74 protein-coding genes, 4 tRNA genes and 1 rRNA gene (1 of these 79 running past the window's edge) are annotated in these 82312 nt (G+C 36.3%); 56 read left to right on the top strand and 23 right to left on the bottom strand.

The features are described from left to right. From EPL02_RS09990 to dnaA, 7 genes are all read right to left on the bottom strand, one after another. Positions 1 to 222 (bottom strand): 16S ribosomal RNA (locus EPL02_RS09990); the annotation flags it as partial. Positions 223 to 493: 271 nt separating this feature from the next. After that, positions 494 to 2998 carry a DNA gyrase subunit A gene (gene gyrA / locus EPL02_RS09985; protein ID WP_131887577.1) on the bottom strand — a complete coding sequence of 835 codons (2505 nt, stop codon included), beginning with the start codon at positions 2996 to 2998 and terminating at the stop codon, positions 494 to 496. 115 nt (positions 2999 to 3113) lie between these two features. Beyond that, complete coding sequence (gyrB, locus tag EPL02_RS09980; protein WP_131887587.1) at positions 3114 to 5030, bottom strand: DNA topoisomerase (ATP-hydrolyzing) subunit B; 1917 nt, start codon at positions 5028 to 5030, stop codon at positions 3114 to 3116. A 222-nt stretch (positions 5031 to 5252) separates the two neighbouring features. After that, positions 5253 to 6371: a DNA replication/repair protein RecF gene (gene recF / locus EPL02_RS09975; RefSeq protein ID WP_094910926.1), complete on the bottom strand. Its 1119-nt coding sequence runs from the start codon at positions 6369 to 6371 to the stop codon at positions 5253 to 5255. Positions 6372 to 6386: 15 nt separating this feature from the next. Continuing rightward, a complete protein-coding gene (gene yaaA / locus EPL02_RS09970) occupies positions 6387 to 6602 on the bottom strand; it encodes a S4 domain-containing protein YaaA (protein ID WP_094911223.1) in 216 nt (71 codons plus the stop codon). A 103-nt stretch (positions 6603 to 6705) separates the two neighbouring features. After that, the gene (gene dnaN / locus EPL02_RS09965; protein WP_094910927.1) at positions 6706 to 7842 is read right to left on the bottom strand and encodes a DNA polymerase III subunit beta; all 1137 of its coding nucleotides are present in this window, start codon (positions 7840 to 7842) and stop codon (positions 6706 to 6708) included. A gap of 195 nt (positions 7843 to 8037) precedes the next feature. Next, positions 8038 to 9381: a chromosomal replication initiator protein DnaA gene (gene dnaA / locus EPL02_RS09960; protein ID WP_131887576.1), complete on the bottom strand. Its 1344-nt coding sequence runs from the start codon at positions 9379 to 9381 to the stop codon at positions 8038 to 8040. A gap of 749 nt (positions 9382 to 10130) precedes the next feature. On the opposite strand from dnaA, the gene rpmH reads away from it, so the two are divergent. From rpmH to EPL02_RS09910, 10 genes are all read left to right on the top strand, one after another. Further along, positions 10131 to 10265, top strand: a complete 135-nt coding sequence (gene rpmH, locus EPL02_RS09955) for a 50S ribosomal protein L34 (RefSeq protein ID WP_025907870.1) — start codon at positions 10131 to 10133, stop codon at positions 10263 to 10265. A 111-nt stretch (positions 10266 to 10376) separates the two neighbouring features. Beyond that, positions 10377 to 10757 (top strand): ribonuclease P protein component, encoded by a 381-nt coding sequence (gene rnpA / locus EPL02_RS09950; RefSeq protein ID WP_094910929.1) that lies wholly within the window; start codon positions 10377 to 10379, stop codon positions 10755 to 10757. A gap of 87 nt (positions 10758 to 10844) precedes the next feature. Continuing rightward, entirely contained in the window at positions 10845 to 11615 is a 771-nt protein-coding gene (gene spoIIIJ, locus EPL02_RS09945; protein ID WP_094910930.1) for a YidC family membrane integrase SpoIIIJ, read from the top strand. Continuing rightward, entirely contained in the window at positions 11612 to 12259 is a 648-nt protein-coding gene (gene jag, locus EPL02_RS09940) for an RNA-binding cell elongation regulator Jag/EloR (protein WP_131887575.1), read from the top strand. Before spoIIIJ ends, jag begins: the two co-directional genes overlap by 4 nt. Positions 12260 to 12526: 267 nt before the next feature. Then, positions 12527 to 13915: a tRNA uridine-5-carboxymethylaminomethyl(34) synthesis GTPase MnmE gene (gene mnmE / locus EPL02_RS09935; protein WP_094910932.1), complete on the top strand. Its 1389-nt coding sequence runs from the start codon at positions 12527 to 12529 to the stop codon at positions 13913 to 13915. Between the two features lie 26 nt (positions 13916 to 13941). Next, positions 13942 to 15831: a tRNA uridine-5-carboxymethylaminomethyl(34) synthesis enzyme MnmG gene (gene mnmG / locus EPL02_RS09930; RefSeq protein WP_094910933.1), complete on the top strand. Its 1890-nt coding sequence runs from the start codon at positions 13942 to 13944 to the stop codon at positions 15829 to 15831. A 27-nt stretch (positions 15832 to 15858) separates the two neighbouring features. Further along, complete coding sequence (gene rsmG, locus EPL02_RS09925; protein ID WP_094910934.1) at positions 15859 to 16575, top strand: 16S rRNA (guanine(527)-N(7))-methyltransferase RsmG; 717 nt, start codon at positions 15859 to 15861, stop codon at positions 16573 to 16575. Between the two features lie 143 nt (positions 16576 to 16718). Continuing rightward, the gene (gene noc, locus EPL02_RS09920; RefSeq protein ID WP_094910935.1) at positions 16719 to 17594 is read left to right on the top strand and encodes a nucleoid occlusion protein; all 876 of its coding nucleotides are present in this window, start codon (positions 16719 to 16721) and stop codon (positions 17592 to 17594) included. Between the two features lie 109 nt (positions 17595 to 17703). After that, on the top strand, positions 17704 to 18477 hold the full coding sequence (locus tag EPL02_RS09915) for a ParA family protein (protein ID WP_131887586.1): 774 nt from the start codon (positions 17704 to 17706) through the stop codon (positions 18475 to 18477). Further along, positions 18458 to 19324 (top strand): ParB/RepB/Spo0J family partition protein, encoded by an 867-nt coding sequence (locus tag EPL02_RS09910; protein ID WP_131887574.1) that lies wholly within the window; start codon positions 18458 to 18460, stop codon positions 19322 to 19324. The genes EPL02_RS09915 and EPL02_RS09910 overlap by 20 nt, the downstream gene beginning before the upstream one ends. A 31-nt stretch (positions 19325 to 19355) precedes the next feature. Here EPL02_RS09910 and yyaC read toward each other — a convergent pair whose 3' ends face one another. Then, on the bottom strand, positions 19356 to 19976 hold the full coding sequence (yyaC, locus tag EPL02_RS09905; RefSeq protein WP_094910936.1) for a spore protease YyaC: 621 nt from the start codon (positions 19974 to 19976) through the stop codon (positions 19356 to 19358). Between the two features lie 84 nt (positions 19977 to 20060). Here yyaC and EPL02_RS09900 point away from each other — a divergent pair, with 84 nt between their 5' ends. The 24 genes from EPL02_RS09900 to rlmH all read left to right on the top strand — a co-directional run bounded on the left by EPL02_RS09900 (position 20061) and on the right by rlmH (position 39624). Continuing rightward, positions 20061 to 21077: a YkvI family membrane protein gene (locus EPL02_RS09900; RefSeq protein WP_094910937.1), complete on the top strand. Its 1017-nt coding sequence runs from the start codon at positions 20061 to 20063 to the stop codon at positions 21075 to 21077. A gap of 60 nt (positions 21078 to 21137) precedes the next feature. After that, positions 21138 to 22049, top strand: a complete 912-nt coding sequence (locus EPL02_RS09895) for a mechanosensitive ion channel family protein (protein WP_131887573.1) — start codon at positions 21138 to 21140, stop codon at positions 22047 to 22049. Beyond that, entirely contained in the window at positions 22046 to 22243 is a 198-nt protein-coding gene (locus tag EPL02_RS09890) for a DUF951 domain-containing protein (protein ID WP_094910939.1), read from the top strand. Before EPL02_RS09895 ends, EPL02_RS09890 begins: the two co-directional genes overlap by 4 nt. Positions 22244 to 22381: 138 nt before the next feature. Beyond that, entirely contained in the window at positions 22382 to 23482 is a 1101-nt protein-coding gene (ychF, locus tag EPL02_RS09885) for a redox-regulated ATPase YchF (protein ID WP_025907884.1), read from the top strand. Positions 23483 to 23637: 155 nt separating this feature from the next. Then, positions 23638 to 23925 carry a 30S ribosomal protein S6 gene (gene rpsF / locus EPL02_RS09880; protein WP_025907885.1) on the top strand — a complete coding sequence of 96 codons (288 nt, stop codon included), beginning with the start codon at positions 23638 to 23640 and terminating at the stop codon, positions 23923 to 23925. Between the two features lie 44 nt (positions 23926 to 23969). Further along, positions 23970 to 24470 carry a single-stranded DNA-binding protein gene (gene ssb, locus EPL02_RS09875; protein WP_025907886.1) on the top strand — a complete coding sequence of 167 codons (501 nt, stop codon included), beginning with the start codon at positions 23970 to 23972 and terminating at the stop codon, positions 24468 to 24470. Positions 24471 to 24531: 61 nt separating this feature from the next. Then, positions 24532 to 24771: a 30S ribosomal protein S18 gene (gene rpsR / locus EPL02_RS09870; RefSeq protein ID WP_013059913.1), complete on the top strand. Its 240-nt coding sequence runs from the start codon at positions 24532 to 24534 to the stop codon at positions 24769 to 24771. A gap of 135 nt (positions 24772 to 24906) precedes the next feature. Then, positions 24907 to 25854: a YybS family protein gene (locus EPL02_RS09865; RefSeq protein ID WP_094910940.1), complete on the top strand. Its 948-nt coding sequence runs from the start codon at positions 24907 to 24909 to the stop codon at positions 25852 to 25854. A gap of 38 nt (positions 25855 to 25892) precedes the next feature. After that, positions 25893 to 27866, top strand: coding sequence for a DHH family phosphoesterase (locus EPL02_RS09860; RefSeq protein ID WP_094910941.1), 1974 nt, complete (start codon positions 25893 to 25895; stop codon positions 27864 to 27866). Next, complete coding sequence (rplI, locus tag EPL02_RS09855; RefSeq protein ID WP_025907889.1) at positions 27863 to 28312, top strand: 50S ribosomal protein L9; 450 nt, start codon at positions 27863 to 27865, stop codon at positions 28310 to 28312. The genes EPL02_RS09860 and rplI overlap by 4 nt, the downstream gene beginning before the upstream one ends. Positions 28313 to 28432: 120 nt before the next feature. Continuing rightward, positions 28433 to 29797 (top strand): replicative DNA helicase, encoded by a 1365-nt coding sequence (gene dnaB / locus EPL02_RS09850; RefSeq protein WP_131887572.1) that lies wholly within the window; start codon positions 28433 to 28435, stop codon positions 29795 to 29797. A gap of 187 nt (positions 29798 to 29984) precedes the next feature. Next, positions 29985 to 31271, top strand: a complete 1287-nt coding sequence (locus EPL02_RS09845) for an adenylosuccinate synthase (protein WP_094910943.1) — start codon at positions 29985 to 29987, stop codon at positions 31269 to 31271. Positions 31272 to 31413: 142 nt separating this feature from the next. Continuing rightward, positions 31414 to 31486, top strand: a tRNA-Lys gene (locus tag EPL02_RS09840). Positions 31487 to 31499: 13 nt separating this feature from the next. After that, positions 31500 to 31571, top strand: a tRNA-Glu gene (locus EPL02_RS09835). A 25-nt stretch (positions 31572 to 31596) separates the two neighbouring features. Then, positions 31597 to 31672, top strand: a tRNA-Asp gene (locus EPL02_RS09830). A 9-nt stretch (positions 31673 to 31681) separates the two neighbouring features. Then, positions 31682 to 31754: transfer RNA gene (locus EPL02_RS09825), tRNA-Phe, on the top strand. Positions 31755 to 31947: 193 nt separating this feature from the next. Further along, complete coding sequence (yycF, locus tag EPL02_RS09820) at positions 31948 to 32655, top strand: response regulator YycF (RefSeq protein ID WP_076513581.1); 708 nt, start codon at positions 31948 to 31950, stop codon at positions 32653 to 32655. Between the two features lie 9 nt (positions 32656 to 32664). Next, positions 32665 to 34560 carry a cell wall metabolism sensor histidine kinase WalK gene (walK, locus tag EPL02_RS09815; protein ID WP_094910944.1) on the top strand — a complete coding sequence of 632 codons (1896 nt, stop codon included), beginning with the start codon at positions 32665 to 32667 and terminating at the stop codon, positions 34558 to 34560. Beyond that, on the top strand, positions 34557 to 35915 hold the full coding sequence (locus EPL02_RS09810; RefSeq protein WP_286175388.1) for a YycH family regulatory protein: 1359 nt from the start codon (positions 34557 to 34559) through the stop codon (positions 35913 to 35915). The genes walK and EPL02_RS09810 overlap by 4 nt, the downstream gene beginning before the upstream one ends. After that, entirely contained in the window at positions 35902 to 36681 is a 780-nt protein-coding gene (locus EPL02_RS09805) for a two-component system regulatory protein YycI (protein WP_131887571.1), read from the top strand. The genes EPL02_RS09810 and EPL02_RS09805 overlap by 14 nt, the downstream gene beginning before the upstream one ends. A gap of 18 nt (positions 36682 to 36699) precedes the next feature. After that, positions 36700 to 37494, top strand: a complete 795-nt coding sequence (locus EPL02_RS09800; protein WP_094910947.1) for an MBL fold metallo-hydrolase — start codon at positions 36700 to 36702, stop codon at positions 37492 to 37494. 127 nt (positions 37495 to 37621) lie between these two features. Beyond that, positions 37622 to 38836 (top strand): S1C family serine protease, encoded by a 1215-nt coding sequence (locus EPL02_RS09795; protein WP_131887570.1) that lies wholly within the window; start codon positions 37622 to 37624, stop codon positions 38834 to 38836. 76 nt (positions 38837 to 38912) lie between these two features. Continuing rightward, positions 38913 to 39071: a CxxH/CxxC protein gene (locus EPL02_RS09790; RefSeq protein WP_131887569.1), complete on the top strand. Its 159-nt coding sequence runs from the start codon at positions 38913 to 38915 to the stop codon at positions 39069 to 39071. A gap of 73 nt (positions 39072 to 39144) precedes the next feature. Beyond that, entirely contained in the window at positions 39145 to 39624 is a 480-nt protein-coding gene (gene rlmH / locus EPL02_RS09785) for a 23S rRNA (pseudouridine(1915)-N(3))-methyltransferase RlmH (protein WP_131887568.1), read from the top strand. 63 nt (positions 39625 to 39687) lie between these two features. Here the strand turns inward: rlmH and EPL02_RS09780 are convergent, their stop codons facing one another. Then, positions 39688 to 40860 carry an MFS transporter gene (locus EPL02_RS09780; RefSeq protein WP_131887567.1) on the bottom strand — a complete coding sequence of 391 codons (1173 nt, stop codon included), beginning with the start codon at positions 40858 to 40860 and terminating at the stop codon, positions 39688 to 39690. An 81-nt stretch (positions 40861 to 40941) separates the two neighbouring features. Between EPL02_RS09780 and yeiL the strand changes: the two genes are divergently transcribed. The 11 genes from yeiL (at position 40942) to EPL02_RS09725 (ending at position 52098) form a co-directional block, all read left to right on the top strand. After that, entirely contained in the window at positions 40942 to 41619 is a 678-nt protein-coding gene (gene yeiL, locus EPL02_RS09775; protein WP_094910953.1) for a transcriptional regulator YeiL, read from the top strand. Between the two features lie 139 nt (positions 41620 to 41758). Further along, positions 41759 to 42508: a methionine ABC transporter ATP-binding protein gene (locus tag EPL02_RS09770; RefSeq protein ID WP_131887566.1), complete on the top strand. Its 750-nt coding sequence runs from the start codon at positions 41759 to 41761 to the stop codon at positions 42506 to 42508. Then, positions 42501 to 43163 carry a methionine ABC transporter permease gene (locus tag EPL02_RS09765; protein ID WP_094910955.1) on the top strand — a complete coding sequence of 221 codons (663 nt, stop codon included), beginning with the start codon at positions 42501 to 42503 and terminating at the stop codon, positions 43161 to 43163. Before EPL02_RS09770 ends, EPL02_RS09765 begins: the two co-directional genes overlap by 8 nt. Positions 43164 to 43178: 15 nt before the next feature. Then, on the top strand, positions 43179 to 44009 hold the full coding sequence (locus EPL02_RS09760) for a MetQ/NlpA family ABC transporter substrate-binding protein (protein WP_131887565.1): 831 nt from the start codon (positions 43179 to 43181) through the stop codon (positions 44007 to 44009). A gap of 196 nt (positions 44010 to 44205) precedes the next feature. Continuing rightward, a complete protein-coding gene (locus EPL02_RS09755) occupies positions 44206 to 45531 on the top strand; it encodes a 2-hydroxycarboxylate transporter family protein (RefSeq protein WP_094910957.1) in 1326 nt (441 codons plus the stop codon). Positions 45532 to 46039: 508 nt separating this feature from the next. Next, the gene (locus tag EPL02_RS09750) at positions 46040 to 46441 is read left to right on the top strand and encodes a hypothetical protein (RefSeq protein ID WP_131887564.1); all 402 of its coding nucleotides are present in this window, start codon (positions 46040 to 46042) and stop codon (positions 46439 to 46441) included. A gap of 228 nt (positions 46442 to 46669) precedes the next feature. Next, a complete protein-coding gene (locus EPL02_RS09745) occupies positions 46670 to 48256 on the top strand; it encodes an ATP-binding protein (protein WP_286175387.1) in 1587 nt (528 codons plus the stop codon). Between the two features lies 1 nt (position 48257). Continuing rightward, positions 48258 to 48938: a response regulator gene (locus EPL02_RS09740; protein WP_094910959.1), complete on the top strand. Its 681-nt coding sequence runs from the start codon at positions 48258 to 48260 to the stop codon at positions 48936 to 48938. A 214-nt stretch (positions 48939 to 49152) separates the two neighbouring features. Further along, positions 49153 to 50100 (top strand): tripartite tricarboxylate transporter substrate binding protein, encoded by a 948-nt coding sequence (locus EPL02_RS09735; RefSeq protein WP_094911226.1) that lies wholly within the window; start codon positions 49153 to 49155, stop codon positions 50098 to 50100. A 13-nt stretch (positions 50101 to 50113) separates the two neighbouring features. After that, positions 50114 to 50572 carry a tripartite tricarboxylate transporter TctB family protein gene (locus tag EPL02_RS09730; protein WP_094910960.1) on the top strand — a complete coding sequence of 153 codons (459 nt, stop codon included), beginning with the start codon at positions 50114 to 50116 and terminating at the stop codon, positions 50570 to 50572. A gap of 26 nt (positions 50573 to 50598) precedes the next feature. After that, entirely contained in the window at positions 50599 to 52098 is a 1500-nt protein-coding gene (locus EPL02_RS09725; RefSeq protein WP_131887563.1) for a tripartite tricarboxylate transporter permease, read from the top strand. 65 nt (positions 52099 to 52163) lie between these two features. On the opposite strand, the gene ahpF is transcribed toward EPL02_RS09725, so the two are convergent. Beyond that, positions 52164 to 53693 (bottom strand): alkyl hydroperoxide reductase subunit F, encoded by a 1530-nt coding sequence (gene ahpF / locus EPL02_RS09720; protein ID WP_094910962.1) that lies wholly within the window; start codon positions 53691 to 53693, stop codon positions 52164 to 52166. Between the two features lie 13 nt (positions 53694 to 53706). Beyond that, the gene (gene ahpC, locus EPL02_RS09715; RefSeq protein WP_094910963.1) at positions 53707 to 54270 is read right to left on the bottom strand and encodes an alkyl hydroperoxide reductase subunit C; all 564 of its coding nucleotides are present in this window, start codon (positions 54268 to 54270) and stop codon (positions 53707 to 53709) included. A gap of 634 nt (positions 54271 to 54904) precedes the next feature. Between ahpC and EPL02_RS09710 the strand changes: the two genes are divergently transcribed. The 6 genes from EPL02_RS09710 to EPL02_RS09685 all read left to right on the top strand — a co-directional run bounded on the left by EPL02_RS09710 (position 54905) and on the right by EPL02_RS09685 (position 64175). Continuing rightward, positions 54905 to 56641, top strand: coding sequence for a cache domain-containing sensor histidine kinase (locus EPL02_RS09710; RefSeq protein ID WP_131887562.1), 1737 nt, complete (start codon positions 54905 to 54907; stop codon positions 56639 to 56641). A gap of 51 nt (positions 56642 to 56692) precedes the next feature. After that, on the top strand, positions 56693 to 57865 hold the full coding sequence (locus EPL02_RS09705; RefSeq protein WP_131887561.1) for a response regulator: 1173 nt from the start codon (positions 56693 to 56695) through the stop codon (positions 57863 to 57865). Positions 57866 to 57889: 24 nt separating this feature from the next. Continuing rightward, positions 57890 to 59164 (top strand): ABC transporter substrate-binding protein, encoded by a 1275-nt coding sequence (locus EPL02_RS09700; RefSeq protein WP_131887560.1) that lies wholly within the window; start codon positions 57890 to 57892, stop codon positions 59162 to 59164. A gap of 238 nt (positions 59165 to 59402) precedes the next feature. Continuing rightward, entirely contained in the window at positions 59403 to 60890 is a 1488-nt protein-coding gene (locus EPL02_RS09695) for a glycoside hydrolase family 68 protein (RefSeq protein ID WP_131887559.1), read from the top strand. A gap of 148 nt (positions 60891 to 61038) precedes the next feature. Then, positions 61039 to 62586, top strand: coding sequence for a glycoside hydrolase family 32 protein (locus tag EPL02_RS09690; RefSeq protein WP_131887558.1), 1548 nt, complete (start codon positions 61039 to 61041; stop codon positions 62584 to 62586). Between the two features lie 143 nt (positions 62587 to 62729). Continuing rightward, positions 62730 to 64175, top strand: a complete 1446-nt coding sequence (locus tag EPL02_RS09685; RefSeq protein ID WP_131887557.1) for a DEAD/DEAH box helicase — start codon at positions 62730 to 62732, stop codon at positions 64173 to 64175. A gap of 35 nt (positions 64176 to 64210) precedes the next feature. Here the strand turns inward: EPL02_RS09685 and EPL02_RS09680 are convergent, their stop codons facing one another. Beyond that, the gene (locus EPL02_RS09680) at positions 64211 to 65662 is read right to left on the bottom strand and encodes an alpha-amylase (protein WP_131887556.1); all 1452 of its coding nucleotides are present in this window, start codon (positions 65660 to 65662) and stop codon (positions 64211 to 64213) included. A 180-nt stretch (positions 65663 to 65842) separates the two neighbouring features. On the opposite strand from EPL02_RS09680, the gene proB reads away from it, so the two are divergent. From proB to EPL02_RS09665, 3 genes are all read left to right on the top strand, one after another. Then, on the top strand, positions 65843 to 66664 hold the full coding sequence (gene proB, locus EPL02_RS09675) for a glutamate 5-kinase (RefSeq protein ID WP_094910971.1): 822 nt from the start codon (positions 65843 to 65845) through the stop codon (positions 66662 to 66664). A gap of 117 nt (positions 66665 to 66781) precedes the next feature. Next, positions 66782 to 67543, top strand: a complete 762-nt coding sequence (locus EPL02_RS09670) for a threonine/serine exporter family protein (RefSeq protein WP_094910972.1) — start codon at positions 66782 to 66784, stop codon at positions 67541 to 67543. 15 nt (positions 67544 to 67558) lie between these two features. Beyond that, on the top strand, positions 67559 to 68014 hold the full coding sequence (locus EPL02_RS09665; RefSeq protein ID WP_025910424.1) for a threonine/serine exporter family protein: 456 nt from the start codon (positions 67559 to 67561) through the stop codon (positions 68012 to 68014). Between the two features lie 57 nt (positions 68015 to 68071). On the opposite strand, the gene EPL02_RS09660 is transcribed toward EPL02_RS09665, so the two are convergent. The 10 genes from EPL02_RS09660 to EPL02_RS09615 form a co-directional block, all read right to left on the bottom strand. Then, a complete protein-coding gene (locus tag EPL02_RS09660; RefSeq protein WP_131887555.1) occupies positions 68072 to 70144 on the bottom strand; it encodes an alkaline phosphatase family protein in 2073 nt (690 codons plus the stop codon). Positions 70145 to 70312: 168 nt separating this feature from the next. After that, positions 70313 to 71686, bottom strand: coding sequence for an O-antigen ligase family protein (locus EPL02_RS09655; protein ID WP_131887554.1), 1374 nt, complete (start codon positions 71684 to 71686; stop codon positions 70313 to 70315). 25 nt (positions 71687 to 71711) lie between these two features. After that, positions 71712 to 73217: a murein biosynthesis integral membrane protein MurJ gene (murJ, locus tag EPL02_RS09650; protein ID WP_131887553.1), complete on the bottom strand. Its 1506-nt coding sequence runs from the start codon at positions 73215 to 73217 to the stop codon at positions 71712 to 71714. A 27-nt stretch (positions 73218 to 73244) separates the two neighbouring features. Continuing rightward, entirely contained in the window at positions 73245 to 73577 is a 333-nt protein-coding gene (locus EPL02_RS09645; protein WP_094910976.1) for an EamA family transporter, read from the bottom strand. After that, positions 73570 to 73911, bottom strand: coding sequence for a DMT family transporter (locus tag EPL02_RS09640; RefSeq protein WP_247600547.1), 342 nt, complete (start codon positions 73909 to 73911; stop codon positions 73570 to 73572). Before EPL02_RS09640 ends, EPL02_RS09645 begins: the two co-directional genes overlap by 8 nt. Beyond that, entirely contained in the window at positions 73908 to 75614 is a 1707-nt protein-coding gene (locus tag EPL02_RS09635; RefSeq protein WP_286175386.1) for a DUF6020 family protein, read from the bottom strand. The genes EPL02_RS09640 and EPL02_RS09635 overlap by 4 nt, the downstream gene beginning before the upstream one ends. A 5-nt stretch (positions 75615 to 75619) precedes the next feature. Continuing rightward, entirely contained in the window at positions 75620 to 76549 is a 930-nt protein-coding gene (locus tag EPL02_RS09630) for a glycosyltransferase family 2 protein (RefSeq protein WP_094910978.1), read from the bottom strand. 2 nt (positions 76550 to 76551) lie between these two features. After that, the gene (locus tag EPL02_RS09625) at positions 76552 to 77646 is read right to left on the bottom strand and encodes a glycosyltransferase (protein WP_131887551.1); all 1095 of its coding nucleotides are present in this window, start codon (positions 77644 to 77646) and stop codon (positions 76552 to 76554) included. A 260-nt stretch (positions 77647 to 77906) separates the two neighbouring features. Continuing rightward, entirely contained in the window at positions 77907 to 78695 is a 789-nt protein-coding gene (locus tag EPL02_RS09620; protein ID WP_131887550.1) for an endonuclease/exonuclease/phosphatase family protein, read from the bottom strand. Between the two features lie 2 nt (positions 78696 to 78697). After that, the gene (locus EPL02_RS09615; RefSeq protein WP_094910981.1) at positions 78698 to 80335 is read right to left on the bottom strand and encodes a PTS transporter subunit IIBC; all 1638 of its coding nucleotides are present in this window, start codon (positions 80333 to 80335) and stop codon (positions 78698 to 78700) included. Positions 80336 to 80553: 218 nt separating this feature from the next. Between EPL02_RS09615 and pgmB the strand changes: the two genes are divergently transcribed. Together pgmB and EPL02_RS09605 are read left to right on the top strand one after the other, a co-directional pair. Further along, positions 80554 to 81219 (top strand): beta-phosphoglucomutase, encoded by a 666-nt coding sequence (gene pgmB / locus EPL02_RS09610; RefSeq protein WP_094910982.1) that lies wholly within the window; start codon positions 80554 to 80556, stop codon positions 81217 to 81219. A 115-nt stretch (positions 81220 to 81334) separates the two neighbouring features. Next, complete coding sequence (locus EPL02_RS09605; RefSeq protein WP_094910983.1) at positions 81335 to 82198, top strand: Cof-type HAD-IIB family hydrolase; 864 nt, start codon at positions 81335 to 81337, stop codon at positions 82196 to 82198. Between the two features lie 23 nt (positions 82199 to 82221). Here the strand turns inward: EPL02_RS09605 and pdxK are convergent, their stop codons facing one another. Next, positions 82222 to 82312, bottom strand: the final stretch of a protein-coding gene (pdxK, locus tag EPL02_RS09600) for a pyridoxine/pyridoxal/pyridoxamine kinase (protein WP_094910984.1). 734 nt of this gene lie beyond the right edge of the window; 91 of the gene's 825 nt are visible here — the last part of the coding sequence; its start codon lies off the right edge, out of view — the gene reads right to left on this strand; it ends in the stop codon at positions 82222 to 82224.

The raw sequence follows: 82312 nt of genomic DNA, 5'->3' as shown, positions 1-82312 counted from the left end.
CCGAAACCATCTTTCAATTTTCTCTTATGCAAGAAAAAATGTTATCCGGTATTAGCTCCGGTTTCCCGGAGTTATCCCAGTCTTACAGGCAGGTTGCCCACGTGTTACTCACCCGTCCGCCGCTAACGTCATAGAAGCAAGCTTCTAATCAGTTCGCTCGACTTGCATGTATTAGGCACGCCGCCAGCGTTCATCCTGAGCCAGGATCAAACTCTCCGAAGAAATGTTTGACTTGCTCATAAAAGTTTAAAAAATTAACGTTGACGTTTGTCGCTTTGTTCAGTTTTCAAAGAACTCTTTTTTTTAAATCGCTCAAAAGCGACCTCTATAATATAACAAGTTTTGAACTTGTTGTCAACAAGTTTTTGATGTTTTAATATAAAACCTCGTTGCTGACTTTTTCTATACTATCAGATTCCTTTTGATAATACAAGCTTTTTTCTATAGAAAAAATAAAAGGTTTTGGCATAGATGCCAAAACCTTTTACTCTGCTTATTCACTTTCAGGTAATTCATCACTTGTCATGTCTAATTCCGATTCACTGTCTTCATCAAGTTCCTCATCTTCTTCTGATGTTTGAACTTTTGCTACAGTAGAAACAAACTCACTATCTCCTAAACGGATGACTTTAACTCCTTGAGTGTTTCTGCCCATTTGAGAAATTCCAGAAACAGACAGACGAATTAACACACCGCTGACTGTAATTACCATAATCTCTTCACCGGATGTTACACACTTCAACGCGACTACATCACCATTTTTGTCTGTGATATTACATGTTCTTAAACCTTTACCGCCTCGAGTCTGTATGCGGTATTCATTAGCTGGTGTTCTCTTACCATATCCATTCTTTGTAATAATTAAGATATCTGATTCTTCTTCAAGAATCTCCATCCCAATTACTTCATCTTCTGAATCAAGAGTAATTCCTTTTACACCAGTCGCAGTTCTTCCCATTGAACGGACATCGTTCTCGTTAAAACGAATTAACATGCCGTTTTTAGTACCAATAACCATGTCTCTTTTGCCATCTGTTAGCTTTACAGAGATTAACTCATCCTCTTCTCGTAAACTTAATGCAATTAAGCCACTATTACGGATGTTTTCAAAAGAAGATAATGGGGTACGTTTTGAGATACCTTGTTTTGTAGTAAAGAATAAATACCAATCATCTACAAACTCATCTACTCGAATAATCGCATTGACCCATTCACCTTTATCTACTTCTAACAGATTAATAATAGGAATTCCTTTAGCAGTTCTTCCATACTCCGGAATTTCATATCCTTTTGTCTTGTATACTTTACCTTTATTCGTAAAGAATAAAATTGTATCGTGTGTAGAAGTTGTTAAAAGATGTTCAACAAAATCATCTTCATTCGTATTCATTCCTTGAATACCACGCCCACCACGCTTTTGACTCTTATAAGTGGATACAGGCAATCGTTTAATATATCCATTATGTGTTAGACTAATAACAATATCTTGTCTTGGAATAAGATCTTCATCTTCAATAACTTCTGAACCACCCGCTATAATTTCTGTACGACGACCATCATTAAAGCGATCTTTAACTTCCATTAATTCTTCACGAATAATTTCCAACACTTTTTCGTTATCCGCTAGAATTGCTTTTAATTCAGCAATCAGTGCTAGTAAAGACTGATACTCAGCTTCAATCTTCTCACGTTCTAATCCCGTAAGTTTTTGCAGACGCATATCTAAGATGGCTTGTGCCTGCTTTTCACTTAATGAGAATTGTGTCATTAATCCTTCTCTAGCAATATCCGTTGTTTGAGAAGCTCTAATTAACGCAATAACAGCATCCAGGTTGTCTAAAGCAATTTTTAAGCCTTCTAAAATATGTGCACGCGCTTCTGCTTTTCTTAATTCAAACTCAGTACGTCTACGAATAACGACAACTTGGTGATCTAAATAATACTGTAAACATTGTTTTAAGTTTAAAACCTTTGGCTGTCCTTCAACTAAAGCAAGCATATTAATACCAAAGCTTGTTTGTAAAGACGTTTGTTTATATAAGTTATTTAGTAAGACATTTGCATTTGCATCTCTTCGAACTTCAATAACAATACGCATACCAGATCGATCAGATTCATCACGTAAATCTGTAATACCCTCAATCTTTTTATCCCTAGCAAGTTCTGCAATTTTTTCGATAAGTTTAGCTTTATTCACTTGATAAGGAAGCTCATTAACAATAATGATCTGCTTTCCATTTGGCTGCTCTTCAATCTCTACTTTGGCACGAATAATAATAGAGCCTTTTCCTGTTTCATAAGCTTTCCGAATTCCACTTCTACCTAAAATTTGACCTGCAGTTGGAAAATCTGGCCCAGGTATAATTTCCATTAGCTCTGGAATTGTAATATCTTGATTTTTACTAATAGCTAGTACGCCATCAATTACTTCTCCTAATTGATGAGGAGGAATATTTGTTGCCATCCCTACAGCAATACCCGCTGAGCCGTTTACAAGTAAGTTAGGAAACCTAGCCGGTAATACAACTGGCTCTCTCTCAGATCCATCATAGTTATCTTGATAATCTATAGTATCTTTGTTGATATCTCTTAATAATTCCATAGAAATTTTGGACATTCTTGCTTCTGTATAACGCATCGCTGCTGCTGAATCGCCATCGATAGAACCGAAGTTACCATGACCATCTACAAGCATATTACGATAGCTAAAATCTTGTGCCATACGTACCATTGTTTCATAGACAGCTGAGTCACCATGAGGATGATACTTACCTATAACTTCTCCTACGATACGAGCTGATTTTTTAAATGGTTTATCCGAAGTCATACCTAAGTCATTCATCGCATACAAAATACGACGATGAACCGGCTTTAAGCCATCACGTACGTCTGGAAGTGCACGTGAAACAATAACGCTCATTGCATAATCTAAAAACGAAGAACGCATTTCTTGGCTAATATTTACTTCTGTAATTTGAGAGTTTGGTTTATCTGACATCGATAAGAACCTCCTTCACGAAGTTCAGTATAGTAGTTCACATATGTAAACGCAGGATAGAAACAAATCTACCCTGCCGTTTAACATTCTTTTTAATTCTTTAAAAATGCTTTATTTAAATATCTAAATTTTTAACGTATTTTGCATTTTCTTCAATGAAGTTACGACGTGGTTCAACCTTGTCCCCCATTAGAATTTCAAATGTTTCGTCTGCCTCAATTGCATCTTGTAAGCTGACTTGTAGAAGCGTACGCGTATCTGGATCCATTGTTGTTTCCCAAAGTTGCTCTGGGTTCATCTCTCCTAAACCTTTATAACGTTGTAAGTTAGGCTTAGATCCTTCTGAAAACGTTGGAAGAATTTCTTCTAACTGCTTATCGTTGTACGCATATTCTACGCGTTTCCCTTGTGAAATCTTATATAGTGGTGGCTGTGCGATATAAATGTAACCTGATTCAATAATCTGTCTCATATAACGATAAAAGAACGTTAACAATAGTGTACGGATATGAGCTCCATCAACATCAGCGTCTGTCATAATAACAAGTTTATGATAACGTGCCTTAGAGATATCAAAATCTTCTCCAATTCCTGTGCCTAATGCTGTAATGATTGTACGAATCTCATTATTAGATAAAATTTTATCTAACCTTGCCTTCTCAACGTTAATAATCTTACCACGCAGAGGTAAAATCGCTTGGAAATGACGACTACGTCCTTGCTTAGCCGAACCACCTGCAGAATCACCCTCTACAATGTACAATTCACTAATTGAAGGATCTTTTGAAGAACAATCTGCCAATTTACCAGGTAGATTTGAGATTTCTAAAGCACTTTTTCTTCTTGTTAATTCTCGTGCTTTTTTAGCTGCCATTCGAGCACGTGCAGCCATAACCCCTTTTTCAACGATTTTCTTCGCTACCACTGGATTTTCTAGTAGGTATGTTTCAAAGTGTTCTGCAAACACAGAGTCTGTAATTGTTCTTGCTTCACTATTTCCTAGCTTTGTTTTTGTTTGACCTTCAAATTGAGGGTCCGGATGTTTAATTGAAATGATTGCCGTAATTCCTTCACGAACATCTTCACCTGTAAGATTTGTATCACTATCTTTAAACACATTATTCTTACGCGCATAATCATTAATAGCACGCGTTAAAGCAGTTTTAAACCCTGCTTCATGTGTACCACCTTCATAGGTGTGGATGTTGTTTGCAAAAGAGTACAGATTACTTGTGTAGCTATCATTGTATTGAATAGCAATTTCAACTGAGATACTATCACGATTTCCCTCAATGTAGATTGGTTCTTCATGTACTACTTCTTTTGAACGATTTAAATGTTCAACATATGATTTAATACCACCTTCATAGTGGTATTCACGTACCTTATTTTCTTCACGCTTATCTTCAATTGTGATTTTAATTCCACGATTTAAGAAAGCCAATTCACGTAATCGGTTAGCTAATGTATCAAAATCATACTCTAACGTTTCGGTAAAAATTTCACCATCTGGTTGGAAGTGAATAACTGTACCGGTTTTATCAGTTTCACCGGTTACTTCTAAATCTGCTACAGGAACTCCGCGCTCAAATTTTTGATAGTGTACTTTCCCATCTCGGTGTACATTTACTTCCAAATAAGTAGAAAGTGCATTTACAACAGATGCTCCCACACCATGTAAGCCACCGGAAACCTTATATCCACCACCGCCAAATTTACCTCCAGCGTGAAGAACTGTTAAGATAACTTCAACAGCAGGTCGTCCCATTTTTTCATGCATACCAACAGGAATTCCACGCCCATTATCTTTAACTGTGATGCTATTATCTTTCTCAATTATGACGTTGATTTCATCACAATAACCAGCTAGCGCTTCATCGATACTATTATCAACAATTTCCCATACCAGGTGGTGTAAACCTTTAGCACTCGTAGAGCCGATATACATCCCCGGACGTTTTCGTACTGCTTCTAACCCTTCCAACACTTGTATCTGGTCAGCATCATATGATTGCTTTTCTTTTTGTTCCATTGCCAAATGTATCACCTACACTTTTCATTAACAGCGAACTGTTTATAGTTGTATTCTTATAACGTATCTTAAAAATAATCGAATGGAAACCACTTAGGAGCTTCAGACAAGCAAAGCTCATCTTTCATAATTTTGAGGGTAAGTTTTAAAACATTAGACTTAAAACTATAATGATACCATACTTTGTTGAAATTAACGTTGAAAAGCTGTCAGTATAAAAAACTATTTAATTTTTTGTATGACACCAGCCTCTACTGCAAATGTAGCAGCTTTGTCTAATGTTTCATGATGAATTCCTTCAATACTTGTGGTTGTAACAAAAGTTTGAACCTTTCCTTGTATCGTGTTTAACAGATGCGACTGACGAAAATCATCCAGCTCTGATAAAACGTCATCCAGCAATAAAATGGGATACTCACCAATCTCTTGGTTAATCAGCTCAATTTCAGCCAATTTTAAAGACAAAGCGGTCGTACGCTGCTGCCCTTGAGACCCAAAAGTTTGAACATCCTTTTCATTGACGTAAAACAGTAGGTCATCTCGATGAGGGCCAATTAAAGTGACACCCCTATCAATTTCTCTACTTTTTATTTTATCAAATTTTTCATGATATGCTTCTATCATTTTCGACAAATCTGCATCTTCTGATACATCAATCGAATTTTTATACTCGATACGTAAGTTTTCAAGCCCTCTACTGATTCCAAAATGGATAGGTTCGGCCCATTTTTGTAAAAGCTGTAAGAACTCAAATCGTTTTTTTAAGATCCGAGCTGCCACTTCTGTAAGCTGAGAAGTTAAGACATCGAGCAAAGATAAATCAGATTGCTTTCGGGTCTGCAGTTGTTTTAAATATTGATTCCTCTGCTGTAAAACTTTTTGATACTTGCTTAAGTCGTGCATGTATACAGGGGAAACTTGGCCAATTTCCATATCAATAAATCTTCTCCGTACTTGAGGACTCCCCTTTACTAAGTTCAAATCCTCTGGAGCAAACATAACTGTATTCATGGCCCCGATATATTGACTTAACTTTTGTTGCTCAATGTAATTATATTTTGCTTTTTTCCCTTTTGTTGAAATGATTAAATCCAACGTCACAGGTCCACGCTCTTTTTCTACAACACCAGAAATCTTTGCAAATTCACTTTCCCATTTTATTAATTCTTTATCGTTAGACGTACGATGTGATTTTGCCATTGATAAAACAAAGATTGATTCCATAATGTTTGTTTTTCCTTGCGCATTTTCTCCTAGAATGACATTTACCTTATTTTCAAAAGCAACCGTTGTTTTTTCATAATTACGATAGTTTGTTAACGCAAGTTCTTTAATGTACAAACCATTCACCAACTCTTAAGATATAATAATAAACTCACCCATGTCTGGGATTGTTATTTGATCGCCTGGATATAGCTTTCGACCGCGGCGTTCTTCTAACTCACCGTTCACATACACTTCATGTTCACTTAAAAACCATTTCACCATTCCACCAGTCTGAATAACATCAGCTAACTTTAAGAACTGACCTAGTGCAATATATTCCGTTGAAATTTCAATTTCTGTTTTCATCATAGTCCGCTCACTTCCCTAATTATTTTACTTATCATTATTCTACTAAATAATTGTCCTTGAGAAAAGAAAGCTACTAGAAACAATCTAGTAGCTTTCAACATCAATATGTTCTAACCGGTAAAATCAGCTGTAACATTGAGTCATTCTCTAATGTTCGAATAACAAATGGTCGCATAGCCCCGGTAAAGTTAATTTTAATATCTGTGCCTTCAAGGGCTTTTAATGCATCAAGCATATATTTTGCACTAAATGAAATCTTTAAATCTTCGCCAACAATTGATTCACTTTGAACTTCTTCAATAACTTTACCAATCTCCGGAGAATTCGATGAAATTTCAACAATCCCATCTGGTAAAGTTGATAACTTTACTACGTTATTACGTCCTTCTCTTGCCAACAGCGAAGCGCGATCAATAGATTGAAGAAACTCTTTAACGTTTAAAACAACGTCTGTCTTACTGTCAGCTGGAATCAGGCGAGAGGTATCTGGATAGTTTCCATCTAGTAAACGTGAAAAGAATAAAAGGTGCTTCGTTTTAAATAAAACTTGATTTTCAGTCATGACGATATCAACTAGTTCATTAGAATCATCTAAAATTTTACTGAATTCACTTAAACTCTTTCCTGGAATAACAACATTGTAAGAAACTTCATGTTCAGATTGAATATTTGCTTTACGCAATGCTAAACGATGGCTATCTGTTGCAATACACGTTAACGCTTTACCTTCCACCTTCCAGTTTACACCTGTCAAGATAGGGCGTGTTTCTGAGGTGGACACCGCAAAGACAGTTTGTCGAATCATGTTTTTAAGTAAATCCGTAGGAATCTTAAACACGTTATTCTCTTCAATTTGTGGTAAATGTGGGTACTCTTCAGCATCTAAACCATTTAAATTAAATTCTGCTTTTCCAGAACGAATAATTGTTAAGAATAAATTTTGAACATCTAATTCTACAACTTCTTTTGGTAATTTCTTTACGATTTCACTGAAGAAACGAGCTGGTAAGACAACACTTCCCGTTTTCTCTATTTCTACAATTTCTTTTCCATCTTCTTCTTTTGGGATGAATGATTCAATAGAAATATCAGAGTCACTTCCTGTAAGTGTAACTCCTTCTTCCGTTGTAACAATTTTGATTCCTGTCAAAATAGGGATCGTTGTACGAGATGAAACAGCCTTCATTACATCCTGAACACTTTGAACCAAATAGTCTTTTTGAATTTTAAATTTCATGGAATCCTTCCTCCTTTTTTACTTTAAAAGTCGGTTTAAACAGCTTATTTATTTATTATAAAAAAAGTAGTAGTAGTAATAGGGGGTGTGGAAATGTGGATAACCCCTTCAAACGCCAGTACACAGCCTATCCACCTGTGGACAGACTGTGTACAATCCTACCTCACTTATACACAAAAAACAAGAGAGAAAAAATTAGATCTTTAAAGAGTCACTGATTTCTTTAATGTGTTTTTGTAGCTGCGAATCGGTTTGAACCAACTTTGAAATCTTTTCATGAGCATGAATAACTGTAGTGTGATCTCGTCCTCCAAATTCTTCTCCAATCTTTGGTAACGAGAAGTCTGTAAGCTCACGAGATAAGTACATTGCAATCTGCCTTGGAAAAGCAACAGATTTTGTTCGTTTTTTTGCTTTAAAGTCTTCAAGCTTTACATTAAACTGCTGTCCGACTATTTGTTGGATATCTTGAATGGTAATAACTTTGGGCTTTGAACTTGGAATGATATCTTTTAAAGCTTCAGCAGCTAAGTCAGCATTAATATCTTTATTAATTAAAGAAGAGTATGCTACTACACGGATTAAAGCACCCTCTAATTCACGAATATTTGAATCGATCTGATTGGCGATATAAAGCATTACTTCGTTAGGAATTACTAAGCCGTCAGCTTTTGCTTTTTTACGTAAAATAGCAATCCTCGTTTCAAGATCTGGTGGCGTAATGTCTGTAATTAAACCCCATTCAAACCTAGAGCGAAGACGATCTTCTAAAGTTGGTATCTCTTTTGGCGGTCTATCGCTTGAGATAACAATTTGTTTACTTTCTTCATGTAACGTATTAAACGTATGGAAAAACTCTTCTTGTGTTTGTTCTTTACCAGCTAAAAATTGAATATCATCTATAAGTAAAACGTCGACATTTCTATATTTATTACGAAACTCCACTGCTTTGTTGTCACGAATTGAGTTAATAAATTCATTCGTGAATTTCTCAGAAGATAGGTATACAACTTTAGCATCAGGATTATGATCAAGCACATAGTGACCGATTGCGTGCATGAGGTGGGTTTTCCCAAGCCCTACTCCTCCATAGATAAAAAGTGGATTGTAAGCTTTAGCTGGTGCTTCTGCAACTGCTAAGGAAGCAGCATGAGCAAAGCGGTTACCAGAACCAATAACAAAAGTATCAAACGTATATTTGGAATTAAGCATACTTTGTGGGAATTCGTGTCCATCTTCCTTGCTTACATTCTTTTTAGGAGGAGTTAAATCAAACTCTTCTTCAGATTGATTTAACGGGATAATAAATTTTACATCTAGTTCTTCCCCAGTCAAATCGTACAATGTTTCAGCAATTAAGTTAGAATATCTAGACTCTAGCCAATCTCTGGCAAAGTCATTGGGTGCTGTGATAATAAGTGTATCACCTTGTAAAGCATGAGCTTTTGTTGATTTTAACCATGTTTCAAAACTAGGTTTACTCAACTTCTTTTCAATTTCAGCCAATGCTCCGTTCCATAAATCATGAATATTTTCCAAAGAAGTAAGCCTCCTTTTCCATCAGAATAACGACTTGTACAACTTTTGTACAATCTTTAAAATCGTTTATGCATATAAAATTTATATTTATTCAATTGCTATTATGTGGGTAAATATATATTATAGAAGAAAAGCAACTATTCGACATATTCCACATGTTGTGGATAACAGTTCATAACAAGGGTGGAAAACATGTCCACAACTTTTCCACAATATGTGGATAAAGATGATATGTGGAAAAGTAATTAAGAGTGAAAACAAAAATATAATATCAAAGAATAACGGTTGTTGCAACGGATTTTCGAAACTTATCCACAATCACTACACCTTGTGGAGTAAAGTTTTCCACAACACAAGATGATGTGTACCACTTGTCGATAAGCGAAGTGGATTATTAAATTTGTCGAAAAAACTTATCCACAATACAAAAAACGACTTTTTATGAATAAAACCTTAGAAAAATGTCGTAGTTTTGTTTAAGTGTTTGAAAATGAGGAAGGGATTAAGATAATCGGTACTTTAAGGAGAGGTAGAAAGCTATCCATAAAAAAGAAGAAGGAAAGTATGGATTTACTATGGACAAGTGGACAGCAACAATATTACAATGGAGAAGATTTTAAGAAGACTGTTGAGAAAAGGATTTAGGAAGAGCATTTATTATTTTATAAATAACATTGCAATTTCTACTTATTTTCATTATAATAGTTAGGACTGTCTTTTTCAGTTATTCCTCGAGGAGGTGTTTATAGATGAAAAGAACTTACCAACCAAACAGACGTAAGCGTAGCAAGGTACACGGTTTCCGCTCTCGTATGAGCTCAGCAAACGGACGTAAAGTTTTAGCTCGTCGTCGTCGTAAAGGAAGAAAAGTATTATCAGCATAATAGACCACTGAGACGTCAGTGGTCTTTTTTTCACTTAATGGACAAGTTTGCCTCTAATCCTTTATGGAATTCATGGTGGAAACGTGCCTGAAAAAGGGTAGGAGTGTTGAAATGAAAAAAAAATATCGGATCAAGAAAAATGAAGAGTTTCAAAAGGTTTTTCAAAAAGGACATTCATTTGCGAACCGTCAATTTGTTATATATGTACTAGACCAACCAGAGCTTCAGCATTTCCGTGTTGGTTTTTCCGTCGGTAAAAAAATTGGAAACGCTGTTACTCGAAATCGAGTAAAGCGATTAGCTCGTCAAGTCATGTTTGAAATTGCCCCATATCTCAAACAGGATAAAGATTATATTGTGATAGCTAGAAAACCAGCAGCCGAGATGGAATATGAGGAAGTGAAAAAAAGTTTACAGCATGTATTTAAAAGAGCGAAGCTTTATCATCATAGGCTCAACAGTTCACGAACTGAAGAAGAGAACTCTCAATAAATGTTGTTTTTCTACTATATCCTTATATAATGGTGTTTGACAAACTTTCAGTTTTGGAAGTTGGAACTTATTAAAGGAGGAGCAAAGGTGAGAAAGAAAGTTTTACTAGGAATTACACTTGTCTTTCTTTTGACGGTTTTGGCTGGATGTACGGAAATTAATCAGCCAATTACTGCTGATAGCAAAGGCTTTTGGAATGAGTATGTTGTTTATCCACTTTCTATGGTAATCGTATACTTTGCGAATTTACTTGGTAGCTACGGTTTTTCCATCGTCATTGTTACTATTCTAATTCGATTATTAATTTTACCTTTAATGGTTAAACAAATGAAAAACACAAAAGCAATGCAGGTTTTGCAACCTGAAATGCAAAAATTAAAGGAAAAGTATAGCTCAAAAGATGCAAAAACTCAGCAAAAGTTACAGCAAGAGACCATGCAACTTTTCCAAAAGTACAATGTAAATCCTCTAGCAGGTTGTTTTCCAATCTTGATTCAGATGCCAATATTGATTGGTATATTTCATGCTATTACTAGAACTGAAGAGATTGCAAACAACAGCTTTTTATGGTTTGACTTGGGTTCACGTGACCCATATTTTGCATTACCAATCATTGCAGGAATTACAACATTTATTCAACAGAAGATGATGATGGCGGGAAATGCAAATCAGAATCCTCAAATGGCTATGCTTTTATGGTTAATGCCAATTATGATTGTGGTTTTTGCAATTAATTTCCCAGCAGCTTTATCATTATATTGGGTTGTCGGAAACATCTTTATGATTGTACAGACGTACTTTATCAAAGGACCAGATTTAAAAGCAGGCTCAGCAACCCCTCAAGGAGCTAAAAAATGAAAGATATAACGGTAACAGCTCCAACTGTTGAAGAAGCCGTCAATCAAGCTCTTTCAAAGCTAAATATTTCAAGAGAAAAAGCAGAGATTACCGTTGTTGAACAAGGGAAAAAAGGTTTCTTAGGGATTTTTAAAGGTAAACCTTTTGTTGTTCATGTGAAAAAAATAATGGATCCTGTTGAAGAAGCTGTATCATTTATTAAAGATGTAACAGCGCAAATGGGAATTGAAGCAGCAATTGAAGTGAAAAAAACATCAAGACAATGTGAAATTCATATCTCAAGTTCTTCGATTGGTCTATTAATTGGTAAACGTGGACAAACGATTAACGCACTCCAACTTTTAACACAACTGGTAGCAAACCGTTATAGTAAACACTATTTTAAAATTACTCTGAATGCAGAGAATTACCGTGAGAGAAGAGAAGAAACACTGGTTCAGTTAGCGGAGAAAATGGCCCATCAAGTACTACGCACAAATCGATCCGTGCAGTTAGAAGCTATGCCTGCACATGAGCGAAAAGTTATTCATCAAGCACTTGCTAAGAATAAAAAAGTAGAGACTTTATCCGTTGGAGAAGAACCAAAGCGATGTGTACTCATGCGTCCTGTACATTCAGTCTTTAAAAGTACTAATCACAAGTGATTAGTGCTTTTTTTATGTGTAAAAAAACAAAAACAAAAGATAGCAATTGTTATTCACATGTGGATAAGTTAAAATAATACGTACTGTTTATTTTGAGGTTGTGCATAACTGCTATTCGTTTTTTTATTGATTGAATTGTGGTATCCTAGTTAGTTGATTGCCTTAATTTTAATAAGGTATGTTTTTGTTTTTATAAAAATGTGAACGATAGTAAAAAATCGTTTTAATAATAGCATAATTAGTCCAAAGGGATGAGGTGAAACTCAAATGTTAGATTTTGATACTATTGCTGCAATTTCTACTCCAATGGGAGAAGGCGCAATTGCAATTGTAAGATTAAGTGGAGAAGAAGCGGTAAGTATTGCGGATCGTGTTTTTAAGAGTGTTTCAAATAAAAGATTAAATGAAGTACCTTCTCATACCATTCATTACGGTCACATTGTTGATCCTAAAAATGGACAAACGATTGAAGAGGTTATGCTTTCTATTATGAAAGGCCCTAAAACGTTTACGAGAGAAGACATTATTGAGATTAACTGCCATGGAGGAATTGTTTCTGTGAATCGTGTGTTGCAGCTTGTTTTGGCAAATGGCGCACGTCTGGCAGAACCAGGGGAGTTCACAAAGCGTGCTTTTTTAAACGGTCGTATCGATTTATCACAAGCAGAAGCAGTCATGGATTTAATTCGTGCTAAAACAGATAAAGCGATGAATGTAGCAATTGGACAGATGGAAGGTCGACTTTCTAACTTAATCCGCCGTTTGCGTCAAGAAATTCTTGAAACGCTTGCTCATGTGGAAGTAAACATTGATTACCCTGAATATGATGATGTTGAAGAAATGACCCATCGTGTATTAATTGAAAAAGCGACTCGAGTTCGAAATGAGATTGATAACCTTCTACAAACATCTCAGCAAGGTAAAATTTTACGTGAAGGGTTAGCAACAGTGATTGTAGGTCGTCCAAACGTTGGTAAATCTTCACTTTTGAATAGCTTAGTTCAAGATACTAAGGCAATTGTAACAGACATTCCTGGAACTACTCGCGACGTAATTGAGGAATATGTTAATGTTCGTGGCGTACCACTACGCCTAGTAGATACAGCTGGAATTCGCGAAACAGAAGATATTGTTGAACGAATTGGAGTAGAGCGTTCTAGACAATACTTACAAGAAGCGGATTTAATTTTACTTGTTCTCAATTATAATGAAGAGTTAACAGACGAAGATCGTAAACTGTTTGAAGCAGTTAAAGGAATGGATTACATTGTCATTGTTAATAAGACAGACTTAGAGCAAAAACTAGATATGACTGCAGTGAAAAATCTTGCTGGAAATCGTTCAGTTGTCACAACTTCTCTGTTGCAAGAACAAGGGATTTCAGAGCTAGAGGAAGCTATTTCTTCTCTGTTCTTTACTGGAACAATTGAGTCACAAGATTTAACTTATTTATCAAATACAAGACATATTGCATTACTAGCACAAGCGCAAAACGCAATCAATGAAGCAATTGAAGGAATTGAAAGTGGAGTTCCAATTGATATTGTTCAAATTGATTTAACAAGAACGTGGGAGCTGCTTGGAGAAATTATTGGTGATGCTGTGCATGAAAGTTTAATTGATCAGCTATTTTCTCAATTTTGTCTTGGGAAATAAAGAATTGTTAAAAGGAGGTTATTCTTATGCATTATGAAGGTGGACAATATGATGTAATTGTTGTTGGAGCTGGACATGCTGGATGTGAAGCTGCACTAGCTTCTGCACGAATGGGTGCAAAGACATTAGCTTTAACAATCAATTTAGATATGGTTGCATTTATGCCATGTAATCCATCTGTAGGTGGTCCTGCAAAAGGGATTGTAGTAAGAGAGATTGATGCACTTGGTGGAGAAATGGGACGAAATATTGATAAAACTCATATTCAAATGAGAATGTTGAATACAGGTAAAGGTCCTGCTGTACGTGCTTTACGGGCGCAAGCAGATAAATTCGCTTATCAGCATGAAATGAAAAAAACCCTGGAAAATGAAAAGAATTTAACACTTGTTCAAGGTATGGTTGAAAAATTAATCGTTGAAGATGGTGTTTGTACAGGAGTTGTGACGCAAACAGGAGCGGAATATAAAGCAAAAACAGTTGTTATTACAACAGGTACGTTCCTTCGTGGAGAAATCATTCTAGGAGAACTGAAGTATTCAAGTGGTCCTAACAATCAACAGCCTGCTATTAAGCTATCGGAACACTTAGAAGAGATTGGTTTAGAGATGGTACGCTTTAAAACAGGTACGCCTCCGCGTGTTAATAGCCAGACAATTGATTACAGTAAAACGGAGATTCAGCCTGGTGATGATGTGCCACGGGCTTTTTCATATGAAACTACACAATTCATTACAGATCAACTACCTTGTTGGTTAACCTATACAAGTGAAACAACGCATCAAATTATTGACGATAACCTTCACTTATCACCGATGTATTCTGGAATGATTAAAGGGACAGGCCCACGCTATTGTCCTTCAATCGAAGATAAGGTTGTACGCTTTAATGATAAACCACGTCATCAAATCTTTTTAGAGCCTGAAGGACGTCACACTCAAGAAGTTTATGTACAGGGTTTATCAACAAGCCTACCAGAACACGTCCAGCGTAAGATGCTTGAAACAATTCCTGGGTTAGAAAAAGCTCAGTTGATGCGTGCTGGTTATGCAATTGAGTACGATGCAATTGTACCAACGCAATTATGGCCAACATTAGAAACGAAAAAGGTAAAAAATCTGTATACAGCAGGTCAAATTAATGGAACATCCGGCTATGAAGAAGCGGCAGGTCAAGGTTTACTTGCAGGTATTAATGCTGGTTGTCGTGCTTTAGATAAGGAAGAGCTAATTTTAGGTCGAGCAGATGCTTACATTGGTGTTTTAATCGATGATTTAGTAACAAAAGGTACCAATGAACCATATCGTTTATTAACATCAAGAGCAGAATATCGTTTACTTCTTCGCCATGATAATGCGGACTTACGTTTAACAGATGTCGGATATAAGATTGGTTTAATTAGCGAAGAGCGTTATGCTTCATTCCAGGCTAAAAAGGCAGAGATTGAAGCTGAAAAAAATCGTCTGCATGCAGCAATTATTAAGCCAAATGAGCAAGTACAAAGCGTAATTCGAAGCGCTGGGGGTAGTGAATTAAAAGACGGTATTCGAGCCCTTGAGCTATTGCGACGACCAGAGATGACATATGATCATATTAGTCAGCTTGTCCCTGCAGAAACTGAAATCCATCCAGAAGTAGCTGAGCAGGTTGAAATTCAAACAAAGTATGAAGGTTACATTCAAAAATCATTGCAGCAAGTTGAACGTTTGAAGAAGTTAGAAAACAAAAAAATCCCTGATTTAATTGATTATGATGCTATTCATGGTTTAGCTAACGAAGCGCGCCAGAAATTAAAAGAAGTACGTCCTTTAACAGTAGCTCAAGCATCACGTATTTCAGGAGTTAACCCAGCGGATATTTCCATTCTTCTCGTTTATATTGAACAAGGTAAAATTGCAAAAGTATCAAACGACTAACTTATTGGTAAAGGAAAGGGTAACGCAATGAATATTTCACAGTTTCAACAGTTGCTAGAGGAAAAAGGAATTACTCTTTCTTCCTCTCAGCTTGATCAATTTGAACGTTACTATAAAATTCTCGTTGAGTGGAATGAAAAAATGAATTTAACGGCTATTACAGAGCATGGTGAAGTGTATGAAAAACATTTCTATGATTCTGTATCAGCAGCTTTCTTTCAAGACTTTCACTCTATTGAGAGCGTTTGTGATGTAGGAGCAGGTGCTGGTTTCCCAAGTATTCCATTGAAAATCTGCTTCCCTCACCTTCACGTTACAATTGTGGATTCGTTAAAAAAACGAATTACATTTTTAACACATTTAACCGAGGAGTTAGGTTTGGAAAATGTGTCACTTTATCACGATCGAGCAGAAGAGTTTGGGAAAAAAGAAGGAATTCGTGAATCCTTTGACTTAGTAACAGCTAGAGCTGTAGCTCGTATCTCAGTTTTAAACGAATTTTGCCTACCTCTTGTAAAAGAAAATGGTCGATTTATTGCCATGAAGGGATCTTCTGCACCTGATGAATTAAAAAATGGCGAAAAGTCCTTTAAAGTATTAGGTGGAAAAGTACAAAAAATTGAACATTTCCAGTTGCCATTTGAACAAAGCGAACGTTATATTGTTTTAGTAGATAAAGTAGCAAAAACGCCGAAGAAATATCCAAGAAAACCAGGAATGCCTATTAAATCACCACTTGAATAAATGGGATAAAAGGCACGTTAATGTAAAGAATGTTTCTTGTGAAACATTCTTTACATTAACATTTTCCTAGAGCAAAGAAGGATATTAACGACAAATATCGAATTAGTTTTAAGGCGGGATTTTCCTGAAGGTGGTGTAGGATTATGAAATCTGCTTTTTCACGTTTTTTTAATTTAAAAGAAAAAGATGAAGCTATCTCGGTAGCCTCAGAAGAACCTCAAATTGAAAATGTCGAAAAAGTTTCAAAAGATGAAGTAAAGCAAATTTTGGTTTCAAGTATTACTCCCAATCGCTATCAGCCACGTACGGTTTTTAATCAATCTAAAATAGAAGAGCTAGCACTTACTATTCATACGCATGGTATTATACAACCAATTGTTGTTCGACCGGTCAATGATAATGAGTATGAGTTAATTGCTGGTGAACGTCGCTGGCGAGCAGTTCAGTCACTTGGTTGGGAAAGAGTTCCTGCTATTATAAAAGATTTTAATGACACTGAGACAGCGTCAGTAGCATTAATTGAAAATTTACAAAGAGAAGAGTTAACGGCGATTGAAGAGGCATTAGCCTATGCGAAATTACTAGAGTTACATAATCTTACGCAAGAAGCTCTTGCTCAGCGACTAGGCAAAGGCCAATCAACAATTGCAAATAAACTTCGATTATTAAAACTTCCTTCTCCTGTACAAGATGCTATTAAACAAAAGTTAATTACAGAAAGACATGCACGAGCACTTATTCCTCTGAAGAATGAAGAAAAGCAACTTCAACTTTTAAATGACATTATCGAGGGTAAGCTTAATGTGAAACAAACGGAAGAACGTGTAGCTAAACTATTAGAAACACAGGTGAAAAAACCAAGAGCAAAACGAAAAGCATTCAGTAAAGATACTCGTATTGCTATGAACACAATTCGTCAGTCTTTAACAATGGTTAATGATAGTGGAATTAAGCTGAATACAGAAGAAGAGGAATTTGAGGAGTACTATCAGTTTACGATTAAAATTCCAAAGAAATAAAGATTAAAATAATCCTCATCTGCTTACGATGAGGCTTTTTTATAATTAGTTTAAGCACGAACTGAAAGTAAGAACAATAAATGGATGGGAAATGAAAGCAGGTGACAACTTGGGGAAAATAGTGGCGGTTGCTAATCAAAAAGGTGGAGTTGGAAAAACGACTACTGCTGTCAATCTAGGTGCATGCTTAGCGCAGCATGGTCAAAAAGTACTGTTAGTAGATGGTGATCCGCAAGGAAATGCAACAAGCGGTGTAGGAATTGAAAAAGCAGATGTAGATGCTTGTGTCTACAATGTTGTTGTAGAAGATATGGATACAAAACAGGTCATTTGCCCAACAGCTGTGGAAAACTTATCAATTATCCCTGCAACAATTCAATTAGCAGGTGCAGAAATTGAACTTGTTTCAACTATTTCCAGGGAAGTACGCTTAAAAAGGGCATTAGAAACAGTAAAAGATCAGTATGATTATATTATTATTGACTGTCCCCCTTCTTTAGGTTTATTGACATTAAACGCTTTAACAGCAGCAGATTCAGTATTGATTCCTGTTCAGTGTGAATATTATGCGCTAGAAGGTTTAAGTCAGCTACTTAACACAGTAAGATTAGTACAAAAACATTTAAATCATCACCTTCGAATTGAAGGTGTCCTATTAACAATGTTAGATGCACGCACGAATTTAGGACTCCAAGTTACTGCTGAGGTCAAAAAGTATTTCCAAGAACGTGTTTACCAAACAATTATTCCACGAAACGTTCGTCTTAGTGAAGCACCTAGTCATGGTGCACCAGTTATTTTATATGATTCAAAGTCTAGAGGGGCTGCGGTATACATGGAACTTGCGAAGGAAGTGATATATAATGGCGAAAGGATTAGGTAAAGGTATTAATGCTTTATTTTCGGGGGTAGATACACAAGCTACAGATTCAATTCAAGACATTGATATTAATGAATTAAGGCCAAATCCTTATCAACCGCGTAAAACGTTCCAGCAAGAAGCAATCGAGGAGTTAAAGCAGTCCATTTTACACCATGGAATTCTACAACCGATTGTTGCTAGAAGAAGTATTAAAGGATATGAAATCCTAGCTGGAGAACGTAGATTTAGAGCAGCAAAAGAAGCAAACTTAACAACGGTCCCTGTTATTGTAAAAGATTTTTCAGAAAAGCAAATGATGGAGTTGGCGTTGCTTGAGAACTTGCAGCGTGAAGACTTGACTCCAATCGAAGAAGCAATGGCTTACCATCTTCTTATTGAAAAACTTGATATGACACAAGAGCAATTGGCAGCTCGCCTAGGCAAAAGTCGACCGCATATTGCCAATTATCTACGTTTGTTACAGCTTCCAGAAGAAGTGCAAATGTTAATTTCAAATAACGAAATTTCAATGGGACACGGTCGTACATTAGCTGGATTAAAAAATAAATCATTACTTCCAAAAGTAATTAAAAAAATAAAAACAGAGCACTTAAATGTTCGACAATTAGAGGCTTACGTTTCTCACCTTAATCAATCTGTTTCACGTGAAACAAAGAAAGAAAAACCTCAAAAAACAAAAGATATCTTTATTAGAGAAAATGAAACAAAGTTGCAGGAAAAACTAGGTACTCCCGTAAATATTACGAGAACTAAGAAAAAAGGAAAGATTGAAATTGAGTTCTTTACTCAAGATGATTTAAATCGCTTATTAGAGTTATTAGAACATATTTCAATTGAGCAAAAATAAAAAGGTTGTCCTAATTATTAGGACAACCTTTTTATTTTTCATACTCTAATTGATAACTATGAGATGACAAAGAGACAGAGGGTCCTCTATGAGTTTGATAAGCATATTGAATACTAGTAGCAATTAATTCTGCAATGCTCATGACTAAATAAAGTCTTGTATTTTGTAGTACAAAAAACTCCATAAAGCCACTTACATTTACAATTCCAGTCATATGAATATCACCCACAGGAGGTAACTCTTTATTTACGCCCGCACCAGGCTTTACCGGCCCTATTCCCAATGAAACAGATCCTACACTCTTCATTCTTCCTAAACAAGCATCAATGCCGATAATAAAAGGGTTATCAAATTCTTTTTGAATCATTTTTAACGTATCTTTTAAATTCACAGCATGAATGGGATCTTTTAATGTGCCATATATATGAAAATGAGAAAGGCTTTTTTCTTTTAATTTCGTGCCTACTAATGGTCCTAATGAATCTCCAGTTGAGCGGTCTGTTCCGATACAAACAATTACGACCGGTCTAGCAGGATCAGCTGGAAGTAACAACCCTAGCTGTTTACTTAATTGTTGAGCAGCAAATTCTTCATCATGAAAAATACGAATTGAACGTGATGTTTTCTCAAAGAAGGAGGATTTTAGATTCATAGGTTCCACTCCTTATACATAGTAGTAACAGTATACGAAGATTTTTAATATTCTATACATACATTTCACTTAAAGGAGGAATTTATGTTGAAGCAGGGCTTTAAATGGATGTTTCTTATTTTAGGTACAATTATTGGAGCTGGTTACGCATCTGGAAGAGAACTTTGGCAATTCTTCGGCGAAGAAAGTGGACTGGCTCTGCTTTTATTTACTATTATCTTTATTATTTGTTGTCAAGTAATTATGAGTATTAGCTTTCAATTGAAAACAAATCAATTTTATCCATTGCTTATTGAAGTGTTTGGAAAAAGGTGGGCTTTCCTTTATGATAGCTTAATCATTTTTTATTTATTTTCAACAACAGTTATTATGATTGCAGGTGGAGGCGCTACGTTAGAAACATTTCAGCTTCCATACTGGTTAGGCATTATGACCTTTAGTTTATTAATTATCCTGGTGTTTATTAGAGGTATTCAAGGAATGCTCTCTATTAATTCCTATATTATGCCTGTACTTGTTATCGGCTTAATTAGTGTACTTCTTTTTTTTATTTTAAAAAGCCAGCATATTTTAGACATTGACTGGCGTCATCAACATAATTGGTCTTCAGGCTTTACTTTTACGGCTTTAAATATTCTCCCTCTCGTTGCAGTTCTCACAACCATTGGAAATGAGATTAAAACAAAAGTAGAAATTCATATTGCTTCCATAGGGAGTGGTTTGCTAATTGGTGGTTTATCCTTTGTTTATAATGAATCACTTTTACAGGTTTCAGATTTGTTACCAGATTACGAAATTCCGTTATTTGCTATAATGAAAAGTTTTCCGTTTTTTATGCTAATTATTATGAGTATCTTATTGTTAGTGGCTATCTATACAACAGCAGTATCAGGGATACTAGGTTTAACCACTAGATTTCGCAGGAATGAAAATACTTCGTTATGGAAAATGGCCATTATATTTGTCATCATTATGATTCCATTTACAAAACTCGGGTTTTCTAAGTTAATTGCTGTTTTATACCCTTTATATGGTATGGTTAATCTATTCTTATTAGCGGCTTTACTAGTTTATCCAATACGAAATATCTACAAAAATTAAATAAAACTTGCTAAAATAAACTAAAATATTATGACAATCATGAGAATGGGAGCTTGCAGCATGGAATCAATTCAAACCTTTTTAAAAACGACGTTTCAGACGTTCTTTAAAGAAGAGACGTGGGCTAATATAGGTATAGGTTTTATTAAAATATTACTCATTATTATCGTTTCAATGTTATTAATTCGATTTGGGAAAATGTTTTTAAATAAAATGATAGAGGTTCGGACAAAAAGCCCACTGCGTATTTCAGAGCGAAGAGAAGCAACGTTAGTACGTTTAATTCAAAATGTATTTACGTATGCAGTTTATTTTATTGCGCTTGTTATGATTCTGGAAACGATGACAATTGAGGTAAAGGGATTATTAGCAGGAGCAGGAATCGTTGGTTTAGCAGTAGGGTTTGGTGCTCAAAATTTAGTAAAGGATGTTATTACAGGTTTCTTTATTATTTTTGAAGATCAGTTTTCTGTAGGAGATTATGTGCGAATTGGTACATTTGAAGGTACTGTGGAGGAGATTGGTTTGCGGACAACTAAAATTAAAAGTTGGACAGGAGAAATTAATATTTTGCCTAATGGAAGTATTATAGAAGTGACCAACTTTTCGCTTCATAACAGCATTGCATTTGTAGATGTTAGTATCTCATATGAAGAAGATATTCAAAAAGCGGAAAAAATTATTCTAGAACTCTTAGAAGAATTGCCTGGGAAATATGAAGATATGGTAAAAACACCAGAATTACTAGGAGTTCAAACAATGCAAGCAAATGAAGTTGTTATGCGCATTACAAGTGAAGTGAAACCAATGAGGCATTTTCACATATCACGTATGATTCGTAAAGAAGTAAGAATGAGATTAAATGAGCATGGTATTGAAGTTCCGTTTGCGAAGATGATTATGTATAATCGTGGTGAAGATCCTAAAAATGTATTAACTCATCGAGAAAATCAAGGAGGTCACAGTAATTGAATCAAAAAGAATTTGGTTTAAATGACATTGTAGAAATGAAAAAACCCCACCCTTGTGGAGAGAATAGATGGAAAATAATTCGAATGGGAATGGATATTCGAATTAAATGCGAAGGCTGTGGTCATAGTGTCATGATTCCTCGTAAGGATTTTGCTCGAAAAATGAAAAAGATCTTAGTTAAACATGAAGAATAACTGAAAAAGTAATTCATATAAATACTGAACTAGGACAGGCTTTTCCAATCAATAAAGCTTGTGTTTTCAAATGTGAATTACTATAATTGTGAAAGGTTAACTGGTTTTCGGTTATATAAAAGAGGAGTGAATGATCATATGGCTTTAACAGCTGGAATTGTTGGTCTTCCGAACGTAGGAAAATCAACTTTATTTAATGCAATTACACAAGCGGGAGCAGAGTCTGCTAACTACCCTTTCTGTACAATTGATCCGAATGTTGGGATTGTAGAAGTTCCTGACGAGCGTTTAGATAAACTTACTGAGCTTGTAAAACCTAAGAAGACAGTTCCAACAGCATTTGAATTTACAGATATTGCAGGAATTGTAAAAGGTGCGAGTAAAGGTGAAGGATTAGGAAATAAATTTTTATCTCATATTCGTGAAGTAGATGCAATTTGTCACGTAGTGCGTTGCTTCGAAGATGAAAATATCACTCACGTTTCGGGGAAAGTAGATCCTATCTCAGATATTGAGACAATTAATTTAGAGCTAATCCTAGCTGACTTAGAAACTGTGGACAAGCGTATTGGCCGTGTTCAAAAGATGGCGAAACAAAAAGATAAAGAAGCAATGTATGAGTATGAAATCTTAGAAAAGCTAAAAGAAGCGTTTGAAGCTGGACAACCTGCGCGTTCTGTTTCATTTACTGATGAGCAATTAAAGCTTGCTAAGCAGCTACACCTTTTAACAATTAAACCAATTCTGTATGTAGCGAACGTATCAGAAGATGAGGTAGCGGATGCGTCATCAAATCAATATGTAGCGAAAGTACGTGAATATGCGAAAGAAGAAGGCGCAGAAGTAATTGTAGTTTGTGCTCGTATTGAATCTGAAATTGTTGAGCTTGAAGGTGAGGAAAAAGAAATGTTCCTTGAAGAGCTTGGAATTGAGCAATCAGGTTTAGACCAACTAATTCGTGCCACTTATGATTTATTAGGTCTTGCAACATACTTCACAGCTGGTGAGCAAGAAGTACGCGCATGGACGTTCAAAACAGGTATGAAGGCACCTGAATGTGCGGGTATTATTCATACAGACTTTGAGCGTGGATTCATCCGTGCTGAAACGGTATCTTATGAAGATTTATTAGCAGCTGGAACAATGGGAGCTGCACGTGAAGCAGGAAAAGTTCGTCTTGAAGGAAAAGAATACATCGTTAAAGATGGCGATGTTATGCATTTTAGATTCAACGTATAAAAAGTACGGCTTTAAGCCGTACTTTTTCTTTTAAACGAAACTCTTTTAATATCATTGCGTTTCGAAAGTTTACATGATATAATTTTAAATCGTGAGTAATATAATTATTGCTCCTTGCCCGTTTAGGGCCGTTAGACCAAAAGGAGGTGACAGTGATGAGAAAGTATGAAGTAATGTACATCATCCGTCCAAACATTGATGACGAAGCAAAAAAAGCATTAGTTGAGCGCTTTAACGGTGTTTTAACTGACAATGGTGCAGAAGTTGCAAACGTTAAAGAATGGGGTAAGCGTCGTTTAGCTTATGAAATCAACGATTTCCGCGATGGTTACTACATGATTCTTGACGTAGCAGCGACTTCAGAAGCAGTTTCTGAGTTTGATCGTCTTGCTAAGATCAACGAAGACATTATCCGTCATATCGTTGTTAAACAAGAAGCTTAATTTATCGTTTAAATAAATAGTTTTTTCCTTAAGGAGTGGTTCTGATGATGAATCGCGTAATTCTCGTAGGACGCTTGACGAAAGATCCTGAATTACGTTATACCCCCAATGGAGCTGCAGTTGCAACATTCACACTAGCAGTCAACCGCGCATTTACAAATCAACAGGGTGAACGTGAGGCAGACTTTATTAACTGTGTCGTATGGCGTCGTCCTGCTGAAAATGTAGCAAACTTTTTGAAAAAGGGTAGTTTAGCTGGTGTTGATGGACGTTTACAGTCTCGTAGTTATGAAGGACAAGACGGTCGTCGAGTTTATGTAACAGAGGTTGTGGCAGAAAGTGTGCAATTCTTAGAACCAAAAAGTGGTGGCGGGGATATGCAACGCAATAACTTTGCTAACACTGGTGGATCTGGACAAGGCTCTCCATTTGGAGATAATCAGAACCGTAACTCAGGTAATCAAGGTTATACTCGCGTTGATAATGATCCATTTGCAAATAATGGTGAAACAATCGACATCTCTGATGATGACTTACCATTCTAAAAAGTGATAAGTGCGAAGTATACAATCGGATAGAGTTTAAAAGGGAAGGAGGCGTATTTCAATGGCAGGTGGACGTAAAGGTGGACGTAACAGACGTCGTAAAGTTTGTTTCTTCACAGCAAACGGCATCACTCACATCGACTACAAAGATGTAGATATGCTTAAAAAATTCGTTTCAGAGCGTGGTAAAATTTTACCTCGTCGTGTAACTGGAACAAGCGCTAAATACCAACGTAAATTAACGATCGCTATCAAACGCGCTCGTCAAATGGCATTATTACCATATGTTTCAGGTGAATAATGAATATAAAAAGAGACAGTGAGGACTTCCTTGCTGTCTCTTTTTACATCTAAATAGATAAACTGGTGAAATAGTTGCTTCTCTTGTATTGAATCGATACAATAAGTAATAGTTTATACAATACGAGGTGAAGTTGTGAAAGGGATTCGTTATATTACCGAAGGAGCAGCACTTTTAGCCCTTTTTGTAGCGCTGTTGTTGTTTCTCCTATACATACCGGTTATTGGTGGGTTTTTAACTCTTGCTCTTGCTGTACCGTTTATTGTTTATACAGTTAGACATGGTGTGAAAAGATCCATTCTGTTTTTTATTGTATCTTTATTGTTAACATTATTATTTGGGACAGTTGTAACATTACCAGCAACAATGGTTTTTGGTATAAGCGGTATTGTAATTGGCTACTTGTATCAACAGAAAAAAGCGCGATACAGCGTATTGTTAGGTGGAACCATTGCTTTTAGCCTTGCATTTTTGCTAATGTTTGTGCTATCAAGTTTGCTTATGAATGTTAACTTAATTAGTGAAATGAACAATGCGTTGAATCAGTCAATTGATCAAAGCGTTGATATGATGAAAAGTTTAGGACAAACCGTTACAGATGAACAGATTCAACAGTTGGAACAAACCATTACAACTTTTAAATATTTACTTCCACTGTTTATTGTCATGTTGGGGGTTGTTTGTGCCTTCTTTTCTCAGTTAATCGCTGCATCTGTATTAAAACGTTTGAAGCATGATATTGAATCATTTCCACCATTTCGTGAACTGCAATTACCTAAAAGTGTAATTTGGTACTATTTAATTGTATTAATTTTATCATTTCCTTCATTTAATTTTGAAGAGGGATCATTTATGTTTATCGCTATCTTAAATTTAGCGATGGCCTTGCAAATGTTAGTCATGTTACAAGGATTTTCTTTTATCTTTTATTTTTCATATCAAAAAGGTTATTCGAAAGCAATTCCAGTGATTGTAACAATTTTGGCATTTATTCTGCCAATTCTCCTTCAATTTGTACGCATCTTAGGTATAATTGATTTAGGATTTAATTTACGTAAGCGTATTGGGAATGTGGATAAATAAAAGTTAATGTGGAACTTAAAGATTAGGAGCTGAAATAGATGCCTGTCTTTACAAAGAAAAATATCATTCGTTATCCATTTTATTTACTGTACAGTATTGCTCTTATTTTAGTAGGGGTAGTGACATATCACAACTGGATGATTGGCGTAGGGGGCTTTGTGCTTTTACTGGTGACCTTGCTGCTGTTTATTAAAATGGAACGAATGTTAGTAGACGAGCTTGAAAAGTATATCTCAATGATTTCTCACCGGGTGAAAAAAGTGGGGGAAGAGGCATTAATGGAGATGCCGATTGGGATTATGTTGTTTAATGATGAATATCAGATTCAATGGACTAACCCTTTTCTAGCTTCTTGTTTTGATGAGGATTCATTAGTAGGACGTTCCTTGTATGATGTAGCCGAAAGTGTTGTTCCGTTAATTAAGCAAGAAGTTGAGACAGAAGTAGTCACTTTGCATGAAAGAAAATTTAAAGTAATTATCAAAAGAGAAGAACGTCTACTTTACTTTTTCGATGTTACAGAGCAGATAGAAATTGAAAAATTGTATGCTGATGAAAGAACCAGCATCGGTATTATCTTTTTAGATAACTATGATGAGCTTACACAAGGAATGGATGATCAAGTGAAAAGTAACCTGAACAGCCAAGTTACTTCTCTGCTTAATCATTGGGCTCAAGAATATGGTATCTTTATCAAACGGACGTCTTCTGAGAAGTTTATTGCAATTATGAATGAGCAAACATTACTTCATCTTGAACGTAGTAAATTTTCAATTTTAGATCAAGTACGTGAAGAAACGTCTAAACAGAATATACCGCTTACACTAAGCGTTGGAATCGGTACTGGAACCTCTCCATTACCTGAATTAGGTGCACTAGCTCAATCCAGCCTTGACCTAGCACTAGGACGTGGTGGAGATCAAGTAGCGATTAAACAACCAAATGGTAAGGTGAAGTTTTATGGTGGCAAAACAAATCCAATGGAAAAGCGTACAAGAGTACGTGCACGTGTCATTTCGCACGCCTTAAAAGAGCTTATCACCGAAAGTGGTCAGGTTATTATCATGGGGCATAAATATCCAGATATGGATGCGATAGGCGCTGCAATTGGTATTTTAAAAGTAGCACAAGTAAATCAAAAAGATGGATTTATCGTTTTAGATCCTCAACATATTGATACGGGTGTAAAGCGGCTTCTAGAAGAGATTAAGAAAAGTCCTGATCTTTGGGAACGATTCATTACCCCTGATGAGGCACTTAATCTAGTGGGTGACGATACATTACTGGTGGTTGTCGATACTCATAAGCCTTCACTTGTAATTGAAGAACGATTATTAAATCGAGTTGAAAACGTTGTGGTCATTGATCATCATAGACGAGGCGAGGACTTTATTGAAGATCCTCTACTCGTCTATATGGAGCCATATGCTTCCTCTACTGCCGAATTAGTGACAGAGCTATTAGAATATCAACCTAAGCGTTTTAAAATTGATATGCTAGAAGCCACTGCTTTATTGGCAGGGATTATTGTAGATACGAAAAGTTTTACCCTTAGAACTGGTTCTCGAACGTTTGATGCTGCGTCCTTTTTAAGATCTCAGGGAGCTGATACAGTTCTTGTTCAAAAGTTCCTTAAAGAAGACATTAATCAATATGTGCAAAGAGCTCGTTTTATTGAACACGCAGAAATCTATAAAGCAGGAATTGCTATCTCAAGAGCAGATGAAGCTGAAACGTATGATCAAGTGTTAATTGCACAAGCTGCCGATACATTATTATCGATTAGTGGAGTCGTTGCTTCATTTGTTATTTCGAAAAGAAGAGATCAGCTTGTTGGAATCAGCGCTCGCTCACTAGGTGATATCAATGTTCAAGTAATTATGGAAAGCTTACAAGGCGGCGGTCATTTAACGAATGCAGCTACTCAATTACAAAACATGACGTTAGATCAAGCAGAAGAGCTATTAAAGCAAGCAATTGATGAATACTTGGATGGAGGTAAAAAATCATGAAAGTCATTTTCTTAAAAGATGTAAAAGGTAAAGGGAAAAAAGGAGAGGTTAAAAACGTAGCCGATGGTTATGCACATAACTTCTTATTGAAGAATGGATATGCTGTTGAAGCAACAGGTGGTAATGTAAAAGTATTAGATGCTCAAAAGAAAAAAGAGCAAAAAGAAGCTGCACAAGAATTAGAAAACTGTAAAGAACTAAAGAACACGCTCGAATCTTTAACAGTAGAGTTAAAAGCTAAATCAGGTGAAGGTGGCCGTTTATTTGGTTCTATTACAAGCAAGCAAATTGCAGAAGAATTAAAGAAAAAACATAACATTAAAATTGATAAGCGTAAAATCGAACTAGATGATGCTATTCGTGCGCTAGGTTATACAAATGTACCTGTAAAACTACATCCTGAAGTAACGGCTACAGTAAAGGTTCATGTAACAGAACAAAACTAATGATAAACAAGGATTAGTCTATAAATAGTAAGGTTAAAATAAGAATAAATTAAATGTTGGCGCGAAGAATTTCGCGCCAACATTTGCGATAATCGAAAAAGCGATAGAGGGGCATAAACTATGAATGATCTTTTTGCTGATCGTCTACCGCCTCAAAATATCGAAGCTGAACAGGCGGTATTAGGGGCAATTTTCCTAGAGCCATCTTCTTTAACGTTAGCGTCTGAGTTATTAATTCCAGAAGACTTTTATCGAGCAGCTCACCAAAAGATTTTTACATGCATGCTAAAACTTTCAGACCAAGGTGAACCGATCGACTTAGTTACGGTTACATCAGATTTAGCAAATCAAAAAATCTTAGAAGAAATAGGTGGAGTGGCATATCTAAGCGATTTAGCTAACTCTGTACCAACTGCTGCTAACATTGAATACTATGCGAAAATCGTAGAGGAAAAATCGATTCTTCGCAGGCTTATTCGAACAGCGACTGATATTGCTTCAGAGGGTTATGCGAGAGAAGATGAAGTCGAAGTCTTATTGAATGAAGCGGAAAAAAACATTTTAGAAGTAGCACAGCGTAAAAATACGGGCGTGTTTCAAAATATTAAAGATGTTTTGGTACAAACCTATGACAATATTGAAGTTCTTCACAATCGTAAAGGTGACATTACAGGGATTCCAACAGGGTTTACTGATTTAGACCGCATGACTGCAGGGTTTCAGCGAAACGATTTAATCATTGTTGCCGCACGTCCATCGGTAGGTAAAACTGCATTTGCGCTAAATATTGCCCAAAACGTAGCAACCAAAACAGATGAAAACGTAGCGATTTTCAGTTTGGAGATGGGAGCGGAACAGCTTGTTATGAGGATGCTTTGTGCAGAAGGTAATATTGATGCACAAAGGTTAAGAACAGGCTCTTTAACATCGGAAGATTGGGGAAAGCTAACCATGGCAATGGGCTCTCTATCTAATGCTGGTATTTATATAGATGACACGCCAGGTGTACGAGTAGGAGAAATTCGCTCAAAATGTAGACGTCTGAAGCAAGAAGGCGGCCTAGGAATGATTTTAATTGATTATCTACAGTTAATTCAAGGAAACGGTCGAAGCGGCGAGAATCGTCAACAAGAAGTATCGGAGATTTCTCGTTCGTTAAAAGCATTGGCACGTGAACTTCAAGTTCCTGTTATTGCACTATCTCAGCTTTCACGTGGAGTTGAGCAACGTCAAGATAAAAGACCAATGATGTCGGATATTCGTGAATCAGGAAGTATTGAGCAGGATGCTGATATTGTTGCCTTTTTATATCGTGAAGACTACTATGAAAAAGATACTGAAAATCAAAATATTATCGAAATTATCATTGCTAAGCAGCGTAACGGGCCAGTTGGAACGGTGCAATTAGCTTTTGTGAAGGAATATAATAAATTCGTAAACTTAGAAAGACGCTTTGATGATTCGGGTGTACCACCAGGTGCATAAACCTCTCAATTCGAGAGGTTTTTTTGTATATATATCGTATATGTTCGGTAAAAAGCAGTATATTATCTTTGTTTAAGATTAAATAGTTCGGATTTACATTGACTTTACTATGATAAATTGATACACTTATTTACGGTTAAATTATGTCGTAGTAGGCTGTTGCTTACTAAGCGGAGGTGCTTAAGATATGTCTTCAGTTGTTGTAGTAGGAACACAATGGGGAGATGAAGGAAAAGGGAAGATTACAGACTTCCTGTCAGAAAATGCAGAAGTAATTGCACGTTACCAAGGTGGAAACAATGCTGGTCATACGATTAAGTTTAATGGTGAAACGTACAAATTACATTTAATTCCTTCAGGGATTTTTTATGATGATAAAGTTTGTGTGATTGGAAATGGTATGGTTGTAGATCCAAAAGCACTTGTTCAAGAATTAAAATATCTACATGATCGTAACGTAACAACAGATAACTTACGTATTAGTAACCGTGCGCATGTTATTTTACCTTACCACTTAAAATTAGATGAGGTAGAAGAAGAGCGCAAAGGTGATAATAAAATTGGAACAACGAAAAAAGGAATTGGTCCAGCATATATGGATAAAGCTGCACGTGTAGGTATCCGTATTGCAGATTTATTAGACCGTGAAGTGTTTGAAGCAAAATTAACGCAAAACTTAGCTGAAAAAAATCGTCTTCTTGAAAGAATGTATGAAGTAGAAGGCTTTAAATTAGAAGATATCTTAGATGAATATTACGAGTATGGTCAACAGGTTGCAAAATATGTTGTCGATACGTCTGTTGTATTAAATGATGCTTTAGACGAAGGTCGTCGCGTATTATTTGAAGGTGCACAAGGTGTTATGTTAGATATCGACCAAGGAACATATCCGTTTGTAACTTCTTCTAACCCTGTTGCTGGTGGGGTAACAATCGGTTCAGGTGTAGGTCCTTCAAAAATCAAGCATGTAGTGGGTGTATCAAAAGCATACACAACTCGTGTTGGTGACGGTCCGTTCCCAACAGAATTAACAAACGAAATTGGTGATCAAATTCGTGAAGTAGGTCGTGAATACGGAACAACAACAGGTCGTCCACGTCGCGTTGGTTGGTTTGACAGCGTAGTTGTTCGTCACGCGCGTCGCGTAAGTGGTATCACAGATTTATCTTTAAACTCAATCGATGTTCTAACAGGAATTGAAAAATTGAAGATCTGTGTAGCATATCGTTATGAAGGTAAAATCATTGAAGAATTCCCAGCTAGCTTAAACGTTTTAGCTAAATGTGAGCCTGTTTATGAAGAGCTTCCAGGTTGGACGGAAGATATTACAGGTGTGAAATCTTTAGATGAGTTACCTGAGAATGCACGTCATTATTTAGAGCGTGTTTCACAATTAACTGGTATTCCGTTATCCATTTTCTCAGTGGGACCAGATCGTAAACAAACAAACGTATTACGCGGAGTTTATAGCTAATAGTGTAAAAAAACCAACGTTTAGTTTCTTAAACGTTGGTTTTTTGTTAAATTCATTTCTTAAAAATGTTTTTCTAAAAAAACTATTGCATTTAGTATCTAAATCATGTTATTATTACACATGTCGCTGATATTCATAGTATGAGCCATTAGCTCAGTTGGTAGAGCATCTGACTTTTAATCAGAGGGTCGAAGGTTCGAGTCCTTCATGGCTCACTTTTATTACTATGGCCCGTTGGTCAAGCGGTTAAGACACCGCCCTTTCACGGCGGTAACACGGGTTCGAATCCCGTACGGGTCATTTTTATTACATATTATAAACTGAGGGTCCCGTGGTGTAGCGGTTAACATGCCTGCCTGTCACGCAGGAGATCGCGGGTTCGATTCCCGTCGGGACCGCCATTTGATGATGGCTCGGTAGCTCAGTTGGTAGAGCAAAGGACTGAAAATCCTTGTGTCGGCGGTTCGATTCCGTCCCGAGCCATAAAAAGCATGACTTTTAAAAGTCATGCTTTTTTGTTTGTATATGGTTGAAAATTAATGCTGTTGTTGTATAGTAGAGGATGAATTTGTGACGATTACTATGTTATGAAGTATAATACAATTAGTGTATTCAAACATTATGAATACTTACTTTCCTATTTTTTGTTCGAAATGATAAAAGGAGAACGATGATCATGGATAAACGTATTTTAGTAGTAGATGATGAAAAGCCAATTGCAGATATTTTAAAGTTCAATCTGCAAAAAGAAGGTTACGAAGTGTTTTGCGCTTACGATGGTGTAGAAGCACTTGAAAAGGTGGAAGAAGTACAACCAGAAATGATTCTGTTAGATATTATGCTACCGCAAAAAGATGGCATGGAAGTGTGTCGAGAAGTTCGAAAAAAGTATGATATGCCAATTATTATGTTGACCGCTAAAGATTCTGAAATTGATAAAGTACTTGGCCTTGAACTAGGTGCAGATGATTATGTAACAAAGCCTTTCAGTACGAGAGAGCTGTTGGCGCGAGTGAAAGCAAATTTAAGAAGACATCAACAGATTTCAAATAATGTTGAAGAAGAAGAGAGCAATGAGATTACAATAGGTGCACTTGTCATTCATCCTGATGCTTATATTGTTTCAAAGCGTGGAGAAACGATTGAATTGACACATCGTGAATTTGAATTGCTGCATTACTTGGCAAAGCATATCGGACAAGTTATGACGCGAGAGCACTTGTTACAAACAGTATGGGGCTATGACTATTTTGGTGATGTTCGTACAGTTGATGTTACTGTTCGAAGATTACGTGAGAAAATTGAAGATAACCCAAGCCATCCAATGTGGATTGTAACAAGACGTGGGGTAGGTTATTATTTGCGTAGTCCAGAGCAGGAGTAACGCTACGTTATGAAGAAAGTCCGGTTTTTTCAGTCCATTCATTTGAAGTTTGTATTAATTTATGTATTGCTTATTTTAATTGCAATGCAAATTATTGGTGTTTATTTTGTACGCCAGTTAGAAAAAGAACTTGTTAATAACTTTACAAATTCATTGACAGAACGGGTAGGGTTACTTGCTTATAATATTGAACAAGAGCTAGAAAAAACACGTAACGACACGTCCCCTACTTTAGAAGAAGACTTAGAAGTAGTGCTGAGAGACTTTGCTTCTATGCAAGGGATTTCTTCTAAAGATATATTAGAAGTGCGCGTTATTGACCCGAATAGACGTATTATAGGGACATCAAACCCAAACCCTGAACAAATAGTAGGGAAAAAAATAAATGATTTAGCCGTTACAAATGCTCTTTTAGCAGGCACATCTTCTAATAAGGTATATCGTAAAAGTGGTGACAGAATTAGAGTATTGACTGTGCCTATTCGTCTACAGGATGATGTAGGAGGAAATGCTTCTACTAATCCAAATAGCCGAGAAAGTTTACAGTCAGAACAAGAGATACTAGGTGCTGTTTATTTAATTGCGACGATGGAGCCGGTCTACGAGCAAATGAGGAAAATTAATAGCATCTTTGCTTCCGGTACAGTTATATCGTTAGTTATTACAGCACTTTTAGGTGTGTTTTTGGCTCAAACGATTACACGACCAATGTCTGAGATGCGTAAGCAGGCATTAGAAATGGCAAAAGGAAACTTCTCAAGAAAAGCAAAGGTCTACGGTTATGATGAGATAGGACAGCTTGCCTTAACGTTTAATAATTTGACAAGGAAACTGCAAGAAGCACAAGCTACTACTGAAGGAGAGCGGCGTAAGCTAAGCTCTGTACTTGCTCATATGACAGATGGTGTTATTGCTACTGACCGTAAAGGTAGAGTGATTTTAATTAATGACCCAGCTGCGTCGATGTTAAACGTTTCACGTGAAACTGTATTGTCAGAGCCTATTGTCACGCTTTTAGGTTTAGATGAAACACATACATTTGAAAGCTTATTGGCTAATCAAGATTCACTAATCCTTGATTTTAGTACGAAAACAGAACCGTTTATCTTGAGAGCCACTGTGTCAGCTATTCAAAAGGAAACAGGTTTTATCAACGGAATTATTATTGTCTTGCACGACATTACAGAGCAAGAGAAAATCGATCAGGATCGACGAGAGTTTGTAGCAAACGTCTCTCATGAACTTCGAACACCTTTGACCACAATGCGAAGCTACTTAGATGCTTTGGCAGAAGGCGCGTGGCAGGATAAAGAGATAGCTCCAAACTTTTTACATGTTACTCAAACAGAAACAGAGCGCATGATTCGTTTAGTTAATGACTTGTTGCAATTATCTAAGTTAGATAGCGAAGACTATCGTTTTAGTCGAGATCCGGTTAACTTTGTAAAGTTCTATCATTACATTATTGATCGTTTTGAAATGACAATTGAGCAAGGAATTACTTTTGTTAGAGAACTACCTGATGAATCCATCTATGTAGCGATTGACCAAGATAAAATTACGCAAGTATTAGATAATATTATTTCAAATGCGATTAAGTATTCACCAGAAGGGGGAACAATTACGTTTTCCATTAAACAACACACGCATGAAATTGTGGTGAGTATTAAAGACCAAGGCATGGGAATACCAAAGTCAAATCTGTCTAAAATCTTTGAACGCTTTTATCGTGTGGATAAAGCGAGAACGCGTAAGCTAGGAGGAACAGGTTTAGGTTTAGCGATTGCAAAAGAAATTATTGAAGCTCATGATGGTCGAATATGGGCAGAAAGTAAAGAAGGGGTTGGGACATCTATTTACTTCACACTCCCAATTGAAAGCGAGAATGATGAAGAATGGGAATGAGATATGAAAATATAAAAACCATTGTGCTAGTGATTCTGGTGGTTTTAAGCTTATTCCTGACTTGGAATTTATGGTCCTATCAATCACCTTCTGATTTAAATACTGAAACCCAAAACCTTCAAGAGGCTGAGGTAGGTGGAAAGAGTGAACTGGAGGAATATATACGTCCTACGAAGGTACTCTATCACCAAAGCGGCAGTCACTATCTGTCTCATGAAGAAAAGCAAATAGACTCATGGTTGCAAGAGATGAAAACGTGGAAATTAGCAGATATTACGGATGTTTCGAGTGCCATTGAGCCTAGTGGCTTTTTAAACTATGTTCATGATAATAATTCTGTAGAAATTGTATATCCAGACCTAATACCAGTGGAAACTTTTCAGCAAATGTTTAGCTTTACCACAGATAAATTACCAAGGATAGATTTTGATCGGGTAGTCATAAAGATAAAAAAGACGCCTACTTTGTCTGTAAACATGTATTTGGTGAACTATAATCAACAAAAAGTGTATGCAGTAAAAATTAGTAATGTAGTGAAGAACGATGTGCAAAAATTAGCAGATGCGGGAACGTCAGCAGAGCGTTGCGTAGTTTATAAAAAGAATGAAAACCGTTATATTTTCATACCAGCTCAAACGCCTGATATGCACAAGCTTTATGCATATGAAGCACCTTTAGATATTCGTAAATTTCAAGATGCGCTGTTTACAAATCCAAGTTATGCCCGAACAGAAAGCTTAGCATATAGAGAGCTGTATACAGAAGGAACAAAGGTTATTAATGTAAATACACGAACAAATGTGATGGAGTATGTTAACCTGGTGAATTCGAATACAGAATCAAATGATGACGCAAATTTATTAAATCGTAGCTTTAGCTTTGTTAATGATCATGCTGGATGGACAGAGCCCGATTACCGTTTTGATAGTTGGAATCGTGTAACAAAAGAGATTACATATCGTTACTATCACGATAATCACCCTGTATATAGCAACCAAGGCATGACAGAAATCTATCAAAGGTGGGGTAATGCTGAAGTCTTAAATTATCGTCGACCTTTGTATCGCTTTGTTCAAGTTTCCTTACCTGAAACGAAAGTGCAGCTCCAGTCTCCTCAAGAAGTAATTGAAATGATTGAAAAGCATCAGGATTTTGATCCTTCTCTGCTAAATGACATATCAATTGGATATCAGCTTGAGGAAGGGATTGGGAACAATCAACAAAAAGATAAGGATAAAGCCGAGTATGATTCAAATTCCGTTACATTGGTTCCTTCTTGGTTTTACTACTATAATAACAAGTGGTACCGAGTTACGTTACCTGATGAAGGAGGCGTAAACGGTGGATTGGAATAAAACGAAATCGATTTTCATTGTAACGTTCCTAGTCTTAGATTTATTTTTAATTTATCAATTCATGAAAAAGCATGATCAAGATCAGTATTCATTATTTGTTGAATCAAGTATTGAAGATCAGCTAGCTGCAGAAGGAATTACTTACACGGAGCTTCCTAAGATTGAAAAAAATGCATCTTCACTAAACGCAAATAGTAAAGGGTTTAGTGAAAGCGATTTGAAAAAGCTTAAAAAGCAAAAAGCAAAATTAATTGATGAAAAAACAATTGAAAGTACGTTAGACAAACCAGTTCCTGTTCCTACAAAGAATAAAACATCAAAGCTAAACCAGTTCTTACAAGACTATGTTCTTTCCGGCAATGCATATACACTTTGGAAAATCAATGAAGATAAAAATACAATTACATTTTATCAACAGTATAAAAATAAAGTTATTTACGATAATGAAAATGGCATTGTCATTGCGCATTTGAATGACAAAAATGAAATTACTTCTTATGAGCAGACCCTTATGGAAAATATCGAGCCTTTAGACGATGAACAAGAAGTTCTTGCGCCAATTAAAGTGCTTGAAAATCTGTATTTAAAAGAAGAGTTAACCGAAAAAAGCACGGTAACAGAAATAGAGTTAGGTTATTATACTTTTGATTTACCTTTGCCAAGCTCACAGGTCCTTGCACCTACTTGGCACGTTGTCGTAGACGAAGATGTTGACTATTTTGTAAATGCTTTTGAAGGGCAAATCATTCAAAAGAGTTCAAAATAGTATATTGGAGTGAGAAAAATGAGTTTGCATTTTAGCGTGCTAGCTAGCGGTAGTACTGGAAATGCGATTTTTGTAAGTGATGGAGACCAATCGCTATTAGTCGATGCAGGCTTAAGTGGTAAAAAAATGGAGTCACTTTTTCAAGAAATCGATCGAGATATTCACAACGTATCGGGGATACTGGTAACTCATGAACATAGTGATCACATTAAAGGGCTAGGTGTGTTAGCCCGTAAATATAAGCTACCTATTTATGCAAATGCAAAAACATGGAAAGCTATGGACGGGTTAATTGGCCAGGTATCACCGGATCAACAATTTCACTTTGAAATTGGTGAAAATAAAACATTTGGAAGCATTGATGTTGAATCGTTTGGTGTGTCGCATGACGCTGCTGAACCAATGTTTTATGTTTTTCATCAAGGAGATAAAAAACTGACGTTAATTACGGATACTGGCTATGTAAGTGATCGTATGAAAGGCATTATTAAAAATAGTCAGGCTTATGTTTTTGAAAGCAACCATGATGTTGAGATGCTTCGCATGGGCAGGTATCCTTGGAGCGTTAAGCGTCGTATTTTGAGCGACGTGGGGCACGTTTCAAATGAGGATGCAGCATTGGCAATGGCTGATGTTATTGGCGATCAGACAGAGAGGATTTATCTAGCTCATTTAAGTTTAGATAACAATATGAAAGAAATTGCTCGAATGTCTGTTTCACAAGTTTTAGCTGAAAAAGATATTGATGTGAAAGAACAGATAAAACTTTATGATACAGACCCTAATAGACCAACACCGATTGTTTATGTATAGTCTACATGAACAAAACAAAAAATAACTTCATTTAGATGGTTAGAAAGAAACAGAAGTGTCTAAAAAAGTAATAGTTAATCTGTTTCGGTACGTATAATCATAATAAATGAAAAGGTCGGTGATGGATATGGAACATTATGATGAGAATCGTGAACCGTCTCCTTCACGTCAAAAGCCAAGAAGACGTGGAGGCTGGTTTCTGTCGTCATTAATAGGAGCAATCATTGGAGGAATAGTGGTTGTCATTGCACTTCCATTTTTATCGGAATCAAATTTACTTCCAAACCCTCCAGCAGAAGAAAGTCAAGGCTCCATTCAAAATGGTGAAGATATTGTTCAGAAAACGGTATCTGTTGATGTAAACACAGATACTACAAAAGCTGTGAACCAAGTTAATGAAGCAGTGGTTGGAGTAGTAAATATTCAGCAAGGCGAAAGTTTTTGGAATGAAAGTGGGACAGACGCTGGCACGGGTTCGGGTGTCATCTATAAAAAACAGGGAAACAAAGCCTTTATCATTACAAATCATCATGTGATTCAAGGTGCCAAGCAAATTGAAGTCAGCTTGTATGACGGATCTAGAGTACCTGCACGCACATTGGGAAGCGATGAGTTAATGGATTTAGCCGTTATTGAGATTGATGCTGAACACGTAACCAAAATTGCTAACTATGGGGATTCAGATAAGCTGAAAGTTGGGGAGCCGGTTATTGCTATTGGAAACCCTCTTGGACTGCAGTTCTCTGGTTCTGTAACACAAGGTGTAGTCTCTGGTGTCAATCGTGTCATTCCACAGGACTTAAATGGTGATGGAAGCCCTGATTGGCAAGCAGAAGTTATTCAAACGGATGCAGCGATTAACCCTGGTAACAGTGGCGGTGCTTTAATTAACATTGACGGCAGGTTAATTGGAATTAACTCCATGAAAATTTCTCAGCAAGAAGTTGAAGGAATTGGCTTAGCTATTCCAATCAATATGGCCAGACCTGTTGTAGATGATTTAGAAAAGTATGGAGAAGTAAGAAGGCCTTATTTAGGTGTTGGAACATTATCGTTAAGCGAAATATCAGGTTATCATCTAAAAGAAACGTTAAAGCTTCCGCAAGACGTTGTAAATGGTGTTGCCGTATTAAACGTTGCAAATGGCTCACCAGCTGCTAAAGCAGGCTTAAAAGAATATGACGTTATTGTTGCCTTAGATGGAGAAGATATTAAAGACTTAGTAGGATTACGTAAGCATTTATATATCGACAAAGAAATAGGTGATAGTATGGAAGTGACGTTTTATCGACAAGGCAAAAAACAAACGGTCACGGTGAAGCTATCACGCGAGTCATTATAAACTAAAAGTTATCCACAGAGAAACTTTCTCTGTGGTCTTTTTACTGATACTTGTGAAAAAGAAAGGAGATCATAATTTGAAAATTTATTGTTGCTTAGAACATACAGAATTAGCGTTAGATGTAGCCGTAGATGAGATTGAGTTAGCCCCAGTTTTTAAAGAAATAACTGAAGATGAGCGCAATCATGTATGTGAATACTGCGAAAATCCAGCGTTATACACAGTGGAAAACTAAAAAAACACAGGTTGTGTATATATATTGTGGATATGTGGATAAAATCTGTGGATAATTTATAAGGGAGATTATTTTGAATATTTCAATTGTATCGATCGGAAAATTAAAAGAGAAATACTTGAAGCAAGGCATTAACGAATACTTAAAACGATTAGCGCCTTATGCCAAGATAGAGATTATCGAACTTCCCGATGAAAAAGCACCTGAGAATTTGAGTGAGTCGGAAATGGTTCAGGTCAAGCAAAAAGAAGGAGAGCGCATACTAAGTAAAATTGGGCAAGATGTACATGTTATTGCTTTAGCGATTAATGGCAAACAGCGTTCATCTGAAGAGTTGGCCAAAGATTTAGACTCGCTTGCTACATATGGAAAAAGCAAGATAGCTTTTGTCATCGGAGGATCACTGGGGCTAAGCGATGAAGTGATGAAAAGAGCAAACGCTACGCTCTCTTTTTCAAAGATGACGTTCCCACATCAGCTTATGCGCTTGGTGTTGGTTGAACAGATTTATCGTGCGTTTCGGATTAATCGTGGTGAACCGTATCATAAGTAAAAACTCTACTTTTATAGAAAAAAGAAGCTGGTTTAACTTAAACCAGCTTCTTTTTAATCAAATCTAAGCAGACAATAAAACCTTCTTTTCCACTTCTAGTTTCCGGTACATAAGTGCAATTAACATCGCAGGTAAGCTACATGCAAGCATTCCAATGAAAGCATACCTTGGCTCAATTTCATATAAGAAGCCACCGAAAACTGTAAATACAGCCGTACTCCAGCTGAGTGCGAAAGCTGAATACATGCCTTGAGCTTTTGGAATATGTGTATGTGGAATGTTTGCTGTTAGGTACTTCATGAAAGCATAGTGCCCCATCGCAAATGAAAACGCATGTAGGGTTTGGGCCATACAAAAGACAATAATGTTTGGAAAAATAAATACTAACACCCATCGCAGAGAAGAGCCAGCTGCAGCTAATGCTAATAGGGTACCCGGTGAAAACCGGCTAAAGCGTTTATCTGCAATCGAAAAGAAAATAATCTCAGCAATAACGGCAATATTGATAATGACACCGATTAGATAGATTGGCGCATCAATTTCTTTTAAAAAGATATAGCCATAGTTGTAATAAGTAGCATGGGCAGCTTGGAGAAGCACTACGATAACAAGTACAACTAAGAAATGTTTAGTGCGAAATAAATCTAAGATATTTACCTTTTTACTTGGATTTACTTGAGGTTTCTGCGATAAAATATCCGGAGCACTTGTGAAGCTAAGAGCCACAAAGCAGCTAATCCCAAGCAATAGCGCCCAAAAAATGACGTTATCCCCAAATATTCCTGTAAACACAGTTAACAGGATACCTACAGAGACAAACCCAATAGATCCCCATTGGCGGCTTTTTCCGTAGTGTTTCAGCTGCTTGCTTTGTACAAGAACACCCGCGACGCTATCTAAAGCTGGCATTAAGGTTGGATAAAAAATATGCAAAAAGACGGTTACGACTAGTAAGCTTGTAAACGAATTAGCTGGAATGTAACAAAGAATTCCAATCAATGTGCCAATTCCCGCGATATTTAAAAGTGCTTTATTGCTGATTCTTTCTAATAAATAGGGAAAAGCAAATAGTGTAGAAAGACCTCGCGCCACTAATCCAATACTCATAATAAAACTAGCTTCTGAAACGCTAATTCCTTTTGTTTGAATCATCCAGCCTGACCAGTAAGGTAGAAAAATTCCCCATGTCAGAAAAAAACTAAAAAAATGTGTACTCATCCAACGTTGTGTATTCATTGATATCCTCCTTATCAATGGCATGATATCATGAGAATAAATAAGATTACTATGAGATATCTCATAGTTTTGAGGTGGAAGATGGAAATTTACAAAGGCGAAAAAAAACAGTTGTATCTAGAAAGCTATTCAATTGCTAATCAGTTTTCTTTTCCAATTGAAGAATTTCTTGAAGTGCGAGAGTATAAGCGAGATGAATGGATTATCCGCGAAGGGAAAAGACCAGATTTTTTGTTTTATGTGACAGAAGGCAAAGCGAAAATCTATGTAACGCATCAAAATGGAAAAGTATCGCTTATTAATTTTATTAGCGCGCATGATTTTATTGGTGAAATGGAATTGTTAAACGATGTGTACTATACAAAAGGTATTCAAGCTTCTACTAAAACAATTTGCTTTGCCTTGCCGTTTTCGCAATGTCGCACGAGGTTGCTTGAAGATGCTAAGTTTCTTCGGGAATTAACAAAGTTCTTGAGTGCAAAAGCAACGTTGATGGCAGCTAAGTACTCACAAAGCCTAGCTTTTCCTCTAGAAAATAGGCTTGCAGACTTTATTTTACAAACGGCTGATAAAGGATTTTACCGAGAAAAGCATGTGATTGTTTGTGACTACCTCGGCGTTTCTTATCGTCATTTATTGCATGTGTTGACACAGTTCTGTGAGAAAGGATATTTGCAAAAAGAAGGTAGAACCTATCAAATTAAAGAACAGCGTGCTTTATATGAACTTGCCGAAGCAATTAAGAATAAAAGCATGTAAAGTCCAAGCTGAATATATAGTAAAAATTAATAAAATCACATAAAATAATGTTAAAATAAACAGCGTTGTATCATTTCTTAAATATATCTATTCATACGAATATTCTCACCCTTCAATTAAAGAAAGGAGGGGTTTTTTCATGATTAAATTAAATCGTGTAAGCAAAAGATTTTCACATTTTGAAGCAATTAAAGAAGTGTCTTTAGAGATAAATAGTGGTGAGATTCATGGAATTATAGGAGCGAGCGGAGCAGGAAAGTCAACGTTGCTTCGCCTTATGAACCTAATTGAAATTCCTGATGAAGGAGAAGTAGAAGTGAATGCTCAAAACCTAACAAGGATGAGTGGAAAAAAGCTTCGCGAAGCGCGAAAATCAATTGGGATGATTTTTCAGCACTTTAATCTCATTTCAAATAAAACGGTGTACGATAACGTGGCTGTTTCACTAGAGTTAACACAAACGCCAAAGGAAGAGCAGAAAAAGCGCGTATCTGAATGTTTACGCTTTGTTGGGTTAGAAGAGCTTAAAGGTAAATATCCGTCTCAGCTAAGCGGTGGGCAGAAACAACGTGTGGCCATTGCACGTGCCCTAGCAAATAGGCCGCAAGTTTTACTGTGTGATGAGCCAACTTCCTCTCTAGATCCTAATACCACCGCTGACATACTAAAAGTCTTAGAAGATATTAATAAGCGCTTAAGTGTGACGATTGTCATTGTTAGTCATGAGATGGAAGTCATTAAAAGCATATGCAATTGTGTGACCGTTCTCGAAAATGGATCTATTTATCAAACGGTCATTACAAACCCAAACGGTGTTCAAATGAAGGACAATGGGGCACAATACTTTGTAGATCAATTAACACGGGGAGAGGAAGCGAACAATGCTTGAAGTTTTGGCGCAATACGAAACTGAAATTTGGCAGTCTATTGGTGAAACCTTTGTCATGGTGGGTGTTTCAATTTTAGCTGCGGTTTTCATCGGCCTTCCCGTTGGCACTTTTTTGTTTCTTTGTCGCAAGGGACAACTGCTTGAAAATCAGCTTATATTTTCAACCTTAAACCTCTTGGTGAATACGATTCGTTCGTTTCCATTTTTATTACTAGTCGTCTTCCTCATACCGTTTACTCGGTTTGTCCTCGGGACAGCAATTGGAACAGCAGCAGCAACAATTCCACTCTCAATTATTGCGATTGCACACTATTCACGTCTTGTGGAGCAATCGCTGTTAGATGTGCCTAAAGGCGTTATAGAAGCAGCAATTTCTATGGGGGCATCTATTCGAGAGATTATGTTTAAGTTTGTTTATGTAGAAGCACGTTCAGGCCTAATTCTTGGACTGACGACCTCAATCATTAGCTTTATTTCGTATTCCACTATTATGGGAGTTGTTGGTGGAGGAGGAATTGGTGATTTTGCCATTCGGTATGGATATCAACAATTTAAAACAGATTTAATGATGTACATGATTATTATTATGATTGTATTGGTGCAGTTTGTTCAATTTATTGGAATGACTGTAGCCAGAGTATTGGATAAAAGATAAGTAATGGAGGAAAAAATGAAAAAACTATTCTTTTTTATGTTGGTGCTTGTTGTAGCATTAAGTGGTTGTGGCCAACCAAACGAAGCAAAGGAAAATAAAAATAAGCAAGGACAAGATGGAGAAGAAGTGACGTTAAAAGTAGCTTCTTTAATACCACCAATGACAGAGATTTTAGACCTTGTAAAGCCAAAGCTAAAGGAAGAAGGAATTAACTTACAAGTAGAAGTCTTAAGTGACAACGTACAGCCAAATAGCGCGCTTGCAGCTGGAGAAGTAGATGCAAACTTCTTTCAACATGTGCCGTATATGAAAGAATTTAATCGTAATAACAACGCAGAATTAGTAGCCGTTGAGCCAATTTATTTTGCAAACTATGGTGTATATTCGAAGAACTACAAGTCAGTGGAAGAATTACCTGATGGTGCGACTGTGGCCATTGCTAATGATGTTTCTAACATTGATCGTTCGCTTTCTCTGCTTGCACAGCATGATGTTATCAAGTTAGGTGAGAAGAAAGATACGTATTATACGAAGGCCGACATTAAAGAGAATCCAAAAAACCTTCAGTTTAAAGAAGTTGATTTATTAATGCTATCGAGAATGTATGATGATGCAGATGCGGTAGTCATGACGCCAGCTTATGCTGCACCTCTTGGCTTAACCCCAAAAAGTGATGCACTTCTTACTGAAGGAGTAGACAATGATTTTGCGATTACCTTAGTGGCGCGCAAAGATAACGCTGATTCAGATTCAATTAAGAAGCTAGCTGAAGTAATGACAAGCCCAGAAGTTCGTAAATTCTTAGAAGAAAAGTACGACGAAACAGCGATTCCAGCCTTTAAATAAATAAAAAAGCCATTTGAAGATTTTTTCAAATGGCTTTTTTATTTATATTTCAGTAATTTTACTGTAGTTAAAAAGTATTTTACTTTTTTTAATTACAAAACTTTAATAAGTTTCATAATCTATCAACGCTTGTTAAAAATCATTTAGAATGTCTATAAGTCAATTTGAAAACGATTACAAAAGGGGGATAAAGCGTATGGAAAAGCCATTGAGAAAGTCAGATGTCTTAGATCAAAAGCCAAAGGTATATGACCTTTCGCAAAACAATATGCAGCCAAAAATTATGGGAATGCCCATCTTATGGTTTGCTTTGTTTTTAGCTATCACAGTTGTAACGGTTTATACAGGTAACCTACCTGCTGGAATGATTGGAAGTTTACTTGTCATGGTTGTATTTGGTGAAGCTTTAGGTTGGATTGGAGATCGTTTGCCAATCATTAAATCATACTTAGGCGGAGGCGCTATTGTTGCTATCTTTGGTTCCGCTTATATGGTATACAGTGGGCTTTTACCTGAAACCGTAACGACAAATGTAACGGAGTTTATGACCACTGCTGGATTTTTAGACTTTTATATTGCTGCTTTAATTACGGGCAGTATTTTAGGGATGGATTCAAAAGTACTCATTAAGATTGGTGTTCGCTATTTTGTTCCAATCTTTGGTGCAGTGATTGGAGCTATGGTTATTGCAGGTTTGGTAGGAGCACTCATTGGTTTTTCAATTCGAGATGCTATCTTAGTTATTACTCTTCCAATCCTAGGTGGAGGAATGGGAGCTGGAGCAATTCCGATGGCTCAGGTTTATTCTGAATCACTTGGAAATTCACCAAGTTATTATATTTCAATTCTTGTTCCTGCATTAGCATTAGGTAATGTATTTGCCATTATCTTTGCAAGTTTACTAAACAGTTTAGGTAATAAAATTCCTTCATTATCAGGAAACGGCCAGCTTATCCCGGGCTTAAAAATAGAAGAAAAGAAATCAAAGTTTGATATCTCGAAAATGGGAATTGGGTTACTAGCTGCTCTATTATTCTTTGCGTGTGGCCATTTATTAGGCGCAATTATTCCGCTTCATCCATATGCTTTGATGATTATTCTTGTTGCAGTTGCTAAAATTGCAAACTTAATTCCTGAAAATGTTGTAGAAGGTGCGAGCCAATGGTATCAATTCGTTGCTAAAACATGGACACTCGCTTTACTGTTTGGAATTGGTGTAGCGTATACGGATTTAAATGCCGTGTTAGAAGCACTAAGCCTGCAGTATATCTTACTAGTAGCAGGCGTTGTATTAGGTGCCGTAATTGGAGCAGCACTGCTTGGACGATTAGTTGGATTTTACCCAATTGAATCAGCGATATGTGCAGGTTTATGTATGGCTAATATGGGGGGAACTGGTGACGTAGCCGTTCTTTCAGCCTCTAATCGTATGCAGCTCATGCCATTTGCACAAATCGCTTCTAGATTAGGTGGTGCTCTAATCTTATTGTTAACAGGTTTAATTATTCCACTCTTTATGTAAAGGCTGAGTTATACCTTTGTTATTTTTATTCAGATAGTAAGAAGTAAAATCTTTTTTACAACTAATATTTATTCTCTTATTAATCCTCTAGCTTGTTTAGATATGCTGGAGGATTTTCTCATTCTTTAAATTGGTAATAGGTATATTGATACTTTTTTGGATTAAGTTAATTGATACATAAATACTAGAAATAGTATGTATGAAAAACTTTATAATTATGATTTTAAAGGAAAAGAAGTCGTTGCTTACTATAAAATAATTAGTTATATTTAATAAAGAACACTTATATTAAAAGGATTTTTATGAACTTAAACATTTCTGTTAGGAAATAATTTATCAAGTTATAAAGCCGTAAAACATTCTTTAAATTTAGATAGCCTAGGTTGAAAAATGACTATCAAGTAGTTCTAATATACTATTGGAGATTGGAGAGCTAACGCGTTAAGACATGTTTAAGTGGAAAAAAATTTTATTAATAGTTGTGTGTGCTGGAGTATTTCTTTTTTATATGGGATATTTCAATAAACCAGAGGACAAGGTAAATGATTTCGTATCAGCTTACAATCATCAAAATGTGCGAGCAATGATTGGAATGTTTGACAATCAAGAAGTTAATCAAATGAAAAGTGCGATGAGCTTTGCAGGGAAAATTAGTGAGGCAACATTAGGAATAGATGCGAGCGAGTTGTTAATGGATTTCCTACCTATTTCAGAGAGTCTTTTAGGGTATACAGGCTCCCGAATGGACGCTTATATACAGTCAACTGACATGGATTTATTACATAGTGAAGCAAAAGTATATACACAAATTTCAATCAGTGAAGATGAAGCAACTGAGAACGAAAACATTATCTTTTTTCTGAAGAAAAAAGACCGAGAATGGTATATTACTGATATTCAAGAGTATTAAAAAGTATTAAATAAAATAATGAAAGTTAAAATGAATTTTTTATATCGACGCAATGAAAAGTCTATATAAGAATATGTTCTCCTTACTAAAAACAAAGCAACTTCTGTTTATTAGTAAGGTTTTTTTATAAACTAAATAACCAAGGTTTAAAATAATCAGATAATTCTAACTAAGCCTACCAATTATCTACATCTCTCGTTATACTAAAATAGTAGGGGGCGTTGCAAAGTGAAGGCTCGTTGGCCGTTAGAGCGTAAATTTATGTTTTTGATTTCTATTTTGGTTACGATGATCATGTTAATGGTAACCATTGTATATGTTTATTTTGAACGAAAACAGACGCGTGAATTAATGGGAGAAAAAGCATTAACAACGGCAATTGCTGTTTCAGAAATGCCACTTGTAAAGGAAGTTATTCTACAAAATGAAAACGCTATAATTATTCAGCCACTTATTGAGCGAATTAGAAAACAATCAGGTGCAGAATTTATTGTAGTTGGTGATGCAGATGAAGTTCGTTATACTCATCCTCATAAAGAGAAGGTTGGTCAAAAGATGATTGGTGGAGACAATGAACGAGCTCTTATTGAAGGAGAAAACTATATTTCATTTGCAAAAGGCTCTCTTGGGATGTCAGTGAGGGGAAAATCACCTATCTATGATGAAAATAATAGGATTATTGGCGTTGTATCTGTCGGCTTTATGCTATCTTATGTAGACTCTTTATTTGGACAAGGGCTTGCAGCTTTTTCAATTTGGCTTGCTTTTATTTTTATTAGTGGTGTTGTAGGTAGTTTTATGCTTGCGAGAAGTATTCGCAGAGATACATTTGGTTTAGAGCCTTATCAAATTGCTAGATTGTATAAAGAGAGGGAAGCTATTCTAGAAGCACTGAATGAAGGGTTAATTGCAACAGACCAAAAAGGGAACGTAACGCTCATTAACCATTCAGGTAAAAAAATTCTTGGAATTAGAGAGAATATTATCGGCCAACCAATTCGAAAAGCTTTAAGGAACTCAGAAATTTCAAACGTGCTTGCGAATCAGCTAGCCGTTGGTCACTACGAAACAATCTACCATAAAAAGCCGCTGCTCGTGCACTATAAAATGATTGGTGACAAAGATAGTTACGCGGGCAAAGTAGCAAGTTTCCAAGAAAAATCTGACGTTCAAGAGCTGCTCAACACTTTATCAGAGGTTCAACAGTATTCTCAAGATTTGCGTGCGCAAACTCATGAATATACGAATAAGCTCTATGCTATTTCTGGCTGGCTACAGCTGGGGCACGGTGAAAAAGCTAAACGATTCATTCACGAAGAAATTGGTCAGCAAAAAATATATGAACGTGTACTATTTGAACGAGTAAATGATTCAACTATACAAGCGGTTTTAATTGGCAAGCTTTCAAAAGCCTCTGAAAAGAAAATTGATTTTGTTATTGATGAAGATAGCATGGTTCACAAGACTTGGCCGACCAAAATGACGGCACCTTTAGTCACTATATTAGGAAATATTATTGATAATGCGTTTGACGCTGTAGCAGAACAAACAGAACCGCTCGTCGATTTGTTTCTAACAGATGTAGATGGTGAACTAATTATTGAGTTAGGAGACAACGGTAGCGGTATTAAAAATAAAGATTTAAACCTTGTTTTTAATGAAGGTTATACTACAAAAGCAGGGGGACATAGGGGTTTTGGGTTAGCTCTTGTGAAAGCTGCTTTAGATGAACTAAATGGAACAATCTATCTATCAAAAAACCAGCCACATGGGACTGTTGTTCACATACATATACCAAAAACAGGAGCGACATGATATGAATGTTTTAATTGCAGAAGATGATTACAGAGTAGCAGATATTCACTGTCAGTATGTAAAAAGCTTAAAGCAAGTAAACGAAGTAAAAACCGTTGCAACGGCAAAAGAAACCCTACAGGAACTAAAGAACTGGCAACCTGATTTAATTTTATTAGACGTATATCTGCCAGATCAAACAGGAATAGACTTAATTCACCAACTGAAAGAAGAATGTTTAACTGTACAGGTAATATTAATCACAGCGGCAACGGATATAAGCATATTAAAAGATGCGTATAACCTTGGTGTCATTGATTATTTAGTCAAACCAATTGAACTTCAGCGTCTTTCTGATGCGATTGAGAAAGTAAGCAGAAATAATCTGGTCTTAAATTCTCAGCAAAAAATTACTCAAACGATGGCAGATCAGCTTTTTCAATTTAAAAATATAAAAAAAATAGATGGAAATCATCTTCCAAAAGGTATTGATCAATTAACTTTAGAAAAAGTAAGAGAATTATTACAACAGCAAAAGGAAGGAATTACAGCAGAAGAGCTTGGCAAGCTTCTAGGCGCTTCTCGCACTACGTCAAGACGATATCTAGAATATCTAATCTCTATTCGTGAAGCAAAAGCTGAACTGGTATATGGGATTGTTGGAAGACCAGAGCGAAAATACTATGTTGTTTCTTCCGAATAAGAAGCTTTCAAAGAGTCCATTCTTTGAAAGCTTCTTTTTGTGAACAAAATGAACTTAATTTGCAAAATAAACTTAATACACTTTAAAAAGAAAACGGTTACAAAAAGAAGTGCGGTAGGTAAAATTAGTTAAAAACAAAAAGGAGGCGCTTTCATTGGTTAAAAAATGGTTAGTTTTACTTAGTGTAAGCTTAGTTGTATTAACCGGCTGTTCCATGCCAGTTCAACAAGGAAAAGTTAATGAACAAGGAGAATGGGAGCCAGATCGATCTATTGAAATTATTGCGCCATCTGCAGCAGGTGGAGGATGGGATACTACTGCACGTATGCTAGCACGTACAATTGATGAAGAAAACTTAGCAAACAAAGGATTTGGAGTTGTAAATAAGCCAGGTGGAGGAGGCGCTGTTGGCTGGGCGTACATCCACAAGCGCAACGATCCTCATAATCTTTTTATTAGTTCACCACCTCTACACTTTGTCGCATTGAATGGACAGTCTCCTTATGGATATGAAGATTTTACACCTATTGCGAATTTAATTGCGGATTACGGAGCTTTTGCAGTCCGTGATGATGCTCGTTGGGATAACTTAGAAGAGCTTTTTGCTGAGATGAGAAAAACGCCAGAAAAAGTAACTGTTATTGGAAACTCTTCACCGGGAAGCATGGATCATATGCAGTTTATATTGTTTGCAAACGCAGCAGGGGTTGATATTACAAAGATTCGTTACATTTCTGACCAAGAAGGTGGAGCGATGACAGCTGTTTTAAATGGTAGTGTAGATGTCGTTTCAACCGGTGTATTAGACGCAGCTGAACAAGCACGAGCTGGAAAAATGAAGGTTCTGGGTATCACGTCACCCGAAAGACTAAAAGGAGATAAATTTTTAGGTACTTTACTAACAGGGAAAGAACAAGGAATTGATACAGAGTTTATTGTGTGGCGTGGTATTTTTGGACCTCCTAATATGACAAAAGAGCAATTAGAGTATTATCAACAAATCTTTAAGAAAGCGTCAGATTCAAAATCATTTGCAAAGGTTCGTGAATCTTACGGCTGGGATGAACAATACATGGACAGCGAAGAATTTAAAGTATTTTTAGATGAACAATCAAAAGAGTTAGAGACTTTATTGAAAGAATTAGGATTTATAAAAGAATAAAGGAGGTAATCGTATGAACTGGTCTGTTAATAAGGGATTAGGTTTAGCATTAATGATTATATCAGTCGTCTATTTATTTTTAGCATTTAGTTTACCTGAGTACGCGTTTGTTCCTGTAGATTCAGATCTTATTCCAAAAATATTAGGCTTTTGTTTGTTTATATTAGCTATTGTTCTCTTTTTTAGCCCAGATAATGATACAGAGGAGCAAAAGAAAAAGCGTGTTATTAAGCGGAATGAATTATTTATGCTTTTAGGGGTGATGGCTCTTATTTTAGCTTATATTACCGTACTAGAAGTAGTGGGATTCGTTATTATGACAACGGTCTTTATTATTTTCTGTTCCCGCTTTCTCGGCTATAAAAACTGGGTGGCAAGTATTTCAACAGCCTGTACTTTTTCTCTTGGTTCTTATGTTTTATTCAACTATGGCTTAGCTATTCGATTACCAGCAGGCATTTTACCATTTTAAAGAGGTAGGAAAGGGGGAAGAGAGTCATGTTTGAAGGAATCATACAGGGGTTTCAAGTCGCTTTTAGCTGGGAAGCTATCTTATTTGTCTTTATTGGTGTCTTTATTGGAACAATTATTGGAATGATTCCCGGTCTGGGCCCAATTAGTGCAATTGCAATTATGATTCCGGTCACATATGGGATGGATACAACAAGTGCATTGGTTATGATGGCAGGGGTCTATTATGGTTCGATGTATGGTGGGTCCACATCTTCTATTTTGTTAAATGCTCCTGGGGTAGCAGGGACAGTTGCAGCATCATTCGATGGTTATCCGATGTCTCAACAGGGAAAAGCGGGTAAAGCATTAGCCATCTCAGCCATTTGTTCATTTATTGGAGGTACTGTTAGCGTTGTGCTCCTTATGATGTGCGCACCAATGTTAGCCAGTGTGGCCATCGTGTTTGGTCCTCCAGAATACTTTGCACTGATGCTCCTTGGACTGACGGCCATCGCTAGCCTTTCGGAAGGTTCAACAATTAAAGCGTTAATCGCAGCAGTTGCTGGCTTTATGGTTGTAACCATTGGAATTGATGCACAAACAGGTACAAGCAGATTTACATTTGGTAGCGTAAACTTATTAGATGGAATTGACTTTTTAATTATTGCGCTCGGCGTATTTGCTTTGGCTGAAGTTTGCTTCTTAATCTTAAACCGTAAGCAAAAACTAAAGGGATTAAATAATATTGGTAGTCTAAAGTTAAGTAAGCAAGACTATAAAGACATGGCCGGCCCTATGACGAGACAATCCTTTCTTGGCTTTATCTTAGGGGTTTTACCGGGGGCAGGGGCAACAATTTCTTCCTTTGTGGCTTATATATCCGAAAAGAAGCTAGCTAAAAAGCCAGAAGAATTCGGAAAAGGATCTATCAAAGGTTTAGCAGCACCAGAAACAGCGAATAATGCAGCAACAAGCGGCGCGTTTGTACCATTATTAAGTCTAGGAATTCCAGGTTCTGGAACAACAGCTGTTATGTTGGGAGCATTTCTTGTTTTAGGTGTTCAACCTGGTCCATTACTCATGACAGAAAATCCATCTGTGTTTTGGGGAATCATTGCGAGTATGTATATCGGAAACGTATTTTTGTTAATTTTAAACCTTCCGTTGATACCATACTTTGTGAAAATTTTAAAAGTACCACGTCCACTTTTAATCTCACTCGTTATTATTTCAAGCTTAGTGGGAGTATATGCAGTAAGTTTCAGCACGTTTGATTTATATCTCCTCGTTTTGTTTGGAATCTTAGGTTACTTGATGAGAATCTTTGCGTTTCCAGCAGCACCGTTTATCCTAGCTTTTATTTTAGGTGGAATGATGGAAAACTCGCTTCGTCAATCGTTAACAATTTCAGGTGGATCATGGAATATCTTCTTAACCAGTCCGTTGGCCATGTCACTGATTGTGCTAACAATTTTAGCGATAGTAGTACCTGCATGGAGAGGGCGCTTAAAGCGTAAAAAAGAAAATACTCAAATTGGAATGTAGCTATAAAAAAGAGCCCTTGTCCAAAGACAAGGGCTCTTTCAATTGGATAATTCGTTAAATCTTAATCAGTTACGAATTAGGTAATCAAAAGCACCTAAAGCTGCTGTTGCACCTGAACCCATGGAGATAATAATTTGTTTATAAGCACTATCTGTGCAGTCTCCCGCAGCAAATACGCCAGGAATGCTAGTTGCACCATGCTTATCAACGACGATTTCTCCCATGCGTGTACGTTCTACGTCATCGCCTAACCAATCAGTGTTTGGTACTAAGCCGATTTGAACGAATACGCCTTCTAATTCAACGTGTTTTTCTTCCTCTGTCTCACGATCAATATAAGTAATACCGTTTACTTTATCCGTTCCGGTAATTTCTTTTGTTTGAGCGTTTTTCACGACAGTTACGTTTGGAAGGCTGTTTAGGCGTTCTTGTAATACAGCATCAGCTTTTAATTCAGACATATATTCAAAAACAGTTACGTGATTAACAATACCCGCAAGGTCAATCGCTGCTTCCACGCCTGAGTTTCCACCGCCAATAACAGCTACGCGTTTACCTTCAAATAAAGGGCCATCGCAGTGTGGGCAGTAAGCTACACCTTTGTTTTTGAATTCTGCTTCTCCAGGTACACCAACATTACGCCAGCGAGCACCTGTTGAAAGGATGACTGTTTTACTTTTTAGAACAGCACCGTTGTCTAGCTCAAGCTCAACAAGGTCTTTTTTCTCTAAGCTACGAGCGCGTACTAAATTCATTACGTCAATGCCGTAATCTTTAACATGCTCTTCTAAGCTTGCTACGAGTTTAGGACCTTCTGTCTTTTTAACGCTAATAAAGTTTTCGATGCCCATTGTGTCCATAACTTGGCCACCAAAGCGCTCGGCTACAATACCAGTGCGAATACCTTTACGCGCTGCATAAATTGCAGCACTTGCACCAGCCGGACCGCCACCAACAACGAGTACATCGTAAGGATCTTTATCAGCAAACTCTGCTGCATCTGGGCCGCTGCCCATTTTACTTAAAATTTCTTCGATTGTCATACGACCACTGCCAAACTCTTCACCATTAAGGTAAACAGTTGGAACTGCCATAATGTCTTTGCTTTCTACTTCGTCTTTGTAAGCCGCACCGTCAATCATTGTGTGAGAGATCCCGTCATTTAAGATACTCATTAAGTTTAGAGCTTGTACAACATCTGGGCAGTTATGGCAGCTTAAGCTGATATACGACTCAAATTTGTATTCGCCTTTAATGTTCTTAATTTGGTCAATCACTTTTTGATCAACTTTTGGTGCACGTCCACTTACTTGTAATAAAGCAAGAACTAATGAAGTAAATTCATGTCCTAAAGGGACACCAGCAAATGTTACACCTGTATCTTCACCGATACGATTTACGCTAAAGCTCGGTGTGCGCTCTAATTCAGCTTTTTCAACTTTAATACGAGATGACATTGTTGCTAGTTCATCTACTAATGAAAGCATGTCACGAGATACTTTATCTTCTCCCGCGCTCACTTTTAGCACAATGTCACTTTCTAACAATTGAAGATACTGATCTAGCTGTGCTTTGATATTTGCATCTAATAACATGTAATCAAACTCCTTAGATTTTACCTACAAGGTCAAGTCCTGGTGTTAGTGTTTCAGAACCTTCTTGCCATTTAGCTGGGCAAACTTCACCTGGGTTTTTACGCACATATTGTGCTGCTTTAATTTTATTTACAAGTGTGCTTGCATCGCGGCCGATACCACCAGCGTTGATTTCAACAGTTTGAATAACGCCATCTGGATCAATGATGAATGTTCCGCGATCAGCAAGACCTTCTTCTTCGTTTAGTACTTCAAAGTTACGAGAGATTTTTTGTGAAGGGTCACCAATCATAATGTATTCAATTTTATTAATTGTTTCTGAATGGTCATGCCATGCTTTGTGTGTGAAGTGTGTATCTGTAGACACTGAATATACTTCTACGCCTAGTTCTTTTAATGCTGCGTATTGATCTTGTAGATCGCCTAATTCAGTTGGACATACGAAAGTGAAATCTGCTGGGTAGAAGCAAACTACGCTCCATTTACCTTTAAGGTTTTCTTCAGTAACCTCAAGGAATTCACCTTTTTGGTAAGCTTGTGCTACGAATGGTTTTACTTCAGTTCCGATTAATGACATATCGAAATTCCTCCTCAATAAATTATAATAATTCTAATTCAATACTCATTATTATATAAAACATGTTGTTTTGTCAAAGGAAATATGGTTAGTTTTTAAAAAAAGTTGTCTGATCGTCTGATTTCCTTTGAAAAACAAGGTTTTCTACAGTGTTTCTACATATATCTTATCACTCTTGTGTGTTTTTTATCTAATAATATGATTGTATAAACTGGAAATGTATAAGTAGCTTTTTTATCTAATGAAGGAAAGGAAATTTGAAAATAAAAGGTGGTGATTGAGAATAATTGAAGTTTATTGCATCTGCTTAATTTTATTAGTGGCTAAAAAGTATACAGTTTAATTCTTGGAAGGATAAAAATGGAGTTTTGTTTATATTCCAATTACATTTTTTAGGATTAAATACCCATTCAAAAAAACACCTTAAGAATAAAATGTATAAAAATTCATGAATTATAAATAGTAATTCTTATAAATAAACCATTATAAACCATAAAAACATTATTTTTCATATTTTTAAGAGGCGTAAGTATTGCTTCAGTATGATTGACGTAATATAAGCCATGTTATAGTCTATAAATGCTTTAGGAAAGGCTTTTCAGGTGGTTTAATAATATAGAAAAGGAGCCAATAAATGAGAAGCTTTCAAGTTCGGTTATTACTGCTTCTAGTCGTGCTTATTATCTTACCATACTTCCTATCGGTATTTGTTATTTATGGAAATACCAAAAGTAGCATTGAGAACAAAGAGTTGGAGAAAAGCCGCGAAGAGCTACGTGAAGCGGGGAATGATCTTGAGCAACATTTTGAAAAGATGATTATATTGCCTTATTCCGTTTATAACATGCCCGATATATTACAAGTTTTTGATGAGGGCTTGCCAAAAGAAGGTAGCAATGATTTTTTATCCTTTGAAAAAAGTATTGAAACATTTTCAGCGACAAGACCAGAATTGGTGCAGCTTCGCTTTTACTTTCACAAGGAAAATGAATCATTGATTGTTTATAAATCAAATTTAAGCGCACCAAAAACACAAGTTAACTATGTCAAGCATTCTCCATTTAAACAGCTTTATCAATCAGAGCAAGATTATGTGATTGAAGAGCCGCATAAACTCAAAAATTATAACAACGTTCCAATTATCCCTAAGACAGAAGATTCTATGGTATTAACAATGCACCATAAAATCAAAAACATTTTAAGCGAAGAGTTTCTTGGCTTTCTAACAATGGATATTGATATTAATTCATACGCTCCGTTAGTAAAACAGCTTGAGGGAGACGATGGTACGTCGGTTTTCTTGCTCAACGAAGATTATAAAGTAATGTATTCTAGTGACTCAAAGCAAATGGGACAAAAGATTAGTCAAAAGGAACTTACAGGATTGAGTGAGTCAAAAGAGCTTATACTTACCGAAAGCTTACAAGCACCGCTAAATAACTGGAAAATAGTGAAGGTTATCTCTAAAGATGCGCTGTTCCAAGATGCTAAAAAAGCAGCTTCTACTAACGTTTTGTTAGGTTTAGGCGTGGTAGTGCTGGGGGTGATTATGGTTTTTCTAATTTCACGAATTGTCACAAAACCCATAAGGGTTTTGAGTGATAAAGTACGGTCGATTGAAGGTGGAAATATGGATGTGACTCTTACAACTTCTCGTAAAGATGAAATTGGTCATTTGGAGAATCATATGCAAGAAATGTTATATCGTATTAACAATCATATTGATCGTGAGTATAAGTTGGAGATTGAAGTGAAGAAAAGTCAGCTAAGAGCGCTCAAGTCTCAGGTGAATCCGCATTTCTTGTTCAATGCTTTGCAGTCAATAGGAGCTGTTGCTTTAGATTGTGGGGCAAAAGGTGTTTATCGACTAATCATTTCTTTATCAAAGATGATGCGCTATTCACTTCAAGCAGATCAATTGGTAACGGTGAGACAAGAGTTGGACTATATTCATTCCTATCTAATACTTCAAAAAGAGCGCTTTGGTGAAGAGATTGATATTCAATTTTCTATAGGACATGGGGTGGATAATGCATTTATTCCAAGCATGCTTTTGCAACCTTTGGTTGAAAATTATTTTAAGCATAGCTATGAAAGCAATAATGATGAATCAAGATTAGAAATCATCGGTAAAAAAGAAGGGGAAGTTATTCAACTAAAGATAAAAAGCTACGGTCCATCCCTTCAAGAAGAGGAGCTCAGGTTACTTCGCCAGACTATTTATAGCAAGCATCACACGCAAAAAGGCATCGGATTAAAAAATATTTATGATCGGTTATTGCTACACTTTGGGACTGCTGCATCGTTTCACATTGATAATCTAACGGGAAAAGGTTTTGAAGTGGTTATTACAGTTCCTATAAATAAGTAGTATGTACGTTCTTTTTCGCTATTGACGTGACTGCTAAGGGAGGTAAATATAGTGAAAGCGTTGATTGTTGATGATGAAAAAAATGTTCGTAAAGTGTTACGCCAGTTGGGAGAATGGGAAAGTGTAGGAATCAATGAAGTATTAGAAGCTACTAACGGTATAGAAGCCTTAAAGATAATTGAAAAAGAAATCCCAGATTTGATTTTTACGGATATTAAAATGCCAAAGATGGGTGGTCTACAGCTGATTGAAAGGTTAAATCAGCAGTCATATACAGGAAAAGTTATACTTGTTACAGGGTATGATGATTATACATTTATGCGAAAAGCTATTCAATTAAATAGCTTTGATTACTTGTTGAAACCCATTGATCCAGAAGCCTTTCAACAGGTACTAACAAAAGCAGTAGACTCTTTCAAAACAGAACAAGAAGGGAACGAGGAACTACTAGCCGAAGCTAAAAAACTTCATCATAGTCAGCGAATGACTTCCTTATGCTTAAATGAAGGAACAGATACAGCATTTTTACATTCGATAATTCCAGAAGCAGAAGAAATAGATTTTACACTTCTATATTTTTATCAAGGGCATCAACCTGACCCTTGTATCAATAAGCTTTCAAATGAATTACAAGCGCGAAATATAGGAGCAACGTTTACGTTTCAGGGGGAGGAGAATCTTTATATTATCCTAACAGCAAAAAATCAATGGATTTATGTAGAGCAGTGGATAAGTGAAAATATTTCAATTCCAATTCGTTTGGTTCAAGATTCATTTTCTTCCTTTACTCAAATTCCAGAAGTGTTTCACAGGTTGTTGACAGCACTAAATAGCAATCGATATCGAGCGATTCGTCAAGTAGATGAGTTAGAAGCACTTAAACGTATGCAAGAAATAGTAGCATATGTAGAAGACTATTATATGGAAGATATTAGCCTAGAGAAACTATCAAAAATGTTTTTTTTAACAAGAGAACATATATCGAGAAAATTTAAAAAAGAAACCGGTATGACGTTATCTAAATATGTAACAAATCTAAGAATAAGACAAGCTAAACAGTGGTTATTGGAAACGGATGAAACCATTTATTCCATTTCGTTAATGCTTGGCTATCAGGATGAAAAGTATTTCTCAAAGTTGTTTAAGAAGGTAGTTGGATTAACCCCTTTTGAATATCGGACTTTATACACCCATGCAAGAGATAATAAAAAATCATCTATATAGTCTAAGAGAGGCAAGGGTGAACAAATGAAAGAAAAAATATGTTATCTGTTTTTTGTCTCTTTTTTACTAAGTGTGTTAACAAGCTGTGATTCTTCAAATGCTCAAACTGAAACGGAAAATAAAGAAACAGAACAGGTCGTCTTAACTATACGTAATCCTAAAGTAGAAATTGCAACACAGTTTGAACAAATGGTACGGGAGTATGAAAAACAGAATCCAGATGTCAAAATCTACGTCGAAACAGTGGGTGGAGCATCAGATGATTTTTCTGATATTATTGCCCAAATTGCTGCAGGTCAAGGGCCTGATATCTTTACGAATATCGGCTATGGTGCGACAAAAGAATGGATTAATTATTTAGAAGACTTGAGCAGCCAGCCTTGGGTTGAAAAAGCATATCCTGATACGCTAAAGCCAATTACGCTAGAAGCAAAGGTATATGGCATGCCGATGGACATTGAAGGTTTTGGAATTGTTTATAATCAAGAACTATTTCAAGAAGCAGGTATTCAATCCGTTCCTCGCACGTATTCAGAGTTAAAAGTGGCAGTAAAGAAGCTTGAAAAAATTGGTGTTACGCCTTTTGCAAACGGATATTATGAAGAGTGGAAGTTGGGTTATCACTTGACTAGCCTTGCCTTTGCAATTCAGCAAGATCCAATAAAATTTAATTATCAGCTGAAAAAAGGTGAAGAAAGCTTTGCGACAAACGTAATCGCAAAAGATTTACTATCATTCTTAGATTTAACTCTCCAATACGGAAATCAATCTGCGACAAAAACAGATTATTATAATGAAGTGGAGATGTTAGCAAATGAAGAAGCAGCGATGGTACTGCAGGGAAGCTGGATACAGCCTCTATTAGATGAGGAAGCTCCGGGTAAGTCGTTTGGTATTTTTCCGATTCCATTAAATGATAAAGCCAACAGCAAAATTTTAACAGGTGTTCCAAACTACTGGGTTGTAAATAAAAAATCATCTTCGATCAAAAAGCAAGAAGCCAAAAAATTCTTAAATTGGATGGTGTCATCAAGTGAAGGTCAGCGGTTTATGACTGAACGCTTTAGCTTTGCTCCAGCTTTTAAGCATATAAAAACAAATGATATAGGTCCCATTAGTAAAGAAGTACTGAATGTTTACCACACGAAAGAAACCTATAATTCCAATTGGTTTGCCTACTCATCATCCGCTAAGCGAGAAGCAGGTCGTACGCTAAAAAGATACTTGAATCGAGAGCTTTCACAAAGCGAAACGCTTAGACAGTTAGATGACGTTTTACGGGAAGCTAGCAAGCCATAATCATTAAAGCCCTTTCTCAATTTGAAAAAGGGCTTTTTTATCATTCTTTTGTCATGCATATCAATTTAAGACGAAAACTCAATCAATTTATGCCGTATTCAGCCAAAGCATTGTTTTTTATACTGAATCTATCAGGTATGGAACGAACGATCAATCAAGCCAAAACTAATTAAAGTCAAAGAAGTATCGTCCGTGTCTTGCCAAAGCATGAAAAACTATCTACTAGGAGGAAAACTTGATGAACTTTCGTAATTTTGCGTCAAAAGCAACGGTAGCATCCTTAAGTGCAGCAATTTTATTAGGAGGTAGCTTTACACCTGCTTCTGCTCAAGGTAAAGGTGTAGATGAAGCACAAGCAAAATCCTATAAAGAAACGTACGGTACTTCACAAATTACGCGTGAAGCAATGAAGAACATGGTAAACCAACATGGTGACAAGCGCTATACGGTACCAGGCTTTGATGAATCAACAATTAAAAATGTAGAATCAGCTGTTAAAACAGATAAAAATGGAAACAAAATTAAAATGGATGTATGGGATACGTGGCCATTGCAAAATGCTGACGGTACGGTAGCGGAATATAACGGTTATCACATTGTATTTGGTTTAGCTGGAGATCCTAAGAACCCTAACGATACATTTATCTACATGTTCTATAAAAAAGCAGGAGACAATTCCGTTGACGCTTGGAAAAACGCTGGTCGTGTATTTGACGATAATGACAAGTATGAAGCAAACGACAAATATTTAAAAGGGCAAATAGAGGAATGGTCAGGATCTGCACTATTCACAGATGACGGTGAAATTCGCTTATTCTATACAAACCGCGGTGATTTTAATGAAAGCCAAAAATTATTTGGTAAACAAACCCTTACAACAGCACAGGTGAATGTGTCTGAACAAAAAGAAAATACGCTGAAAGTTGACGGTGTTGAAGATCATAAATCAATTTACGAAGGTGGAGACAGCAAAACGTATGAGTCTGTAAACAAAGCTTTCGAAGACCGTAACTTCATGAACAATCATACGCTACGTGACCCTCACTATATTGAAGATAAAGGGCGCAAATATTTAGTGTTTGAAGCAAATACAGGTACTGAATACGGTTATTCTGGTGAAGAGTCTCTTTACAATCGCGCTTATTACGGTAACGGTATGAAATTCTTCCGAGATGAGTTTAAGAACCTTGAAAATAGTGATAAGAAAGATGAAGCAGAGCTTGCAAATGGTGCAATTGGCATTGTTGAAATTAACGATGACTACACGTTAAAAAATGAAATGAAGCCTCTAATTGTATCGAATACGGTCACAGATGAAATTGAACGTCCAAATATCTTCAAAAAAGATGGCAAGTTCTATCTATTCACAAGTACACGCGGTTCTAAAATGACGACTGATGGTGTCGATGATAAAGACATTTACATGCTTGGCTATGTATCTGATTCTTTAACAGGTCCATATAAACCGATGAATGAAACAGGTATCGTATTGCATCAAGATCTAGATCCAAATGATGTAACATGGACATACGCACACTACGTGATTCCACAAAAAGACTCTGACAAATTTGTTGTGACGAGCTATATGACAAACCGTGGATTCTTTGAAGATAAGAAATCAACGTTTGCACCTTCATTTTTACTTGATATGAAAGGTAACAAATCTTCGGTTGTTCAAAATGGCATTTTAGAACAAGGTCAAATCACGTATGATGAAAAGCAGTAATAATCTTTGATATGAAATGAAAAAGAAAATGTCATGAGCATGGCATTTTCTTTTTATGTATTGGGTAAAAACAGTGAGTAACACAATACTTTTAATAAAGCGTGGTGATAGTATGAGCAGGCTGAATTCAACACAGAGAAGGTGGACTATGCTAGTTATCATTTTAGTAATCATAATAGGCGCCAGCATTTATGTATGGATGAATCAAATGAATAAAGAAGACAAGAGCGAACAAAAGCCTTTGGAATCAACATCCTATCGCTCGTCTTATCATTTTACAGCACCCGATAAATGGAAAAATGATCCACAAAAACCGATTTTCTACAACGGGAAGTATCACTACTATTACCTTTACAATAAGGATTATCCTAATGGCAATGGAACCGAATGGCGACATGCAACTTCAGAAGACCTTGTTCATTGGAAAGATGAAGGAGTAGCCATTCCGAAGTACACGAATATAAATGGAGATCCATGGTCAGGTTCTGTTGTTGTTGATCGTACTAATACAGCTGGTTTTGGAGAAAACGCGTTTATTGCAGTTGTAACGCAACCTTCAAAAGATGGAGGCAAACAAGAGCAGTATTTATGGTATAGCACAGATGAAGGAAAAACGTTTCAAAGTGCTGGCGATGAACCTGTGTTATCCAATCCTGGGGTAGAAGATTTTCGCGATCCCAAAATTATATGGGACGATGAACGTGATAAATGGTTAATGCTACTTGCAGAAGGTTCTAAAGTTGGGTTTTATGAATCAACCAATCTGAAAGAATGGCAGTTTACTGGTGACTTTCAAACGGAGGATCTTGGCGTATTAGAGTGCCCAGATTTATTTCAAATGAGGGCTCCTGATGGCACCGTTAAGTGGGTACTTGGTGTGAGTGCAAATGGTGAAGCAGTCGATAAACCAAACAACTATGCTTATTGGATTGGTGACTTTAATGGAAAGAATTTTGAAAAAGAGCATGAAGAGCCTCAGTGGCTAGATTACGGTTTTGATTGGTATGGTGGCGTTACGTTTGAAGATGGCCCCGCTGAAGACAAGCTAAACAAACGTTATGGACTTGCATGGATGAACAAATGGTCGTATGCAGATAATACCCCTACTATGGAATTCGACGGATTTAATGGAACGGATTCAATTGTTCGAGAGATCAGGTTACAAGAAGATGAGCAGTACGGTTACGCATTAGCATCTCAGCCCGTGGCTGACTTAAACAAACTTGTACAATCGGAGAAGACATATAATGATATAACATTAACAAATGAATCCAACACGCTGGATGCGAAGCGAGAAACGTACCGAATAGAAGCGGATATCTCTTGGAAAGACAGTAAGAATGTTGGGTTGCGTTTACGAGAATCAAAGGATAAATCTAGACATATTGATGTAGGATTAGCTATTTCTGAGAACTATTCCTACGTAAACCGAGCGTTTGTCAACAATCCAGATGAAGAGAAAAAGTTTCAAGAAAGCCAAGCGCCTTTTGATGGTGATAACAAAAATGCGCGTCTGACGGTTCTTGTTGATAAAACAAGTATAGAAGTGTTTATAGATGACGGGAAAGTGGCACATTCCAATCTAGCATTTCCATTAGCTGACGACCAAGCTATTTCACTGTTTTCTTCCGGTGGTACAGCGACGTTTGAAAATGTGAAGGTTGAAGAGTTAGGAACAAGCCAAAACAGTGAATAAGCATATGAAAAAGCTTCGGCCATAAGTAGCCGAAGTTTTTTTATGTTTGTTCTCTCTCTCAAATCGTTTATACTAAAAAAAGCTTATAAAGTGAATTCTATATGTAACAAGAAACGTTAAATAATAAAAAAGTGAGGAACTATATGTCCAGTTCAATATTTACTGATTATGCAATCAGTGATTCAATTATAAAGGCGCTAGATGCCTTAGAATATAACCAACCAACACCGGTTCAAGCACGTGTTATCCCCAAGGTATTAAAAGGTCAAGACGTAATTGTGACCTCACAAACAGGTAGCGGAAAAACCGCGTCCTTTGCCATTCCATTGTGTGAAAAAGTAGATTGGCTTGAAAATAAACCGCAAGTATTAGTACTGACACCGACTCGTGAGCTAGCGGCACAAGTTAGTGATGAAATGAAGAACATTGGTCGCTATAAGCGTATTAATAGCGTGGCCATCTACGGTCGACAGTCTTTTATGAAGCAAAAGACTATGCTAAAACAAAAAACACATATCGTAGTAGGGACACCTGGTCGCGTCTTAGACCATATTGAAAAAGGTACGTTATCGATTGAGTGTTTAAAATATGTTGTATTAGACGAAGCGGATGAGATGTTAAATATGGGGTTTATTGATCAAGTATCAGCCATTCTAGATAAACTTCCACAAAGTCGTACTACGATGCTTTTCTCTGCAACCTTTCCAGCTGATATTGAAGGCTTAGCTAAAAAATATATGATCAATCCTGAACGTATCCAAATCGAAACAGTAGGAAAAGCCCCTCAGCTTATTACACATCATGTGATGGAAGTGGAGGAAAATAATAAGCTTTCCTTGTTAGCAGACGTCACCGTTGCTGAAAACCCGGATAGCTGCATCATTTTTTGCCGAACACAAGAACGAGTAAAAGAGGCTTTTCAGTACTTAGACGAACATGATTATTCTGCTGATTTACTGCACGGAGCGATGGTTCAAGAAGATCGCTTTGACGTAATGGATGATTTTAAGCGAGGCGAATTTCGCTACCTAGTAGCCACTGACGTTGCTGCTAGAGGAATTGACGTCGAAGAGATTACGCTTGTCATTAACTTTGATTTCCCACTTGAAAAAGAAAAGTACGTGCATCGTACGGGTAGAACAGGCCGTGCTGGTAAGTCAGGAAAAGCGATTACGTTTATGACGTCCTATGAACAAAAATTCTTAGAAGAAATTCGTGAATACAGCCAAGCCGATATTGAGTTAACGAATCCGCCATCTGCTGAACAAGTAAAAGCCAACAGAACGGCTTTTCAAGAGAAAATGGAAGCACCCGTAGTTCTAAGAGAAGAAAAGCGTGAAAAAGTTAACCAAGATATTATGAAGTTATATTTTAATGGCGGTAAGAAAAAGAAAATTCGTGCGGTTGATTTTGTGGGAACCATCGCTAAATTGCCTGGTATGTCTGCTCAAGATATTGGTATTATTACCATCCAAGATAACCATTCGTATGTTGAGATTTTAAACGGTAAAGGTTCAGCTGTATTGAAGGAATTAAAAAATAAAAGTATCAAAGGCAAGAAACTAAAAGTGCATGAAGCGAAAAAATGAAAAATGCTCATCTACACGCTGTAGATGAGCGTTTTCTATTGCTTAATCCAGACGGATACACTTTGACCATTAACCGTGAAAGAACCATAGCCATCCTCATCAATGATGACCTGATCATCTCGTTTTTCAAGCATATCAACCCAAGTACTACCGGCGTGCTCTTTTCCTACAAACATTTTCTTATATCCTTCATCTCCGTTTGAAAGAACGATAGCACAACCAGATCCTTCAATAGAGGGTTCTCCATGACGAACCCAACCAATTGTATTAGGGTGATCAAAATAGTCATCTTGGTCTCCATACGCTTTGTGATAGCGCACCGATAAAAGCTTTGTAAGCATTTCTTTTTTTGCGTCCATAGGGTTGTCCCCAGAAATGCCAAAGAAATCTCCATAAAATACGCATGGATACCCATCTTTTCTAAAAAGAATTAAGGCGTAGGCTAATTCTTTAAACCAGTCTTCTACCCATGACTCAAGGGACTCATTAGGCTGCGAATCATGATTATCCACAAAGGTAACGACATCTAATGGGTGCGTTTGGACTAGTGTATCATCAAATACTGTTTGTAAATCAAAATCTCTTCCTTTTTGTGAAGCTTCATATAATTTGTAGTGAAGGGGAACGTCGAAAATATCAATACCGTGTTCAACATGATCTAAAAAGTCTGCTGCTGTTCCTAAGTCAGGGTGCCAAAATTCCCCTATAAAATAAAAATTGTTTCCTTGCTGAGACGTAATTTCTGCTGTAAACTCTTTGATAAAGTTATAGTTGATATGCTTAATAGCATCTAGTCGATAGCCGTCACAATTTAATGTTTCTGCAAGCCACTTTCCCCAGGAAATCATTTCCCTTTTAACATCTGGATGGTCGTAATCAATGTTGGCATACATAAGGTAATCATAATTTCCAAACTCGTGGTCCACCTCTTCATTCCATTTTTTATTTTCACCAAGAATTTTAAAGACGCCTGTACGGTCTTCTTTAGCGTCATAGTCTGTCCCATTAAAATGTGCAAAATTCCATTGGAAATCGGAATATTGACTGTTTCGACCATTAAACGTAAATTTAGTCCATCCTTCAATATCAAAAGGTTCAGATATCTCGTTGTTTCGATTATCAGCATCTACTTCAATGACTTGAAAGGTCTCTGTTTCATCAGCTCCTGCTTTGTGGTTCATGACAATGTCAACATACACGCTGATTCCATGGTCATGACACGCTTGAATTGCTTCATGTAATTGCTCTTTTGTTCCATACTTTGTAGCGGTGCTTCCTTTTTGCTCAAATTCACCTAAGTCATAGACGTCATAGACACTATAACCATTGTCATCAGGTGAAGATGCTTTTGTAACCGGAGGAATCCAAACAGCATCAATGCCAGCTTCTTTTAACTCAGGTGCTATATCCCTTAAACGATTCCAATGTTTTTGATCAGCTGGCAAGTGCCATTCAAAAAATTGAATCATTGTGTGATTACGTTCCATTCATCTCATCCCTTCACACCCGTTTTCTAGTTATATTCCTACTATATGTGTTATCTAAACCATGTATAAAGGTAATAATTTCAAAAATAGAAAGTATCATGTAATGAAAAACCATAAGACTTTTCTCATGAAGTCTGCTATAATTTTTAAAAATTATAAGCTTTTGGAGGAATGAACAGCATGGGGTATCGAGATCAATTACATAGCTGTAAACGTATCGTAGTCAAAGTAGGAACATCAACTTTGACGTATGATAACGGAGAGATTCATTTAGCGCGCATCGAAAAACTAACACGTGTTTTGTCTGATTTAATGAATTCTGGAAAAGAAGTGATTTTGGTTACATCGGGTGCAGTGCAGGTGGGAGTGAAGAAATTAAAGTTAGCGAATCGACCAACGTCAATTCGTGACAAGCAAGCAGCAGCAGCTGTAGGACAGTCTGAATTAATGCATATTTATAGTAAGTTTTTCGGAGAATATAGTCATATTGTTGGGCAAGTGTTGCTAACCAAAGATGTTATTGAAGATGAACACGTTCGAAGCAACGTGGTCAATACATTTGAAAAGTTAATTGAAGATCGTGTCATTCCAATTGTTAATGAGAATGATACCGTAGCAATTGATGAAATCGAGAATATTGTACGCTTTGGAGATAACGATAATTTATCAGCTATTGTTTCAGTACTTATTCAAGCTGATTTGCTAGTTATCTTATCAGATATTGATGGTTTCTTTGACTCGGATCCAACTAAAAATGAAAATTCGATGCTGATTAAAGTTATTGAAAAAGTTACGCCAGAGCTAGAAGAGTTTGCGGGAGGGAGTGGGTCCTCCGTGGGAACAGGCGGCATGGTAACAAAGTTAACGGCTGCGAAACGTGCTACGTTAGAAGGAATCAATGTGATTTTAGCAAATGGAAAAGACCCTGCTATCCTACGCGATTTAATTAATGGTAAAGAGCTAGGAACGTTGTTTTTATCTCAAAAGCAAAAAGTCCGTTAAGAAAAAAGTGTGGGAAATCCACACTTTTTTTAATTAAGCATTGCGTATCATCCTTTATTTCTTATACACTGTATGCTGTAAGAAACAAACCAGACTTTAGACGTTTGGAGTGAGAAGATGAAAGAAAAGAAATTAGATAGATATGACATTATGGATGTATGCTTACTAGCAGGGAAAATCATGTTGGAAAGTGGAGCAGAAACGTATCGAGTGGAAGACACAATGATGAGGATTGCTGCTTCATTTGGCATTAAAACGTCACATAGTTATGTCACTCCAACGGGAATTATGTTTTCTTTGGAGACGAGTGAGCCAACCAAAACAAAGCTTATACGTATTTCAGAACGTACAACAGATCTAAAGAAAGTAACATTAGTTAACAGCGTTTCACGTCAAATCAGCCAAGGTCAATTGCAATTAGAAGAAGCATATGATGCTTTAGAAAATATCGCAGAATCAAACGTTGCGTTTCCTCTATGGGTCCAGCTTGCGGCAGCTTCTATTTCAAGCGGCTGTTTTTTAATCATGTTTCAAGGTCAGTGGTTAGATTTTATTCCAGCTATGTTAGCAGGAGGGCTTGGGTTTTTAACACTTGTTTATTTCCATAGGATTATTCCAATTAAATTCTTTGCTGAGTTTACGGCTTCACTAACCATCGGTACGCTCTCACTGCTATTTGTTACGATTGGTGTTGGAAGTGAACTTGATAAAATTATTATTGGTTCGGTTATGCCTCTGGTCCCAGGGCTGTTAATTACAAATGCTGTACGGGACTTAATGGCAGGACATTTGTTGTCAGGCTTATCTAAGGGAGCTGAGGCTTTTTTAACGGCTTTTGCAATTGGTGCTGGAATTGCAGTTGTATTTACATTGTTATAAGAAGGAGGGCTGCATGTGACAATTATCGAGCAAATTATTACAAGCTTCATCGCTTCTGCCGCATTCGGTATTATTTTTAATGTTCCACGTGAATCATTATTAAAATGTGGTTTTGTTGGAATGATTGGCTGGTTAATTTACTTTTTAATGACGATGTACAATATTGATGAAGTGCCAAGTACAGTAGCATCCGCATTTTTTATTGCAATTATTAGTCAAATCTATGCAAAGGTATATCGCATGCCTATTATTATTTTTACAGTTGCGGGTATCATCCCACTTGTACCTGGTGGCATTGCATATGACGCCATGCGAAATTTCGTGGAAAATGATTATAATACAGCAATCAGCTTAGCTGCAAAAGCATTTATGATTTCAGGATCAATTGCCATTGGAATTGTATTCTCGGAAGTAGTTAACCAAATTATTCGACAATCGAAATTAAATGTGAAAGCAAAATATCGTCCATAAAGAAAAAAGGTCCCCCAATCTCATTGAAACAAATCAATGGAGATCAGAGACCTTTTTTTATTTATACAGCAACTCTTTTCCATATTGCTTTCCAGATAACGTATCAAACTCTAGAAGCTGGTATTGCTTCATGAATTGAATAGCGTCTCGTTTTAAAGAAGAAGTCTCGTGAACAACTTCTCCTTCATCATTTACATAAATTTGCTTACGAAAAGCTGGAATATGTTCTTTCATTTTTGATAAATAGCTATAAAATAGCGTTGGCTGATAGTTTAATTCATCTACAATCATCGGTGCAAAATACATAGGACTAATCGTTCCTAATTCTTGCTCCATGTTTAAATCAAAGTTCGCCATGAATAAGAGTGGTGTTTCATAAAATTCTTTTGATTTTTGAAATTCGTCTGTGTTGCCAAAGCCGCCTTCTATATAGCCTTGAAGATTTTTACCTAGAGCAGGTAAATGATCTCCCCAAAATACAACTAGAGTGGGTTCATCAAGTTTTTGTATTTCAGTTTCTAATTTTTTCAGAGCTTCATCGGACTGCTTAATACCTTCAGCATAAATTTCAATTTCGCTTTTTATTTCAGGAGATAAGTTGTCTCCTTCAACAGATATCGTTTTTTCGCCACTATACTTTGTAGTCGGATACGGAAGGTGATTTCCAATCGTCACGGCGTGAATAAACGCTGGTTTATCTGATTTCTTTAACGTATCTAAAACTTGATTAACAACTGAGTCGTCTGAAACAAATCCCTCGTTATCCTTTTCTGTAAAGTCCATTTCATCAATAAATAAACTTTTTTCAAATCCTAGATTTGGATAGACGTTTTGGCGCATGTACATAATACCATTATTTGGATGCATTGCTTCCGTGTAGTAGCCTAATTGATTTAGATAAGAAGCAAACGAAGGATATTCTTTTTTGCTCAAAATGTGTTGAAATGGTAAACCTCCAGGGTTAAATGTATCCATTGAATAGCTTGTCAGTGCTTCAAATTCTACATTAGCTGTTTCCCCACCAAATGCAGGGCTGAGCATGGACCCAGAAGGATACTTCTTCATTAGCTCTTTTGTATGCTCTAATGGATCGTGTGAAAAAGAAAGGTTTAGCTTGGTAGGATCCCAAAAAGATTCATTCATGATAAAGACAATGTTTGGCTTTTTGTCTGCTTTAGAATCACCATTGAATGGCTTTACTTCTTTTTTCATATTCTCGATAACGGTTGTGACGCGTTTTTCAGAGTAATCCTCAGGCTCTTCTAGAATATTTGTCTTGATGTTAGAAATCATGCCAATAACAGGGCCGTTGTAGTAATAATTATTTTGCTGATTCCACGGCATGATGGCTGAATATTTTTCATAGTACTTTGCCGCAAATGTATCTTCAAAAAACAGAAATGATTTGGAGATAAAAACAATTGGAACAATAAGTATAATACGAATTCTCCAATCAATTTTGAGCTTAGGTGAACGGAACCATAGAACAAGCAAGGCTATTAAGCCAATTACCACGAGTATGGTAGTTGAGAGCGAGATGGAATCTCGAATCATTGGTATAACATCTTTTAGTTGCGTAATTTGAATAAAATCATTAGGGAAGACTGGTTCGTTTCTAAAAATCTTTTTATAGTAATTCGTCAAGGAAAGAATAAAAAACAATAAAATTGAAATTCCACTACCGATATAGACTTCCCCTGCTAAAACAATAACTCCAAAAGTTAATAGAGAAAGAATAAAGGAGCTTAATAAGTAGCGGTCTGTATATTCTTGAATCCACTCAATTGATTTACCAGGTTGATGTAAATCAATATGATAGATAAGAAACAGAAGGGCACCTACTAAACCAATAAAGATTGCAAGTAAAAATGCAGAAGCAAGGTGATAAAGTTTGGATTCGGCAAACTTTGTAACTAGCTCTTTTTTGGCTAGCCCCCAAAAAGTTAGATAGCTTAATATTAAAGAAATAAAGCTAACAAGTACGATAAAAGATGCTGTGTGGATTTGCGCCCAATCAAAAGCGAGATTAAAGTCGCCTGTAGATAAAGTTATTGTTATCCCATATAAAAATATGGTTAGGAATAGGTAAAAGATAAAGGTAGGTAAAAACTGAATGATGCGTTGATACATAAAGCATTCCCCCAAAAAAATAATAGCTTTACAATCTTAACATAAATTTAATACTTTTGAAGGGAAAATGTTTTGGAAGGATAGATCAAAGGTAAATAACAAAAGACGGTTTTACCTGTAAAGGTTATAAAAAGCCGTTAAAGGATGGAGACCTCTAACGGCTTTAATTTAATCTAATGTATTTGATTTATAAAAGTGTATACAAGCAAGGTATGCCGCTGTTACAGCAAAATAAATAGTTACAGCGGGTGCCGTAAAGACGTGACCAGCAACAAACGCAATACCTAGCGCCAGTACAACAGATGTGCTATACATCATAAATGACTCATTCCAAAGCTGTGAAGGTTCGCTAATGAATCGTTTTACTACGTATAGAGCAATAATTAGAAGAGGTAAAATCCACAGGATAAACCCGATAATACCAAGTGAGAAGAAAAGGTCATAAAAGTCCATTTCAATCATCTTTGGTGGTTGTTCTTCTGTGTAATTCCCTGCATATCCCATTCCTAAAAGCTTACGAGCGATAGGAGCCTCTTTATACTGTTCCTTATGGTGAGCTAAAAAGTCTTCACGACTACTTAAGATTAAGTTTTCAATATCGCTATTGTCTAACTTTTGTCGCTTTTTCTTTTTCTTGTCAGTAGTACTTTCATCTTCAGGCTGTTGTGGCTGCTGTTCTTTCTTTTTATTTTCTAGTAAATCGATATGCGCATATGTGTTTGTAAAAGCAGGAGAAATAGGAGTTGTTACTCCAACTACTATTAATAAAAGAATCGAGATAATTAAATTAGACTTCACTGCGCGTTGCTTTGTTGCAAATAGTTTCATTACTAATACAACAAATGCAACACCTAACGATAAAATGACAGCTCCTAGCCCTACTTTTGTTCCAATCATAATTGAAGATATGGCAAGCAAGATAAATGGAATCCAAAAGTAAAATTGCTTTAAGGACTGCGTTTTCTTTAATCCAAATAAAAGTGTTAAAGGTAACAGTAGCGCAACGATTGCTCCAAGTTCGTTAGCAGCATAAAACCAGCCTTTGAATCCGGTTTTATTATATTGATAACTCTCTAGGGCTGTTCCTGTAAGCATGGTTACAATGAACACAATGCTGATAATAAGAGAAGCAATCAATAAGTTTTTGTTGAGAGCTTTTGAAACATTTACAGATTGGCGATACATTGTAAAGACTACAATAGCACCTAAGAGCGTTACGTTCATATAAACAACTTTATTAAAGAACTTTATTTCCTGAGCTAAGTAATAAGGATCTTTCCATTGACTGTTAAAGTAAATGTTAACACCCAGGAATAATGCAAAAACAATTAAATAGAGAATTGAATATTTGGCCCACTTGGACTTTTTAAAAAATATCAGTAAAATGATCCCCACAAATACCATATATAAGAACCGGATGATTACACCGATTGAAAGAGGACTTTCTACATTTAAAATCATATATGTTGTTAGCATATCAATAATTGGCTGTATTGAAATAAAACCAACAAACAGAAAAAATAACCAGTATGCGTTCTTCATATAGTAATCTCCTGTTTTAGTAAATTTAACGTTTTCGTTTGCGTAAAACCATCATAATTCCATCTACTTTAAATATAAACGTCGATATTAAGTATACTAAACCTCCCACTAAGCATACAACCGTAAATCGAACCAGAACATGTAAATTGTTTACAAACTGTATATCTTTTAGGATGTACATAGCGATCATAACGGGGATGCTAGCTACTAAAATTTTTGTGGTTTCCGTTAGTAAATAGCGGAAGTGGAAACCATTTATAAGACGGTTTAGCATAATGAATACAATGGCAGTATAGAAAAAACCTACAACAGACATTGAAAGTGCAAGACCTTGGTAACCTAAAAATTGCGTAAATGTTAGGTTGAAAATGATATTCAGCAGGATTGATAGTAGCCCGATGCGCATAATAACATGACCTTTTCCTAATGAATAAAAACCTTTTGCTAAAATTGCTTGTAGTGAATAAAAGAATACGGATCCAAAGTAATAATAGGATGCATCAGTGGTTTTTAAAGTAGAATTAGCGTCAAATGCACCGCGTTCATAAGCAATTTGAACAATATCTTTCATATAAAAGCTCATAATGACAAGTGTTGGAACAAGTAACATCAACATAAATGTTAACCCTTTTTCGATACCTGTTTTGAAACGTTCTTCATTTTTATCGTTAAGAGCTTTTACAATCAGTGGGTAGATAATTGTCGCAACGGTAACACCAAAGATGGCTTGAGGAATACTAACAAGTCGAAACGCATAGTTCAAGTAAGAAATAACACCTTCTCCAAATGCCCCTGCAAAAAAGAAATTGACTGTTAAATTGATCTGTCCCACCATAATGGTAACCCCAACAGGTATAAAGACTTTATAGAAGATTTTAACTTCTTCTCTATCTATCTTCTGCTTCCATAGCAGCAAGTTTTTTGGTTTAAAGTACACAACTTTAATGAGAAACGAAGCAAAAGTCCCTAATAGATACCCTAATGCAATTGCGTATCCACCCATTACACCCTGAAGTAAAATGGTGCTTAAGATGGTAAACAACACAACAACTGTTTGAGAGAATACGGAGAAGGAATATTGACTGTTAGCATCAAATACACCTTCGTATACCGCGTTTACCCCTACCAAAGAAAGAGACAAAAAATATAAAATCGCGGTATAGATACCAATATCAATCGCTGCTTTAGAAAAGTTAGGGTAACTAGCAGGAAAGTAAAAGAATGCTGCTATTGATCCTATAATAGAAATGGCTAAGCAAATGAAAAACGTAGATTTTACGATGTTTGTAAGATGAGATTTCCCTTTTCCTTCTTTCTCATAGCTCAAGTAGCTGGGGATAAAAGCATCTTTCATTCCCGTAAGCATAAATAAAATAAATGCATTGGGAATAATCATCGCTGCGTTATATGCATCTACGATATAGCTTGTACCGAAGAAGTTAGCGATTACTAAATCTCGAATCATACTGGAAAACTTTAAAAATAATGTTGAAACAAGTAATAAAATACTTGCAATCTTTAAGCTTTTCATAAATTCAAACTCCTGCCTTTTTGCTGTTTAGCTATTAGCAATAATAAAACAACCAATAATGATAAGAGCACATCCAATCATTTGTTTGACAGTTACTTTTTCTTTTAACAAAAAGTAGCCAAATAATAGTGTCCATACATAAGTAATAGATGTTAACGGAAAAACAACCGAGTAGGGTAACAATGTTAAAACATATACGTTTAAAAGTGCTGATATTCCGTAGAACGAGCCTCCACCTATCAAATAGATAATAGCCATTTTCTTATTTTTAGCGCTCAAAGCTGTAGAAATCTGTTTGAAAAAGACAGCTCCAACGGAACCTAGAAGAGTCATAATGAGTAAAATCGGTATACTAATCATCGTGGCCACCTACCAATAGAACCCCAATAATAATAACTGCTGTACCAATCACTTTTATAAAGCTAACAGCTTCATTTAATAAAAAGAAGCCTAGTGCAATACTAATGACATATCCTAAGCTTAAGAAGGGATGAAGGAGCGAAACTCTTTCATATTTAAACGCTAAAATCATAAAAATAGCTCCACAACCGTAGAGTAAGAAGCCAATAATTAACATAATGTTGAATGAACCGTTGGACAACTTCCAAAGAAGCTGTCCAATGGCTGTAAACATTGAGGCAATAATAATTAAGAAAATGCCTAATTTTCTATTGTATTGTACGTTATTTGTCAAAGTTGACCCCTCTCTTCTTCACCTTTTCTAACAAAAGCTAATCCGACAAAGAAGAAGCTGACAAATACGCTTGCTAGTAAGTAGCGAAAGTCTTGTGCAGGTAACGCTGCTAGTACTGATAGCGTATTTAATAGCCATGGAAATAAAACAATGGAAGACGTGATTCCTTTTCTTGCAATGAAGAAAAGAGAAAACAGTAAGATAACGCAGTGATAAAAAGCAGGCTTCCATAAGAAAAATAAAGAAGGACTTTTAAAGACTTCCAAATATGCTTTTGCTGTGTTTGTAATCAACGGTGAAACTACGGTATTTTCAAGTCCAAATTTATTTCCGTAATATACGTTTGTTACATACGTGTCGGTATAGCCATCTTCAAAGGGTGTTGTTTGCCATACTAATGCCGTTTGTTTTAGAAATCCTTCCATTGCTAGATAAGGATTCTTCATAACAATACTGATGTAATTTTTGAAATATAAACCAAGGTCTTGAAAAATAAATTCCCGGTCGTAATATTCCCACGTGAATTTAATGGGATCACTTTTATATGGATTGTATTTTTCTTTCCAAAGTTCAATTGGGAGAACGTTGTTAAAGTATTCACGCTCAGCTTTAGACATCTCCCCATCATTAACAATAATATTAGCAATTTGTTGCGTCGGAATCGATAGCGCTTCGTTGGGATCCGAAGGTTTAACATCTAACCAGTTAAAGACAGGACCTGTGATAATTTTTTGTAAAATAAAAATGACTAAAAATAAAGGAACCAAACGCTTCCAGTATTTTCTGAACAATACGATTAAACATAAGAATGTAATGATAAAAACAGGAAATCCATTATGTCTAAAAAAGGCTACACCGAATGATGATAAAAGCAGCATAAAGATTCCATATTTAGACTGAATAAATGCTCCGTTTGATAAATACACTCTTGCGATATTTACCGTGAAAAATAGCAAAAACGCGCTGTATAGAATGTCTTTCCAGATAATAATGGAAAAGATTAAAAAGCTTGGTATTAATAATACAAGTAATGTTAGAATTCCTAAAACAATAGGTGGAACTTGCTTTTTAATGAGAAAGTGAAACGTGTATACATAAATACTAGACACGACTAGGATTTGAACAATCGTAATCATTCCAGGGTGATCCCATATTTGAGTTAGTATCATAATTAACCAAGTAATCATAATCGGATGCCAGTCATTAAATTCACGAGTGTGTGCTTGTTCCCACTGAGCCAGAGAATCAGGCGTCATTCCACCTGGGAAAAAGGCTAGCCAATAAAAGGCGCTCATACCTAAAATACAAATTCCGATAATCCATTTATATTTTTTTGAATAACTGACAGACGAATCTGGATTAAAATGTGCTTTAAAGGTTGTTACACAAGCAATTACAAATCCCAGTGCAATCACCCATCTTCCAAGAATATAAAGAATAAAGCTGAAGATAGTGGATGCTGTCATATGCAAGTTACTTAATAAAGAAAACTGTATGATAAAGCTAACTGCTACGATTAGGAGCCATTGTATTGATGTAAATGAAGCATAAGCTCTATTTTTATAAATAAAAATAGAGCTTATGCCTACTAATACTAACAACATGAAAACAGAGGGAAAACTTATTCCGTCAGGGGCTCCAATAAAAATACCTATCAGTGCAAAAGCAGTCGCTATTAAATAAAGAATAGGTTTTTTATTCACGGTGATTACTCCCTTATTTGTTCAATCTTCTTATTTAATTCTAGTTCATATTGCTTTCGGTTTAACGATGCAATTGTATCTAGGATAAGTCCAGAAACAAACGATAGTACACCAAGCAGGATTAAGCCCGTTGCTAGGATTGATGAAGGAACCTTTGTAATAAAGCCTGTTTTGAAAAATTCATAAATAACAGGTGTTCCTACCGCTAATCCAGCTACTAAGAATAGTAGAGTCCAAAGTGAGAAAAACTGTAACGGCTTGTACTCCTTGAATAGAGTAAAAATCATTTTAAGTACTTTGTATCCATCAGAGAAGGTGTTAAGCTTTGATTCACTACCTTCTGGACGGTCACGATAATCGATTGGAATTTCTTTTAAGCGGAAGCGCTTGTCCAGAGCATGTAAGCTCATTTCTGTCTCAATTTCAAAACCAGGACTCATAACAGGAATAGACTTCACAAACAGCTTGTCGTAAGCTCGGTAACCTGTCATGATATCCGTGATGTTGCTTTTATATAGATTATTAATCAGTGAGCGAACTAGGTTATTTCCAAAGTTATGGAATGGACGTTTATTTTCTTCAAAATACGTACCGTTTGAAAGGCGGTCACCAATCGTCATATTTGCTTCTTTGTTTCTGATAGGTTCAATGAGCTGATGAACAAACTCAGCTGGGTAAGTGTCATCACCATCAACCATTACATAACAATCAGCATCTATATCTTGGAACATCGATCGAACCACGTTCCCTTTTCCTTGCTTTAATTCTTTCTTAACAATAGCCCCGTGAGCAAGTGCAATTTCACTCGTTTTGTCTTTTGAATTGTTATCATAGACGTAAATATCAGCTTCGGGTAACTCTTTTTTAAAGTCATCAATTACTTTTCCAATTGTTACTTCTTCATTGTAACAAGGAATTAAAACTGCGATTTTCATCCTTACACCTCATTAAAGAAAATTGTTGGTAGTTGCTGAGAAATCTCATCTACACTGTATAATTTGGCTGTGTTCACAGCATGTAACGACATGTTTTCTTTCTGTTCTGCAGATGATTCCATGAACAGGCGCAATTTCTCCTTTAGCTCTCCTGCTTGACCAGGTTCAAAGAAAAGACCGTTTTTTCCATCTATAATGTAGTCTTTAAGTCCGCCGATACGGCTACCAATTACAGGAGCACCACAGGCCATTGCTTCTAAGCCAACTAGACCTAGGCTTTCTCCTTTCCGAATCGTCGGAAACACAAATGCATCAATGACATTATAAACATGGGCTAAAGAGGATTGTGGAAGCAAAGGAAAGTGAATAATTTTATCTTCTAAATTTAATTCTTGAACCATTTGCTTAAATTTTGGTTCATCCTTTCCACTACCAACATAAATGTATTTATAATCCGTAGGGTGTTCAGCTTCTAACTGGGCAATGGCTTGTAGATAAAATTCCCAACCTTTACCGACATCAATACGGCTTACACACCCAATATAACGTTGTTTTTCACTTAAATTTAACTCTTTATAAGCCTTTTCTTTAGTAGAAAATGAATAAAATAATTTAAAATTAACGCCTCCGCTAGGAAATACGTAAATAGGCGTTGTAACTCCATATTTCTCCTGAACTAATTCTTTGTAGTAAGGAGATGGAGTGATAATTTTATGCGAACGATGTAACAGCTCTTTAACCCTTGGCTGAAATTTTTCTTGTGAAGGCACTTCAGGAACGACGTCTGAACCGTGAACGTTTGTTACAATCTTCACACGTTTATTTAACTTTTTTAAAATAAGCAGGGGTAGAGCATTATGAGAAGCATAATGCACGTAAAGATAGTCATACTTCTTTGTTAGTCCACTTGCTATTATTTTTAAATAATGCGAAGCATATCCAACTAGCTTTCCAAATTTGCCTGTTCGCTTCGTCATGATAGCTTTGTCTACTGAAAAACCATTATCAAGTAATATTTGCTCAGTATTTTTGACAAACACACCATAGCTAGGGAAATCTTTAGATGGATACATATTAGAAATGAGCAAAATTTTCATTTTGATTCTGCACCTATCTTCTTTTGATTTTGTATTTTTACTACGTTGATACATGAATTAAATGTTAGATAAGTAAATAAAAGGAATATTAATTCTTGTATTAACAACAACACATTATAGCATATTTATATTTTTAAATGTCAAAGTATTATACAAACAGCAAAGATTTAATCAAGGTTCATGTTATTATCATGTGCATTAACCATAATTCCATGTGAAAAGCTGCTGAAGTCTAGACTCCAACAGCTTTTTTAACTTGACTATGTTAATATGACTTCTACGCCAAAGTGATCTGAAACAACAGGTTTATTGTTGCCATTAAAAATAACTTGAGATTGGGCTACTTTGAAAGGATCGCTCGTTAGGATTAAATCAATACGAAGCTTTTCTTTATTTTCATCCCAGCCTGCAATTTTACCTTCAACCGTAACACCTTCATCTTTTTTTAGAGCCAGGTCATAGGTATCATATAAAGGATGCTTTTTCATGTAATCGTATCCTTCGTTTCGAATAAAAGCATTATTGTTAAAGTCACCTAACAAGAAAAAGGGATGATCTTTTTTTACGGAAGTCCACAGAGAGTCAAACTGGTCTTTAAACGGTTCTTTATCATCTTCCCACCAGCCTAGATGACAGGAGTAAAATGATAGCAGTTCGTCTTTATAAGAAATTGTTGCTCCGACTACTCTTCTTGTTTTCCAATCATTCACATCAGATGTTTTTGAAATGAAGAAAGAATGTTCTTCAACAATAGGGTGTTTTGTCAAAATCGCTAAACCTTCTTCGTACACTTCGTATCCCATGTGAGCAATATCCCAAACAAGCTCATAATCATGAACACCTAATTTTTTTAATTCCTGCAATAGGACGTATCCATAATTATCCACTTTAATGTGATCGTCTACGTAAGCAGCTTCAATGTGCTGGCTAACTTCTTGTAGAGCAATTACATCATATTCTTTTTCTTTAATTACAGAAGCTAGACAAGAAATCTTGTCTAGCTGATTTTCTTCTTGCCAAGAATGGCAATTTAAAGTGAGTAGCTTCATGTTCACGCTCCTAATAAGTCTTGGATATCGGATTTAAGAACATCAGCTTTTGGACCATAAATGGCTTGCACCCCTTTGTCTTTTACGATTAAGCCTAGAGCGCCATTTTGTTTCCATTCTGCTTCAGTAGCTACAGAGCTAGTATCTTTTACCGTTACGCGAAGGCGAGTCATACAAGCATCAACATCTTCAATGTTTTGTTGACCACCTAATAATTCAATAATAACAGGTGCTAGAGAATCACTTTTTACGTTTGAAGTGCCGCTAGTTGAAGCTTCATCTTCAATGTAGTTTCCGTTACGTCCCGGAGTAGGGAAGTTGAAACGTTTAATCATAAAGTTTGCTACTGCAAAGTTTAATCCAAAGAATACAAGACATGCGATAATAAAGTTCACTAAATCTAACCATAATCCAGCTTTCACAATCATTGGCGTACGTGTAATCAATTCAATAACACCGAATGCGTGAACACGCACATCAATAATATCAACAATGGCAAATGCCATACCTGTCATGATTGCGTATACAACATAAAGAACTGGAGCAGCAAACATGAACATAAATTCGATTGGCTCTGTAACACCAGTTAAGAATACAGCTAGTGCAGCAGAGAAGAACATTGATTTATACTTTCTGCGTTTATCTGCATCAACGTTGCGGTACATTGCAAAAGCAATACCAATTAACGCAGCACAAGATAGAATCATTTGACCAACTTTAAAGCGAGCTGGCGTTACTTCATTTAATAATTGTTGATAGCTAGCTGTGTCACCAGCTGCTAGGAAGTTGTTTAAGTCAGCAATCCAAGCTAACCATAATGGATCTTGACCAGCTACTGTTGAGCCAGCGCCAGAACCTGTTAAAATTTGATACGTTCCACCAAGTTCAGTGTAGTTGATTGGAACCGTTAACATATGATGTAAACCAAAAGGTAATAAAAGACGTTCTAATGCACCAAAAACAAATGGAGCTAAGATTGGCGCTGTGTCACGAGATGTTGCGATCCACTGCCCAAAGCTGTTTAAAGCACCTTGGATGAATGGCCATACAATCGATAAGATAATTGCTGTAACAATTGATCCACCAATTACGACAAATGGTACAAAGCGTTTACCATTAAAGAATGATAAAGCTTCAGGTAACTTATCGTAGTTGTAATACTTGTTAAATAAGTTGGCTCCAAGGAAACCAGCGATAATACCAACAAATACTCCCATGTTTAAAGCAGGAGAACCTAAGATAGATGTAAAGTAATCTTTTACGATAAGTTCTTGTCCAAATAAAGAAGTAATTTTTGCTTCTGGGTCAGCTAACATATCTGCATTAACCCCAAAAATTGCACCAGTAATACGGTTAATTAATACAAAGGCAATCAGCGCAGCAAATGCTCCACCAGCACGTTCTTTTGCCCAAGATCCCCCGATAGCTACAGCGAACAAGATATGGAGGTTTGTGATAATACCCCAACCTATGTCTTCCATAACTCGGGCAATCGTTTGCACAAGTGCCATTTCTCCACCAGTCATACCAACTAGCTTTCCAAGTGAAATCATAATACCTGCAGCTGGCATAACAGCTACAACGACTAATAATGCTTTACCAAACTTCTGCCAAAAATCAAATGAAAAGAATTTCTTCATGACTATTTCCCCTCCCCATTGTATGGGCTTTCAGTATATTGTGTGCGTTTACAGTTATTTTATAGCTGAAACGAATATAAACAGTGCAACCGTTTGCATAAGCTTATTTTAATAAAAGGGCTTTCATAATGCAATACTTTTTTAAAAATAAAAGTAGGAAATTTATTTCAATAATCGATATGATAAAAAAATACATAGTTAAAAAGGGGAGATTTCATATGCAAGTACAGTTTGAAGCGCTTATTTTTGACTTAGATGGTGTAATTGTTGATACAATAAACTTCTACTACCAAGCAAATAAAATGATTGCTGATGAGGCAAATGTTTATTTTACACAAGAATGGAATCAACAAATGCAGGGAATTAGCCGCTATGAGACAGTTAAGCAAATTGTAAGACAAAGTGACAAGGTTTATTCGGAAGAAGAGATACATGCATTAGCAGAAAAGAAAAACCATCATTATCAAGCATTAATTGAAACGTTAGATGAAAAGGCAATCTTACCTGGCATTTTTCAGTTGATAAAAGAAGCAAAAGCAGCTGAAATCAAGCTTGCAATCGCATCTTCTAGTTCAAACGCGATGTATGTATTGGAAAAAATCGGATTGCGGTCTTATTTTGATAAGGTTGTAACCAGTAGAGACGTAAAGCGTGGGAAGCCAAATCCAGAAATTTTTTTAACAGCAGCAAAAGCAATCGGTATCCATTCTAGAAACTGTGTTGCGATTGAGGACGGAATTGCAGGCTTAACCGCCATTAAGCAAACTGATATGTTTTCCATAGGAGTAGGGTTACACGAAGGAATGGAACAAGCAGATTGGCAAGTGTCTTCTACTCATGAACTAACGTTTGAGAGTGTAAACAAGAAGTTTGTAAACCGTTAATTGATTGAATGTAACGTCATCTATACAAATACTTATTATATTGTTTACATAGAAGTCAAAGACTAGGTAATAAAACATGTTAACCTAAAAATAAAACACAGCAGGGGGAATCAGAATGATTAAATGTGTTGCCACTGATATGGATGGAACATTAGTAAATAGTGAACAACAAATTAGTATAGAGAACAGCGAAGCAATTAAAGCTGCACAGCGTGAAGGTGTGGAAGTTATCGTAGCAACTGGGCGTTCATATGAGGAAGCTTCTTATGTATTAAAAGAAGCTGGTATCGAGACGTTCCTTATTTGTACAAACGGGGCAGAGGTTAGAAATAAAAAAGGTGAGAAGCTAGAAGCTTTTGGAATGACCCTTGATAAAATTAAAGCTGTTGAAGCAATTTTTAACAAGCATGAGCTGTACTTTGAAGTTTATACAAGTGATGGCACATACTCCAATGACTATGATAAAGCACTTTCTGTTGTAATGGATATCTATATGAGTGCTAGCTTAAAAAATCAGTATGATGAATTGCTAAAAGCAGCAAAAAAACGATTTGAAGAAGGAAAAGTAAAATTAATTGATGCGTATGAACCACTATTTCAAGATTCAAGTATCTTAATTTATAAAATGTTGGCTTTTTCATTCGATGATGAGAAGTTAAAACGTGCACGTGAAGAACTAAAATCATTTCATGGCATTGCTGTAAGCTCTTCAGGTAAAGAAAACATTGAAGTGAATAGTGAAGAAGCTCAAAAGGGAATTGCATTAGAGAAATTTGTGAAAAGTCGAGGTATCTCTTTACAAGAGACAATGGCAATCGGGGATAACTATAATGATCTTTCGATGTTTCATAAAGTAGGAATGGCCGTTGCAATGGGCAATGCACCCGAAGAAATAAAGCGTCATGCTCATGTCGTGACAAAAACAAACGATGAACACGGTGTAGCTGAAGCAATTCAAAGCATATTCAAGCCCGTATAAAAAAAGCACGCTTACGCGTGCTTTTAATTTGTTATTAACTCGTTTTTACGGCGATAAGCGCCATGATTTGTTGGCCCTACGTATTGATTTAATGGGAAAGAGTGGCGAATTGCT

This window comes from Bacillus sp. CBEL-1, assembly GCF_004348885.1.
In the GTDB taxonomy this organism is placed as follows: domain Bacteria; phylum Bacillota; class Bacilli; order Bacillales; family Bacillaceae_H; genus Priestia; species Priestia aryabhattai_A.
Note: the sequence above shows the minus strand (reverse complement) of the source record. Positions and strands in the feature narration are given on the sequence as shown.

Coding starts and splice junctions, on each gene's coding strand:
- yycF (WP_076513581.1), top strand. CDS start 31,948: ATGGATAAACGTATTTTAGTAGTAGATGATGAAAAGCCAATTGCAGAT.
- EPL02_RS09695 (WP_131887559.1), top strand. CDS start 59,403: ATGAACTTTCGTAATTTTGCGTCAAAAGCAACGGTAGCATCCTTAAGT.
- EPL02_RS09670 (WP_094910972.1), top strand. CDS start 66,782: ATGAAAGAAAAGAAATTAGATAGATATGACATTATGGATGTATGCTTA.
- ahpF (WP_094910962.1), bottom strand. CDS start 53,693: ATGTTATTAGATGCAAATATCAAAGCACAGCTAGATCAGTATCTTCAA.
- ahpC (WP_094910963.1), bottom strand. CDS start 54,270: ATGTCATTAATCGGAACTGAAGTAAAACCATTCGTAGCACAAGCTTAC.
- EPL02_RS09910 (WP_131887574.1), top strand. CDS start 18,458: ATGGCGAAAGGATTAGGTAAAGGTATTAATGCTTTATTTTCGGGGGTA.
- EPL02_RS09645 (WP_094910976.1), bottom strand. CDS start 73,577: ATGATTAGTATACCGATTTTACTCATTATGACTCTTCTAGGTTCCGTT.
- mnmE (WP_094910932.1), top strand. CDS start 12,527: ATGTTAGATTTTGATACTATTGCTGCAATTTCTACTCCAATGGGAGAA.
- EPL02_RS09760 (WP_131887565.1), top strand. CDS start 43,179: ATGAAAAAACTATTCTTTTTTATGTTGGTGCTTGTTGTAGCATTAAGT.
- EPL02_RS09845 (WP_094910943.1), top strand. CDS start 29,985: ATGTCTTCAGTTGTTGTAGTAGGAACACAATGGGGAGATGAAGGAAAA.
- EPL02_RS09810 (WP_286175388.1), top strand. CDS start 34,557: ATGAGATATGAAAATATAAAAACCATTGTGCTAGTGATTCTGGTGGTT.
- EPL02_RS09900 (WP_094910937.1), top strand. CDS start 20,061: ATGTTGAAGCAGGGCTTTAAATGGATGTTTCTTATTTTAGGTACAATT.
- EPL02_RS09895 (WP_131887573.1), top strand. CDS start 21,138: ATGGAATCAATTCAAACCTTTTTAAAAACGACGTTTCAGACGTTCTTT.
- rpsR (WP_013059913.1), top strand. CDS start 24,532: ATGGCAGGTGGACGTAAAGGTGGACGTAACAGACGTCGTAAAGTTTGT.
- walK (WP_094910944.1), top strand. CDS start 32,665: ATGAAGAAAGTCCGGTTTTTTCAGTCCATTCATTTGAAGTTTGTATTA.
- gyrB (WP_131887587.1), bottom strand. CDS start 5,030: ATGGAACAAAAAGAAAAGCAATCATATGATGCTGACCAGATACAAGTG.
- EPL02_RS09710 (WP_131887562.1), top strand. CDS start 54,905: ATGAGAAGCTTTCAAGTTCGGTTATTACTGCTTCTAGTCGTGCTTATT.
- EPL02_RS09750 (WP_131887564.1), top strand. CDS start 46,040: ATGGGATATTTCAATAAACCAGAGGACAAGGTAAATGATTTCGTATCA.
- EPL02_RS09765 (WP_094910955.1), top strand. CDS start 42,501: ATGCTTGAAGTTTTGGCGCAATACGAAACTGAAATTTGGCAGTCTATT.
- EPL02_RS09730 (WP_094910960.1), top strand. CDS start 50,114: ATGAACTGGTCTGTTAATAAGGGATTAGGTTTAGCATTAATGATTATA.
- proB (WP_094910971.1), top strand. CDS start 65,843: ATGGGGTATCGAGATCAATTACATAGCTGTAAACGTATCGTAGTCAAA.
- EPL02_RS09660 (WP_131887555.1), bottom strand. CDS start 70,144: ATGTATCAACGCATCATTCAGTTTTTACCTACCTTTATCTTTTACCTA.
- pgmB (WP_094910982.1), top strand. CDS start 80,554: ATGCAAGTACAGTTTGAAGCGCTTATTTTTGACTTAGATGGTGTAATT.
- rnpA (WP_094910929.1), top strand. CDS start 10,377: ATGAAAAAAAAATATCGGATCAAGAAAAATGAAGAGTTTCAAAAGGTT.
- yaaA (WP_094911223.1), bottom strand. CDS start 6,602: ATGAAAACAGAAATTGAAATTTCAACGGAATATATTGCACTAGGTCAG.
- EPL02_RS09685 (WP_131887557.1), top strand. CDS start 62,730: ATGTCCAGTTCAATATTTACTGATTATGCAATCAGTGATTCAATTATA.
- EPL02_RS09605 (WP_094910983.1), top strand. CDS start 81,335: ATGATTAAATGTGTTGCCACTGATATGGATGGAACATTAGTAAATAGT.
- EPL02_RS09655 (WP_131887554.1), bottom strand. CDS start 71,686: ATGAAGAACGCATACTGGTTATTTTTTCTGTTTGTTGGTTTTATTTCA.
- noc (WP_094910935.1), top strand. CDS start 16,719: ATGAAATCTGCTTTTTCACGTTTTTTTAATTTAAAAGAAAAAGATGAA.
- EPL02_RS09795 (WP_131887570.1), top strand. CDS start 37,622: ATGGAACATTATGATGAGAATCGTGAACCGTCTCCTTCACGTCAAAAG.
- EPL02_RS09755 (WP_094910957.1), top strand. CDS start 44,206: ATGGAAAAGCCATTGAGAAAGTCAGATGTCTTAGATCAAAAGCCAAAG.
- yyaC (WP_094910936.1), bottom strand. CDS start 19,976: ATGAATCTAAAATCCTCCTTCTTTGAGAAAACATCACGTTCAATTCGT.
- EPL02_RS09630 (WP_094910978.1), bottom strand. CDS start 76,549: ATGAAAATCGCAGTTTTAATTCCTTGTTACAATGAAGAAGTAACAATT.
- jag (WP_131887575.1), top strand. CDS start 11,612: ATGAAAGATATAACGGTAACAGCTCCAACTGTTGAAGAAGCCGTCAAT.
- EPL02_RS09740 (WP_094910959.1), top strand. CDS start 48,258: ATGAATGTTTTAATTGCAGAAGATGATTACAGAGTAGCAGATATTCAC.
- EPL02_RS09620 (WP_131887550.1), bottom strand. CDS start 78,695: ATGAAGCTACTCACTTTAAATTGCCATTCTTGGCAAGAAGAAAATCAG.
- EPL02_RS09700 (WP_131887560.1), top strand. CDS start 57,890: ATGAAAGAAAAAATATGTTATCTGTTTTTTGTCTCTTTTTTACTAAGT.
- rsmG (WP_094910934.1), top strand. CDS start 15,859: ATGAATATTTCACAGTTTCAACAGTTGCTAGAGGAAAAAGGAATTACT.
- EPL02_RS09735 (WP_094911226.1), top strand. CDS start 49,153: ATGCCAGTTCAACAAGGAAAAGTTAATGAACAAGGAGAATGGGAGCCA.
- EPL02_RS09860 (WP_094910941.1), top strand. CDS start 25,893: ATGCCTGTCTTTACAAAGAAAAATATCATTCGTTATCCATTTTATTTA.
- yeiL (WP_094910953.1), top strand. CDS start 40,942: ATGGAAATTTACAAAGGCGAAAAAAAACAGTTGTATCTAGAAAGCTAT.
- EPL02_RS09800 (WP_094910947.1), top strand. CDS start 36,700: ATGAGTTTGCATTTTAGCGTGCTAGCTAGCGGTAGTACTGGAAATGCG.
- EPL02_RS09680 (WP_131887556.1), bottom strand. CDS start 65,662: ATGGAACGTAATCACACAATGATTCAATTTTTTGAATGGCACTTGCCA.
- EPL02_RS09780 (WP_131887567.1), bottom strand. CDS start 40,860: ATGAATACACAACGTTGGATGAGTACACATTTTTTTAGTTTTTTTCTG.
- EPL02_RS09625 (WP_131887551.1), bottom strand. CDS start 77,646: ATGAAAATTTTGCTCATTTCTAATATGTATCCATCTAAAGATTTCCCT.
- murJ (WP_131887553.1), bottom strand. CDS start 73,217: ATGAAAAGCTTAAAGATTGCAAGTATTTTATTACTTGTTTCAACATTA.
- EPL02_RS09725 (WP_131887563.1), top strand. CDS start 50,599: ATGTTTGAAGGAATCATACAGGGGTTTCAAGTCGCTTTTAGCTGGGAA.
- dnaN (WP_094910927.1), bottom strand. CDS start 7,842: ATGAAATTTAAAATTCAAAAAGACTATTTGGTTCAAAGTGTTCAGGAT.
- dnaB (WP_131887572.1), top strand. CDS start 28,433: ATGAATGATCTTTTTGCTGATCGTCTACCGCCTCAAAATATCGAAGCT.
- rpsF (WP_025907885.1), top strand. CDS start 23,638: ATGAGAAAGTATGAAGTAATGTACATCATCCGTCCAAACATTGATGAC.
- EPL02_RS09770 (WP_131887566.1), top strand. CDS start 41,759: ATGATTAAATTAAATCGTGTAAGCAAAAGATTTTCACATTTTGAAGCA.
- EPL02_RS09615 (WP_094910981.1), bottom strand. CDS start 80,335: ATGAAGAAATTCTTTTCATTTGATTTTTGGCAGAAGTTTGGTAAAGCA.
- rpmH (WP_025907870.1), top strand. CDS start 10,131: ATGAAAAGAACTTACCAACCAAACAGACGTAAGCGTAGCAAGGTACAC.
- mnmG (WP_094910933.1), top strand. CDS start 13,942: ATGCATTATGAAGGTGGACAATATGATGTAATTGTTGTTGGAGCTGGA.
- ssb (WP_025907886.1), top strand. CDS start 23,970: ATGATGAATCGCGTAATTCTCGTAGGACGCTTGACGAAAGATCCTGAA.
- ychF (WP_025907884.1), top strand. CDS start 22,382: ATGGCTTTAACAGCTGGAATTGTTGGTCTTCCGAACGTAGGAAAATCA.
- EPL02_RS09690 (WP_131887558.1), top strand. CDS start 61,039: ATGCTAGTTATCATTTTAGTAATCATAATAGGCGCCAGCATTTATGTA.
- gyrA (WP_131887577.1), bottom strand. CDS start 2,998: ATGTCAGATAAACCAAACTCTCAAATTACAGAAGTAAATATTAGCCAA.
- rplI (WP_025907889.1), top strand. CDS start 27,863: ATGAAAGTCATTTTCTTAAAAGATGTAAAAGGTAAAGGGAAAAAAGGA.